The sequence below is a fragment of the Shewanella piezotolerans WP3 genome (assembly GCF_000014885.1).
Lineage (GTDB): Bacteria > Pseudomonadota > Gammaproteobacteria > Enterobacterales > Shewanellaceae > Shewanella > Shewanella piezotolerans.
Genome location: NC_011566.1, coordinates 3,721,612 through 3,836,954, shown reverse-complemented (window position 1 = coordinate 3,836,954; position 115,343 = coordinate 3,721,612). Strand labels below are relative to the sequence as shown.

Sequence of the window (115,343 nt, the reverse complement as noted above, 5' to 3'; positions counted from 1 at the left end):
AGTGGCAACGAGCAGAGCGATAACAAAAAAGGTTGCAACGCTTGCCGTTATCGAGCCAAGCGCTGCGCCTCAGCAAGCTGAAACTAGCGGCTTAAAGAGCTTTGATGAGGACTGGTGCTCAGCAGGTAGAGAGCTGAGCGAAGAAGATAATCGTCTGGCGCAGTCGCAACAAGCAGATTGGGATGAGTATCAAGGTGTTGGCAAGGTTAAGCCTGGCTACGCAATGAGCGATAGCGATGAACGTTACCCAGGTAATAGCTTCGTGGCTTCCTATCAAGAGCTGCCAAAGCAAGAATTAAGAGCACTGGCGGTGGCAGGTGATAAGTGGGCAATGGTTGCCTATATTCAAGAGCGGCACGGAGATACTAAGCTTAAAATCGATATTGCTAAGCAGTTGTTGGTCATGGGGGCAACTCATCATGCACTTCAATATATAGTGACACGGTCGATGATAGCGGCCAAAACGACTGACTCAAAAGAGGCGACTAAACAGGCTGCTACGGCGTTAAGTTACGCCTTGTGGGGCGTTGAGCATTACAGCACTAAAGGGTTGTTAGCATATTTTGCATTAGGTTCTGGCAGTTTCTTTGGTGATTATACCAAGCCTGATGTGCTGTTGCAGCATGCCGGTGTCAGTGTGCAGCAACAATATGATGCGCTTTCAGCATGGGTAGAGGAGGAGCGCGAAAAATTAGGCATCAACACGCAGCAGCCACCGAAAGCCGCCATCAGAGATTTTGCTGTATCTGTCGCTCATTATCGATACAAGTACCCTGAAAGTATTGAACTTATCGGCGGTTTAGCCATCACTGAAAGTGACCGATTTAACAATACCCCTTGTGTTAATGAAGGTTTGGCCGGTTTTATTGAAAGCTCACGCTAAAGTTTGAAGTCAGCGCTAATCGTTTAGCTGTTCAGGCTTGCAACTTAATGCCAGCACATTATGTTGCTGGCATTTTTTATCCCTGGATTAGAACGATATTACTCACTACCGTTTACCGCTGCATTTTTTTGCAGGCTGGAAATTGGCTAATTAACTTGAAAAGCATCGCAGCTCAAAGCGATTACGCTGTAACTGATAGTTGTGAGCATTTTAGCCACTTACTACACGGCAGCAGGTGACTAAGCACAATTGCTACGACATTAGTTTAATTTATCTTTTGTTATTGTTGGTAATACTATTAACGTATATTGCATGTTATTGATTGTTAATTATTTGTTGTTTTTTTTGTTGCTTATGTAGGGTGCCTTGGCTGATTACAGCATATCACTCACCGGTACGAGAGGAATTGAAAGCAATTTCACGGACACTGGAACGACGACAAGGAACGCAACGGAATGCAGATAAGCAAGATAGACAAAAAAATATTCAAAGTGGCTTTATTGGCTTTGGTGATGAGTAGTGCTAGTTTTTTAAGTTGGGCAGAGGGTGACAAACCCGGACCTACGACTCAAGACGGAGTTACGGTCGTGGGAAAAAGACCTAGCCCGCAAAAAATGATCATAGAGTCCTCACCTGGAAGAGATGGACAAGTCCATTCCACTAGTACTGGGGGCACTGGAGAGAACAGCAGAAACGAGCCTCCAAAAGAAGAGAAACAAGAAGAACCAGAAGAGGAAAAGGAAACCAAAGAGAAGTGTGAGGCGGATAGTGACACGAAATATGCTACTTGTAATGCTACCCAATCTGCAATCTACAGAAATACTCTGACACAATCATGCGCTGGACGAGGTACTGTTTCTGCAGGTGGTAATGCTGTATATGTTGAAGCTGGTGTATCCTTTGACTCTTACACCCAATGTAAAGACATTGCACAGGCTGACAGGAATAACGCCTTACATGTATGCACTGTATTTCAAACAAACCGTATTGCAAGTTGCCTATAGAATTTAAAACGGAATAAATTAAATGACAAATAAGCTTTTACTCTGGAGCCTCGTATGCGTTGGTTTATGCCTCATTGGTTTAATTATTTTTTTCGACTCTAATCAAGTAGAAGAAGCTGAAGGCATAAACAATCCTGCACTTGAATCGCTAAGCAGTGAAAGCTTAGCTGCTTACAAGGCAATTGAAGACACGGCACCTGCAACAAAACTTAGAGCCACTACTGCAGTACAGGCTATACCGCAACAAGCTAGTGACAAGGCTAGAAAGAGTTTCGATGATGCATGGTGTAACGCAGTAAAAGAGCTGAGCCCTGAGGATATTATTTTGGCTGAGTCGCAAGTTGCAGATTGGGATGAGTACCAAGGTCGGGCGAGTATGAAAAGTGCGAGTGAGATTAACTTAGATGATGCAAACCATCCAAATAATAGCTTTGTGGTTTCCTATCAAGAGCTGCCGAAGGCTGAGTTAAAAGAGCTGGCCTCTGCTGGCGATAAATGGGCGATGGTGACTTTAGTCCAGGAGGCGTATGGTGACAAGGAGTTCAAATATCAGATCGCCAAGCAATTACTGGTCGAAGGAGCTTCTTATTATGCACTTGAATATTTGGTTATACAGGAACTAAGTGCGGCTAAAAGCAGTTATCGACGCTCTGGTGATACTAAAGAGGCTACCGACCATATTATTAGTGCGTTGACTTACGCTTTTTGGGGAGTCGAGAACTATAATATTGCTGGGCTTAGTACTTATTTGGGAGTTAGCTCAAGAGGGTATTTTGATGGTTATATCGGGCCAGATGTAGTGTTAGCTCACTCAAGTGAACTTGTTAAGCAGCGTTATAATCAGTTATCTACATGGGTAGAAAGCGAACGTGAGATATTAGGTATCACTGCTTCGCAGCCGAGTAAGGGGGCTATCAACAACTTTGCGCTCAACGTGGCTATTCGACGAAACATGCACCCTGAACGAGTTGAGCACCTCAGTGAATTCAATGTCACTGAAAATGACCGTCTTAGCAGCACCCCTTGTGTTAGTGAGTTCATGGTTAGTTTGTCACAAGATTAACCGTTAAGCTTCACTCTAAAATCCAGTAGATTAAAACTGAATGCTAGCACATTATGTTGCTGGCATTTTTTATGCCTGAGCTTCTCGCTCAACATCACCAATCATCACCAATCATCAGCTTATATCAGCTTATATCGCTAGGGAGGCGCTCTCACTATAGCTATATTCGGAGTCGTTAATTTAAATGAAAAGGACTTCAAAGTTATGCGATACAAAGCGGCCTATATGGTGCTAGGGGGAGTTTGCATGTTTACTTCGGTAGAACCAACTCGAAGCATTGGAAAGGAATCTTGTACTATTAGTTCAACCGATATCATGCAATGGTCATTGTCAATGACCAATATAGTTTATGCCGGCACGGATGGAAATCATCGCCCACCCGATTCAGCTGAGCCAGGCGCAGAAGAGGAGATGGAAACAGTTGAATTTGTAGGGTCATATGATGATCGTTGGGATATAAACTATGAAGATGAATGATGCGTGTGTATCTGTATCACTTTATTGAAAATAGCTAAAGCTTAGCGTTGAATCATTGCGACTAACTGTAAGTATCTTTATGTTATTGATATAAATATATTTAATAGCTTTATTTTTAAGTTTGACACAAACTTACATCTGAAATAACAACCTGTATAAATATTTAAAGGACTAAATAATTGAAGACAATACATTGGTTATTGGCCATTGCGGTTACCTTTACATTCGGCTTTTGGCTAGGAGGATTCACTAGCATACCCTCTCCCGCTGAAGTGAGTAAAACCTCGGTACTAGGTGGTGATAACAGTGGAGAACTGGCAAGTATAAGTTACATGGAGGGGAGCGATAAGCTCGCATCTTGCAAACCAGACATCAGTAAGAATATTGCTAATACATATGCAGAAATAGAGCAGCTTTTACTGGATTTAGAAGAAAACCCAAAAAATAAAACAGCACACATAAAGCTTTACAGCATTATCAGTGAGCTTTCACTTACCGAGCTAGAAACACTATCAATAACATTAGATAGTAGAAACAAAGTGCAGCGCGATTTGTTACTGCCGTTAATAACGTCACAGTTAATTGAGCTTGCTCCCAGAAAAGTATTACCTTTTATTGAGCAATACAAGCCATTGCCCGATAGCGATCCTTATTTACAACATGTAAAAGCTGTTTTAGCAGCAAAAGATTCTGAGTTTGGCTTTGAGATCTTCGAAGAAGACCTTATAGCCGCTGACAGTGACACCGGTGTTCCTGCTAATCGTGAGTTTATTTCAATACTCGCTAAGCACAATCTAGAACTGCTGATGCATTTGCTTGTGCAGTATAAAAACAAAGAGATTGATATATCATCAGAACTTTTATCAATTAGCTACCGCTTAGAAACTAGTGATGAATTTAGCGGCTTTTATGATGAGCTACGCAAGCTTAACGATATTGGCTTACTTGCTAGCCCCCTTATGCAGTGGCTAGAAATCTCGCCAGATGATGTTTTTGCCAAGTTAAACCTGATAGAGGATGTTGATGAGCGCAAAATGCTTATCGAAGACGCCTATAATACTTGGATGTATGTAGACCCAGAAACGGCCGCAAATAAACGACTGGCTGATGCTTCTAACAAAAAATCCGAACTAACGGATATTTTACGTTGGTGGCCAGACGATGAATCTGAGCAGGCATGGGCTTGGTTGTCCCAACAAGATGGGATAGATATCAATAGTTTTAAAATACAATTGTTAGATGAGTTAAGTTATTCCTCCCCCGATTTCTTGCTAAAACATTTAGCCGACGTTCCATTAGATAATGATGAAAAAACATCCTTTAATCATAAAATATATTCAGGACTAAAACGACGTAGCAGTGAAGAAGCACAGCAATTTCTAACGACTTTATCTTTATCCAGTCAAGCAGACGTGCAAGCATTAATTGATGAAAAGGAAACGCCTAAGACCACTCCCCGAGAGAGTTATCGAGACAGTATCAATAAGGGATTCAATCAATATTTCCATTATAAAGAAGCCAAAGCCTTTGCTGTCGCTATTGACGATGATGGCGCGTTTTCATGGGGATATAGTGTTAACAGAAAAGATCAACAAAGTGCGAATAAAGCTGCACTAGAGATTTGCCAAAAAAATCGTCGAAAAAGTAAGGTCACTGACGACTGCAAAATTTATGCGAAAGGAGATAGTAAGCTATTTAATTTGTAAGTGACGAACAGGACTTAATATCGGCTAATCTAAAACCACAACGCTATAAAGTAAAAAAGGACTGCAATCGCAGTCCTTTTTTATGTCTTGTGTTGATTGCTGTTTAAGCCGTTTACGCTAAGTAGTCAGCAATCTGCTTTTCGATACCTGCGGCATCAAGCCTAAGTTCACTGATAATTTCATCAGGTGCGCCATGTTTGATAAACTCATCTGGCAAGCCGATTTGCAGCACAGGTTTTGGCAACTTAAGTGTTTGCAGTAGCTCAAGTACCCCTGAGCCAGCGCCGCCCATAATGGCATTTTCTTCAACGGTTACCAGCACATCATGGGTTTCAGCCAACTCTTTAATCAAGTCGACATCAAGCGGTTTAACAAAACGCATGTCGGCAACGGTGGCATCGAATGCTTCTGCAGCAACTAAACTATTTGCCAGTGTAGTACCAAAGTTAAGGATGGCTATTTTTTGTCCTTGGCGCTTAATCAAGCCTTTACCAATTGGCAGAGCCGTCATGGTTTCGACTTGCTTAGCACCTGTAGCACTGCCACGAGGATAACGCACTGCCGTTGGCCCCGCTTTATAGCAATAGCCAGTGTAAAGCATCTGCCGACACTCGTTTTCATCAGATGGTGCCATGATGACCATATTAGGCACGGTACGCATAAAACTTAAGTCAAACGCACCTTGGTGAGTTGGACCATCTGCGCCAACAATACCACCACGATCGATAGCAAACACCACAGGTAGTTTCTGCAGCGCCACATCGTGGATCAGCTGATCGTAACCACGCTGTAAGAAAGTCGAGTAGATTGCAACTACAGGTGTATAGCCTTCACAGGCAAAACCTGCACCTAAGGTGACCGCATGCTGCTCGGCAATTGCGGCATCGAAATATTGCTTAGGGAAGCGCTGAGAAAACTCAACCATACCAGAGCCTTCGCGCATTGCTGGGGTGATAGCTAATAGCTTTTCATCTTTCTCAGCCACATCACAAAGCCACTTACCGAACACTTGCGAGAAGGTTGGGTCGCTTGGTTTGCTAGCCGGCTTTTCAAAGGTTGAGGGGTCAAACTTAGGCACTGCATGCCAGCCGATTGGATCTTTTTCAGCAGGCTCATAACCACGACCTTTTTTGGTCATGATATGCAAAATCTGGGGGCCGCTGAGGTTACGCATATTGCGTAAGGTCTCAACTAAGGCGTCAACGTCATGGCCATCAATAGGGCCAATATAATTAAAGCCGAGCTCTTCAAACATAGTGCCAGGAACAACCATGCCTTTAAGGTGCTCTTCGGTGCGCTTCGCCATCTCTTTGATAACAGGCATGCCTTTAAGCACCTTTTTGCTGTTTTCACGGATAGTGGTGTAGAAACGTCCTGACATAAGCTGAGCAAGATGGTTGTTGAGAGCACCAACGTTTTCAGAGATAGACATCTCATTGTCGTTTAGGATCACCAGCATGTCGTTGTGTAGATCACCAGCGTGATTCATGGCTTCAAACACCATGCCGCCAGTCATAGCGCCATCGCCAATAACGGAGACAACTTTACGACCCGCTTGCTCTTTTTCAGCAGCAACAGCCATTGCTAGTGCAGCGCTCACGGAAGTTCCTGAGTGGCCAACACTAAAGGTGTCGTATTCACTCTCTTCGCGCCAAGGGAAAGGATGAACCCCCCCTTTTTGGCGAATAGTGTGCATTCTTTCGCGACGACCAGTAAGGATTTTATGAGGGTAGGCCTGGTGGCCAACATCCCAAATTAGTCGATCAAACGGCGTATTATAGACATAGTGGATCGCCACTGTCAGTTCGACAGTGCCAAGGCCTGATGCAAAATGGCCACTTGATTTACCCACTGACTTCAAAAGGAAACCTCTCAGTTCGTCAGCCAATTGTGGCAGAACGGCTTGAGGGAGCTGTCTCAGCTCATCAGGGGTATTTGCCTGTGCTAGCACAGGAAATTGAGAAATATCAAAACTCATATCGAGATTCTTTGTCTCTTATTTATACTCTTCGCACAATGATATAACGGGCGAATTCGGCAATTAACTGGCTATTGTATGGTAATTTAGCCAGCGCTGATAGTGCGTCCTCAATCAAACTTGAAGCAGTTTGTTGGGCGCCTTCTAAACCAAGCAACTTCGGATAAGTGCTCTTATTTGAATCTGTGTCAGAACCTTGAGGTTTTCCAAGCTCTTCGGTACTGGCAATAATGTCTAAAACATCGTCTTGTACCTGAAATGCCAGCCCTATGGCGTCAGCAAAATCGACTAAAGCTTGTCGTTCATCATCGTTAATCTTTGCGGCAATAATAGCAAACTCGACTGCGCAGCGGATTAGTGCACCCGTTTTGAGCTTATGCAGTTGAATAAGGGTGGCTAATTCTATCTGTTTATCTGTGGCACTTAAGTCCATCGCTTGACCGCCGCACATGCCACTGTAACCAGAGGCATTTGCCAAGGCTTTAACCATGGCTAAATTCTGTGATGGGGCAATATTTTTAATTGGCTCACTGATGATTTCAAATGCCAGAGCTTGCAAGGCATCGCCAGCAAGAATGGCTGTTGCTTCATCATAAGCGATATGTACAGTCGGCTGACCGCGGCGTAGTGCGTCGTCATCCATGGCGGGAAGGTCGTCATGGATAAGTGAGTATGCATGAACACATTCAATTGCTGCGGCACAAGAATCTAATGTTTCGAGTTTAACGTTTAGCATCTCGCCGATGGCATAAACCAAGAATGGTCGAATGCGTTTGCCGCCAATTAGGGCACCATGTTTCATCGCAGCTTTTAGCTTAGGATCGATATCGTCAAGCGCATCAATACGCGTCGCGAGAAGCTGGTTTATACGTTGTTGGTAGGTAACAAGTGACTCTGCTAACAATTACTCGCCCTCAACGTCGTAAGGCTTAAGCGTGTCAACACCCTCATCAGCCATAAGCACAGCGACTTTTTGCTGGGCATTTTCTAGTTTCCCTTGGCTATTACGCACAAGCTTAATTCCACGCTCGAATTGCTTTAATGCGTCATCGAGAGAGACATCACCGTGCTCTAAGTCAGCAACTATTTTTTCTAGTTCGGAAAGTGATTCTTCAAAAGAGAGGTTTTCTGGTTTTTTTGCCACGATGATCATTCCTAGAATTAAGCGATACACAAAGTATATCAGCAGGGCACAAGGGTCAAATTAAGCCGTTGACTATTTGCACAAAAGCACGTTTTCGTGTGAAAAAAGTCCACTTAAAGCATATTTATACCAATTGCATTAAGTATTTGACCAGTTCAGAGCCCCCTCAGTCTTTTCAATTCAAAGCGCTTTGGTAAAGAAATGGTCATTCCCTTTTAAGACAATGCAAAGCAGAAGTGGAAAGACTGAGGTGCTCACGAAGTGCGGGTTTCAAAACGTTGTATGCTTCATTATAGGATTTGGATATAGAATAACTATTAGCTCAAATCCCACTACTTGCCTACAGCGTTTTGAATTCCCGCTGAATGGTCAAACTTTTAATGCAATTGGTATTATTTACTCTATTCCATCAGCAACTTTTGGTAATCGTCTGTTGAGTGAATACGTGAAATATACATTTGGGATCTATTTTAACGGATTTAACGTAACAATTGCGGGAAATATCACTCAAGAGATCTTCACTTTGGTCGCTATATTAGGTGCAATGTTGAAAATGTGAGTGCTATTTAGCCGTTTATTTACGTGGTGCTTGCTGTCACGTTGCAAGCGTAATATTGTCGCTTATGGATTTTATCGACGCTAGCGTTTTTAGTTATTATTGTGAGCATTCAATTGTATTAGCAGCGTGATTATATTGGTATTTGAGGAGCAATTTTGGATTTAGCAACCCTAATAGGACTGATTGGTGCATTCGCGTTTGTTATCATGGCGATGGCAAGTGGCGGTGGGATAGGGATTTTCATTAACGTGCCCTCTATCTTGATTGTGATGATAGGTTCACTGTTTGTTGTGATGATGAAGTATAACCTCAAGCAATTTTTCGGCGCTGCTAAAATTGCCGCCAAAGCATTCATTTTTAAAATTGATAAACCTGAAGATCTAATTGAGCAGTCAATAACGATGGCTGATGCTGCTCGCAAAGGTGGCTTTTTGGCGTTAGAAGAGGCTGAAATTAGCAACAGCTTTATGCAAAAAGCGGTCGATATGCTGGTGGATGGCCATGATGGTGACGTGGTTCGCGACGCGTTAGAAAAAGATATTGCCTTGACCGAGCAGCGCCATAAAACTGGTGTGGGTATTTTTAAATCCATCGGTGATGTGGCGCCGGCGATGGGCATGATTGGTACGCTGATTGGTTTGGTGGGTATGTTATCAAATATGGATGATCCTAAATCCATTGGTCCAGCAATGGCGGTTGCTCTACTGACGACACTTTATGGCGCCGTAGTGGCTAACATGGTTGCGATACCGATAGCGGATAAATTGTCCTTAAGAATGGGCGAAGAGATGCTAAATCGAAATCTAATCATGGATGCAGTTCTGGCTATTCAAGATGGCCAAAACCCTCGTGTCATTGAGGGGTTCCTAAAAAATTATCTTTCTGAAAAAGCTCGCACAATAGATACCTTGGACGGGGCTTAGCTCCATGGCAAAGAAAGTCAAATGTGACTGTCCGCCACCTGGGGCGCCGCTATGGTTGGCAACCTTTGCCGATTTGATGTCTTTGTTGATGTGCTTTTTTGTACTATTGCTCGCATTCTCAGAAATGGATGTGATGAAGTTTAAGCAAATTGCCGGCTCCATGAAATATGCTTTTGGGGTACAAAATAAGGTAGAAGTTAAAGATATTCCTAAAGGAACATCGGTCATTGCATTGGAGTTTAGGCCTGGGAGGCCTGAGTCTACCCCTATTGAAATCATCAATCAGCAAACCAATGAAATGACTGAGCCTATGCTAGAGTTTCAGGAAGGTGAAGATGACAGTGCAGGTGGCGTACAGCAGCAACGTGGTGAGCAGCGTGGCGGTGAGTCATCGTCGACAGCCCAAGAGCAAGAAGATGCGCAAGCGCTAGCCAAGTCAACTTCAGAGTCTAAAAGTGAAGCCTCTAAAGCAGAAGCTGCTGCACAGGAAGAAATTAATCAGCAAGTTAAGAAAATGGCGCAAGAGCTCAATAAAGAGATTGTTGATGGTGCGATTGAAATAGAATCTCTAGGTCAGCAGATTATTATTCGAATTCGAGAAAAAGGCGCCTTTGCATCGGGTTCTGGTTTTTTACAGCCACGCTTCAAGCCAATTGTTAGACGAGTCGGTGAGCTGCTAAAAGATGTTCCTGGTATTGTGACCGTATCGGGACACACCGATGATTGGAATATTTCTAATGAGCTTTATAGCTCAAACTGGGATCTGTCGAGCAAGCGGGCTGTAGCTGTTGCCCATGAAATGATAAGAGTGAAAGGGTTTGATCAGCAGCGGCTCAAGGTTGTGGGAATGGCTTCATCGGCGCCATTGGTCGAAAATAACTCTCAAGCAAATAGGGCGCGCAATCGCCGTGTTGAAATCGCTATCGAACAGGGCAAGGCAAAAGAATCTGACGAGATCCAAGTCTCAAAATAGTTAATCTACCCTCGCGAGCAGATAGCAGCTATCGTTGCTATCTGCACTTCATTTAGGGGTTCCTCTGCTTTATATGTGACTTTCAACGTTGCAAAGACGAATATTCGCCGATAATGACAGATCAGATATACGCAAACGTGTCGGGATATTGTTATAATCCACCCATTGCTGTTTAAATTTGCCCCCGCGGAAGACCAATGAAATTTATCGTAAAACTGTTCCCTGAAATCATGATGAAAAGCAAGCCGGTAAGAATGCGCTTTACCAAAATGCTTGAAACCAATATTCGTAATGTACTTAAAAAAGTGGATGAGTCTGCAAAAGTACAACGTCAATGGGACAAAATCATGGTGATGGTGCCAGATGATAGACCTGATTTGATTGAAGCATTTGGCGAGCGCTTAGCTTGTATTCCCGGTATTGCCCATGTACTGCAAGTGAATGTAAGCACGTTTGAGTCTGTTGATGATATCTATCAGCAAACGTTAGCCGTGTATAAAGACCAGCTAGCTGGAAAGACATTTTGTGTGCGCGTTAAGCGTGCGGGTAAACATGACTTTAACTCGATTGAAGTTGAACGCTATGTTGGTGGTGGTCTAAACCAGTTTACTGAAGCTGCTGGCGTACGCCTGAAAAATCCTGACATGACGGTTAATCTAGAAATAGATAACGAACAGCTTTATCTCGTTGATAAACGTATTCAAGGTCTTGGTGGTTTCCCTATGGCGACCCAAGAGGACGTGTTATCGCTAATATCGGGTGGCTTTGACTCAGGTGTTTCTAGCTATCAGTTTATTAAGCGTGGTTCGCGTACTCACTACTGCTTTTTTAATTTAGGTGGCGATCAACACGAAATTGGTGTTAAGCAGGTTGCCTACCATTTATGGCAGAAATACGGTGAATCACACAAAGTTAAGTTTATCTCAGTACCATTTGATCCTGTTGTGCAAGAGATTCTAGAGCGAGTCGATAATGGACAGATGGGCGTTGTACTTAAACGTATGATGATGCGAGCAGCTGCACGCGTTGCTGACAAAATGGGGATCCAAGCTCTGGTCACCGGTGAAGCGATGGGGCAAGTCTCTAGCCAAACCTTGACTAACCTCAATGTCATTGACCGTTGTACAGAGCAGCTTATATTGCGGCCGTTAATTGCGATGGATAAGCAGGATATTATTAATATAAGCCGCGAGATTGGTACAGAGGACTTTGCTAAGTCGATCCCAGAGTACTGCGGCGTGATTTCACAGAAACCAACGGTGAAAGCGGTACTGTCAAAAGTAGAAGCAGAAGAAGCTAAATTCTCTGATGATCTCATTGATAGAGTGATTCAAGATGCTGTCATTATTGACATCAAAGAGATTGCAACTCAGATGGACACCAAAATTACTGAAGCTGAAACCGTTGCTGCAATCAGTGCAGATGAAGTGATTATTGATGTACGTGCGCCTGAAGAGGAAGAGAAAGATCCGCTAGAAATTGAAGGAATTGAAACCAAGACTATTCCATTCTATAAGTTAGCGACTCAATTTGCAGATTTGGACAAAGATAAGACTTACTTATTGTATTGCGATCGCGGTGTGATGAGTAAGCTACAGGCGCTTTATTTGCAAGAGCAGGGTTACAGTAATGTTAAGGTTTACCGACCTTAAAAGAGTAGCAGCTAAACTACTTGATGAAAAAGCGACTTAAAGGTCGCTTTTTTTGTGATGTTTAAAGTGGAATATTTTTCAATAGACACAAAAAAGCCACCCTTCGTAGGTGGCTTTTTTATATATTAATAACGAGACAGAGATGGTTTTCCATCTATGGCTTAACTTTATCTGTCGATTAAAGTGCCTGAGAGCGTCTCTACTGTATTAATATTTGTTAAGTGATTAGTCAGCGAGCTGAACTGTTTTAGTCGCTTTGTCTTCTTGCTGCTCTTCAGCAACAAGCATAGTGTTTAGCTCTTCAGTTAACTGTACCTGCATCAACTCCATGCTTTCTGCTAAGTTAGCAGTTAATGTCGCTTCAAGGTCAGTGGTATCAACAGCAATTTCATCTGCGCTAACAGTGGTAGAAGCTGATAGAAGTGCGATAACAAATACAGTTTTAAGGTTTAACATGTTCAATAGCCTCCAGGCTTAAATTTGGGTTTGTTAGACACTCCCCAATTACGTCGTAGAGGCTGTCCAACTAGTATCATTTTGTTGGCGCAAAATTTAACCAAAAACACTGGCCTTTACAAACGATAAAATGTAACAATACTCATTAGAAAAACTAATTAAAAAACGGGATCTCGATCACTATGGCCAGACGACTACCCCCCCTTAATGCGGTGAAGGCATTTGAGGCTGCAGCAAGGCATTTGAGCTTTACACGGGCGGCGGAGGAACTGTTTGTGACTCAAGCGGCAGTGAGTCATCAAATTAAGGCGCTTGAAGAATATTTAGGGCTAAAGTTATTCAGGCGTAAAAACCGCTCTCTTTTATTAACAGAAGAGGGACAAAGTTACTTTCTTGATATCAAAGATATCTTTACACAACTTGCTGACGCGACCGATAGATTACTCGCAAGAAGTGCTATAGGCTCCTTAACTGTAGCGACTTCTCCGAGTTTTGCTATTCAGTGGTTAGTACCTCGGCTTGCCAAGTTTAGTGAAAAAAATCCAGATATTGATGTACGAATTAAAGCCGTGGATGATGAGGATGGTTCGTTGACGGATGACGTCGATGTTGCCATCTATTATGGCCTTGGAAACTGGAGTGGAATGCGAGCCGATAAACTGCGTAATGAAGTGCTTATTCCAGTTTGTTCACCGATGTTGTTAAGTGGTCCTAAGCCATTAGAGAAACCAAGTGATCTTAAAAATCACACTCTGTTACATGATTCTAGCCGTCAAGATTGGCAAGCTTGGTTTAGACAATGTGGGATTACGGATATTAATGTGAACCAAGGTCCCATATTTAGTCACTCCTCTTTAGTGTTACAAGCTGCTGCTCATGGACAAGGTGTAGCGCTAGGCTACAGTGTACTCGCTAGACCTGATATTAAAGCCGGTCGTTTGGTATGCCCATTTCCTGAGGTTCTAGTCAGTAAAAATGCATATTATTTAGTTTGCCAGCAAAATCATGCAGACATTGGTAAGGTTGCGGCCTTTAGAGAGTGGATGCTTGATATGTTTGAAGAGGAGACTCGTAGTGAGCTCCTTACCGGATAGATTAAAGCAAGCTTACTTAGATGGGGCGATTTCAACTGCCGTGGAACAGCTAAGTGCCGATGAGCTGACCTATGATGCTAGCGAATACCTTTTAACGCCGCTAGCTGCTAATGATAAGCAAAACTGCGATACGCTAATTATTCTGGCTCATGGTGCGGGTGCAAATATGCAGCATGAGTTTATGGCGATGCTGGCTAGCGGCCTTGCTCAAGCAAATGCACAAGTTGTGCGCTTCAATTTTCCTTATATGCGTGCTAATGCTATCGATGGTAAACGACGTCCGCCAGATCGAGCGCCAAAATTGATTGCAGATTATGCCTTGCAATTAAGCATCTTAAAGCAGCATTTTAGGCCTCAAAGAATATTCTTAGTGGGTAAGTCGATGGGAGGACGTATGTCTGCCATTCTGGCTGAAAGCTTGTCAGTTGACGGTGTCGTGTGCCTTGGTTATCCCTTTATCCCGCTAAAAGGTGGTGAGCCTCGGCTTGACCCAATCGAGAAGTGCAAAGCACCGCTTATGGTTATTCAAGGCGAGCGCGATAAGTTTGGTCATAAAGGTTTAGTTGAAACCTGGCCAGCAATGGGAAAAGTTAAATTGCACTGGTTAACCGATGGCGATCATAGTTTTAAACCAAGAAAGTCGTCAGGTACCACGTTTGAGGCTAATCTAGCGAAAGCTATTTCACAGATCCAGACGTTTATAGGCTGACAATGCTTTGACGTCGTAGTGTCGAGCTAGCGTAAATTTAATCTAACTCACAGCATTAGGTTGATGAGGTTCAGGAGGCTAAATGCGTAGTGGTTTTTTATTATTGGCAGCGTTAAGTGGTTTTATGGCGGTAGCCCTTGGGGCATTTGGCGCGCACGGGCTTAAGAATGTTGCCTCTGCCGAGATGATAGCAATCTTCAATCTTGGAGTTGAGTATCAGTTTTATCATACCTTTGCATTGATTGTGGTAGCTTTCGCTGGCCATTGGCTTAAATCTCGTCTATTGGATTGGGCTGGTTATCTCTTTATGTTGGGTATTGTGCTGTTTTCAGGTTCGCTCTACTTATATGCGTTACTTGGCACTAAGTGGACAGGTCCCGTTACACCGCTGGGTGGTGTTTGTTTTCTTCTTGGTTGGTTGTTTATTGCTGTCGCAGTGTGGAGAAACCGAGTTAAAGAGCTCGATTAAACAGTACGGCAATATACTGGCAGTACCCTACTGGGCAGTAAAAGTGTAAAATAGCGGGCAGCAGTTTTGTTGGCCGCTATTTTTATTTGTTATCTTCAGGAAATTCAATGATAAACCTATTTTTATTTTGCCGTGCTGGTTATGAGAAAGATTGCGCGGCAGAGATCCAAGTGCGTGCCGCTGAGCTCGATATTGGTGGTTTTGTTAAAACAAACACCAATGATGCTTATGTGATATTTCAGTGTTTCCAAGCGGGTGATGCTGAGATATTAGCAAAGAATATCAGTCTCGATTCGTTGATTTTTGCTAGACAGATGTTTGCCGCTAAAGCGCTATTAAAGGGATTACCTGAACAAGATCGTATCACACCTATTGTCGAAGCTTTGGCTGATATACATTAGGCGGGTGAGTTACGAGTTGAAACACCTGATACCAATGAAGCAAAAGAGCTGTCTAACTTCTGTCGTAAGTTTACGGTGCCGTTAAGGCAAGCGTTAAGAAAGTCGGGTAACTTGTTGGAGAAGGAAAATCCTAAGCGCCCGATTATTCACGTCTGTTTTGTTGCCCCTGGCCAAGCTTATGTTGGCTTCTCATTAAGCAATAACAGTTCTCCATACTTTATGGGGATCCCACGTCTTAGAGTCGCAGCTGATGCACCAAGTCGTTCTACTTTAAAATTGGATGAAGCCTTTATTCACTTTATTCCTAAAGATGAGCAAGAGACCCGTCTTAGCAGTGGTATGAGAGCGGTTGATCTCGGTGCTTGTCCAGGCGGTTGGACTTATCAGCTGGTAAGGCGTGGTATGTTTGTCGCTGCGGTTGATAATGGTCCTATGGATGAAAAGTTAATGGAAACGGGTCAGGTAAAGCATTACCAAGCTGACGGTTTTCGTTTTGAACCGCCAAGAAAGAATATCACTTGGTTGGTTTGTGACATGATTGAAAAACCGGCTCGAGTGGCTGAGCTTGTTGAGGCTTGGGCGATTAATGGTTGGTTTAAGGAAGCGATATTTAATTTAAAGTTGCCAATGAAGGCACGCTATAAAGAAGTGACTACCATACTGGACACTATGGCTGATATTTTGAAAGAGAATGGCATTAAAGACTTTAGCATGGCGGCTAAGCATCTTTACCATGACCGTGACGAAGTCACTGTACATTTATGTTTAAAACCAGCACAGCCCACTTCATAAAGTTCGCTTAATCAAAAAGGCCCCAAGTGTTAAACACTTAGGGCCTTTTTAGTATGCATAGCGAAAGAACTTCTATCTACGAAAGACGCTCAATAACAGCTTGTGTGAAATCAGTTGTACCGTGAGTACCACCCAGATCGCGAGTTGTACGGTCACCTTCTTCAATCACTGCTGTGATTGCATTGCGAATAAGCTCTGCTTTGTCGCTCATGCCTAGGTATTCAAGCATTTGAATTGATGCTAGAACTACTGATGTCGGGTTCGCAAGATTCTTTCCTGCAATATCTGGCGCACTGCCATGTACAGCTTCAAAAATTGCAGCATCGCTACCAATGTTTGCACCTGGTGCCATACCAAGACCACCTACAAGACCGGCACAAAGATCTGACAAGATATCACCAAATAAGTTGGTGGTAACAATCACGTCAAAGATTTCAGGACTCATGACTAACTTCATACATGTTGCATCAACAATCATCTCTTCTGTTTCGATGTCTGGGTAGCGCTGGCTAACTTCGCGTGCGACTTTTAAAAACAGACCAGAAGTTGACTTCATAATATTAGCTTTATGGACGATAGTAACCTTTTTACGACCCTCTTTACGGGCTAGCTCGTAAGCAAAAGTCGTAATTTGCTCAGCACCTTGGCGAGTAATAATACTAGTCGCTTCAGCGGTTGCACCATCATCTGATACGGTTTGGCCTAGGCCTGAATACATGCCTTCGGTATTTTCACGAACAGTGATGATATCGATATTGTCGTAACGTGCTTGAGTACCTTTAAAAGATAATACTGGGCGCACGTTAGCGTAAAGGCTAAATTGCTTACGTAGGCTTACGTTAATAGAGGTAAAACCTTCACCGACAGGAGTCGTTAAAGGGCCTTTAAGCGTAATACGGTTTTTTTCAATTAAATCAAGCGTGCGTTGAGGCACTAGTTCACCGTGCTTCTCGAGAGCAACAAGACCTGCGTCTGCAAATTCATAGTCAAAATTACAACCCGCTTTATCAAGAATTTTTAGTGCTGAATCGATAATGCTTGGGCCAATCCCATCACCTGGGATGACGGTTATAGTTCTTTTTGTCATGGATAATCCTACCGCGCTGAGGCGTTACTGCAATTGTCTAACCATGTCTTAAGGACATAGCAAGTGATTAAAGGTCTGTTGCTAATCATGCTGCACTTGAAGAAATACTGGCTTCATCTGTGTTTTAGGTCATACCTGACGTGTAAACATCTGAGTCATATCAGCATTTATTCAAGGGCAACAGCTTCCATTAAAGGAGTAGCAACATCCCTTAGTATTATTTTCGTTTTGTGCGACGTATTTTAAACACTTTTAAACACTTTTCACAGGAAAAGGTGAGCAATCTCACGTTTTTTTCTGTAGGGTAACTTGCATAAATCACCGCTAATGACGATGATTGATCGTTAAAGGTTAAAAAAGTCTACTTTAGTCTAATAACTATATAAAAATGAGGAAGACCTTGAAGTCATTACCTATGAAATCTCTGCTGTTATTTTCGGCGAGTCTATTACCAGCAAGCCTCTATGCCGCGACCCATTCCATCACTCCTGACGACATCATGCGATTCGAATCACTCAGTAAACCTGTGATTTCGGATACAGGCACAACTCTGGCGGTTGAGGTTTCACCAGACAGAGGCGATAGCCGCGGCTTAGTCAAAAATCTGACCATGAAAAAAGAGTTTAGTGTAAAAGGTGGCAGTAAGCCAAAGGTAAGCCATGACGGTCGTTATGTTGCCTTTGTTGACAAGCAGCCTTTGCTGACAACTGAAATGGCATCAAAGAAGGAAAAGAAGAAACTTAAGTCAGGTATGGTATTAGTCGATACCAATACGGGCAAAGAGCTGCGTTATGAGCGGGTTAAGTCGTTTGAATTTAACGAAACCGGCTCACATATTGCCATTTGGTATGAAGCTGAAGGTAAGAAAAAAGAGACTAAAGCTAAAGACAGCGATGAAACAAGTAAAAATGACATTAAAGTTGATGATTACGACAAAGGTTCAACCGTTGAGCTTGTTGCACTTAATGAACTGAAATCGATTACTTTTAAAGATGTTACTGCATTTAATTTTGACAAGTCTGGTAAGCACTTTGCGCTTGCAATAAATAATGTCGAGGCTGACAAACATGAACTAAGGCTAGTTAGTTTAGCGAACAATAGCGCCAAAATAGTCCATAGTTTAAAACAGCAGCAGCTTGGAGCATTGGCCTTAAGTGACGACGGTAAGTACTTAGGTTTTACTTTCGGTGATGCTAAACAAGCGCCATTCGGACGTGAATACTCATTATCTCTGTTCAATATTGAGTCTGGTAGTGTTACTACTACACCGACATCAAAAGATTGGACTTTGAATCGTTACGCTGCATTACGTTTCTCTGATGACAGTCAACGCTTGTTTTTCGGACGAGTGCCACAGGTCAGCCAGCAAATCGAGTTAGCAAAAGTTGAAAAAGAAGTGGACCTGTATGATCAAAGAATCATCACTGGCCAACGAGCGCTGCGTGTTTGGCATGGTGAAGATCCTCGTATAAAGCCTCATGAAGTAAAACAGTATAAGAAAGAGCTTAAGCGTACTTATCTAGCAGTGCTGCATGTTACTGGTAATAATCTGGTGCAACTTGCAGATTTGCAAGTTCCTGATGTAAAGATTCAACAGCAGCAGCGTTATGCGCTGGCAAGTTCCGATTTACCCTATAGAAAGATGATCACTTGGGCCGGCTTTTATCGAGATTTTTATTTAGTCGATATCAATACTGGTCGTAAAATTCCGGTGTTGAGTCAACAGAGCAGTGGGTCAGAGCCTATTCTATCACCCAATGAAAAGTTTGTTGCTTATTACCTGCAAGGAAATGCTTTCCTATACGAAATTGCTAATGATAGGAAAATTAATGTTACTAAGAGCTTAGGGGTATCCTTTGCTGATGAAGATCATGATTATCCATCGAATGCGCCTGGGTATGGTTTTGGTCCATGGCTCGCTGATGACGCAGGGTTGCTTATTTACGACAAGTTTGACATCTGGCAGTTAAATACTCTTTCCCATGAGGCCTTCAACCTGACGGCAGGCAAGGGACGTAAAGAGAGGGTGCAATATCGTGTTACTGGTCTGGTTGACGATAAAGACAGCCCAACTGTATTGAGCAGTAACCAACAGGTGCTTTTACAGGGTTATAGCGATATCACCAAAGGTGATGGTTTTTATCAAGCGCAAATAGGTACTGCTGGAGTCACAAAACTTATTGGCGGAGATTACAAATTAAAGGTTTTAGCGCGCAGTAAAGATGCGGAAACGGTGGTGTTTTCTAAAGAGCAATATGATCTATTTCCTGATCTTTATACCGCTGACTATCTATCACCACAAACAGCAAATCGCCAGACAGATTTTGATAAGCAAAGACGGGCATTTAACTGGGGTAAGTCTGAGTTAGTGCAATGGACTAATGGTGATGGTAAGCCGCTTGATGGTGTGTTGATTAAGCCGACTAACTACGTTGAAGGGCAGCGTTACCCGGTACTCGTATACTACTATCGCTTTATGAGTGACAGATTACACTCATTCCCGCAAATGAAGCTTAATCATCGTCCGAACTTTGCTTGGTTCGCCGACAATGGTTATGCGGTCTTTTTACCTGATATCCGCTTTGAAGTCGGTTATCCAGGGGATAGTTCAGTACAAGCGTTAACTTCAGGGGTGCAACACCTGATTGATATCGGTATTGCTGATCCACAAGGTGTTGGGATCCAAGGACATTCTTGGGCGGGTTACCAAACTGCTTTTGCAGTGACTAAAACCAATATATTTAGGGCTGCAGTCTCAGGTGCCCCTGTATCTAACATGACAAGTGCATACAGTGGCATACGTCATGGCAGTGGTTTAGCAAGGCAGTTTCAGTATGAGACTGGTCAAAGCCGTATAGGTGAAAGCCTATTCAAATCACCGCAAAAGTACATCGAGAATTCACCAGTATTTTATGTTGAGCGAATTAACACGCCTATGATGATTATGTTTGGTGATAAAGATGATGCAGTGCCTTGGGAGCAGGGTGTTGAGCTGTATTTAGCGATGCGCCGCGCTGGTAAGGATGTGGTATTCCTACAGTATCAGGATGAACCTCATCACCTTAAAAAGTATCCTAATAAGCTAGATTACAGTATACGAATGATGGAATATTTTGATCACTACTTAAAAGGTAAACCTGCACCAGAGTGGCTTAAAGCGGGTGAAGCTTATACTGAGTATAAAAAAGCAGATTAGCGATAAGCGTTGAAAACAGCCGAGGTGTTTAGTTACCTCGGTTTTTTTATGCCTAAAATTAAACATAAAGTGACAGTGAGTCGCGCTGGAGTACTAAATTATACCAATCAGTATAAGAAGTTGATCTACTCATAGTGTTTTTGGCAAATTAATTCAAGGCGGGTAAATGACACAATGGTTATTCCTTATGAGTTTATTCAGCGCAGAAGTAACAAGCCAAAACACTCCTTACAGTCGAGTTTTAGCGGCTTTGATGCTGCGTTAATGAACTTGAATGTAGAATAACTATGTTCTTCATACATTGCCTTACCTCAAAGGTCGCTAAACTCTCGCTGAGCGATCAAATCTTTATACTGATTGGTATTATTTCAGGCTTGTAAATCTTAGACATTCTGATATGTTCAATAAGTAATCAAAATTAAAGAGTAGCAGGATGTCACTCTAAATCTAAACTACAAGGAAGTAATAATGAAAAACATCACATCAGTTAGTTTTATATTTTGCGTGTCTGCTTTATCAGCGTTGTCTTATAGTGCCTATTCGGAGGCAAAGGCATTAGAAGGAGAACCTGAGTGGGAGGCAAAAATCGCCAGCAATGCAGAGTTAGAAAAGCTGCGATTAGAGCTGTTGATTAAACAGCTTGAGGAAGAAGAGAAAGAGAAAGAAGAAGCAAACTCAAAAGATTAATCTCAATTTTTTGTCATGTTTTTAAAGCAAAAAAGCAGCGATTAAGCTGCTTTTTGTTTGTGGGTTATAGGGCTTAGTCATATTGATTTTCAAAGTAGCTTTCAATAATCAATACTGCAGACATTGCATCGACTTGGCCTTTGGTTAATGCTTTATAGCCGCCCATCTCAAAAAGTCGTGCTTTAGCATCAGCAGTTGTTAAGCGCTCATCCTGAGTAACCACTTTGACACCGAAGCGGCCATTTAGCCTGTTACCGAACTTTTTGGCCCTCAGTGTAATGTCTTGTTCAGTGCCATCCATATTGAGAGGCAAGCCCACAACAATTAAGTCGGGTTTCCATTCCGTTATAATTGCTCCAATCTCTTCCCACTTAGGGATACCGTCCACCGCTTTTATCGACAATAATGGTCGTGCGCTTGCGGTCAGTTGTTGGCCAATTGCGATACCAATACTTTTTGTACCGTAATCAAAACCTAATACCGTTTTTGAACTCATTTTTCACTCCAGAGTTTGGCTACTACTAGGCGTGTCCTGCCAAGTTGGACAGTTGCCAGATATCAAAGCCGAGCGACTCTGCTGCTAGTTGCCAGCGCTCCTCATGTTCAATATCAAATAGCAGCTCTACTGTTGCTGGAACTGATAACCAAGAGTTATCCGCTATCTCTTGCTCTAGTTGACCCCTTGTCCAGCCGGCATAACCTAGCGCGATAAGAAATTTATCGGGTGCTTTATCAGAACCTAAACAACTAAGAATATCTTGGGAAGTGGTTAACATCAGCGAGTCGGTAATGGGATCGCTATTGCTCCAGCAATCTTGATTGGTATGCAGCACAAAACCGCGCTCAGGATTAACAGGCCCACCGACGAGTACTTCTCTACCGAGTGAGGTTACAGGTTGAGGCTCTTCCGCTAGTTCCATCTGTTGTAACAGTTCATCGACGATGATGCCGCTAGGGCGGTTAATCATAATCCCCATAGCGCCTTTTTCATTATGTTCACAGATATAGATCAATGAGCGTTCGAAAAAAGTATCATTCAAAGAGGGCATTGCGATAAGGAATTGATTTTCCAAGCTATCCATAAAACGTCCTTAGTGGTTAGCCGCCAGCAAGCTTTACTGTGTAACCTAACTTTTCGAGTAGCGTTTTAAGTTGCTCTCTATTATCTGTTTGCACTTCAATACAAAAGTCTTTGACAGTACCGCCACAGCCGCACTGTTTCTTTAGTTTTTGTGCCAGGGCTTTAAGCTCTTTTTCTGCAAGGCCTAACCCCTTTATTACCGACACACCTTTTCCTTTTCGGCCTTTGCTGTCTTTATGTATTCTGACAATGCCATCACCAGTAGGGGCACTTTGAGTCGCTTTTTCTTCGGTGATTCTGCCAATATCGGTGCTGTAGACTAATGAGACGTTCGGATCGGATTTCATAAATATTATTGATGAATTACTGATAAGCGTAGTTTAACAAAGATGCAGTTGAAGCGGGAGTCAAATGAGTGGATATCTTCTTTCGCCAATAGCTAATGCCATTGGCGAACTAACAAAGGCTAGAGATATAACGAAAGCTCTATTAGTAATGCTGCAAAGGTTAAGCTTGCTATCACAGCAAGGTATCTGTGCAACTGAGGTAAAGCGACTGCGCAAGAAGTGAGTACAAATCCGACAGCAGTGCCAGCAAAGGGGGTGATAGGAGCACTAATGATAGCTACAATCAGCCAAGTTAGAACAGTAATGGGTAACAATAGCAGTGAATGTTGGCTTAGCTTATTAAAGAAAGAGGGGCTATTGTCAGCATGTTGAACCGCTTTTTCTGGCGTAAAGAAAAACATAATACTGGCAGCAATAATCGCGACAATGAACCAAAGCATAATAAAAAGCCTATCAAATAGTAATTGATAATCATTATCATTAACTTACTTACTTAAGTCAAGCTGAACCAGAAGCTGATTTACTAAAATTGAGTTGTAGATTAATAGATTGCTATGTAAGCTTATTTAAAACAGTGTCTGAATGCCGTTGGCATGGTGGAGAGAAGATGAAAAAGATATTAGTTATTATTGCTGCATTAGCACTTAGTGCTTGTAGTTCACTTAAGACAAGCTCTGATTATGATCCAGGAGTGAATTTCGCAGATGTTAAAACCTATGCTTGGGTTGAAAAAAAGACTGATAAAGCGGCATACCATCTTGATGGATTAATGGATCAACGTATACGTGCAGCGGTTAATGACCAGCTGCAACTTAAGGGGTTAAGTTTAGTTGCTGCAGACAAAGCGGATGTATTAGTAAACTACCTGACTAAAGTCGATAAGAAAATTAACGTCGATACCTTTAATAGTAACTATGGTTACAACCCATATTATGGCGCAGGCTGGGGTAGAGGAATGGGGATGGGCCATACTCAAACTACAGTGCGCGAATATGAAGTTGGGACATTGATTGTTGATTTGGTCGATACCAAGTCAGGCAAGTTGATGTGGCGCGGTTCGGTAGCTGATACTGTGCGAGATAAAGATACGCCTGAAGAGCGCGTTGAAGTTGTTAACACTGCGATTGGTGCATTGTTACAAAGCTATCCGCCTCAACCTGAAAAATAGAGTTTAAGATAAAACGGCCGATTGGCCGTTTTTTATTGCCATATCAAATAACCTACAGACGAGCAGTTGGTTATACCAATTGCATTAAAAGTTTGACCATTCAGCGGGAATTCAAAACGCTGTAGGCAAGTAGCGGGATTTGAGCTAATAGTTATTCTATATCCAAATCCCATAGCGAAGCATACAGCGTTTCGAAACCCGCACTACGTGAGCCCCTCAGTCTTTCCACTTCTGCTTTGCATTGGCTTAAAAGGGAATAACCATTTCTTTACCGATGCGCTTTGAATTGAAAAGACTGAGGGGTTCTGAACTGGCCAAATACTTAATGCAATTGGTATTACTCTAAACAGATTAACTTGGTTGAAACTAGCCGTTGTTAAAGTTTTCTGTATCGCTAATCTTGGCCTATTCGAATTCGTTAAGAGAGATAAGCGACTTGATTCGTCTTTGATAAATCCACAGCGTCGCTATTGCGGATTAGTTAAAACCTGTTAACTTCAGTATTGATAACATCTATTTAACCTTTTACTGCGCTTCTGCGCTATATCGAATGATCGTATTGAGTTTTTATCTAAGCATTTTTGGAGATAACAATTTTTATGGAACCACAGTTAGTAGAGATCAAAGATTTTGTGTCTTTCACACTTGCCATCATAGCGTTGTTTATTGGCAAAGGGATTATCTCTCGTTATGAATTGCTGCGTAAATACAGCATTCCAGAGCCTGTTGTCGGAGGTTTTGCTTGTGCCGCGGCCGTTGGTGTTTTGTATTACGCATTTGATATTCAAATTGAGTTCAACCTCGCGGTAAGAGATACCTTACTACTCTATTTTTTTGCAGGGATTGGTTTGAAAGCTGATTTTGCCACCTTACTTAAAGGAGGTAAGCCGTTACTGATCCTCATTGTGCTGGCGAGTGTGTTTATATTTTTGCAGAATTTTACAGGAGTGACTGTTGCCACATTATTTGGGCTAGACCCGAAAGCCGGTCTGATGTCGGGGTCTATTTCACTTATTGGTGGCGTCGGCACTGCGATGGCATGGACACCGACTTTTGTTGAAGAGTTGGGGATAACTAACGCCAGCGAACTGGGCATCGCATCAAACACTTTAGGGCTCATATCTGCCTGTGTGATTGGTGGTCCAATCGCAGCTTACTTGATGAAGCGTCATCAGGTTAAAGCCAACACTAACGAAGAGCTTGATATTGGTACCAGCCATCAAAACAACACTTCACATATGAAGGTTGATTACTTCGGCGTATTACGCGCTTGGTTATGGCTTAACGTGACACTGATTATTGGCTACTTTATTGATCTAGCTATGCAAGAAGCGGGTCTGAAACTACCTATGTTTGTGGCTTGTTTACTGGCGGGGATAATCATTGGTAATTTAGGGCGAGCAATAATAAATCGTCGTAAGAAAAAAGACAGAACGTATATCGAAGATGCGTCTCGAGGTTTATCTCTAATTCAAGATATTTGCCTTGGAATGTTTTTAACCATGGCACTGATGAGCCTGAAAATCTGGGAACTTGAAGGTAGTTTACTATACATATCAGTGATCATGACCCTGCAAGTCCTGCTTTCGGTAGTGTTTACTATTTTTGTCGTGTTTCGCTTAATGGGCAAAGATTATGAAGCTGCGGTAATCTGTTCAGGTTTTGGCGGCGTCACTCTCGGTTCAACTGCAACCGCAATTGTTAATATGACTGCTGTGACGCAGCAATACGGTGCGGCGCATAGAGCGTTTATTATAGTGCCGTTAGTGTGTGGATTCTTTATTGATATTATCAATGCAATGATCATCAACTTATTCGTTTATTTCTAATATTTTACCAATGAAAAGGGAGCATTTGCTCCCTTTTTTCATTTCTGATGAACCTTTTATACTTGCCAGTCGTCTTTAGTTTAAATGGGAAGTGGAGTGATATAGAACCTATGCAGCAAGCGCAAATTGAGTTATGGGTATTAGAAGCTCAAGCGGGAGATAAACAGGCGTTCTCGGCTTTGTGCCAACACTTTTATCCCAGTGCGATAGGTTTTGCTGCCAAGGTCGCAGGTGACTCAGCATTGGCACAAGATGCGGTTCAAGATGCACTGTTAAAGCTGTCGAAAACGATTTATAAGCTCGAGGATCCTGCAACCATTAATGCATGGGTGTTTAAATTGGTACGTTGGCAGGTGCTGGATCATTTGAAATTACAAAATCGGTACCAAAGCCTATCAGACGTGGATGCTCATAAGTGTGAGGTGCTCGAAACAAAGCCTGATGAAGCCATAGAAGGGTTAAAGCACGGGCTTTCAAAACTGCCGCCGCTTGAAGGGCAAGTATTACACTTATTCTATTTAGAGGAGCAGAGCATTGCTGAAATAGCCAGAATATTGGAGATCCCTAAAGGTACAGTTAAATCACGATTATTCAGAGCAAGAAAACTATTTAAACAGCATTTGGAGCAGGAGGGTTAGTTATGGATATTGATAAAAAGATTCGTGAAGAATTAGCTAAAGAGAAGGCTCTGTTGAGTCGACAACAAACTCCAGATGCATCCTTATTCGCGATGCTAGGAGATGCTTATAAGGGGCGGCTTGGTGGCTGGATGGTGTTAATGAGTATTATTGCCGTGTTATTAAGTGCTCTAATGTTATGGTCAGGCTATCAGTTCTTTTTTGTGGTCGAAAGTTTGCCTGAGCTGATCCGCTGGGGAGTGACCTTATTACTAAGCAGTATGATGCAGATAGCGATCAAGATGTGGACCTTTAACGAGGTTAATCGTAATGCTCTGCAGCGAGAGATAAAACGATTGGAGTTGGCTATTATGGTGAAGGAATCACAATAGCCTAGCTGCGAGCCTAACCAGAGTTTATAGCAGCTTTTTTACTATGCGTTTAAGCAAATAGGTTTCACGATCAATCGACATTCCTTTTTTAGGACTATTGGCTATAGTGTGCTCGTTATGAGCAATGGCTTGATGGATATTGATCCATAAAGGGCGCATCCCATTTTGGATTTCATGTTCTTCAAGCCTAGTTTCGCCAAGTTCAGGGTGAATGGTGCATACATAACAGAATGACTCCATTTGCACTAAGTCAAAGCCATCCTTGTACCAAGGCCTAAACTCTTCATAAAGACCAAACTCACAGATGACATCAATATGCTTAGCACCTGTTTCCTCCTCTAGCTCTCTGACTAATCCCTGACGTAGATCTTCTCCTTCATCTACGCCACCACCTGGAATACTGTAATCATGGTAGCGCTCTGTGTATAACATCAGAATATTTTCGCCATCTAGGATAATACCACGAGCGGCTTGGCGGTGTAATCGATTGCCCTCAAGAGTGCTAAGTTCAGGATGGATGGTCGATCTTAAAAGCTGCATAATATAAATAGGCCTATTGTTTGTCGATAACCAGATTGTGCTATTAACGGTTTCAAAAGCGGTTGGCTGCCGATTGTACTCGATACCATTGATGGATGTTGAGCTATTGGTGTAAAAGCTAACTAGTCTATAGTTTGCCGCTTATCCTCAAAACTTATTTCTTAAGGTTGTTAATGCTTGATATGACTTAATGATCCTTGATACGTCTTTTGCCGAAACATCGCTTTGGGAGTTTATAGGTTTGCACTGTAAGCCCGCTTCAATACGTTGATAATGAGATAACGTTTTCTGCAGATAGCGCTGATCGAGCGAGCGAGTTAAATCCCACATTTTGTTACCTACCAGCGACACTTGCTGCTGAGAGAATGTTGATACATGCAACACTTCATAGAAACGACTATTTTCTTCCAGTAAGTTTTCATCGATTAGACCTAGGTTTAGCTGTGAGAGTGCCTTGCGTACTTCAAAAGTATGCTGGACTGGGCATAAAATGAACTCAAGCTTGTGTTGTGGGTGAGCAGCTAAGATAGCGTTTACTAGACTGATTAACAGCTCGCCACCCACTCCGGCAATGATGATCAGCTGACTTTTATCTTTACTGGCTAATGGCAATAAGGCGGCATCTAAACAGTGCACTTGCCAGCGTGGCTGCTCGCCTTGGGCTAAGGGGTAATAACGTTCAAGCTTCTCGCCAACACTGCGCATTAAATCGGGAACAACATCAACAAAGTGAACCACTAAAGCACGATGATTATCTAGCAGCTTGGCGCCTAATAGCCCATGATCACAGCAACAATCCCAAATATGGTCGTAGCGGTTGATAACCATCGATTCTATCAATTTTAAGCGCTGACTTATCTTCATCTGCAGTTGTGACGTTCAATTAAAAAGAGGAGGCATTCTAATCTATCTTCTAACGATATATACCCTTAATTTGGGAAATCACAGCATATCTTCATTATTTACCCTAATGACTCCTGGCTCTGCTGTGTTTATTGACTGATGCTTAGATTCATTGGAGCGTGGGCGTGAACCGAGAGCTCGGTTCAGCATTGCTGCGGCAACCTTGTCAGCCGCAATTGGCTGATAACGTTTCAGTGGTCCGATAAATAGCGGCGAAATAAGATTAAAAATTGTTTGCCCGAAAGATTCGAGCGGACGCCGTTCAGTACGTTCACCAATAAGCAGACTTGGCTGGAAAAATACCAGCTTGGCTATCGTATTATTTGCCTGCAAATGGCTTGTTAACATTGATTCTAATGCGGCTTCAGTCTCTCCTTTCACTCGGTTATAGAAAGTGCTTGATTGAGAATTAGCGCCGAGAGCAGTCACGATAAAATTGGCTCTTGCCTGACATAAGCGTACAAAATCAATTACGGCTGTTCTATCGACGGCAATGAATGCATCTTGACTTCCGGCTTGTTTGATTGTGGTACCCAAGCAGCAAAAAGCTTGATCAATGTTTTCGGGTAATGAAAGTGTGGTGAGCTGGTCTAGATGGCAAGCGATGAATATAACCTCAGTGGTACTAGAGGGCTGATAGCGAGCTTGGCGGCGGCCTAACATATAAATTTTGTTGTAGGCAGTAGAGTCTATCAGCTTTTGCAGCAGTTGCTGACCAATTAAACCCGTAGCGCCGATAATAGCTGCATTCATAAATGGCTTTCTTTTATCTAAATAGGTTGTAAATATTGTAGATGCAAACAGAGTCGATTTACATCCTTTCTATCATAAATGAACTGCTTGCATGTGGTCGTTTGTATCAATTGAAGGCTGCGTGAATGACAGTTACATGCCGATTTTATGAGTAAAAATCGACATGTATTTGCTGGCATAAGTCGTTTATTGTTGGGGTTGGATTTTTACATGTTCTGCGGCTGTTAATTTCGCTATCTCAATTATGGTAAGCGTCGCTTTTTCCATAGACTCAAGACATACATACTCATGTTTACCGTGGAAGTTATGTCCACCGGTGAAGATATTCGGACAGGGAAGTCCCATATAGGAAAGACGTGCGCCGTCAGTGCCTCCCCTAATTGGTTTCACGATCGGAGTGATGTCCAAGTTGTGCATCGCCTGTTTAGCAATATCGATAATATGTGGGTGCGGCAGAATCTGCTGCTTCATATTCAGATAGGAATCGTCAAGTACGATAGAAAGCTTACCTATTTTTAGCTCACTATTGTATTTCTCAACTAGATCTACTAACCAGCGTTTTCTTTGTTCAAACAGTGTTAAATCAAAATCACGAATAATGTAAGTGAGCGTTGCTTTTTCTGTGACACCTTCCATCCCTATAAGATGAAAAAATCCATCATAATCGCAACTAAACTCAGGGGTATCTTTTAACGGCATTTTTGCATGGAAGCGCGCCGCCATAGTTTGAGCGTTGATCATGACGCCGAATGCACTGCCTGGATGGCAGTTATTGCCTATTGCAGTTATTACTGCTGTAGCTGCATTGAAGTTCTCGTATTCGAGTTCGCCAACTTGTCCACCGTCGACAGTATACGCCCAGCTAGCACCAAAACTTTCGACGTCAAAGTGGTCTGCTCCGCGGCCAATCTCTTCATCAGGCGTAAAGCAAAGTCTAACTTTACCGTGAGGGATCTCAGGGTGAGTGATTAAGTGATGCAAAGCGGTGATAATTTCTGTAATTCCCGCTTTATCGTCTGCGCCGAGCAAGGTTGTACCATCGGTCGTAATTAGCGTTTGCCCAACATATTGATGCAGGCTTTCAAATTGTTCAGGAGACAACGTCTCTTCTAAACCCAAAGCTATCGCTTGACCATTGTAGTTTTCAATTATCTGCGGTGAAACTCCATCACTACTGTAATCTGGTGCGGTATCTAAATGAGCGATAAATCCAATGCAAGGCACATCGTTGATTGTTGCTGGAACCGTTGCTGTTAAGTAGCCCTTATCTGAAAGTTGTACTTCATCAAAGCCTAAACTGACCAGTTCTTGTCGCAGGAATTGGGCAAATACAAACTGGTTATGAGTACTCGGGACGCTGTGATGTTCTCCGTCAGACTGAGTGTTAAAGCCGACATATTTGAGGAAACGCTCACGTAGATATTGCTTCATATTCAAGTTTTCTAATAACGAAAAGTGGCCTGAGTCTATCAAGGTGGAAAATGAAATCATTAGATATTGATCAAGTTTTGTTTAATCCAAGTGTTAAATAAAGAGCCACTTTTGTTTAGTCATCAAACTTCCCTGTCTATTTGGTATTTTTATCATTGAGTTAATCGATTGTTTAATTTGATAACTTTCAATGCCAACGCCATTAATCAAGGGGAGGTCTAGGCTGGTCATTGCTTTGAATGTTTCTTGCAAAAAATGAGATTTCCACAGCAATTATGATTATATTGCCTAGTTATCGAATTTAGCGTTAAAGAGCAATGGTGATGGATATTAGCTGGTGGCAGTTAGCAGGCTTTATGATTATTTTACTGATCCCGTTTGGAATTAGTCGCTACTTTGAACTCGGCCTGAATAGAGATATGCTCCATGCGATCATACGTATGTTGGTTCAACTCATTTTGGTTGGCGTCTACCTGCAATACTTATTTGAGTTAAATAGTCTAACAGTTAATCTATTGTGGTTAACTTTGATGCTGCTAATTGGCGCAAGTGCCATTATAAGTAAAGCAAAATTGTCTCGACGACTTCTCTATTTACCTGTGCTTATTGGGCTGTCTTTAGGCTTGTTTCCGGTATTATGGTTGATGATTGTCTATCTGTTATCTCCAGAACCTCTATATAGTGCTCAATACTTGATACCGACAGCGGGAATGTTATTGGGGAACTGCTTAAGCGGCAATATTGTGGCTTTACAGCGATTGTTCGGTGCTTTTGAAGATAGGAAGGCTGAATATGAGGGCGCACTTGCGCTTGGAGCGAGCAGCTACCAAGCATCGCTGCCCTTTATTAGAACTGCAATGCAGCAATCTTTTGCCCCTATTTTGGCTTCAATGGCTACGACTGGATTAGTGACTTTACCTGGTATGATGACGGGACAGATTTTAGGCGGTGTCGCTCCGTTGATCGCGATCAAGTATCAAATTGTTATTTTAGTCGCTATTTTTGTCACTTTAACGGTTTCAGTATCAAGTTCGCTATTGCTGAGTATTAACACTGCGGTAACGGTTAACGGTAGAGTCAAACGCGCTCCTTAACTTGTCGCAATTACTTTTGTCTACAACATGATTGCCTATCGAAGCTCATACACTGAATAACTCAATGGCATTGAGTTATTCCTGCAATCAATCAGATCTATTTTAGGTAATCCATTGAATTTCAACTACGCTTACTGTTAGCTAATTTATAGTGATGATTCATAACCTTAAGCACCGTACCAGAACGCATTTAACTGGGAATGGTCAAATTGGTATTGGCTTGTCATTGTTTACTGAATCAATGGGAACGGAATGCCTATGCCTCACATCTCTAAATCGAAAAATTTCAATTGGTTATTGTCATGCTTATTCGCATCTTTGTTATTAGTAAGCCAAAGTGTAAAAGCTGCAACTTGGGAGTTTGAAATCTCTCCCTACCTTTGGCTTGTTAATCAGCAAGGTCAAACTGGTTATATCGACGAAAACGGTATCCCAATTGTTGTTGATATGGATATGTCCTTTAGCGAAATTTTTGAAAACCTAGATGGCGCTGCACTGCTTAACTTTCAAGCGAATAAAGCTGACTGGCAATTTTGGTTAGACTTAGTTTATATGAAGCTCAAACATGAGACCAAAACAGACTTTGCTTCGGCCGAACTGACTGCTAAACAAAAGATGCTCGATATCGTAGCGGCTTACCGCTTCTCGAATGCAACGAACAATCAATGGTATGTTTATGCTGGTGCGCGCGCTATCGACATCAGTAATACACTAGAAGTTCGTTTTTTTGAGTTGAATAGAGAGCCAAGCTTTGGCGATGATTGGTATGATCCGTTAATAGGCATTAAGAATAAGTGGAGCTTTAGTGAAGGGTTTTACCTTATTAGTCGCGCCGACGTCGGTGGTTTCGGCATAGGCTCAGATTTTTCATGGGGAGTGAACCTAACCATGAACCAAGATCTCTCAGAAAACTGGGCATTAAAATACAGTTTTAGGTATTTAGACGTTGATTATAAAGATAATGATTTTATATTTGATATGGCTTCAAGTGGCTTTGGCTTGGGTATAACCTATCAATTTTAGTACAGTTAAACGTCTTTTACGCATTGGCTGCTTTTAGCTCTGAAAATAAAACCAAACATAAGCAGCCTGTCAAAAGCTAGAATTTATACCTTATAGAACTAATTCCATATCTAGCTCAATATCTGTGCAACCTTTCTTGCAGCGGATCCCGGAGATTGTCTCTTGCTGATCTTTCGTCGGTAATTTCATCTCTAGTGCTTGCTTGCATACAGGGCAAAGTACGGTGTTTCCTTTAAAAACTCGCTTAATAAGGTTTTTTTGCTCATTAAAAGATTTAGTGGTGGTGTCATTGATTACTGAGAAATCCATCTTTGCCATTTGGGCTTACCTTAAATAGTGACGACTCGTGTTTATATAGGTCGAGTATATCTATGCCAAAGCCAATGTGGAAGGGAAAGCTGTTATCTCCGACAATCCAAAAGATTGAACGATTCCTATTTAATTTGAATATTTTTAGCATTTGTAGCTAGTCAATAACTCCTCGTAGAGACTATGTGGTTAAATACTCCAAAATGGGCTAGTTAACTATCCTGAATTATTACAAATAATTAACGCATAATATCTTTGTATGCAATATGCAAAGGGTTTTATCTGATTTTTGGAGAAGTAACGGTTTACTGATTGTAAGATGTTAGCTATTGAGTAAAATAAACTCATAATTTTTGAATTATCTGTAGAGCATACTAATAAAAATGAACGCTCATAGTACCAAGAATGAATACGATCCTAGCCCTATCAAAACATCTGCAATTAGTGCAAAACGCTATGCTGCCATCTTAGCTATGTTGGTCGGTGAGTCGCCATTAAAAACCGTCCTACACGCAATTGTACGTCTAATTGAAGAGAAGAAAATCGGTAGTAAGGGGTCAATATTATTACTCAGTGCTGATGGGAAACGGCTACTTAAAGCGGCGGCTCCCAATATTTCAGAACATTATAATAATGCTATTCATGGTATTGAAATTGGGCCTAATGTGGGCTCCTGCGGTGCGGCTGCATTTTTTGGACAACGGGTTATTGTTGAAGATATTGCGACCCATGATAACTGGGTTCTTTATAGGGAGTTACCACTATCTGTAGGTTTAAAGTCCTGCTGGTCTGAGCCTATTATTGGAGCCGACGGTCGGGTATTAGGTACATTTGCGATGTATTACAGCGAGGTGAAAAGTCCAAGCTTGGATGATTTGGAGCTGATCTCTGAGGCAGCGCTGCTTGCAAGTTTAGCTATTGAACGCGATCGCTCATCTAGATTTCAACGTTTATGTGGCGGGATTTTTAAGCAAATGCCGTTAGCGATTTTAATTACCGATGCAAACGGTACGGTAATCGATGCCAATCCTTCATTTTTTAATACACTTGGTTCCACTCAATCTGAACTTTCTGAGTTTGCGCCACAGCTTGTCTTTGGTGAATCGTCAGAGAAAGAACTGGTTCATCTGTTTCAGCAGATAAAATCAGGTAATACATGGCAAGGTGAGCTATTAGGCCGCCGAGCTGATAATACTATGTTTTGCGCCGATGTGAATGTTACTGCATTTAAAGATACAGGCGAGACTGAATATTCTTACGCTTGGATTTTCGCTGATATTACTGATAAGAAATCAGCTGCTGAAATTATTCATTATCAAGCAAAGTTTGATCCGTTAACCCAATTAGTTAATCGCCCATATCTGTTTGAGAAAATTGAACAACAGATCAATATGTCAAAACTGAATCCAAATGCTTGCTTCAGCTTTATCCTGATGGATTTGGATAATTTTAAACAGATCAATGACAGCTTAGGTCACAAGCTCGGAGATGAAGTCCTTATTCAAGTCGCTGAAAGAATTAAAGGCTGCATGGGACCGAATGACATTTTGGGGCGTCTCGGTGGAGATGAGTTTGCACTCATTATTCCTGATGAAGTGTGCTCAGAGGTGTTATCAAAGTTAGTTCAACAACTCAATCAAGTCATTTCACAAGAGTATTTATTAGATTCTCATCAGCGGGTGTTTACTCGATTAAGCGCTGGTATTAGTCGCTTTCCCCAAGATGCATGTAGCTTAGAGCAGCTGTTGAACTGCGCTGACCAAGCGCTGTTCTGTGCCAAAGAGCAGGGGCGAAATCAGTTTCACTTTTTTAATGATCAGATGCAATCGGATGCAGAGCGGACGGCAAAGTTAACGAATGCGCTGAAGTTGGCGATTGAAAATGATGCATTTGAATTGCACTACCAACCCATAGTGTGTGCCAAACAACATCGAATCCGCCATGTCGAAGCACTCATTCGTTGGCGACATGATGGCCGGTTAGTCCGACCTGACGAGTTTATTTCAGCTGCAGAAGCCAGTGGTTTAATCATTGAGTTAGGGCGTTGGGTACGTGTTGAAGCAATGAAAACCTTACTAGAATTTCAAGCGTTAGAACTGGATATTGGTATGTCTATTAATGTCTCTACATTTGAGTTTTGGTCCCATAATTTACAAGACTGCCTGATAAATTCAATAACTGAAACAGCAACTAAAATTTGCTCAACAGGGTTCCCTTTCCATAGACTAACCTTGGAAATCACTGAGTCATTGCTGATGAAGGAACAAGTGCATTTAATTAATTCTCTAAGCCAATTGCGAAAGCTTGGGATCAAAATCGCCATTGATGATTTTGGTACGGGTTATTCATCTTTATCCTATTTAAGTGAATTTCCTGTAGATATTATTAAGATAGACAAAAGCTTCATTAGAGATGTTAACGATAAAAAGCAGGCGGCTTTAGTTTCTGCAGTGGTAGCGTTAAGTCGGGCTTTGAATTTAGATGTTACGGTTGAAGGTGTCGAAAGCCATCTACAATTAGCTTTTGTCAGTGAAAAAGAGGTCGACAGTATTCAAGGCTATTTCTTCCATAAACCACTCGAAAAGACAGCATTGCTTGAAGTATTAACGAAACACTAGGGCGTGTTGATCTTTCGAGCTTAATTTTTGTTCGAATTCAATGCTTCTAGTACAAGGCCTGAGCGATGAAGCTTAGCTGGCTAAGTGAAAAGCTCATAACACCGTAATAGAAGCATTGAATCGACCCCGAAGGGCCGCGTTTCTTAGCTATTTTTACTGTGTTGTAGACTATTTGTGGAGAATAACTAAACGGCATAGCCTCCGCCTTGTCAAAATAGCCAATAAACTGCGGCAAAAACAACCGTGAAAGGTCAACACGCCCTAGTTATTAAAGATCTATGCAAGCTAAGAGGCTTGCTCATCTTTAATGATTATAGTGATATTTCTGCCGTAGAGCTCGTTGTTAAATTGTCTAACAACCCTAAGTTGTCTCAACAGCAGCTAAACGTAGCTGCGACTCTATCCTCCTTCCAACCTGTTTTTTAATTCAAAGCCAGTTAGAATAGAACTGCTATAGATTGGATAATATTTATTGAGTGAATTTAGTGGGGGGTAAATACGTGAGTGACAGTAATGAATCAGGATTGGCAGCTGCGCCAGCTGAAGTAAAGTTAGCAGTGGACCTTATTTTTCTTTTCGAAACCAACAATATTGCTCCTGAAGTCGCATTGGCTGCTTTAAAAATCGTCAGTTCAGACCTTGAAAGTAAACTAAAACCCTAGCTTGAAGCCAATGTAAACTCTACATCAACTAATTTCTTTGAGAGTGTTATGACTATTTCAGTGTTAGATATAATAGCGATTTTGAGCTTTATTATTAGCTGGGTTGGCTATGCTCGTTTTGCTAAAAGCAAGGCTAAAACGACTAACTGTATTGCTCGCTGTTTGCATCAACATCGTATTCACTGGATGTACGAGCTAATTAGCCGAGAGATCAGAGTCGGTGAAGCTGCATTACTGGCGAACCTTGAACGAAACATCTCCTTTTTCGCTAGCACAACCATGCTAGTGCTTGCCGGTGTGTTAACACTATTTGCTCAAGTTGAACGTTTAGAAGCCGTCATAGCGTCTATTCCGTACGCAGCGGATCCAAATCATGCGTTGGTGCAGGTTAAGCTGGGTGTATTAACTTTCATCTTTGTAATGGCTTTTTTCCAGTTTACTTGGTCGATGCGCCAGTATGGTTTTCTCAATGTGATGATTGGCGCTGCGCCGTATGACAAAGACGGTCTAAATGAAAATTTACGTCGCTATGCTAAGCAGATGGCAGTAGTACAAGATCAAGCTGCCCACTCCTATAATTACGGGCTGCGAAGTTATTATTTTGCCATGGCGGCGCTCTGTTGGTTTTTCCATCCACTGCTGCTTATTGTTGCGAGTGTCTTTGTAGTGGTGACTCTGTATCGACGTGAATTTAAATCTAAAGCGGTGATGGCGATTACCCAAGGGCAAGAGCTTTTAAAAACAGAGCGCACGATTAAATATCAGTCTAAGTAGAGTTATCTATTAATTGATTTTTAATCAAAGGTTTTCAAATAGCTGTTTAACGTTGGCTTTAGCGCCTATTCGCGACGCTAATAAATACAAGCCTGCTAGTTTTCGGTGGATAAAAATAGCATCGGCTGGTGGGCTATGCCACTCATTGCTCTGCATGCTCATCGCCATGCCTGCCTCTTTAATCCTACTGGCTAAGGTATTGCGACTAAAGTCATACTCGCCGTCAAATCGTAGCGGTTCGCAGGCCATATAAAAAATATCAAGTACTAAAGATTTCTGCGTTGCGGTAATTGAATCTTGGAAGAATCCTATACTTTGCGCTGCACTTTCCATTGCTATCCTATCATCGGTAATGCAGGCTGACATGAGCTGTCTATATTGCTCCGATAAAGCATCAGGTATAGTTCGGCTAGCGCCAAAGTCGAGTAATACTAATTTTCCACTCGTGTTTTGGTATTGATAATTGGCAAAGTTAGGATCTGTTTGCATAAGTTTGAAGCAAAACAGCTCTTTAAAAAATAGCTCAAGTAGTCTTGTCGCCACTTCATTCCTGATAGGCTGGGCAAGTGCTGCTACTGATTCAATGCTTTGCCCTTCGATAAACTCCATGACTAGAATATTCTGATTACACAGCGATGGGTAAACTTGCGGTATTAAGAAGTGATTTCCAGCAATCTGTCCATTTTCAATAAAGGATTGAAAACGCTGCAGCATTAGTTGTTCACTATGGTAATCGGCTTCAACATGTAACTGCTTTTTAGCCTCTGTTAATAGCTGGTCTAACTGTACGTTACTTGGAATAAGGTTAGATAACTTTAGTATGGTCGCAACGTTATCAATATCGCTGTTAATGCTACTGCGGATCCCTGGGTATTGCAGTTTTATAGCCAGTTTTTCGCCTGTGCTTAATGTCGCTAGGTGAACCTGTCCAATAGAGGCTGCTGCAAATGGCGATAGTTCAAAGTGTGCAAAAGGGTCGAGCCAATCGTTGCCCCAATTTGATTTGAGAATGGTGATTAACTGCTTATGAGGCATTGCTTTAGCATCAGAGCGAAGTTGAGAGAGTATGTCACTTAACTCTTTAGGTAGTAGTTCTCCTGAGTCCATCGACAACATTTGCCCCACCTTCATCGCTGCGCCGCGAAGTTCTGCCAGTTTATTGGTCATGTGGGTGATATTTTGCGGAGTCATCATTAATTCGTTGAGCGATGGCTTTTGACCCTGAGTTAGTTTTTTAGCACCAGCAACGATAACATTGCCAGCTAACCGAGAGGCTAACCCACCTAAAGAGGAGAATCGTGATAGGCGACTTGTCGGAACTTTAGCTGTGTGCTTGTTTTTCATTATGACTTAACCTCAACAGCGGGTTTAGCAGACTTAACTCATGCTAAAGCAATACGTTATAAAGTAAATATGGATCAGCTTAAAGCAGAGCTATCTGTAAGGACTATTTGTTAGAAATATTTGTTAGGACTATCTATATCCATTATTGGTTTAGTTTTAATCGCAGCTTTCTCATCAACTGGAGATGTATTACCATTGCCGCCATTTTTATTTTTCGATTATAAATAATAAAGGCAGTAGATTTTGCATACTTTGGCACAACTCGCTTCAGGTGAACTAAAAGGTATAAAACGACTCACTATAACAGAGGAGTTAACTGAGTTTCCTGACGCTATTTTTACGCTTGCCGATACGTTAGAAGTGCTAGACCTTTCTGGGAATAAGCTTTCTCAGCTCCCTAGCAATTTCTCCTGTTTAACTAAACTAAAGCTGCTGTTCTTAACTGCTAATGAGTTTGAACAAGTCCCAGCAATCATAGCAGCTTGTCCTCAATTAGAGATGATAAGTTTTAAATCCAATAAGCTGAAAACGGTTGCGACGGGCTCACTGCCGGTGCAGACCCGTTGGCTCATTTTGACTGATAATCAGATAACTTCGCTGCCTGAAGATATGGGTTCGCTCACGCGATTACAAAAGCTCGCGTTAGCGGGTAACAAGCTTAGTGCTTTGCCTGCCAGCATGGCAAACTGTACTAATTTAGAGCTCGCTCGTTTGTCTGCCAATGAGTTTACTCAATTTCCAGATTGGTTATTTCAATTACCAAAGCTTGCTTGGTTGGCAATAGCAGGAAATCCATTGAGTGCTGACAATAAAGCAAGCTTAACCAATGCGCAGCCAGCCGAGCCGATGCCGTCGGTGCCCTTAGCTGACATTCAATTAGGTCAAGTGATAGGTCAAGGTGCGTCTGGCGTTATCTACAGTGCTAAGTGGCTTAATCAGCCTCAGTCAGTTAAAGGTTCTGCAGTTAATATCGCGGTGAAGCTTTTTAAAGGTGAGGTGACAAGTGATGGTTATCCGTCTGATGAGCTTGCATGCTGCTTACAGGCTGGCGCACAAAATAATCTAATTAAAGTTGTCGCTCAAATTCATGATGCAGGCAAGCTTGGACTCGTGATGGAACTTATCCCTAGCTCCTTTGCAAATCTTGGTCTGCCACCTTCACTCGATACTTGCACTAGAGACACCTTTGTTCACGGTCAGGAGCTATCCTTAGAGCATGTTTTGTTGGTGCTGATACAAATGGCGGCAGCGATGACTCATTTGCATAAGAATGGTGTTAGTCATGGTGATGTATATGCCCACAATACGATGATTAATAGCCAAGCTGATATGCTTTTTGGTGACTTCGGGGCCTCTTCTAACTTGAAGCTACTCCCTGGGTTGCAGCAAGAGGCGATGGAGAGTGTTGAGGTGAGGGCACTGGGTTACTTAATTGAAGATCTGCTGGATAACCGATTGACGCAGCTTGATGAAGAATTTGAGATTGTGTCGAGGTTGCGTAAGTTTGTAGATGATTGTCTGCAAACCGATTCAGCACTGCGTCCTCGCTTTAGTGACATCTTATCTCAGTTCAAGCTTTTGCAAAATAAGTTGCTTACCATAGAGTCTTGCAGTGAAAGATAAAATCGTTTGTTAAAAAGACTCCATAGATGCGCGTGTATCTATGGAGTGTGAATCTTGCCTAGTCTCTTCTTTGTTTGTGATTACTTCCTTTATGGCTGTTGGCTGGCTTGTGACTCTTTGTTTGTCTGTAGCTTTTATGTGGTTGATGACTGTTAACTCGCTGATGGCTGTTAACTCGCTGATGACTGTTAACTCGCTGATGGCTCTTAACTGACTGTTGGCTGTTAATTCGCTGTTGGCTTTTAGCTGACTGATGGCTTTTAACGGGTTGATGACTGTTAACTCGCTGATGGCTGTTAACCCGTTGTTGGCTTTTAGCTGACTGATGGCTGTTAACTCGCTGATGGCTTTTAACCCGTTGTTGGCTCTTAGCAGACTGATGGCTTTTAACTCGCTGATGGCTCTTAACTGACTGTTGGTTTTTAGCTGGTTGATGACTCTTAACCCGCTCATGGCTCTTCACCACCTTATTGTTACCATAGTGCGTGTTGCGTACTTTGGGCTGTAACTTCAAGTTTTTAGCAAACTGCATTTCACGGCTTTTATTCACTTTATAGGGTTTTTGAGTCCTAAGTGATTTGCTGTGAGCACGGCTTGGGTTATGACTCTTGTATTTGTGCTTTAAAACGTTATTGCTATAGGCGACTCCCCGTCGGTGTTGTGGCTTGTGGGTCCAGCGTTTAGCACCATGGCTAGTCACAATTCGTCCGTGATGACGATAATGACGCGAGTTTTTATGATGCACTACCACGACATGATGCTTGTGCCAGTGAAACGCACTGAAATAGTAGTTGAAGCTAATGTGGACGCCTGTATGCCAGTAAAAATGACCATACCTAGGTCGCACATAGCCAGGGTACATCGTCCAGTATACTGGCGGATAGTTATACCAATACCAGCTTCCATAGATGACTCTAGGGTCATAGTAGGGCACGTAAACTATCTCTTTCCTAACAGGTTCAATCACAATCTGATTATTGACCCGCGTTACCTGCATGTTCTCCATATCATTGAGGTTGTTGGCGTTGTCAGCCTGCTGGCGGAGGGATTGAATACTGGCTAACACCTGCGCTTCATCTTGTAAGAAAGCATCGCCGAGTGATTGTGTCCACTGCAGATCTTCACTGAGTTTTTGTAATACGGTCGGAAATGCAACCAATGCGATAACGCTCGGGTCCCATTGCATGTTCTCGGCGTTCGAGACTTGTTTCTCAGTACTGAGGTGTTGGTTTTTTTGTTGCCAACGTTGGGCTTCAACAACTTCTAATGGGTAGGTGGCAGCGATTAATATATGTGTTAGCAGACTGTCTGGATACAGTGCAATCGGCGCTAACATCTGTGCAAGCTCTCCCTCATTGAGCTGAGTCTGTTGAGCGCTTTCATAATCTTCAGCGTAAGTGCTTGCAGGAGTTAACCACTGCAAAGTGATAACCAGAGACAAGCAACAGCATTGTTTGAATATGTTCATATGCTCTCCTATCGAATAGTGACGATAGGCAGATTATAAAGAGGCGAAGATGAACATAAGCTGAAAGCCTAAAACACATCGATTATGGATGTATTTTGCTATAGCTGAGAAGTAGGGGGGAATTGCTAGTATTTGAAACTTATAGTAAAACGAGCTCCACCTAGTAACTCTGACCTGCCTATGGATAGTTGGCCGTGGTAGCTATCAACTAAATCTCGCACGATGGCAAGGCCGATACCGTGTCCCACCTTATAGGAGTCGGCTCTAATACCACGTTCAAATATTTGTGTTTTCAGCGACTCATCAATGCCATTGCCATCGTCCTCGACCTGCATTATTAGTGATTCAGGGTTGTAGGTCACACTCAATAAAACCTTGCTCTTGGCGGCCTTACAGGCATTATCGAGTAAATTACCTAATATCTCTGAAAGATCTGCTTGGTCACCCTTAAAAATGGCATCTCGCTTAACAGCCTGCTCAATAACTATTGGCGGTTGGTTATATATTTTGGGCAGGTTTCGAACCAATTTATCGGACACTTCAACAACGGGCACACCTAAGTGCCAAGCACTGCCTGCTGCGGACTGAGCACGTTTTAATTGGTGGCCAATAATCCGATTGATATGACTGACTTGTTCAAATGATTCAGCACTTAAATCGACCTGACTTTGTATGACTGCTAGTGGTGTTTTGAGGCTGTGGGCAAGATCTGACAGTGCATTTCGATAGCGTTTGCGTTGATTTTGTTCGGTATTCAGTAAGGTGTTAAGTTGCTGCGCCACAGCTTGAAGTTCTGTCGGATACAGGCGGGTTAACTGGTTTGCTTTGCCATTTTCGATTGCACTAAGCTCGGTCTCCAAGCTAGATAATGGCTTTAAGGTCCACCAGAGCCAAGCCATCTGTATCACCAGTAATAACCCCATTAGGATCATTAACCAGCGCCACAATTGTTGCGTAAATTGACTGACTTGTTGTTGAAACTCTGTTTGGTTTTTAATGATATGGATGGTGATTGGAAAGCGATTATTTGACTGTTGGGGCTCTTTACTATCGAGCGCAGGTAGTTCGAAACTGACACTAAAACTGTAGATTAAGTGCGGTTGTCCATTGAGTTTCACCTCGCTAAATTGCCCCTGTCCTTTTACTGGTGTGGGTAATGAATTAGGCAATTCAATACCCAATAGGGAACTCGACCGCCAAGCGATGCGTTGAGTCTGGTTGAGCCTATTTAAATTACCTTTCGTGGTAGTCTTTTCTGGGCTTTCAATAAATTTAGCGTCGAAAACTTCGTTATTCTTGGCTGTTTTCTCTGGTGATTTTGAGGTAGTAATTACTGCATAAAGTCCAGATTGAATGACGTTAAACTGGTTCTCCAACAGTACTTCAGGCATGATGATGCCGTCTCGATCAACTTCAGTTACCGCTAAAACAGCATAAACATAGGCTTTCAATTCATTTAGCGAAGCACTCTTTACTTGCTGCTTAAACGCATCATTGAGGCCGAAACCGATGAGTGGCATCAAAATCAAGATAAGCAGCAACGCGCTAACAATAAGCCGGGCTTTAAGTGAATGCATTGCTGTTGCTAAGCGCGATACGGAAAACATGCTATGACGGCTTATCAGGTTGATTAAGTGATGCAAGTTTTGTTAAACGGTATCCTTGACCTCGGAGTGTTTCAATCAGTCCAAGTTGATTATCCGCATCTAGTTTTTTACGTAAGCGGCGAATAAAGACTTCAATGACGTTGGAGTCGAGGTCAAAATCTTGATCATAGATATGCTCGGTGAGGACTGTTTTTGATTTTACTTCGCCAATATGCAGCATAAAGTATTCAAGCAACTTGTATTCTGAACCGCTTAAGCTAATTAGTTCGCCATTTTTAGTTAGCTCTAAACTGCTGGTATTTAGAGAGAAAGGCCCATTATTAATGACTGGGCTTGCCTTCCCTGCAGAGCGGCGTATAAGTGCTTTAAGCCGAGCAACTAACTCTTCAGGATGAAAGGGTTTAGTGAGGTAATCATCGGCGCCAGCATCTAATCCTTCAACTTTATCTTGCCAGCTATCACGAGCAGTTAAGATCAGGATTGGAAACTCAATAGTTAGTGCTCTAAGCTCGGTGATCAGGGCGATACCATCAAGTTTTGGCAGTCCAACATCAATAATCGCTGCATCATAATTGTACTCTTTACCTTGAAATAGGCCTATTTCACCGTCATCTGCTGTATCGACTGTGTAGTTGGCTGCGAGTAAATGTTGCTTAAGGTTACTTTGCAGTGCGAGATCATCTTCAACGAGTAAAAGTCTCATAGTCGGTCCTTGTAAGTCGTCGCTAATTACGACGGATGCTGCCAGTTTTGGCATCTACGGATACGTGAAAAACGACTCCATCTTTAGAAAGCAGTTTGACTCGATAGCCTGGGTTGCCGTTTACACGTGTGGACTGAACTTTTAGAATTTTACCTGAATAGCGGCTTTTAACTAATTGCGCTGCTTGCTGTGAACTGCCCACTTTAAGGGATTTTTCAGCATGAATTGCTGCCATCGCCATAGAAACTGACGATATAGTGAAGTAATGGCCGCTAGCAGTGGCGGACGTTGAGCCTAATAGTGCAAGCGGTATTAATATCAACAGTAAAACAGCTTTCATTAAGAGCACCAAAGAGTTGAGATGTAATCAGTTTAAAAGATCCCGCTAGATTAGTCATTATACCAATTCGAGTTAAGTCCATCACTTTCAAGATCTAACACTCCATTCCAATACGGAGGAGGGTAAGTATCGAGATTCAGGTTATAGATATAGCGTTTGTAAGATGAACCCAACCTGAATGCCAAAGAGGGAGTGACCTGACCTAAGTAGCTAATTTTAACGTTCAGCTTGTGTTCATTTTGATTGGCCTCTAATAAGCGAAACTTAATAATTGTTCGAGGTAATGATGAGCCAACTTAAATGCCAAACCAAACGATTACCCCTGATTGCGCTTCTCCTGGGGGGGATATTGCCTGCTGCTATGGCGGCTGAAAGCCCTGGGCAACTTCAGAGCAGCTCCGCTGGTTATAAGGTGGAAAAAGCGCCAATCAGCAATGCTAGAGAAGAGGCTGAGCTAACATTGCAACAGCAAGAGCTGTTGACAAGGCTGAGTTTAGAAAATACGCATAAAATACCAGACAAGAAAAGCAGAGAACTGGTGATAAAAAGCCACATCGATAATGCGCTTAAAGCAGAGAGTCAACGACAAGTTTCGGCCTCGCCCTCGTTATACGCGAATAGCGTTTACCGTGATTTTTATATCTACGATGCTTATAGTCGCTTATTTGTTGATAACGACTATGATGGCTTTTATCAAACTTTTAGCGTCACTTTTGACGCTGATGTTAGTGGCGCCTATATCAATGAAACAGCCAATGTGTTTGCTGAGTTGTATTTAAGCCGCAACGGTGGAGCGTGGGAGCATTACTACACCACTGATGTTTTCACTATTTTTGGCGATGCTACCGATGACGATTATGAAGTATTAACCACACTGGAGTCCGGATTTACAACAGATCATTACGATGTACTTATCGATCTTTATGAAGTGGGATACGGTGATGTTGTGGCAACGGTTAGTTCAAATGATTTCGATAGCCTCTATGCCCTACCGTTAGAAAGCCGCTACTGGGATGATGAGTATATTGTGATAGAGACTGAGCACGGTGGAAGCATGTCGCTGTGGGGGATATTGGTGCTATTGGCGTTGGGACTTTCACGTATAAATTTAACTCGTCGCCAATCACAATGATAATAAGTGGATTGAGAATTAACTATTGATATATTTGCCGCCACATTGGAAAATTAGGCATCTTAACAGTCAGTTAATTGTCTATTCTATGAGTTATCAGTCAGTCTCTACAGCCGTGGTTAATTCAATACCCTTAAGTGGTTCTGTGCCAGTAGAGGTTAATTTGGCGGGCGATAGTCATGATGTTGCTTTGTGGATCTGGGAGCAGCTAGTGCCTCAAGTTGGCTCCGCGACGACATTGCAAGGTGAGATTATTCGTGCCATTGAACTACTGTCTTGGGAGGCACAAAACAACAGTAACCTCAATTGGGATAATAGTTTTGACGCACTTATAGCATTTCTAAAGGAGGCCTTCTTGGGCCAATCTATGCTTGCACGCTGGTTATCTGACACCGATAAAAAACAGATAGCTGCAGATTTAGCTAGGTTATCTTGTTTTATCTTGCCAACAGAGCTCGATAGCCGAGTGTATGTTGAAGAGCTGCCCTATATTAATGATGATTTATATGATCGATTAACCGACTACCTTGTTCAGTTTTGCAGGCAACATCCAGCAGTAATTTTCTTCTGATAAGCAAAAGTTAACGCTTTTTAAAGTAAATAGACCATTGTCATAGGATGAGGTCTATTTACTTTAACGGCTTAGCTTTTATGCAACCCCGTTAACTCCTTGAGCGCTTGATTGTATGATTTTTGTCATGCAAATTAGTGCGATACCCTTTCCCGAACAGCTAACTAGCCAAGGTTTAACTGTGATCTCTATCACCGACTTTATCTTCTCTTTAAAATTTACATTGTAAGGTTTTTGATAAAAGGTCAATAAAATCAATAGGAATTTAACTTTAACAGTGTATCAGCAGATGTAACACTTGTTGTGTTGTTAATGATAATGGTTATCATCACGCCGCATAATACTTAAGTGGGGTTATTGGATGAAACATTTTCGCTATTCTTTGTTAGCAATTGCATGTGCTACGACATATTTACCTGCAACGATTTACGCGGCAGAAACCGCTGAAGCGAGCGCTATTGAGCGGATCACCGTTTACGGTAGACAAAACCAAGTTGTGATGAATTCAGGTCTGGCAACTAAATCAGATATGTCATTAATGGAAACACCTGCGGCAGTCGTGATTGTAGACGAAGAGCTAATTCAAGCCCAAGGTGTCGATAACCTGCAAGATTTAGTGCGTAATATTAGTGGTGTTACACAAGCGGGTAACAACTATGGTATTGGTGATAATTTAGTTATTCGTGGTTTAGGTGCAAACTACACCTATGACGGTATGTATGGTGGTGCTGGTCTTGGAAATACTTTTAATCCAACTCGCTCACTTACCAATGTGGAATCGGTAGAGGTTCTAAAGGGGCCTGCTACCGGTCTTTATGGTATGGGGAGTGCAGGCGGTGTAATCAATCTTATTGAGAAAAAACCGCAATTTGAATCTCTAAATGAATTCACAGCAGAAGTTGGTCAGTGGAACACCTACTCACTCTCGGTTGATAGTACCGCGGGGATCACCGATAACCTAGCGTACCGAGTCGTTGCTAAGACCGCTCGTAGCGATGGCTACCGTGATATTGGTACCGATAGAGATGAAATTTATACCTCTTTGAAGTATGTAATGAGTGATACGCAAGATCTAATGCTGTCCGCCAGTTATATTAAAGATGCGATTGCGGTAGATTCAATTGGTCACCCTATTCGAATCTTTAACGCTGAATCTGTGGGCGGGAAAGGTGCAGGCGAAGTCAGTTGGGAAGACTTAATTAATGATCCCAATAATGCGGGTTTGCAGCTTACTGATGAGCAGCGACAGCAACTTGCGAACTCGCTTTCGAGTAGTGATGGGAAAACCCCCTATGCATTTGGCCATGCAGGGATTATCTCACCGATGGCAAAAGATAATGAAGGTGAAGAGCTGCGTTTTAAGTTAACTCATAATATCTATTTCAACGACAATCTATTCTTAAACCAACAGTTGCAGTACCGTAACTATACGTCAGGCTTTGCGCGTCAGACCGGCGCTTATAATTACGTTTATTGGGACAGACGTGGAAAGATTAATGAAGATCCACGAGCACCTTTAGTTGAAGATGGAGTACTGTATCCATTTGCGGCACGCCGTCAGGAGTATCGTAAGGTTGAAGCTGATGAAAAATCATGGCAGTACTTTGCCGATCTGCGTTACGACTTCCAAATTGGCGAGATTGATAACGAATTATTGGTAAATGCTAACTTCGAAGACAGAGATATTGCATTTAAACAGTACTCTATTTATGACGCTGACAAAGTGATTAAAAACAAAGCTGGCGAAGTCGTTTACCAAGGCTCGTTACCTTATATCTATGATATTCGTAATCCTAACTGGGCTGCTGGAAGCTTTGAGGATCACGACCCATTAATGACCAGTAATTACAATAAAAAGGTCAGTGCTTGGGGCGTGGGTCTGCAGCATGTTGGATACTTGGGCTATGGCTTTACCACCCGTATTGGTGTGGCATTTAATGAGATTAAGCAGTCTTACCAACACTTGGGTGTAGATCCCCGTTATTCTGCAAGTAAAGCAGAGCCAAGAGAAGAAGCTGATACAACAGATAATGGAGTTACCTACAATTTAGGGGTGACTTATATGCCAACCGATGACTTATCACTGTTTGTAAATCATTCAAAAGGGCGTACCGCCTATAGTATTCTTGGTGGTATTGAAGGAACGGGCGATGACCGCGCTGATTCAGAGTCAGTAAGTGACGACATCGGTATTCGTTATAAAGCCTTTGAAGATCAAATGTTGGCGTCTTTAGTCTTCTTTAAAAGTGCCCGCACTAACCTCGAGTATGGAAACCCAGACTATGAAGAGGGCGTTTCTGCTCCAGGAACGGTGAAGAGCTTTTATAACGGTAAAGAGGAAACCACTGGTGTTGAACTTGATTTAAATGCGCATATCAACGAGCAATGGATGGTTAATCTAAACGGCGTTTATCAAGATGCTCGAGATAAGAAAGACCCGAATAGAAGTAGCTACGATACTCGTCAAAAAGGCGTACCATATGTGACGGCTAGTGCCTGGGTAACTTATGGCGCGGATTGGTTCTCTCTTGCCAGCCCACTAAATATAAGCTTAGGTGCTAAATTTGTTGATGATCGTAGTACTAACTCTAGTTCATTTGGGATCCCAGATGGCTACGTGCCTAGCTATACAGTACTCGATTCAGCGATTAGTTATGATGTTGAGCACTGGAAGCTGCAGCTTAACGTGAATAACCTCTTCAACGAAGAGTATTACAGCAAAGCGATGTTCCTAGGCGGTATGCCGGGAGAGGAGCGTAACGCTAAGCTGTCGTTAACCTATCGTCTATAGTGTTAGTTTCACTCGATAATGCAGCCAGTGGCTGCATTTTTTTTAAGCTTGATAAATCTATATTTGAGCCGTCGCTACCGCAATACGATGAGTCTTTTTTGGCTGAAGAGTAAACATATTCTCCACCTAAGAGTTATGTTAGTTTAACCTTTCAGTTACAACTTAAAAGGGAAAGCATCGTTATGAAAACTCGCTTTAAAACATCTATTGCTTTGGGCTTGCTATGTGCCCTTACGGCTCCATTAAGTGCGATTGCAGCTGTTACAAGCATAGAGAGCTCTGTCGATCGTTCGATGCCAAAACTTGAAAAACTCTACCTGCATCTGCATCAAAATCCTGAGCTGTCATATCAAGAAAAAGCCACCAGTGCACGAATGGCAAAGGAGTTAGCGGCACTAGGATTTAATGTGACTGAGCAGTTTGGTGGGTATGGCGTTGTTGGCATCTTTAAAAATGGTGACGGTCCAACAGTGATGATCCGAGCCGACACCGATGGATTGCCAATTACTGAAGAGACTGGCAAACCATATGCGTCAAAAATAACGACTACGGACGCCAGTAATAGCACAGTAGGGATTATGCACGGCTGTGGCCATGATATTCATATGACGAGTCTGATTGGTACTGCGCAGCAGATGATTAATCATAAAGCAGATTGGAAAGGCACGTTGATGATGGTGGCACAACCGGCTGAAGAGGTTGGTGGCGGTGCAAAAGCGATGCTGAAGCAGGGGCTATTTAGCCAATTTTCTACACCTGATTACGTGCTCGGGTTACATGTTAGTGCAGGGCTGCCTGCAGGAAAAGTCGCCATAGCGCCAGGATATGCTTTGGCAAATGTCGACTCCGTAGATATAACGGTAAAAGGTAAAGGGGGGCATGGTGCCTATCCTCATTCGACTAAAGACCCTGTTGTTCTAGCATCGCGTATGGTGTTGGCGCTGCAAACCATTTCTAGCCGTGAGATCTCGCCACTGGAGCCAAATGTGATGACTGTGGGCTCTATTCATGGTGGCTCTAAACACAATATTATTTCAGATGAGGTTAAGTTGCAGCTTACACTACGCTCCTACAACCCTGATGTGCGTTTACAGCAAATCGATGCGCTTAAGCGCCTTACGCGAGGGATTGCGATTAGTGCTGGCGTTCCCGATGAACTGATGCCAGTGGTTTATGTCCACGAAGAGGAGCGGATCCCTTCAACTTATAATGACCCTGCTTTGGCTATGAAGGTAAAAGGGAGTATTGAAAAAGAACTTAGCGCCGACAATGTTCTAAAGTCTGAACCCGTTATGGCAGGTGAAGATTTTGGTTTATATGGTCTTACTGCAGAAAAGCGCCCGATCACTATTTTCTGGTTAGGTGCGGTCGAACCTAACGCTTACCAAGTGAGTTTAGACACGGGCAACAGTTTACCTTCATTACACTCAAGCAAGTTCGCCCCCGATTATCCATTAACGATCAAAACGGGTGTAAGAGCTTTGAGCGCAAGTGCAATGGATCTTTTTAATAGGCATTAATACCAATTGCATTAAGTATTTGGCCAGTTCAGAGTCCCTCAGTCTTTTCAATTCAAAGCGCATTGGTAAAGAAATGGTTATTCTCTTTTAAGCCAATGCAAAGCAGAAATGGAAAGGCTGAGGGGCTCACGTAGTGCGGCTGAGGTTAAACAAATTGGCAAACGCTGTATGCTTCGCTATGGGGTTTGGGTATACGACTAAATGGTCTATTTTGTTCCATACAAAATAAGACATTCCGGCCCTCCTTGGCGGTCAGATTTAGGAGGTACGAGACCAAGGATGGTCGAAGGTAGAATAATGCAGGAGCAATTATCGAGAGCGAAGCAGGATGCCAGAGCCGAGAATAACTATTAGCTCAAATCTCACTACTTAGCTACAACGTTTTGAATTCCCGCTGAATGGTCAAACTTTTAATGCAATTGGTATAAACTATCAATTGTGTGCGGCTAATGGCTAATGATTAGTTAGTCGCTCACACCGTTTTATCTATTCATTGTAGCTTATTCTCGACTTTACTTAGTAGTAACATCGTTTCATCTTTTAGTTTAATAAGCTGTTTTTGCGTGACAATATCCACTGATTGCTTTACGTATTTATAAGCCGCCGAGTAGTTATATTCTATTAATGCGAGTCGCGCTAAGTTATTTAGCGCAATCACTTGCCCAGCCTGATCTCCGACCATTTGATGGTAGTCCACAGATAGCTGATATTGTTGGCTTGCGGTGTCATAGCGCCCGAGGCGTTGGTTGACATAACCTGCCCACGCCGCAATATATGCCAGATATAGCCAATCTTGGGAGTTTGCGGCGTGGGTGCGGCTTAACGATAACATTGAAAGTGCTCGCGTTAACTCCCCTTGCTCTATATAACTTTTAGAGAGAGTTAAGCCGAGCCTAGCTGACTCTCGGCGGTTATTGATTGCATTAGCCTGTATTAATCCTGAATTTACTCTCTTATCGACTTTGGAATATTCGCCTTTTTTAAGCAATATTTCCGCTTTCTGTCTTTGTGCTATCAAGTTATTTTCTTCAGCCACTAATAGCTTATCTAGCTGAATTTCAGCGCCATCTAATTCACTATATTGCAACAGTTGCAGCGCCAATATCAGTCGCTGATTATCAAAAAAGTACGTGCTAGTTATATTTTTAGCACTAACTGCAGCAGCTGTTTTTTGGTTAATTAGCTCGGCAAAATCTAGGTAGAGTAATTTAATTGTCTCAGCGCTAACCTGTCCGGTTTGCTGAAGGTTTGGGCCGTAAAGGTGATAGTTAAGGTGATAGCTACCATTGTCTTTAGATAAGGTTGTTTCTGCGACTAAAGCTGCACCTGACTGAGTCAGCAATTGCGACAATTTTAGCGGTCGAGTATCTTCAATGTAGCTAGCATTTTGCGCCAATAGATTAATTACATCTTCAACTTGAAGTATGGGGTAGGTATTAGATTGGTGTAACAGGGCAATGATGGATTCCTGTTGCGCATATTGTTGCCACAGCGCAGCATGAGTCGTTAAAGCGGACTTAACCGGTAATACAATGACGGCACCTTTTTTCATCGGGGTGAATTTATCTTGCGGGTAGAATATAAATCCCAAAATCAAAATAGTTAGCGCAATGACGACAGCAAGCTTAATACGAAGATGACTCATTAACTATGATCCTTGAACGATACTTTCAGAGTGCCCACTTACTAATATTAGTTTAAATATAATAAGCTTCGCTGATCTTTTTCGGCGAGTTCAGCGCTATTTATTGGTCCTTTCAGGAGCACAAGCCTCGAAGATAGGCTGCTTTAATATAAGAGCATAGACTTCACTCAGTGTTATTGAGTTTACCAAGGGCGCGACCATTGGAGGCAATCAATGCTTCGCCTAAATGGTGGTAGGTGCTTAGCTTCAACCTGGCGCAATGAGAGTATTATTTAAAGTGGCCGCCAACAAATTAAAAAAGTAAGTGCATGGTGTTGCGCTCTCTCTAGTGTATTGAAATTAACAGGAAAACTTAGTTTGAGCTAGCACCTCTGAACACTGGGTGAGCTTATTAAAAGGCCGCCAAAAATTAGCGGCCTTGATGATATGTTTAGGTGTTCCAAGGGTTAGGAGGTAGCTTATTACCGCTATCGCGAAGATTACTTTTGGACCGGTTGTTGGCGCTTTTATTATCATTGCGCTTCTTAGATGGTGAGGTTCCTAAGCTAGGTTTGGATTTGGACTGTTCATTATCCTTGGTTTTCTCAGTCATCTTTTTAAATTTAGGCTTAAAGTTCAATACTGATATCGGTACCTCTTTACGAGGGGCAAAACCTTCTATCTCTCTTCTTTCAAGCAGATGCCCTAGGCGACTTTCAATCATGCACAGGTTTTTGAAATCATCTTTAGAAACTAAAGATACCGCTTCACCATTGGCTCCTGCACGACCTGTTCGACCAATGCGATGGATATAGTCATCGGCGGGGTAGGGTAGATCATAGTTAATCACCAAAGGTAATTCATCGATATCGAGACCTCGAGCAGCAACACCAGTCGCTATTAATAGTCCAATTTCTCCAGCCTTAAAGTCAGCAAGGATCTTCTCTCTAACCTCTTGGCTTCTACCACCATGGATACATTCAGCGTTAATGCCACGCTTTTCGAGCTGGCTTACAAGTTTTGCCGCGCCTTGCTTGGTTTCAATAAAGATCAGCGCCTGATGCCAACTGTTTTCCTTAATCAGGTGGCTCAATAACGCCGATTTTTTATCTTTGTCTACTGTGGTTAACCATTGTTCAATTTTAGGTTTGGAATCAGTATTGGCGATAACTGATATTTCAACAGGTTTATCAATCGCTGTTTTGGCTAAGGCTTTCACTTGATGTGATAGGGTTGCTGAAAACAGTAAGCTTTGTCTGTCTGCTGGCAGCTTATCCATGATTTTATCAATGTCTTCGATAAAGCCCATATCGAGCATTCTATCGGCTTCATCAAGCACCAGAATATCTAACTCATCAAAATGAATTGCTCGCTGGGTATACATGTCCAGCAGACGGCCTGGTGTCGCGACTAATATGTCGACCCCGTCTAGCAGACGTTGACGTTGTGGCTTGGCATCCACGCCACCATACATTGCCATTGAAGTCAGCGCTAAATGTTTACCGTAAAGTGCAATGTTGGCTTCAACCTGCACTGCAAGCTCGCGAGTGGGCGTTAAGATTAATGCTCTAATTCGTTTTTTACGTTGGGTCTGCGATTGACTTAGGAGCTGTAAGATGGGCAATACAAAGCTTGCTGTTTTACCTGTACCTGTTTGCGCTGCGGCGATCAAGTTTCGCCCGCTTAAGATCACCGGAATGCTCTTCGCTTGGATTGGAGTAGGGCTGGTGTAACCTTGTTCGGTTACAGCGGTAACGATTGGATTGCTTAATCCAAGCTTAGAAAACGGCATGGTGAGTCTCTGTTATCAGTTGTGATATTGCGTATTGCAGGTATAAGCGCCGAGTTATCACGGTCGCTGCAATAGATTATAACAGTATGTAGCTATAATCGGGTGATATTGTTCTTACCATGCAGCTGCTATTTCATGCTGACTTTGCCACCGACAAATTTATAGGCAGGAGCACCGCGAATGAGTGTATCTCTAGCAAATATTTGGCCGCATTTCGGGCAACGACAAGCCGTTGTAGTGTAGTCGGTGACAATACGTTCTTTAAAGCATTTGACTAATGCGCCTTTGCCGCCTTTTCGGTATTTAAAGAGGATGACTCTGCATTTAGCGCAAAATATCTCAACAGTCTGCGTTGGCCCTAATTAGATGGTCCGCCTCACCCCTAAGCTAACCTTAGGGTTAGGCAATCAAAGAGGCGAACCATCATGTCTACTATTAAAGTAATTGGAATCGATTTAGGCAAATCTTCTTTTCATCTTGTTGCTCATGACTATAGCGGTCGAGAGCTATTTCGAAAGCACCTTTCTCGTGCAAAGCTTATTGAGTTTCTATCTCAAACGCCTGCAACCGTCATCGCTATGGAGTCATGCGGTGGCTCACATTGGCTAGCTAGAAAGTGTCAATCTCTTGGGCACGAAGTTAAACTGATCCCCCCTCAGTACGTTAAGCCTTACGTCAAAACCAATAAAAATGATTACATAGATGCCGATGCGATAGCTGAAGCGTCAACGCGCCCGTCGATGCGTTTTGTGGGTGTTAAAACAGAATCATCCCAAGTTATCTCAGTGATTCAAAGGATCCGTTCAAGCTACGTTAAAGAGCGTACAGCGTGCATGTCGCGTATTGGCGCTATCTTGCTTGAGTTTGGTATGAGCTTTCCTAAAGGGCATGCCAAAATGAAGGTGTTGTTTCAATGGCTTGCAGATAAAAAAGAGCCTATTCCTCCCATGTTAATGCAGGAGCTAATTGAACATCACGAGTACTATTCACAGCTTAATAAGCGTATAGCAGGGCAAGATAAAAAACTGAAACAGCTTGTCGAGCAAAGCGAAGAGGCTCAACAGCTTAAGTCAATCCCAGGTATAGGAGATCTAACGGCGAGTCAGTGCTTAGCTGATATTTCTGATGCAAATAACTTTAAGAACGGGCGACAGTTAGCCGCATGGATAGGATTAGTCCCTCATCAATACTCAACAGGTGGTAAAACCACGTTATTGGGGATAAGTAAGCGAGGTAATAAAGCGTTAAGAACGCTGTTTATCCATGGCGCACGCTCCATATTATCGCGGCCAGAAGTTGCGGTTGCGGTGTTTGGTGAATGGATTTTAGAGCTCAGAGCAAGGAAGCCATTTAACGTAGCCGTTGTTGCTTTGGCGAATAAGTTAGTGCGGATAGCATGGTCGGTATTATCGACCAAGCAAGCATTTGAAGTAAGAGTTTAAACCGAGTTTGCAGATGATAGAGAAGATGACAGAACGGTCAGACCACTAGATTGAAGACCTGACATAAAAAACAGCAACGCAGTATGCTTTGGGCTTTTTGAGGACAATCTAGCGCGGAACTCATCGTGGAGCAGGTGGTAAGCACCTAATGAAGACTCCGAATACATTAGCGCAAACCAACCTCGTTATCGAAAATATCATTTGCAATAACGAGGCGGACCATACATTTTTTATTGGGTTTTGCCATGATTTAGTTTTACTTTTTTATGTTGTGGATGATTTTGCCATATCAAGTAGAGCGCTGTCGCTGTTTAATTATTCAAACTAACTTTTGAATAATTAAAAAGAGTGTTTAACAAATTGGCAACCCAGTTTATGATGATTGCTATATAGGAGTTTTGTCAAAAGTATTACAGGTAAGTAAATGATAAAAATAGTAAAAATATCGGTCGTGACGCTACTATCCATAGTGTTCTTATCTGCAGTTTCAATATACCTATTACTGTTTATGAGCTTGCCTAAACTCGACGCATCGATAGGCAGTAACGCCATCAGTAATGACATCACTATTGCACGGGACCGCTTAGGTACGGCGGTGGTTACGGCTGATAGCCGCCAAGATGCTGCTTACGGCTTGGGATATGCTCACGGACAAGACCGCTTTTTTCAAATGGATCTTCTGAGGCGAAATTCTGCAGGCGAGCTATCAGAGATATTTGGAGAGAAGGCTTTGCAGTTGGACAAAAGCCGTCGTTTTCACCAATTAAGAAAACGAGCCAATGGGATTGTTGCAACATTGTCAAAGGATCATCTAGGGCTTTTGAAAAGTTACGCTCAAGGGGTTAATGATGCTGTTGATGCCCAAGCAATAAGTAGCTTTGAATATCTAGTTACTGGCGCAAAGCCAAGACCTTGGGAGCCAGCCGATAGCCTGTTAGTGATCTACAGTATGTACTTGGACCTGCAGGGCAATACTATCAAGCGCGACCTAACTCTTACCTATATTAAATCGATATTTGGCGCGCAGATGCTGGACTTTATTATCCAGCCTAGTCGCTATCAAGCTGCGCTCGATGGCAGCTTAATTAGTTTGAAGCAACCAGTGATCCCATTGATGTCACCTCAGTATGTCGCTCAGGCGAAAACTAAATCGATAACAGAAACATTGGATATCGGCAGTAATAATTGGGCGGTAACGGGAGAGCTAACCGAAAATGGTAAGGCAATGCTCTCTGACGATATGCACTTGTCTTTTTCTGTGCCTATCATTTGGTACAGAGCACAGCTTAATTACTCACAAAGTGATGAAGATATCAGTATTACAGGGGTGTCACTGCCAGGTGCTCCCGCCATTGTCGTTGGCAGCAATGGTCATGTGGCTTGGGGCTTTACCAATGCTTACATAGATACTGCCGATTGGATTGAAATTGAGAATAGCTCAGATCTGGCATTCGAAGATGAACAGATATTACTGCCAGATTCTTCCGTTGAATATAAGATATTGATGTCTGAGTATGGACCTGTGAAAGGAACATTAGCACAGCATTATGCACTGTCTTGGGTCGGGCACCGTGATTATGCGGTAGATATGTCGTTAGTTGAGCTCGATAAGGTAAAAGACGTGCAGCAAGCGATAACCATAGCTAGCAACATGGGGATCCCGGTTCAAAACATGATGCTTATTGATACTGCTGGTAATGCCGCTTGGAAACCAGCGGGCGCTTTTCCATCAAGAACAAATCCAAGTGACGTTGCAATTAAGGAGTCAGAGTATCAAGCCGATAACTGGCTTATTGATCACGCACAGTTGCCAGAAATGATTAATCCACAAAGCCATCGATTGTGGTCTGGCAATTCCCGTGTAGTATCAACAAAGCAACATGAAGTACTAGGAGACGGTGGTTATGCGCTTGGCGCGCGCAGCTCACAGATCCGAGACCGTCTCTTTGCCGGAGATAACTTTTCTGTTGATGACTTCTATCAGTTGCAGTTAGATAATGAAGCTCGTTTTTTAACGCCTTGGCATCAGCAATTAGTGACCCTTTTAAATACTCAGCCAAAGCGCTTTGCTAAGGACATCGCTTATTTAAATAATTGGCAAGCGTGCGCCTGTAGTGATTCTGTCGGATATACTTTGGTAAGACAATATCGACAGCGACTTATTGATAGCACTTTTGCACCGCTTGAAACACAGCTAGGTTTGTCTTCACAAAGCTTGTCGCCAGTTAAACGCTATTTGGAACCTGCGATTTGGCAACTCATAGACGCTAAACCCCCATCTTGGTTACCGAGTCAATATACTAATTGGTCGGAGTTTATGATCAGCAGTTACCGACAAAGTAAGCAGCAGCTATTAGCGACTTACAGTAAAGACAATGATATGGATGATTTAGCATGGGGCCTCGTTAATCAATTAAAAGTTCAGCACCCTTTCTCTAAACAAATTCCGATACTAAGTACATTGCTCGATATGCCTGTCGTCAACGGTTTTGGTGATAGTTATATGCCAGCCGTTCAGGGAGCATCATTTGGCGCGTCGCAGCGATTTATTGTGCAAGCTGGCGATGAGGAAAATGGTGTATTAACCATACCAGGAGGTCAATCTGGTCATCCATTGTCCGATTTCTATCGGTCAGGCTTTGGCGAATATGCTGCTCAGCAACAAACCCCTTTATTACCAGGTAAATTATTGCATCGAATAGAGGTAAGTGCTCAATAGATGATTAAGCTTCGTAGGAGTGTTAAGGGCGCAGTTGCCCTTAATTGATGCTGCATTTGATTAAATGTGAACTTTTATTCGCAAAGTGGCCTGTAATTTAAAAAAGATTTAACACTGATGAACTGCTGCTGGTTGGTTTATATGTTTGTCTTTCATGCTTTAGTTGAATATTTATTCTGGATAAGCTTGGTATGTCATTTGGTAATAACTTATTCCTAATGGTGGCTCTCAGTCGTGGAGCTAAACAATCACCTGTATCTTTGTTAGTATTGGATACAAACGATTACACTTGTGAATAATTACGCAATGAACCTGGCTAAGTACCTTGTTGTTAGTGTGGGGCTGTTAAGCTTATCTGCATGTCAAAAAGATCTAACTTTTCAGATTGCATTAGCGGCCGAAAGCACTCGCTTCAGTGCAGATACTCAACAGGAGTCAGTGGCTTGTGATATTGGTATTTATGTAACCAATGAGATGAACTTCGGTGTAAAGGTTGCCCCTGAGTTGACTATATATACTGACGATGAAAAGTACACAATGAGAATTAAGTCATGGGGTGATGATTGGGATTATTTAGTTGCCAAAGATGGTGATGAAATCAGCAAACAAGGCTTGTGTTTTAAAGAGATAAACCAAAAATCTTTTAGCTGTGATGAGATTATGTCTGCCTTAGCAAATGAGCAGTACGAGTTGACGCTCAACCGCTGTGAAAAACTCGACCAATCTCAAGTCGATTGCAATATTGATGTGGAGTTAGCTCAAGAGGGGATTAGATTTAAAAAAGATGAGAAGTTGACTCGCCTTTGACTCTCTCGTTATGACTTTTATTTAAACGATGTTAGTGTCATTTCTGCGATCTATAAGAGGAAATGCTACTTATTTGCTTCGTCCTTTATATAGCCTCACCTATAATTACTCTACCTTTTCTTAGAATCTTGATACTGCGTGCAAAAACATATTTTATTATTGAACATTTGTGGCTTAGTGCTTTTTGGGCATGCTGCAGCCAGCGAAACAGAGTTTAAGCCAAGTCACTGGGGGCAGTTTATCTTTGAAAATGATGCCTTCGGCGTACTTGAGCCTACTGATGATGGTTACAGTAATGGTGTGGGGTATGCGTGGGGTGATTCTGTTGTTCAGGGGTTTGATGATATTGATATGCCTGCCTGGATCCGTGCAGCGAGTGATTGGAGTTATATAAACCAAGGGAATGAAGGGCAATACAGCATTAGTTATGCCATCTTACAAGGCATGTATACTCCGTCAGATTTAGATACCGAACAGTTGCTGACTGATGATAGACCTTATGCTGGAGTGTTGTTGTGGCAAGCTAAATTACGCCAGTATGATGACAATGTTGCCACGAGCCTTGCACTTAATTTGGGGGTCGTTGGCCCAGCCTCATTAGCCCAACAAACTCAAGGTGTTATTCACGCAATTATCGATGCTAGAGATCCTCAAGGTTGGGATAATCAACTTGAAAACGAAGCTGTGTTTCGCATTGAGTCTGAATACTTACATCGTTTTGGACAATTAGCACTGACAGATAATGTGGCTACAGATGTGAGTTTTTACAGTCAAGCTGGACTGGGGAATTTACGCAGTGATGCTGGCTTTGGTTTAACATTCAGAATTGGAAGTGGCCTGAATGAAACTTACGCCAGTATTAATCCAACCGCTTCTCATAGTGCTAATCCCTATGCTTATATGTCTGATAAAGGTTTTAACTGGATGTTGTTTTTTTCAGCTTACGGTGGTTATGTGCTAAACGATATTACACTTGATGGTAATACTTTCAAAGATAGCCACTCAGTTGAATTGATCAATGAACAAGGCCAATTGAGTATGGGGTTTGCCATGCGCTGGGGGAGTTGGGGGATCTTATTTTCAACGCTACGTGGTAGTGATCATTTCGAGGGGCAAATATCTGACACCAATTATGGCGCTGCAAGCATAAGTTACCATTATTAAGCTCTAGGCTAGTAAGCCTATCTGCTCACTGGAACCTCAAAGCGAATAGGTTATATAAAGTCGAAAGGAATACACATTTGCGGCGAGTTAATAGTCAATGTCGTCTGGTATCTAGGGGCTGTTGATCTTTCGAGCTTAGTTTTTGTTCGGTTCTTTACCGTAAGGAATAATGCTTCTAGTACAAGGCTTGAGCGATAAAGCTTAGCTGGCTAAGTGAAAAGCTCATAACACCGTTATAGAAGCATTGAATCGAACCCAAAGGGCCGCGTTTCTTGGCTATTTTTACTGTGTTGTAGACTATTTGTGGAGAATAACTAAACGGCATAGCCTCCGCCTTGTCAAAATAGCCAATAAACTGCGGCAAAAACAACCGTGAAAGATCAACAACCCCTAGTCTATTGCATGAGATAATCTGCTATTATGCCCCCCTAAATTCTACTCAAATGTCATAAAGTATGTCCACTGAACGTGATTTAGCGCCGAAACAACAGCGCAGTTTAGATACTCAGAAAAATCTATTAAAAGCATTGCACATCTGTTTAGCTGATAAATTCTTCGAACATATTAGTATTAAAGATATCGCTGATACCGCGGGAGTTTCAGTGGGTACCTTCTATCGTCGATTTAAGGATAAAGAGTCACTATTGCCATTGTTGTATCAGGATTTTGGTCATGATTTGATGATGTGGGTTACTGCAATGGAATCTGAAGAGTACCAAAGCTTACATGATGCTTTGGTGAAAATGGTTAGCGGGACTTATGTTTTCTTATTAGAAAAGGAGAGTGTATTTCGCACATTGCATCTTAATTCGAGGCTTCATTCTGAAATATTGGCATCAGATAAAGTGGTAAATAGAGACGTCGTTTATCAGAAACTATCGGCTATTTTAATGCGTTATGACAAAGAGATCGGTGCAGTCAATAAATCGCAAGCAAACGACATCTGTGTCTATATGATGGTAAATACCTTGCTGGACAAAGTACTTTACCCTGGGTTAACGCCAGCGACAGCGTGCAGTTTAACTGCAGCGGAATTTACAAAAGAGTTGCCAGAAGTGCTATTTGCTTATCTAGTGAAGTCCTAATGACCATGCCATTAAAAAGTTGTTTATTGCACAGGAATTAGGACCACGTTAAGCAAGCCTGTGACTTTTACTTAATCGTTAGTCTTTATTATCCGAGGGGATATCATTAGCCGTGATAGTGACTTTATAATATTGGTTTCGCCCACTTTCCTTTGCTTGATAAAGTGCCTTATCAGCCATTTCGGTGATCTGCTTACCTGTAATAAAGCTGTTGTCTTGATAAGAGTGGTTGGGCATAGGTAGAACTTGGCACACGCCAAAGCTGACGGTGATATAATCGCTGACTTCTGAGCTTGGGTGAGGCAAAGCTCTATGCTGTAGTGACTGTAATATCTCCGACAATTTACGCTCTAACGGGGCAAATGGAATATCACTGTAGAGCATTATGAACTCCTCTCCACCAAAGCGTGCGCACATATCTTCAGCTCGCTTAAAGTGTTGTTCTAACATCTTCGCGACCTCTTTTAATGCTTCATCCCCCGCTAAATGCCCTAAGGTATCATTGTATTTTTTAAAGTAATCGATATCGCCCAAGATGAGCGTAAAACCGATATTTTGTCGCTTTAACAATTGAATTTGAGTTGCTAGATGGAGTTCAAACGCACGGCGGTTGGCTATTTGTGTCAGTTCATCAACGTAAACTTGATGGCTAAGCAGTGTGTTTTGTCGCTGCACTGTCCCCAACAGAGCATTAAAATGAAATGATATTTTTCTAAGTTCGGTAATGATGTAGTTTTTAGGAAGCTCTTTATATTTTTGCTTTTTGTCCATTGCTTTGATGTTTCGAGCAAGGCGCTGGACTGGGCGAATGATGAACCCTGAAAGTAAAAGGTACACTGTAATCAATAGCATAATCATGGCGAAGAAAAGGCTTATCATGCCTATTCCCCATATAGATGGCGCTTGGCTATTGGTATGATATAGCGTCAATTTCAGTATTGCCTCTCCTTTAGTGTTACGAATGACTCTTTGGGAAAAGGGTAATATTTGAGTCAGTTCTACTTCAGCATCCCAATCTTTGAGGCCTTTTGCTTCCTGTTGACTACTGATAGGCGTCATTACAACCGGTGTGGCCGTAAATTGTGAGATTTCATTAACCAGTTCTTGATTAATCAAGCGTATGAATATTAGAAAGCCATTGGAGGGTAAACTTTTATCTGATAATAATATTGGGGTTGAGCTATAGAGTGCTGGACCTGACAAAGTTGATACCACTCCTGTTTTAGCTAAAACCTTTTTGCCATCATAAGGAGTGTCGATGAGAACTCTATTCTCAGGAAAAGTACCAAACTGGTGTAAGTTAAAGGTTAAAGCATGTTCGTTTTTGTGGTGAAAGCCTTTTGAATATAATAATTCTGCTTGGCTATTTAAGATAAAAACTCCATCAATCTCTAAACGGATAAATGTATCATTCAAAAAGTTTTCAACCAGATATCGTAAACTATGTTTAGAGGTCGGTTGTAGTACATATTCAAAAGTTTCATCCCAAACTGCATAGTCATAATTAAGGGTTACCATCGGCTTATTGATCCGCTTAATAGCAAAAATCATACTATTAAGCTCTCTCTCTGAAAGCTTTAACATGGTAGCTTCAAGTTGCGGAATTTGAATAAAAAAGCGATAACTGAAAATCACCGCTGTGAATAACATTACGATGATGGTAAATACTCTAATTTGTAGTTGATTAAAGCTGAGGGTTCTCAATGTCAATTAGGCGCCTATTGTAAGTTGGACATTTTCGTAATGTACAAAGAGGAGGTTGAGTTAATTGTAGCAGTAGTTAATTAATTCGCTTCGGTGTATAGGTTAACGTTTGAAACCACAGATATTTGAGATTTTAAAAGCAGGGAACACTGCATAAGAGTGAATGATGAGACAAATATTGAGAGATAGAATAGTGGCAATCTGTGACAAAAAAATTGCAGCAAAAGGCGAGGGGGTTGGCGTTTCATTTTATGCCTTTTTTGCTAATAAAAATGATGAGCCGCAGTCATTGATGGAAGTCGCTAAGTGGTGGATTGAAACACATCAATTGGACCATTTTGTTAAGGCCCAAAAGGTTAAACTGTTAATTGAAGCAGGGTTATAGGAAGTATGAAGTTGCCCCATTTTAGGAAGGTAGAGCTATGTTTACATTGGAAGTAGATTCAGGTTTGACACTGACTTTGGTAGAAAAAACATTTGCCGCAAAATACCTAAAAATTGTCTCACAGCAAAGAGCGTACTTAAGTCAGTGGCTGGTATGGCCGCTACTTGCCCATGATGAGGTTTTTTTTGAGGGCTTTATTGAAAAGTCACTGCATGACTATGCTATCGGTAAGTCGTTAGTTTGCGGCATGATTTATGATGGTGAATTGGTAGGGAATGTAAGTTTTAACACAATAAATCAATCACTCAAAAAAGTAGAAATAGGCTATTGGTTGAGCGCTGAACATCAAGGCAAGGGGATCGTTAGCAGATCGGTGGCTAAGTTAATTGATTTAGCCTTTACTGAACTGCAAATGGAGAAAGTGGAGATTTTTGTTGCCACTGAAAATAAGGCTAGCCGCAGTGTCTGTGAGCGCTTAGGCTTTGAGCTTGAAGGTGTCATTACCAGAGCTGAACAGCTCAACGGTCGCACGTATGATCACGCAGCCTATGGTTTGAGCCGTGGTGGTGGGGTGAAAGTCATGAGATCAACTCGGTAATAGTAGTCATAAAAAAACCATCGAATTCACTCGATGGTTTTTATATTCATGCCTAGGCGCTATGGCATTTAAGCCATACGTTGCGTTGGCTTCCAACGAAGTAGCTGAGTGGGTAACTTCACACCTTGTGAGGTTAAACTATTAACGCGGTTAAGGTACGCAGCCCCATACATCAGATGCTTAGCCACATCGACGGCGTTACGCTCTTGATAATTATCTAAATAGCTACCTTTCGCCCACTGGTTAAAGGCGCCTAAAGCAGGACCAGCCCAAATTTGGTAATCCATTTCACGACCTGTTTCCCCAGAGTTTGACCAGCGGCTAGAAAGCCCTAGATACCAGCGAAAAATCAGTGCCATTTTCCGCTTAGGGTTATCTGTTGCACGTTCAATTTGCTTAGGATCGCGCTCATTAAAGTGCGCCACGGTTCCTGCCCAAATATCATCAAGGGTCGAACGGAAGACTTGTTTCTCAAGTTTTTCACGTTCATCAGCTGGAATCGCTTCTATTGAGTCATAACGAGTGTAGAGCTCGTACAGTTTGTTGGCGCGCATTGGAAACAAGGTTCCGCGCTTAACCACTTGCAGCTTCACGCCCATTTCGAACATATCTGCAGCTGGAGCCATGGTCACATCGGCCATCTCAGTGGTTGATAGTAGTTTACGAGTGTGTTCACTCGCACCCGCTTCAACACAAGCTTGGTTGACAGAACCGGTCACAATATAAGCTGCGCCCATATTAAAGGTTGCTAGCGCCGCATCAGGTGTTCCTACACCACCACCACAACCAACACGAATAGGTGTTGGGTATTGATATTTAGTTTGGATCTCTTCTTTTAATGCCAAGATGGTTGGCAAAAGTGTCACTAACGGACGATTGTCGGTATGCCCACCTGAATCTGCTTCGGCAGTGATATCGTCCGCCATAGGAACTAGCTGCGCCAGTTCCATTTGTTCTGGCGTGATAGAGCCTTCATCTACAAGCTTTTGCAGCATCTTTGCAGGAGCTGGCATCATGAATTTTTCAGCGACTTCGGTGCGGCTCACTTTAGCAATAACCTTGTTAGCGACAACGATATTACCTTGAGCATCACGGCTCAAACCTGCCGCTCGGTAATAAACAATTTGCGGCGTTAAGCCTAAAAATGCTGATGCTTCTACGGTGCGAACCTTATGCTTCAGAAATAGCTCGACACTGCCACGCTCTAACGCTGGCTCACTTGGGCTATGGATAAGGTTAAACATGTACGGCCCGTTTGGTAGCGCGGCTTGAATACGGTTAATTGCCTTTTCTACGCGGCTTGGGATAAGTCCTGCTGCGCCAAATGAGCATAAAATACCAGCCTGGCCGAGCGCAATCACTAACTCTTCAGAAGAGATACCATTTGCCATAGCGCCTGCGTAGTAAGCGTATTTTACCCCGTGAACGCGGCGGAAATTACTATCGCCTAGACTTTCGGTACCTAGCGCGGGTGTGAAAGCTGCAACAGGTAGACTATTGCTGTTAGCGGCTTGGTCAGCGACAAGCTCTGCAGTTTGCGCAATGCCAACGCCTTTTTCGTTATGGTTTACCACATAGCAGCCACGGCTGAAGTCTCTTAGCTGCTGCTCCATCACGGTAACATCAAAGCTGATGTTGGTGTCGGTGACCAGCCAAGGCCACGGAGATAGCATTTCATTAGTTGTTGTAGGATTCATTATATTTAAGACCCTTAATCATTTGTTTTGAGCCAGCGGCTCTTAGCTATTCTTTTAATCTAATTCATTGACGTCTTTAATGGTTTAGAGGCAGCTAGTTCGTCGCGATTCAAGGTGAAGGCGCGCAGCCTATGTTAATAGGTGAGCACCTTCAACGATGAAGCGTGGCGATAATAGCCAGCTAATCAACCATTAAACAGATTCTTCGATAGATATTGCAATATCAAACACTTCGTATATGCGCAGACCATCTTTACTTAGGCTTGCATTACCAGTGATCACTTTCTTGCCATTTTCATCTTTAACTGAGGTGATACTGACATCCATCGACATCTGCTTGTTCAATGGGTTGATTTGACCACGATACTTCCACTTGATATTCGATAAAATCTGACCAAACTTCGGATTTTTAAATCCTGCGCCCAAGTCTTTACTGATGGCGTAAGTCTGCATGGTTTCGATAATCGCTTCAACACCTAAGGAGCCCGGCATTACCGGATCTTGATGGAAATGGAACTGGAAGAACCAATCACTAGGGTCAATAGTGCGCTCGGCATATAGGTAACCTAAACCTTCTGTGCCGCCATTATCAACAATTTCAACGCTGTCGATAAAGTTAAGTTGACCACCCGCTAGGCGGTAGTGTGGCTGACTCGCTGGGGCATTGAAATGACGACAGCTCTTATCCAGAAGGTTAACAGTGGTTGTCGGTGCGACATCGTTAGCGACATGCCAAGGCTGAGTCACTCTACCGTTATCAAGACCTAGTTGGTCTTTAAGTGCCTCACCTTTAAAGTAACCAAACACTGCGCTGCCGCGGTAGAAAGGCTCACCATCGGTGCTTAGTTCGAAGCTAAAGCTCTGAATGATGTTAGTGCCAGCCATCACTGTTGATAACAATCGTGAGTCGTTGCGAATAGTTTTGCCGCGCAAATCGACTTCACGTAATAGTTCACCGCTTCCATCTAAATTACGGAAAAACAGCTCAAGCCCTGGGAAGCCAAGGGTCGTGCCCATATAGCCAGAGATAAAGCCATTAGGCTGTAGTGAAATTTCCATCAAAATCGAGTAAGGCATTACCGCTTGATGGCTGTTCTTATCAAAATACCAAGCATCTGTTGGCACTTCATATTCAGCAATACATGACGATGGCTTTTTAAAATCGCCACGCTTACCGTTAACTTCGATGACGCGAGTCGTCACTTGCAGATCGCCACATGGAGTACGTGGTGGGATCATGCCGCGGTAGATGGAGAACTCAGGGCCGAAGCAGTTTTCAATGTTACCAGTAGCGAATTCAAACATGTGATACGGCGTAAATGGCACTGTATCAGGTACGCGGTTTGGGTAACCCGGTGTGATTGGCGCTTCAACATGTGAAATTGGGATCACACCTTTGTTAGGCGCTTTAGTCAGATCGGGGATTTGCGCCATCAATGGAGCGTTAACCGATGCGGCTTGGTATTCTTTATGCGCATTGCAAGTAGCTGTTGATGGTTCGTTAGTAGTGCTTGAGGTCAGAAGAGGGTAGCGAGTACACTCATCTTCCTCTTTGATCATTACGCCTAAATTTTGGAAATCCACTACGGCTTTGCCGTTAAGCAAGATATCAATATTCGCTTTGGCATAAGGCTGTGGGTTAAAGCCAATTTCGGTCACTTCCATGCGGTAAGTCAAAACACCAGATTGCGGCAATACTTGACCACGACAACGAACTTGCTGTGAGGCATTTTCTAGTGGCTGGAAACGACCATTTTTAGTTTGGGTGTGCATACCAAGGTGCAGCATATAGAATTGCAGTAACTGACCACAACCTTCGGCCATTAATGAACCAGCCATCACCTGATCGCCTTGGAAGTGGCAAGGGAAATACCAATGGTTAGCCTCAAGTTGCTTATGGCCTTCAATTAAGCCTAAGCCCCATGTACCACCATTGCGCTCAACTTTACTCACCTGCTCAATCATCAAGAACTTCTCTGATGCGAAGCAAAGTGATGGTTGAGCATTGCCTTTATGGCTCGCGCCAAAACAACCTTCGATATCGGCAGTTAGCAGCTTGTGAATTTCTGGGTAGCTAAAGCTGGTTTTTGGGCAATCGAGTAGCGGGTTGAAGGTTTTCTTTACCGCTAAGCTACGGGCTTTAATCTCATCTTCGGTGCGAATAACGCCTTTACCATCCGCCAGCTCTTCATCGGTAAAGAAGCCTGCACAACCGCCATCCATTTTCAGGATCATGGTGTCGCCAACAAAACACTCGTAGGAGAAGAAGAATAGCAAGGTTTCGCCGTTATGGGCATAGTTGTTGATCTTAATATCGTATCGCAGGGTATCACCGCCACGAGGTAGGTCGCCTAGGAAGGTGAGGGTACAATCTAGTAGACGATAAACTCGTTCACCTTTGTTCTCAAAATCGATACCTAAGTAGCTGATCAACATCAGGTCACACTGTCCTGACTCTACGGCAACCGCCCACGGGATCTGACCATCGACCAGATACGGTGCATCGACTGGAATGTCGTATTCAGTGGTCATTGAACAAGGCTTAAACTCGTTAATAGTCGCATCGAGCTTAGTGACACGAGAGACCAACAGGTAGTCAGTGGTTGGTAGGCGAACGCGACGCGAGTAGCTATCGATTATCGCGTAATCGCTGCCAAATACATTAGCAATGTCGCCCTCAGCGTATTCAACTAAATCAGCGTAGTTCCAGATGCAAGGCTTAAGTGCTGGCGTTGGCGCGATATAAGGTGGCACATTAGCGTGATCAGGAGCGATAACATTCACAGCTGCTGCAATAGGAGCAGGCTGAGCAACGGCTGCAGGAGCGGTCGTTGTGACAGTTTGAGGTGCTACAGCTTGGCCTGTTGCTTGAGCAAGTTGTTGTTTTAGCAGTGCATCGGCAACTTGCATACCTGCAGAGCGGCTCTTAAGAAATGCATGGTGTGCTTGCTGGGCGAGCTGCTGATTTTGTTGGAATGCAGCTAAGTCGCCTGCTGAAACATCAATTGTAGTGCTAACAACGGGGTTTGCTTGTGTCGGTTTAACTTGAGTCGTCATAGATGAAGTGCCTAATGTTTGAGTGCTGAGCGTTTGAGTCGCAACTGCTGCCGTGTTTATATCGGAGGCACTTACAGCACTCATAGGTAAGGTTGAAAGCTGAGCTGTCTGTTGCGCTCTAACTACCATAGGTTTGTTTGGTTGCAGGGGCAGGGTGGATACTGCGCCATTTGCCATTTTGTTCTTAATTGCAGCCAAGCTAGCTAGTGGTGTGTCGTAGATATGTTGATAGATATCACGACCCCCCAAGGTGACTTGCTTTACTAGCTGATGTTTTGCGTCAGATTTAAGCTCATTGGCTAGGCGCGCAGCCAATGCTTGCTGCTCGCATTGGCTCTGACTAATCAATAATTGAGAAGCTTGGTTTTCACTCACATTGGTGATCAGAGCTTTGTTAGTTGCTGCCGCGTTGCGAGATACACTCAATAATCCATGAAGTAAACTTGCCATTCCTGCAGCGGCAAAGCAGTGGCCGATTCGATCATCGGCGCTGGTAGCAACGGCGTTCACAAAGCTGTCGTTCAGTGTCACGTTTGTGGTTAAGCTGCCTGGTGCGATATTGGTTTCAACAACATTGATGCTGGTACTGTTAGTTGCGGTTTGTGTCAGTAGTTTATCGGTCACTTGCGGCAATTGCTGCGCATGGCCAAATGCCAATGCATCAATTTGGCCGTAAGCGCGACCTGATGTGCTTTCATCTTTGACTAACACGACTGCGCCAGCACCTTCGCCAACGTTCCAACTAGCTTGTGCTGCAGTATTACCCTTTGGCGTCATGGCTACCGGGGCGATGCTGTTCTTCAAGATAACCTGCTCAAAGCTGCCTGATAAATCGACTGCTGCAATCACGACTGCATCAAGATTATCTTCGGCAATAAGGTTTTGAGCAACATCAATACAGCGACTTACCGATTGTTCTGCCGCTGAAATGGTAAAGGCTGGGCCATTGAAGTCCCACAGTGACGACACGCGAGACGCCATAATGTTGCCAATAAAGCTGGTATATTGATTAAGCTTGGCAGCGTCAAGCACGCTGTCCATGGCGATAGCTTCAAGTGCTTGGTATTCATCAATACTTAGGTTAACACCTAACGCAGCTAAGCTTTGTTGCAGTTGGGTGTGCAGATTAACTCGACCGCGGAACTGATGCAGCTCAAGCTCTGTTTCCATCGCAACTAACACGGCCACTTTTTGCCCCGCTTGTAACTTGGCATCACGAATGGCTTCATCGGTGACGCGCATCAGCATCAGTTGCTGTGAAATCAAGCGGTCGTCTTCGTTTGGAGGCAGTTTGAAGCGTAGGAAATCTAGCTCAAAGTTATCAACGTAAGCCCCTTTCGGCGCAGCGTTAAGACCAAACTGTGCCAGTAACTCGGGGTGTTTCTCTAAGCCTTTCCAACGTTTTTCTGGCAGCTCAATAAATGCATCACTGTTACTTGCAATGGCATTGTCGAGCTGGTTAATGGTGCTTAAAGGTCCAAAATGCGAACTGAGGCCAACTATCTTCAATGGTGCAGGTGTCGCTGCTGTGACCACTGAACTTTGGGCTTGGCTCGGTGCCGATTTTTGCGAGTAAGACTCAAGTAATAGATGAGCATTACAGCCGCCAAAGCCAAATACAGAAACGCCTGCGTGGCGAGTTTTTACGCCAAAATGATTATTAGAGGGTTTATCTGGCCAGCCTTGTACTAAGTTTGGCATGGTCGCTTGACCAAATAACTGATTTGGTGACGAGATAGCATCACTGATATTAATGCTCGGTGGCAATAAACCCTCTTTCATGGCAAAGATCATCTTCATGATCCCTGGCATGCCAGCCGCGGTGAGCAGATGGCCTAAGTTTGATTTGGCTGAGCCGATAAGCGGGGCACTGCTATCTTGCAGCTTATCCTCGAAAAAGGTTTCCATTGAAGTGAGTTCAATTTTGTCACCCAGTGGCGTGCCAGTTGCGTGACACTCAATCACTTCAATATCTTTAGGCTCTATGTCACTAGCAGCATAAGCACGCTCAAAGGCTTTGACCTGACCTTTAGGGTTTGGACTTAATACAAATTGGCCTTTGCCATCATTTGATAATCCCACTCCGCTAACCACTGCGTAGATTTTGTCGTTATCGCGTTCTGCATCTTCAAGGCGCTTAAGTACTAATACCCCCGCACCTTCACCCGCAAATAACCCCTTGCTGTTACCGTCAAAGGGCACTGATACCCCATGATCTGGGTAAGCATGGAATATAGAGAATCCCATGTTGATAAAGAATGGGTCAGCGCCAGATACGGCGCCTGCAAGCATCACATCGGCTTTGCCTGTGCTTAAGTAATCACAAGCAAGTTTAAGTGAGTAAACAGAGCTTGCACAAGCAGCATCTAGACTTAACTGAGCACTGCCAAGCCCAAGAGCGTCAGCAACCACTTTTGAAGTGTTATGGGCAATGGCGCCATTAGCAGTATTTAGGGTGGACTCATTAGTCGCCCGCGGGCTTGCTGCATTAGTGGCGCTTAACTTGAAGTTTTGGCTGCCAAGCTTATCTTGTAACGCTTTTTCTACCGCACTGTGATAAATAGGCAAGAATAGGTCGTTGGAGCGCTCAGTGGGAAAAGAGAGCGCCCCCATAATAACGCCAGTACGTGCAAGCAAGTCATCATTGTTAAGGGCTATGCCCGCATCATCTAATGCTTTGCGGCTGGTATCGAGTGCCCATAGAAAGCTGTTGTCTAAACTCTCAAGGCTATCTGCTGCGAGCTTATAGCCTGACGGATCAAAGCTGAAGTTTTCAATGTAACCGCCTTTATCGCAATAAAAACGGTCTGACTCACCCTGTACACCCTGGTAATCGGCGCTATTGGCACCGAGCTTCTTATCGGTCAAGGTGCTACGAGAATCTCGTTTCTCGAGTAAGTTCTGCCAAAATTGCTGTGGACTGTTAGCATCTGGGTACAGCGTAGCTAAACCAACAATAGCTATCTTGCTCTGTTTGGAGCTAGTATTTCTGTCTGAAGAAGACATTAGACTTCCCCTTGTAATGTTAGGTTCGACATCTGTTTACCTTTTATCTGTTTCGCGCAAGCTGCAGAGGCTAATTGCTCCAGCGCTATTTGACGGTTTAATCCATCAATAAGTGGCGATACAGTGAGGGGAACTCGATGACTAATGAGCTGGCCTAATGCCTTGAGCAGGGTGGTGATATCGTCACCGCCTTTGGCATTTGTTGGCACAGTGCAGCAAGGAAAGTCTGAAGACTTGCTGCCGCATTGGCGATCTTGTTTGGCAATTTTATCGATAAGTGTGCAGTTTTGCCTATCTGCGCCTAGCTCGACAAATAATGTCGCGCCTTGCTTTTGAGCGCTATGGATAAGCGCTGTAAAGTCTAAAGTGTTGCAGAAAGTATCGGCAATGGAGCGCGCAATAATTTGACTGTCAATGCCCGTGGTTGTGTTCGATACCGTGCTGTCACCAGAGGCAGCACTGATAAACTTGATATCAGTGGGCAGTGATTCGAGTAGCGGTTGATCGTAAAACTGCTCTACATTGCGATGTTCTTCCATTGCGGGGGCAGTATGCATAGCGGTCACTCTGTTTGCTGCAATGCCACGCTTCTTCATCCGCGCTAATAATTCGCGGCACTGGATTTCACAACCAGCAATCACACAGGTATCGCCTTGAACAATGGCAAGGTAAGCGCGTGGAAACTCAGGCAGAAGTGCTTCAATGGCTTTTGCATCTGAGCGAACCACAAAGCTGTTCCAGACAATATCAGGGCTGGTGCTATCAAGCTGCCAAGCTTGACGAACCGCTGTTAGCTTGCCTGAAATGGCACTGGTAAAAAGTGGATCCGTTTTGGTCTTTTCAATTAAGGCGTGTGGGTCGCTCCATACACCAAGACTTGCCCACATTGATGCTTCGCCCATGGAGTAACCGAGAGCGAAACGTGGGGTGACATTAAATGCTTTAACCAGTAACTGAGTCAGCAAGTAGCTGCTGCCTACACCAGCAATAGCTAGGTCGCCAAGGGGCATAGCAGGCGCTACTTTTGAGTCCAAATGGTAGATAGTGTCTGCCTGAAGCATCGACTTTAAATCACCATCTCGCTCAAGCTTGGCATAGAGAGAAGGGAAATATCGGTGCAATTGACTAAACATATCGCCATAGACTGTACCTACCCCAGGGTAGACAAAAGCTAAACCATTTTGCTCGACGGTGCCTAGAGCGTTAGCGGTAAAGTAGCTCCCAGCTGGGGTACGGTATTGACCTTGTTCGCTGATGATCTTAGGCAGAGCGTCGGCCATGGCTTTAAGCTCTTGCTGCATGGTTTCAACTGAGTTTGCCTGCAGGGTAATAGCATATTTATCGATGGCTACTTTATCATTATGCTGTTTTTCATAAGCGAGAAGGTTGTCGCGCATTAGCGTCAGTATTGAGCTCGGTGCTGCAGCCTGCTTACTTTCGAGTTTAGAGTTGAGCCTCGCAAGTTCATTAAGCAATTCAGCTTCACTATTAGCACTGACAATAAACTGTAATCGTTTGCTATCAATAATCGACTTTGCTGCGATAAAGCCTGTACCTTGAGAAACAATGAAGCTGATGCAGCTTGTAGTACTTTCTACTGTATTGGTTAAATTAATAGCCATCACTCGTGCTTGATGATGCTCGGTAAACCAGTAGTGATTTGCTGCTTGTTTAGCGCTAATTGAGCTAGCGTCTCTTTGATGGGTGCGACAAGCGAGATCATTGATTAGCTTACACACGGTATCAAACTGCTGCGTGCTATTAAGCTGTGGTAAATCAAAACGTTTACTGACACTGTCAGCGTGACGCTTAGCTTGGCCTAATGCTTTGTTCATGCATGAGTCAGCAAGCGTTGTTGACTCTGACTGAGTGAATGAGCTTATCTGCATCGCCGCAAGCTGAGCATGAGGGTGAATTCTATTTTGTGCCGCTTTAAGTGCATGCATCATTAATAGCGAACTGGTCGCTGTTGATATTTGCACTATTTTTCCATGCTCTATCGCATCGATAGTAGCGGTTAAATTAGCTTCAAAGTCGTCGACTTGAACAGAGACAAGCTCTGATGATTGCAATAACTTTGAGCTATGCAATTCAGGGAGCAGCACTGAAATAAGTTCAGATGTTTGCTCTACATTAGCGCTTAAATCTAGCGGTGAAGGCAGCACCAAGAGTGCGATGCGCAGTGGCATCTCACTCTTGATAACCTGATCACTTGAGCTAATCGCGCTGGCAGTCAAACTGACCATTATGACTGCTCTCCAGTGCTCAATGTTTTATCTTTGTCACTCTCGGCTGTTTCGGTTAAGAAGGCACTATTAAGGTTCTTACTGATAGTGACTTTCGCCGCTTTCATCATTGCACTCAATTCACCATTTTCATGGTAAAGCGCAACGTTAGCCTCAAGTGAGCGGGCACTTGTTTTAACCACCTCTAGCGCCAGCACAGCCTTATCACCAAATGCTAGCGGCTTGTTTGAGATAAACTCACCGATAGTCGATGGTAAGCTTGCCGAGCCATACTTAAGCCTTGCCCATACCAGCATCGCTTGCAGTAGCAAGTCTTCAGCAAAAGGTTGACTACCACCAAGATGTTGGCTTGCAACAAATTGACCGCAGTCAGTATCACTTACCTGTGGTAATTGGCACTGAGCGATGAGACCCGCATCATCAAACTTGAACACCTGCTGTATGCCTTGCAAACGAGGCCCGTGGAACAGGGTGCCGTTGCTATAGAGTTCTGCAGCTGTAGTCACTGCTTTACCAAGACTGTTGAACTCCCTTGATGGCGTATTATCAGCATTGTCGTTACGAGCTAAAGTCGCCTTGTACTGCGGACGGCCATGACAGCTGATTAATGCCGTCATTTGCTCGTTGCCGCTCGGCGTTAATTCAAGAGTCATCTCCTGAGCATCACTGCTGTCAAAGACGATCCCTTTCAGTAATTTATAGTCGATAACTTTAACTTGAGTGCCAAGCATTTCACTTGCCGCCTCACGCATCCACTGAATCGCACATACCGTCGGTAGCACTGGGTTACCACCAATACGGTGGTCTTGAATAAAGACCAGCGCATTAGGGGTTAACACTCTAGTTAGAGATACTGGTGCTAGCGGGCGTGATGCGTTTTGCACCTCACCCGCATTAAGCTTTTTTACAGATGCAGCCTCTTGAGTGTCAGTTCCACCTTGCATAGATGTTCCAATAAGCAGTTGTGCTCCCGTTTCACTTAATAGCTGAGTGGCAAAAAGTTCTGCTCCAGCTTTAAGTGGAATAACGTAAACACCACGTTCAGTAAACATCTTCTTCAGTGCATCGGTAACCATGCCACCATCCCAAGGGCCCCAGTTAAAGCTCATGACTTTAGCTTGTGGGTGACGGGCAGTGAACTGCAACGCCGCTTTGTTAAGGATGTCGTTAGACATGGCGTAATCGCTCTGCCCGGTATTACCGTAGAAACCTGCAGCCGAAGAGAACATCGCAAGTAGCTTAACTTTACTCGGCTCAAGTGCGGCAAGGAGCGCTTTCAGCCCATTGACTTTAGTGCCGTATACGCGACCTAATTCGGCTATCGTCTTATCTTGAATATGTTTATCAGCCAGAACGCCAGCGCCGTGGATAAGGCCAGTTATCTCAGCTGAGCGACCGTTTAGCGCTGCAGTAATTGCGGCGGTATCGGTCACATCCATGCTGACATACTCGGCACTTGCGCCCACTTCGCTAAACGCTGCAAGAGCAGTGTTTATCTCGATAGAGCTTTTCACTGTCCAAACTAATGCTTCTACCTGCTTAGGTGTCGGCTTACTACCGGTAGAGACAATATGTGAAATAGCTGCAGGTTTAAGTTCGCTGATCTGTTTATCTGCCGCCCAAGCTGGAATAGCTTGTAGTTCACTACGTCCAGCAAGGATGAAATGCGACTGAGTGCGCTTAGCAAGTGCTAGGGCACATTCAAAAGTCACACCTTTTGCGCCGCCGGTCACCAGTATTTTATCTGCGCTATTTAGCTGTGCCGTTGCATGTTTAGAACGTGCATTGCCCGCAACCAATGTTGAACGTTCAATGTTGCCATTCGTGTCGCTAGCAATACCGACCTCTGGCAAATTGGTCACGTTATCGAACAGCTCGCCAGTAATGGCGTCGGCTAAATGAGTTGCATCTAAATTCGGTGCAATATCTAACGCGCGGCAAAAAACCGTTGGCCATTCATGGCTCAGTGTTTTAGTTAACCCTGCTAATGCGGCTTGGTTTAGCTCAGCATTTTGCAGCTGTTTAGTGTCTAAGTAACCAAAGCCACCATCGATTCGGCTGACAGAGATAAAGCTGCGACGCTTATCACTGGTAACGTTTAGTTTTGGTTGTAACAGCTTAGCCCAAAGGAATGCTTGGCTAACGTGAGTGAAGCTTTCGCTGCTCAAGTTAATGGCATCATTAACGTTATTGCTGTCAGCTTCTGGTTGTAGGTGAATAAAGCCACTAATCTCACCTAGTTGTTGCTCAATTTGAGCGATAACAGCATTGATCCCCGCTTCATCGAGACTTTCTGCTTGGAAGCTGGCAACGTCACTGTTTAGCGGTGATTGCGCTGCACCTTTTGGCAGACGAACAACAGCGACTTTAAGGGCTTTTTTTGAGAGTTTCTCTGCTAATACGCCTGCGTTATGACCATCATCGGTAATGACGACAGCTGCGTCTGCGGCGAAGCAATCAACAATTTGATCCGCCGCACTAAGCTTTTTTAGCGCTACCTCACTGTGAGGAGGTAGTTCAAGAGAAGATGTTACTGTCTCTGCTACAGATTTAACTGCATCAGCGATGACAGCAGTTGCTGCGCTGCCAACACTGGTCAGCTTAGAGTTCATGTAGGCAACGATTTCACCTAATGTACGACACTCGGCAAGATCTTCTGGATTTAACTCAGGTAAACCCGGTAGCTCATCTTGCACAGTCCCTAGAATTTCTACTCGTTTGATAGAGTCGATACCAAGATCGGCTTCCATGTCCATGCTCAGTTCAAGCATCTCTGTTGGGTAGCCGGTTTTCTCTGCTACCACAGACATCATGGTGCCTTGTACTTGCTCCGCGCTAAGACCATTAGCCACTTGCGTTGCAGCTGGCGCGGCAGCTTCAAATGTCGCAAGCTTAGAGTTCATATAGCTAACGATTTCGCCCAGAGTACGGCACTCTGCCAAATCCTCAGGGTTAAGCTCAGGCAGACCAGGAAGTTCATCTTGCACAGTTCCAAGAATTTCTACTCGTTTGATAGAGTCGATACCTAAGTCGGCTTCCATGTCCATACTCAGTTCAAGCATTTCTGTTGGGTAGCCGGTCTTTTCGGCAACCACTGACATCATAGTGGCTTGTACTTTTTGCGCGCTCAGGGCTGTCTTTGCAGTCGCAACTTGAGGAGCTGCGTCTTCAGATGAAGCGCCTGCGGCGTCATTTGTAGAGAGTTTAGAGCCATCAGCCAGTTTAGAGTTCATATAGCTAACGATTTCGCCCAGTGTACGACACTCGGCTAAATCTTCAGGGTTAAGTTCTGGCAAGCCTGGAAGCTCATCTTGTACGGTGCCCAAAATCTCGACACGCTTGATAGAGTCGATACCTAAATCGGCTTCCATATCCATGCTTAGCTCAAGCATTTCGGTTGGGTAGCCGGTCTTTTCTGCGACCACTGACATCATAGTGGCTTGAACTTTTTGCGCGCTCAGGGCTGTCTTTGCAGTCGCAACTTGAGGAGCAGCGTCTTCAGATGAAGCGCCTGCGGCGGCATTTGTAGAGAGTTTAGAGCCATCAGCCAGTTTAGAGTTCATGTAGCTAACGATTTCGCCAAGAGTACGACACTCGGCCAAATCTTCAGGGTTAAGCTCAGGCAAGCCTGGAAGCTCATCTTGCACAGTACCAAGAATTTCGACACGCTTGATAGAGTCGATACCTAAGTCGGCTTCCATATCCATTTCAAGCTCTAACATCTCTGTTGGGTAGCCGGTCTTTTCTGCGACCACTGACATCATAGTCGCTTGGACTTTTTGCGCGCTCAGGGCTGTCTTTGCAGTTGCAACTTGAGGAGCTGCGCTTTCAGATGAAGCGCCTGCGGCGTCATTTGTAGAGAGCTTGCTGTTCATGTAGCTAACGATTTCGCCTAGTGTACGACACTCAGCTAAATCTTCAGGGCTGAGTTCTGGTAGACCTGGAAGTTCGTCTTGCACTGTACCTAGAATTTCTACTCGTTTGATAGAGTCGATGCCTAAATCGGCTTCCATATCCATTTCAAGCTCTAACATCTCTGTTGGGTAGCCGGTCTTTTCTGCGACCACTGACATCATAGTCCCTTGGACTTTTTGCGCGCTCAGGGCTGTCTTTGCAGTTGCAACTTGAGGAGCTGCGCTTTCAGATGAAGCGCCTACGGCGGCAGTTGTAGAGAGTTTAGAGCCATCAGCCAGTTTAGAGTTCATGTAGCTAACGATTTCGCCTAGTGTACGACACTCAGCTAAATCTTCAGGGCTGAGTTCTGGTAGACCTGGAAGTTCGTCTTGCACTGTACCTAGAATTTCTACTCGTTTGATAGAGTCGATGCCTAAATCGGCTTCCATGTCCATTTCAAGTTCTAGCATCTCTGTTGGGTAGCCGGTTTTCTCAGCGACCACTTCAAGCATGGTTGCTTGAACTTTCTCGGCGCTTAGAACGGCCACAGCGCTATTGCTCACGGGCACAGCTGGTGCTGATGACGGCGCAGCGACTACTGGTGCAGCTTCAGCCGCTTTAGTAACGGCTTCAATCTGTGTTGCAACGGCTTGTTGAACTGGCGCCGGAGTATTGTTAACAACTGGAGCAACTGGCGCTGCAGCTTGAGTCGTTATTACAGGCGCTGACATTGCCGGTGCAGAAACTGCGACCTGTTGAACGGCTTGCTGAGGTCTTTGCACTGCAGAGTGTAATGGCTGAGCGGTGAGCACAGTCGCTGCACCATTGAGCATGTTTAGCGCGGCATTGTTATTGCCAGCTTGCATCTCTAAAAACTGAGTATGGCTTTGAACGGTTTGCGCTTGAAGCTGGTGGAACTGCTCCATTGAGCGCTGCAAGCTTTCTGGCAACGCGACACCAGAGCCTGCAAGTTTTGTTTGCTCTGTCATCAAGGTCGTGAAAGTTTCACCATATTGCTGTGGGATGCTGAGGAACTGCTGATGTAACTCTGCTGCTTGTTGTTGTGCAGCAAAGAACTGGCTTAAGGCATCAGTGCTAACGCTAACACTTGGAGCGGCAGTATTATTTTGAACTGGGGCTGTAGGCACTACATGCTCATTAGACATTGGTACGGCAATCTCCACGATTTTTTCAACTTCTTTTTCAATGATGGTTGGCACTTCAACAATTTTTTCTACTTCAACCACTTTCTCAACAACCTTTTCAACGATTTTTTCTTCGATGATAGTCGCGCTCTTCACAGTGCCAGTTGCTAATGACTTAGCCATTTTAGCGCGTGTAGCAGGGCTAATATGGTTGGCTGCATTTAGCGTTAGGCTCATTGGTGAGCGTTTCGCTGGCGCGGCTATATCGGCTTGGTATGGGTCGATATTATCAAGCTGTACACCTGCTACGGCTAACTGCAGAGCTGCTTGCTTAAGTTGCAAGTCGCTGTCGCCTTTAGGGCTTGGATTGATAGAGATAACGCTTAACTCATCAAGTTTGCTTGCTAAGGTACCTTGCACTAATTTTTGCAAAATATTTTTAGGACCAAATTCAACAAATACGCGAGCCCCAGCGTCAAACATCGCTTCTAGCTGAGCGGTGAAGCGAACTGATTGAAGCATATGTTTCTTGAACGAGGCCTTAACCTTGGCTGCAGTACTTTCATATAGCGCGCCGCTAGCGTTGGAATAGAGTGCACGGCTAGGTTTAGTAAACTTCGCAGCATCAATCGCTTTGGCGAATGGCGCTTGAGCGTGGCCAACTAGCTCAGTGTGGAATGCTCCTGACACTGGCAGATTGATCGCTTTATAACCGAGATCGCTTAATGCTTTAGCAGCATCAGTGGTGCTAGCAGTTGGACCTGCAATGACCGACTGAGTCGGTGCGTTGTAGTTAGCCACTTTAACACCATCAAATTTAGCGATAGTGCTTTCAAGTGTGCTCAAATCCTCTGCTTTATGGATAACCGCAAACATGGCGCCACAATCAGCATCGTGACCGTCTTTAGTTTTTGCTTTGGTTGCCATAGCATCGCCACGGGCAAATGCGAGTTTATAGTAGTCATCTGTTGAAATAACACCTGCAGCGCATAACGCACTTAACTCACCAAAGCTGTGACCTGCAACCATATCGGCATTAAAGCCTGCTGCACTAAATAGCGCATATTGTCCCATAGAGATGGCACCGATAGCACTCTGTGCATTAGCGGTGTTGGTCAGCACTGCTTCTTGTGCTTTGACATCATCTTTATTAAATACAGGTTTCGGATAAAGTGTTTGCGATAAAGGTGTTTTGTCATTGGCGGCAAATACTTTATCAGCTGTGACCAGTTGTTGACGCATTTCTGGATAGTAACAAGCAAGATCTCGTCCCATATTAAGATACTGCGAACCTTGGCCTGCGAATAATGCCGCCACTTTGCCTTCAATCGCAGCTGCGCGGAAGCTTATACCACCAGGCAGTTGCCATTGAGTGTCGTCGCTTGCGGTTAACTTCGATAGCGCTTGTTTGATGAAGCTTGCTAATTCTGCTGCACTATTGGCAACTAGACCAATACGTGGTGCATCAGTGGCTAATTCGCGTACAGCGTAATTTGCAGCGGCATCTTTAAGGTTGAACTCTGCAGCAGAACTTGCAGCTGCTAAGGTATTTAATTCTTTAATAAGTGCATCTTTACTTGTAGCACTAACGAGGAAGCTTTGTGCTACTTGACGCTGACGATACTTCGCTTTTTCGCTATCTTCGCGGCTGTGCTCAGCTTTGTACTCTTCCAGTACAAAGTGGAAGTTAGTGCCACCAAAGCCAAATGAGCTGATACCTGCGCGGCGCGGTGTGCCGTCGACGCGAGGTAACCAAGGACGGGTTTCTGTATTGAGATAGAACGGTGAGTTCTCAATATCCAGCTTTGGGCTCGGTTGGCTGACGTTAATCGTTGCAGGCAATACTTTATGGTGTAGCGCTAAAGCTGCTTTAATCAGACCTGCTGTACCAGCGGTAGATTTAGTGTGGCCAATTTGTGATTTAACAGAACCTAGCGCGATGTGCTGTTTGGTGTCGTTACCATCGCTAAACACTGAGCAAAGACCGGCAAATTCTGCAGCATCACCTGCGGCAGTACCTGTACCGTGGGCTTCAATCAGACCTAAAGTGTGCGGTGCAAAACCTGCATCATCATAGGCGCGATTTAGCGCTTTGGCTTGGCCTTCAGGGCGAGGAGCATAGATTGACTTGAACTTACCATCAGATGATGAACCTATACCTTTTATGACCGAGTAAATTCTGTCGCCATCACGCTCGGCATCTTCAAGACGCTTCAATGCGATCATGCCGATACCTTCACCAATCATCATTCCCTTTGAGTCGATATCAAATGGTTGAATGGTTTCATTGGTAGTGAATGCGGGGGTCTTAGAGAAGCTCATGTACATAGACGGTGAGTTGTCAGTACAAACACCGCCAGTGATCATCATCTCAGAACGACCTTCAACCAGCTCGCTAAGCGCCATGCGCATAGCGGCTAATGAGCCTGCACAAGCAGCATCAACGACACAGTTCATGCCGCCGAAATCAAAACGGTTGGCGATACGGCCAGCAATGACATTACCCAGTGAACCTGGGAATGAGTTTTCTTCCCAATGCACGTATTGGTCTTGGAACTTTTTGATCAGCATTTCGCTGTCTTCGTCGCTAATACCACTGTTGGCAAAGACCTTCTTAAGCACAGGGTACTGAAGACGGGCAGTTAAGCTGTGGCTGATCTTTTGTCCGCCGCCGACACCTAAGGTTATGCCAATTTTGTCACGGTCATAAACTTCAGGCAGGTTAGCGTCAGCCAGTACTTCTTTTGCAACTATTAAAGAGAGCAGCTGTGATGAGTCAGTCAACTCTAGGATATTTGGCGGCAGACCAAACTCCATTGGGTTGAAGTCAACATCTGGTAAAAAGCCGCCGCGCTTACAGTAGCTTTTATCTGGTGTGCTTTTGTTGGCGTCAAAGTAATCTTCTTTCTGCCAGTGAGTGGCAGGTAGCTCAGTGATGGCATCTATTTTTTCGCTAATAAGATCCCAAAATTTGTTGAGGTAACGCGAGTTCGCAAAAATGCTTGCCATGCCGACAATAGCGACAGGCATATCTTTTAAACGTTTATTTAAGCGAGTATCAGCTTGCGAGTCTTGCGCTTGCTCTGATGCTGATGATTGTTGAGGTTTAGAGGTCTGGCTCATTATGAGTCTCCAGTGGATGCCTGGCATTCAGGCGTCTTGTTGTTTGTTTTAGGCTTGTCTGTAGAGGTGCGGCGATTTTGCGTCGCACCAGGAAAGCGCTCTATAAAACTGTGATAGTTACTGACGAGTAACTTTCGTAAGTGAAACGGCCCATGTTTAAGTACATAGGCCATGTATCTGTTGGTTGCTTGGGTATTACCGTCTTGATAGATATCGAGATATATCCAGTCACTATGGGGGTCAATACCAAGCAGGATTGAACTGGGTTGCTCATCGGTTAACTGTGGTGGGATCGTCAATGAAACCACCTGAACCACATTGTCTGCACCCGTGCTTGGCAAAGCTAGGGTTTTTGCCAGTGTTTCATAGTGCAAGGTATAGGTTTGTACATCACTGCCTTGGGTTATCGGCAGTTGGTTAAAGTAGCGCATTGGTACATCAGGACTTTCAATATCGCTAACTCGCGAAACACCATAGCGCTTTAAACATCTTGCTAAGCCAGAGCGTGAAACATTGGGGTTAATAAATTTCTGTGTAGCAGTCAATAATCTATCGAGTGGCATTTTTAGCTGGTACCTCAAACCGACGACGACATATTCTTGCAGCGGCGTTAGCGTGGTATTGAGGTGGTGGGGCGTATTTGGCGTGTTTTCAATCGAATCGCGCTTACGCCATTTGCGTACAGTGGCTTCGCTAATGTTCAGCACTTTAGAAAGTTGACTCACGCTGAAGTCCGATTCTTGAATGAATCGACGCATCTCGGGAGTCGTGGTTGCATTACTGTGCCGAGCTTCTGTCGCGCTTTGCGTACACTTATTCGGATTAGTCGCTGCCGAATTTAAGCTTGTGTTAACTTGCTCTGCCATCTATTTAGCGGGTTTCCGTTAATAATCTACTGGGACTTAATTACGTTTTTATGACTAGTGAACTTCGCGGGAGTTCAATGTTTCTGGTAATTAACCTAGTATGTTTTGACCAATGGATGTGCAGACTACATGAGGTTTTAGGGCAATACAATCACCTGGGACTTATTAATCGCTGATATGACCAGATTCAGTGAACAGATGTAAGCTAAAGTGTTATTTTGTGTGGTAACTAACGTTAGTAAAGTAAAGTGTGATTTAGATCTAATATTTATTATAAAGTGAATTGTTAACAGATTTGGTGCTAAGGAGAGAAGCGTTTACAAAAATAAGTATAAGCTCGCGATGAAGGTCATTTAATGTACTGCGTTTAGTCAAAAAAAATGCAACCTTTTTTCAAAGGTTGCATTTTTGGAGGTTTATTTTATTACAAGATTACATCATTACTTTAAGGCCAAAGAATGCGCGACGACCAACTAGGTCATACATTGCATTAGCTGTGTACCCTGGAGGTAGAGCATCAAACAAGTTACGTACGCCACCATTAATCATTACATTTTCAGAGATATAGTAAGTCGCACTTAGATCGTGAGTTGTCATGGAACCGATAGTTCCTGGTGATAGGTCTTCTAGAGAACCACCATTTTCAGACACATCATAAGTCACTACATTATCAATATAACGAGTATTCCAACTTACAGTTAGATCGTCTAAACGATAATCCATACCGAAGCGGAATTGCAGCTCAGGGTCGCCAACTTCACCTTTTTCATCATTTACTTCATCAGGGCGATTCTGGAACTCAAGATGCTCTAATTTAAGTAGTTGGTTAGCAAGAAGGTTAAAGCGGAACTCACCTGGCATATTGAAAGACTCGAGGTCTAATGCATAAGCACCTTGGAACTCAATACCACTGGTGTAAATTGCAGCTGCGTTTAGGTAACCAGAACGAACAAGTTCAATGTCAAAGGTTGTAGGGTTACGATCAACTTGACTACAGAAATCTGGGTCTGGAGCGCCAGTTGCATCAACACAGTTATCTGCAACCGTCTGTGTAGCTACAGAGATGATGGCATCTTCAATTTCAATGTCATAATAATCGACAGTAAATGAAAGGCTATCAGCAAATGTAGGTGTCCAGACTATACCACCAGTATATGAAGTCGATGACTCTGGCTTAAGGTCAGGGTTACCACCAGAGATGGTATCAACACTTACGTTATCATTAGCTTGGAATCCAGGTGGAATACCTAGTGCCGCACAGTTTGCAGGACGATCTGGATCGTCATTAATGTTATCTGCATCACATGGATCAGAAACTCGACCGAAGCCTGGTGAGCGAGGGCTGAATGCTTCTGCAATGTTTGGTGCACGAACAGCTTCACCAATTGTACCACGGATAGATATTTGCTCTAATGGCGCATAAAACATACCTACTTTCCATGCTTCAGTCTTACCAGCATGTGAGTAATCTGCTTTACGGTAAGCACCGTCTAAACTAAATTCATGTGCAAAAGGTAGATCTTTAAGGATTGGTAAATTCAATTCGACAAAGTATTCGCTAACATCATATTCGCCGAATGAATCAGGTGTTGCTGCGTTAGTTAGGAAGCCCGCTTTAGTAAATTCATCAGTTGTTGAACCTGATGTTTCTTCACGGTACTCAAAACCAACTACCATAGCTACTGGACCACCTTGAAGCTCAAATAACTCTTCAGAGTCACCAGCTAAAGTACCACCAATCACTTGTTGAGTAATTTTATCTTCACGAGTCACATCTGCAGAAACCCAATCGCGAGCTTCAGCTGACGCTTGGCCTAAGCCGAAAGGATTGTACGCAACACAGTCACCGCCGTTAACAGAGGCTGGGTCAGTATAATCATCACCTTGTGCACTTGGAACTTGTGAACGACATGCAGCTAAACCTGTATCTGGATCGATAACCGAATCAAGCGCTGCAACAAAATTATCTGGGATCAGATCATTAAGTGTCTTACGACGGTTATTTGTTTCACCATATATATAGTAAAGGTCGTAATCGAAAATAGTTTCGCTTAGCTCGAAGCCACCTTTGAAACCGCCGACATAACGGAAAAGTTCACGACGGTTTTCTGCAGAGCGGTTACCTAACTCATCGAAGAACTTAGCAAATGTCGCGTTTGTTTGGCCGCCATCCAATAACGATTGGCGCAAGTCTTCATTCAAAAATGCATTATCTTGAACGTTGATGCTTACGTTACCAAAACGGAATGATGGTTGGAATTGTTGTTTAATATCTGACTTTACATATCTAAAATCAGTATAGAATTGAATTTCATCAGTAAAGTCGTAGTTAAACGTAGAACCGACGTTAATTCTTTCTACTGCTGGAATATAGTTTTCATATGATTCTGTGTTAAAACAAGTATCACAGCCATCGGGGAAATTACCAAATGCAAAGCTGTTGCTACCATCTCGTTCTGCTTGGGCAATTGGGTTACCGTTTTGGTCAAATGTTGATCGACCAATGCCGCCACCAAACGCATTGATAACACCGGTATCATTGATCATTTCTGAATAAACGCGTGGAACACGAAGTCTATCTGGAATGCCGTCTTCTTCACCGCCATTTTCTGGGTTTGCAATTGTTCCCCATGCATCAAATTGACGGATTTCGGTAGACATTACTTCTTTTGTTCGTTCATAACCAGCGAAGAAAGTTACGTTACCACGTCCATCTGCAACGTTTGCACCACCTAGTACATCAAAGGAGTGATCTTGCGTGCCTACGCCTTCAAGTGAACCGCTTGTGCGGGCATTGAATTCAAAGCCTTCAAAATTGTTTTTTAGAATAATGTTTATTACACCAGATACCGCATCAGAACCATAAATTGCTGATGCACCACCAGTAACAATTTCTATTCGTGATACCATACTTGTTGGGATTGTTGATAAATCAACTTGCGCTGAACCTGGCTCACCAGCTACATGACGCTTACCGTTGACTAATACTAACGTTCTGTTCGCGCCCAGTCGACGTAAATCGGCTGAACTAACACCAGCACTTTCATTACTATTATTGTTACCAATGATGGTATTTGTTGCACCAATTGAAGGCAGTTCCGCCAAGACACTTGCAATGTCTGAATTACCAAATTTGGCTAGTTCTTCTGCAGAAAGGCTAACAACAGGAGCTGGTTGAGTAAGTTCAGCTTTTGCTATTCGAGATCCAGTAACTGCAACTCTTTCTATTTGTTCTTCTGTTGTTTCTTCTTCAGCAAAAGCAGGCATTGCCAGTGAGGCTGTTAAGCCTACTGATATAGCCAGTTTTACTGAGCTTGCTAGTTTAGAATTCAAAAACATAATAATTCCCTTAAATAAAGCGTTGATACAAATTGCAACAACACGTTAACCGCTTGGTGTCTTTTTGTAATACTTTGGTTGTTAATTGGCAATCTGTTAGTGAAATATACTCATGTTTTGGCTAGGCAAATAAATTGTTTAAATACCTTTCTAAAGGGCTTTCGTTTGTTGCTGGGTGTTTTCGTGGTGTTTAATGCTGTTGCGGTTATAGATGGGGAATTATATTTTTTGTATACGGTATTAAGTATTCGGTTTTGTGCTCTGTATTTATTTGTTTTACTTGATATTTTTTTTATGTGAGTGAAGGTGGGTACTGTTGAAGCTATTTTTTGCTGGAGGGTAATTATATTGTACTATTTCTTTTACGTAGTGATTTGCACTGTTTTTCACTGAGTAGTTGAAATAGGCTTGCTTGCTGTATTTTTAATCGATAAACGACTGTGTTTAACTGTTTTGATTAACATGTTGCTAACGGCGTTAGCGTTTTCGTTCTGCTATTAAGTAAGAGTCATAGTTTTGGAAAAAGTTCACTAAAAATAAATTTATAGAAATGGTGTTTAAAAAGCGTGGCTGGATTGTAAAAAAATACCTGTGGTACTCAGCAAAAGGCGACTATTATAAAATGAAAGTTGCTATGGAGGCACCACTGTAAAATGTAGCAGACTATTCTACTAGGCTTAAGTCAATGACCGGTGGAGGTGGACTAACCTCAATGAGTTTTCGCTGTTAAGACATTATTCCCGACAAAGCGTATAAGGAGTTGCAGTAAATGGACTCGCTACAGCTGATTAGGTGGTGCATTTTTAAATCACAGAAGGGCAAATACTGAATAATTCAGTTGGCTTCTCTGTTGTTTTGTAGCAAAAGAGGCCACAATAAGTGTAATAAGCCACTGTTTCGAGTTCGCCTTGCCACTGCTAACCCCTTCGTCACCGAGTATCAAACTCTATTTCTGCCCGCTATTGCCATCGTCTCTCGACGATAACGTGGCGATAACGATTCGTTCGTGGTTACCACAAGACGAGATTAATAAAGTGGATCGCTATATCCAGCCATCAGCTCAAGTGCAAGGATTAATGGTGCGCGGGTATTTGCGGGCTGTATTATCGCTGCATGGCACACTTAAACCTAATGAGTGGCAGTTTGAATATGGTGAAAAAGGCAAACCGCGTTTAACTGCAGCTCAGTTTGCACACAGTGGCATCAATTTTAATTTAAGCCATAGCGGCGACTGGTTATTGCTGGCTATTGTTCAGCAGCCGGGGGAAATGCTGCCGTTGGAGTTGGGTGTTGATATTGAGCGTTGCCGCAGTCGCACCAATATTCATTCCATACTAAATCATTACTTTTCTGAGCCAGAAACGGCGGCGCTGCTCGCACTGCCTTGCGAGCAGCAGCGTGACCGATTTTTTGATCTTTGGGCACTGAAAGAGTCTTATATTAAAGCTAGGGGCTTAGGCTTGGCTTTGTCGTTGAAATCATTTGGATTTGATCTCTCCGTGATGCAACAAAGCACTTTAGTATTGAAGTCGAGCGAGAATATGCCGCCAGAACTACACCGAGTAGGCTTTACTGAGCAGATGCATTTTAAGCAGCAAGTTGGTTTGCAACTTTTTGCAGAGCAAGGTTTAAAGGCTGATAACCAAGCGCTTGGTGCAGATAAGCCAACGGGGGAGACTCCTGCTAAAGTCCTGTCAGCGAGTAAAGCTGATAATTGGCATTGCGCTTTGGGTCATTTGAATCGCGAGTACCGTTTTGCGGTCAGTATGGATGGACAACCTATTGACGCAGCTTCTATTGATTATCAAGCGCAAGTCGTCAGTATCAACGCATTGGTTTTAGCTTATTAGCTAATAATAGATAAAGGGACGCATAGAGCGTCCCTTTATTCGTGCTAGCTTATGGCTAAGCGTTTATGATTGCGGTATTGGCACGATTTCAAATGCTGGATCAAACTCCACCATACTGCCTGCTATTTTGCTAAAGGCTGTTTTGTCGCCGGTAATTTTAGCACCACCTGATGCGAGCAGGGCTTTTAGCGTGGTCTTACCCAGTAAAATTTGGGTAACGTCAGCCTTGTTAATAATAAGGTTAGCGTCTGCAGTTTGCTCACTGTCAACCAGATTGTTGCTCAAGTTACCGTTACTAAGCTCAATGTAGAGCACTTGTTTGGTATCAGGAGTGATGATGTTCATTTTTACTAAGCCATGTTTAGCAGCTTGCTGACTATCGATTTTGACGGCCAAGAAGTCGAACAAGGTTGGCATATCCATTTCACTGATCACATCAGCCGAAGCTGTTTTAGGCGCGCCTTTTTGAATACCAACGCGTAATTCTTGTGCGCCGGTTAGGTAGATATTTCTCCAGCCTGCACCTTCTGATTGATAGCCTAGTTGCTCATAGGTATCTGCCAGAAGTTGCCGCGCGGCATCGTTACTCGGATCTGCCGTTACGACTTTGTTGAGTGCTGTAGCGACAAAGCGATATTCACCTTGAGCAAAGTCACCCATTGCGCGTTTTACCGCTGCATCGGCACCACCCATGTATTCGACAAATTTAGCTGACTCTAGCTTTGTCGGTAGTGGGTTTAAGTTAGCCGGGTTCATGTCGAAATAGCCCAAGTATTTGTTATAAACGGCTTTGGCATTATGACTATAGGTGCCGTGATAGCCATTGGTATGCCAAGCCTTGTATACCGCCTCAGGAATGGTGTCTTGAATTGCATCACCAATGTCTTGGATCCCGACGCCATTATTGGCCAACCTCAGGGTTTGGTTGTGAACCAAACCATAGTTGTCACGTTGCAGACGCAAAAACTGGTTAATATCTTTATTACCCCAAACAGGCGCAGAATGAGAGGCAAACAGTACTTCAACATCAGTGCCAAAGGCGCTGATCATCTCGTTGATATCCTTTGACCATTTTAACGCGTCACGTACTTTTGCACCGCGCAGGGTGTAGATGTTGTGCATCCCCTGATAAGTCAGCTCACCAGTCCAAAGCGCTTTTTTAGACGGAATATAGGTGATCATTTCGGACTCTGCTTCAGTGCCAGAGGCATCCATAAACACCATCTCTAGACCATCGATTTCTATGGTTTCCCACTTTCCTTTACCGTTTAGGGTGTAATCTGGAGCCACATAAGTGATCTCACCCTTTGATAAACCTTTACCGAGCGCGGCATCAACAATACCGTGGTTATGCTTACCTAAGGTTGCACCATATTGATACGCTGCACGGCGGCTCATTGCGTTACCTGCAAGTACGTTTTCATCAACGATCTCTTTAGTGATGTTATGTGAACCGTAAACTTCGACATTGGGGAACATCTCTTGAATACCACGGGCACCACCAAAGTGATCGGCGTGGCTATGAGAGTAGATCATCGCCACAACAGGAAGGTCGCTGCCTTCTGGTAGATTTTTAAGTGCAAAGCTAAGTGATGCTTTAGAGGCTTCCTTTGTGAGTAATACATCGTAGGCGATCCAACCCGTTTTACCCTTTATTAAGGTTAGATTGGATAAGTCTGTGCCACGTACTTGATAGATCCCGTCAGACACCTTGTATAAGCCATTTGGCACCATATTGAGCTGCGCTTGGCGATAAAGCGATGGGTTAACCGAATCAGGCGTTTGCTCGCTAATAAAAGCAAATTCAGCCCTAAGTATATCGGCAGTCGCTTTATCAAACTTTGCGACAAGGTTTTTTGATGATTGTTCAAAAGCCTTGTTGTCAGTAAAGTTTAGAGTTTCAGCAATAGCTTGGTTATGTTGCGCTGTATGCTGGGTCGCAGCCTTGCCTTCATAATGAACGGTAATGTGATCATGTTCATGCTGGGCTGCGACCGTCGTCGATGAAAAGCCTAGTGTGACAGTGCTTATTATGGCGAGAGTAAGGGCTGAGAGTTTCATGGTGTTTCCTCAATAAGGGCTCTAAGCATGATTTGAGTTAGAACCGAGTCAATACAAACTGAATTGAGGCTAGTGTAGAGTGCTTGAGTTATTTAGTAATTATCGCTAGATTAGAATTTAATATTCACACCATGAATGGTAATGAGCCCAATGCCGCAAACTAACCAATTTGATCTGAATCTATTTCCGGTATTTCTTGCTGTGTATCGCTGTGGTTCATTTAGCCGAGCTGCCGAACAACTCGACTTAACGCAATCTTCGGTGAGTAATGCGATTAACCGTTTGAAAAAACAGCTAGGTGATGAGTTGTTTATACGGGTTGGTCGTGGAGTGGAGGCGACTTCTGCTGGGCATAACTTGTATCAACAGCTGGATAGTCACTTTAATGCTATTGACGATGTAGTCACCGCGATGGATCAATTTGATCCTAAACTGCATTCACGTCAGTTTCAGGTGTATGCCAATGAAGTTATTATGCAGCTATTACAATCGCCAATCGATAAATTGACCGCTGGGCTTGCAGTCGATATTGTTTTTAAGGAGCCGCCGTCGAACGAAGAGTTACTTCAGTCAGACCTGCAATTTGAACGAGTCGATCTCGCGATAGATGTTATGAGCCAAATACCGTCGTCGTTAGATGCTGGTTTGTTAATGTGTGATAAATTGGTATGCGTGGTGAGAAAAGATCACCCGAGAATACAAGGGCAATTGAGTTCTGAAGCGTACTTCTATGAGAAGCATGTGGTGTTTAAGATGCGCCGTTCAAACCTTGCGATCACCGAGCTGTATAGTGAAACGGTTTTACCGCAACGTAAAACCTATAGTGAGCAATCTTCGCTACTAAGCATGTTGGCGACGACATCTAAAACCGATGCTATCTCTGTGGCATCTTCTCGTTACCTTAAAGAATATGCGCAGCTATTTAATTTGGTGCAATATCCGCTACCTTTTGAAACAAGGCCGATCGAATATCATTTGATTTGGAGTAAAAAGCTGCAGCGAAATAGTGCTAATGCTTGGTTACGAAAGCAGATCACTCAACTCGTCCAAACATTAGAGCTATAAAAACCGAGCTCATGATAGAGCTCGGTTGTTTGCCGGAAACTGTTTACTGTCTGGCTAGGCGATGGTTGTCGGCAGGGTTTTCAAAGTCACTGCGATAGGGGTTGATATCTAAGCCGCCTCGGCGAGTATATCGTGCGTAAACCGTTAGCTTTGCACATTGACAGAAACGTTTTAGATCAACAAAAATTCGCTCGACGCACTGCTCATGAAACTCATTGTGCTGCCTAAATGAGATTAAGTAGCGCAGTAATTTTTCTCTATCAATTTTAGGTCCTTGATAACGGATCATTACCGTGCCCCAATCGGGTTGAGAGGTGATTAGGCAGTTTGACTTGAGCAGGTTAGAGGTCAACGTCTCTGCGACCATCACTTTGTCATCAACACTGTCGACTAAATAGTCAGGATTAAAACTATAATCATCGACTTCAATATCGAGAGCATCAATACAAGTTCCTGGTAATTCGACAATACGTTGGTGGCTAAATTGCTTAGGCTCGATGACTTTAACGCTAACATCACCCTGTGCACATTCACATAGATCGCGGCTTAAGGTTGCTTGAACGGTTTGTACATCATCAAACTTAGTTTGGTTGAAGCTGTTTAAGTACAATTTAAATGACTTTGATTCAATTAAGTTCGCACTTTGGTAATCTAAACTGAATTCTGCAATAGCGACCATTGGCTTACCTTTGGCATTTAACCAAGAAAGCTCGTAGCCAGTCCAAATATCACAGCCATGAAAGGGTAAATCATCATTCAGGCCAATAGCATCGCGGTTTAATTTACGCGGCACACCCTGTAGTAAAGAAGCATCATACTGCTCTTGGTAGCCAGTGGACTTTCCTAGTGTGAGTTCTGAAAGTTCGGCTGCGTCACTATAGGGATCATGATGTTTTGTCATCAATACGGTTTCCGTGTCAAAATAGACCCTTATTATAACTGATTTTGGAATGGCTTAAGTGTCTTCTTTACCTGCTCTGGATATTTTTTTAAGCGACTATCAACAAGCTTACCTCGATACATTAGGTGAACACCCTCGTTACTATGCGCAGCAACAGGCGTCAGAGTGTATTGTAGGTGATGTTGACGTTGAAACAGAAGAGGCGCTGCAGTGGAAGAGCGTTGTTCGAGTTGATACGGGGCGATTTGATAATGTTGAGCATGCGCTAGAGCTATCTTTACATGGCGATATTAATGCTTTTTATGGCTCTCATTTTGCCGCGTCGCTGATGTTTGACTCACAGTGGGGCACCGGAGAGCTGTTGCAAGCTTGGAGTCAAAGCGATTTTGAGCATCTACAGCAAAATATGATTGGCCACCTGATGATGAAAAAGAAACTTAAACAAGAGCCTACTTGGTTTATCGGTGTGTTCGATGATGAAGACAAGATGATCACGGTAAACAATGCTGATGGCAGTGTATGGATTGAAATCGCTGGGCAAGCCCAAAGTGTTAAGCTAGCGGACTCACTAAATAGCTTTATCAGCGAGGTTAGCCCGCGTGTCGCCCCACCAGTTAAGTTAGTGGAGGAAGTGATACCAGCCTATGATCACCCAGGGATCTGGCAACGAATGAAAATAATGTGGCGTAATTTACTGGGTAAGTAAGCCCCTTGCTTCAATAAAAAAGCCTGAATAACGTGTTTTTCAGGCTTTTTTATTGGACCGTATTACAGATGATCCCAAGAGATATTGGATACGATACGGCATGTATCGCAGCGAAAATGGAACATATCCAGTAATGGCTCATCAAGCAGCCATTCGTTACTGCCACATTTTGGGCAACAGCGTTTTTTCTCATTGGCGAGACTTTCACCGCCAACGCGATAGAGATAATAGTAAGTAGGGATCTTGGTCAGATACTCAACTCTGCCACGCAGATCCCAGCCTCGTCTAAACAGATCGCTATGATGGCTTGTTAACTCTTCCAGTGCTGCGAATTCAGCTTTTGTTGCAGCCGCCATCTGTAGTTCATCACATGCTTGCCATTCGGTCTGCCAGCGGATCATGCGTTTATGATCACCATTGGCTGTGGCTGGTATTTGATAAAGTGGTATAGGTTGCAGTGTATCGCCATTTCTCAGCGGCGAGCACATATGCACGTAGCTGGTATAAAGTAGTTGCCAGCTTGGCGTTTCTTGGCTTGAAACCTCTGAGTTAATATCCTGACCAATATATTTTTCTCGTGGAGCAAGTAGTTTAGCGTCAGTCAGTTCGGTGAGTGCCTTTTCAACCCATGGGCTGTTAAAACGCTTTGCAAGACTACTTTTTTCGGGGGTTAATAGGCGAGCTTTAAATTCACCATCATTAAAGGCTACCGCAAATTCACGGCCTAGTATTTGACCATTTGCGCGGTAAGCCTCTAATAGCCCATTAATCGCTTTTTCTGCTGCTGTGATGGTGGTGTTGTCAAAACACTCAAACCTTAATTCAACGACGTGCATTATCTCTATTTCTCACTGGTTTTATTGGCTACCGATTCAAGTATGGTCAATCTTTGGGTTACTGCTTTTAGCTCTTTTTTAAGTAGCACAAGCTCTTGCTCTAATTTTGCAACTCTTTGTTGATCGTTAGCAGACTGTTGTTGCAGCTCTTCTTGTGCGGCAGCATTGACTTGCGCTGTTGTTTTGATGCTGGCTTTGTCAGCATCACTCATCGATTTGTACTGTTGTAGACCTTGGATCAAGGTTGGCATCGCCACGCTGATCCCTAGTTTGGTTTTTATTAACGCTAGAGTAGGGTTTTTACCTTCATCGCTAAGCTGTTTTGCTGCGCAGAGTACTTGGTCTAGTGGGCTCATCGTTGGTTAAATTCCTTACTCTGTAATAGTCTATTTAGTTAAAATGGCTAACACGGATTACATAAATCACATTAAAACAACCACTTAACTCTTGGCATACTGTTTGCTTTATTGAAGTTTATAAAATCAAAATAAATACAGGAAGTTAAAGTGAAAAAAAATCTACTAAGTTTAGCGTTTTTTGGGATTGCAAGCATAGGGCTAACTGGCTGCGTGATCAATGTTGGCGATGGTGAATCTGACTGGGATAACAATGGTTCATGGCAAAAAACACAAGAAATTAATCGCGGAAATCTAGCTAAAATCTCCTTGGGCATGTCTAAAGATCAAGTGACGACGCTTATGGGAACAGCCGATTTTAATGAAGCTTATATACAGCAAGATAAAGAAGTACATGTACTTTTTTACCGAACTCAACGTTTAAAAGGTGACGGTAAAACCACTAAAGACGAATGTACTCCTGTCGTCATTAGCAACAATATCTTAGTGGGTTGGGGCGAGATGGCTTACAGCAAAATTTAAGCGTTACTCCCGCCAAGTTACTTTCTTAATAAGGTGTCCAGATGGTCAATAACATCAGACCACTGGGCATCTTCAGCTAATGCTTCTGCTAAAAAATGTCGTTGCGACTCGCTCCAAAAGTCAGCTTGTTGAATAAGCAGCCCCTCTGGTAAATGGTGTTTTTTAACAAATCCTTCGATGGAAATACCATCACTTTGCAAACCTAATTGCTGAAATAAATGTTCTAGATCTCCCTGGGTGGTGTCCATGCCGTTATCTCCGTTGAAAAGTGCTTGGCTATAGTATGGCTCAAACCTCATACATCTGCTTTTTCAAGCAGGCTTAATGCCTTCTGTCGCTGCGTGCCGAGATGTTCAGTTAGCGAGCTATGCAGTATCGCTCAAGATTTTATCTAAGTTATTGAGTTAAGAGGAAAACAAAGCTCGATAGTTAAACCGCTTCTAGTATCTGTTTTATCATAAAAAGCTAAAGTATTAGCGCTAAAGAGCGGCTGTTATTGTTTGCTTTGATTAATAATTGCACTTTTTGTAAAGCTTGATACATTGGTATTGTGTGATCTCGATCAAGGAAAATAATAATGGAAAATCAAGCCTCGCAAGAGTGCCGAGCTGTATATCTAACAGCTGAAGATTTAAGAGTCGCCGCTTCAATTCTTTATAACGCATATCATGATGACCCTTTCTTTATGGACGCTCTGTACCGTAATGATACAGCTCAGTATGAGCAAAAATTACGCGGTGCAATTCGTGAGGAGTTAAACGAGTTGTGGCAACAAGAGCAGGGGTTGATAGGTATATTTTCAGATGAGCGACTTATTGGAGTCGCCTGCATTGCAACTCAGCAAGTTCCACTTGGAGAGGCACGTTACTGGCATTGGCGTTTAAAAATGCTGATTAGTGCTGGCTGGCAATCAACTCAAGCTTGGATCAAAAAAGAGCATCAGATCGTGGAAAGCTTACCAAATGCTAACTGTGGAATAATCCAATTTATTGCTGTTTCTACTAATGAACAGGGCAAAGGGTACGGCAGCCAGCTTGTTAAAACAGTACTAAGTTGGTGTGATGAACAACCGCATCTCGATGGTGTTGGTGTATTTGTCAGTGAGCCTGCACATAATAAGTTATTTGCAAGCCATGGATTTGAAAAACTAGAACAACTAGCGATAGGTAACGTGGCTGGAGAGCTAATGTTTTATCGAGGTCAAAACAATGAGTAAGCGGTTTAATAGTTTTGCGGAGTTTTATCCTTTCTACCTTTCGCAGCATCAAAATGACATTTGCCGAACTCTACATTATATCGGTAGTTCTCTGGTTATTTTAATGCTGGCGATTACACTCTACTTAGGCCAATGGCTGCTACTTTTGTCGCTTCCGGTTATAGGATATGGATTTGCGTGGCTAGGACATTTTCTATTTGAGAAAAATAGGCCTGCGACATTTGAGTATCCTTTCTACAGCTTACTGGCTGATTGGGTTATGTATTTTGCAGCTATCCGTAGAAAAATTAAACTGTGATCTCCGTTTAGTTTCACATTGTTGTAAGAGATCTCTTACTTTGCTGTGGGATATTAAATTGATTTGTTGTTGGAACCACCTCGCACTTGAGGTTTAGTCCTATTAAATCAAGCGGTTATGGTTAGTTGTAATTGCTGCAATAATGTTACAGCTTTGAAGGTTGGTAGTAGTCGCAATTTTTTCGCTTAATGAATAGATATACTTACCTTAAGAAATCACGAGAGATAACGCTGTGGCTTTACTCAATATGAGATGCCGTATCAGTGTCGATTGTTAGATTTGCTTATACAGTTATTAAGTATGTTAAGCCACTAACTTAAGGATAAGTTAGTTTAATATTGGAAATGCTTGATTAGTCAGCGCCATTGTAGAGCTTGATTATTAACCAGATACTTATTAACGAGTTAGGAATTTGCAGGACGCAATTAGGACAACCTCAGGAAGAGGAATTTGGCTTAGGATAAGCTGATAAATGGAGTTTGTACCATGTGTACATGGATATAAAGGGATTTACAAGGAAGATGCAGGATGCACGTTAACCAAGGATGATGCAGGGAGCACATATATAGCGGGAAAGCTAAAAGAAGCTAGATCTGGGCGCACCGAAAGGTGCGCCCTTTCTTTTAGCTAAACATATCGTTTGATAATTTGCTCGGTTCCATGTGAGAGATCTCTTACAGCTTCGTGCGAAATAAGGGCTTTAAGTTGTCGCTATATAGTATGTTTTCTATAAATGCATAGGTAAATCAGGTGGTTAGCTGTTTATGCTTGCATGTGGTAAATGTGAACGAATGTTAAATTATCGATCTTTAGCTAACATTTGTTTGATTTTGACTTATTATTTGATTGTGCAAGGACGCATGTGGAAAGGATTCACAGATTAGGAAGATCTAAAAAGTGACGAAGGATTCGCACTTAATATGGATAACTATCATGGACGGGGCTTTCAAGGATTGATTGCCAAAACGACCAAGGAGCGGTTAAACAATCCAGGACGGAAGGTTTACTACCTCGGAAGGTAGGATGCTACGGATAGTTAATGAATGGACTCTCAAGGATGATGTAGGACACGCTTAGGATGAGCAAGCTTAGTAAATGGATTACTAAGAAACAGGGATGAGTACCGTAAGGTACAAGGAAAAAATGGATACATGGATGGGCAGGGAGCCAAGTTACGCATGGATGGTGCAAGGAGCATGAAAATAGCAGGATGAGCTTACAAAGTAATAGCGAAGGCGCGTCTCCTCTGGGGCCGCGCTTTTTCTTTAGCGTCGATTCTATAATCGACGCTGGATTTACCTTTACCCATCAATCGAGTGCTATTCCGCAGCCTTGAGCTGTTGCAAGTCGCCGTGAATATATCCCTATAGGCTCTACTAAATCATCCATGATTTAGAAGCTTGCACAGCCCAACCCAGATGAATAACTAGCAAACTCATTTTAATGACTAACTCGTTGTTGGACAAAAGTGAGTTATCTTCTGACAAAGGTGGTTCCAATGACCTGCGGTCGGCGTATGTGCAGATACTGCAGAGGCTCGCCGTGAACACATCCTTGTGGGCTCAACGAAAACGTCCTGTTTTCGAAGGCCTCAGCCGTATCTACACTCGGTTAGAAAAGCGCAACCATTTAGCATTTGAGCCTTAAGTTAAGCCCAATGTAATTAAGCCGCATTGAGCTTCTACAAGTCGTGAATATATCCCTATAGGCTCTACTAAATCACCCATGATTTAGAAGCTTGCATAGCCCACCCCAGATGAATACCTAGCAAGCCCATGGTAGTCGTTAACTCGTTTTTGGACAGAAATGTTTTAGATCTGAGGTTCTAAAAGAAGGCTGCTCAGATTAGAAAATGTATGGCAATTATATAAAGTTTATACTGTTCTCCACATATCCAGCCCCTTTATCCTATTGATAACTTGAGACATAAAAATCAAGCTAAAGCTTTATACAGTAAAATTTTTACAATAGATGTTTGTATTTCATGCATGCCTTATTATCAATATCGTAAACTCCGTCACTATTGTATTCATTATTATATACAAGAATCCTTGCTATATTGAGTATGAAAAATTTCATTCTAGAAAAGCAACTTTTAAAATCCTCATTTATAGATTTATCAAAAAAGTCTTCCAATGCTTGTTTCTGAACCATGCAAGTAATTTTTCGACCTTTCTCTGTTGCACCGTAGAACTCTAATGCATCTAAACCCACAAGCTCTTTAATTTCATCGGTAAATTTTATCGGTTCAACGTTCATCTCTTCCCTCTATTTAGTCCTGTTATAACTTCTATTAAAAATGTCACGTGATAGCTAAAAATTTTTCTTTTCATATAAGCCTTTAGCTATCTCATTACAATATCGAAATCCATTTCCCACCCCCAAAACATATAAACTCTTATTGTTAACCCACGCAGAAGAGAGCTTGGTATTGCTAGATAGAAAAGAATGGTATAAATATTCGGCTAACTGATAGAAAATACCATCTTCACTTTCTGGATTTTTATCAGGGAAAAAAAGCCTTTGATTAGATAGAAGTGTATTACTTGAAATAATACGTTTAATTTCGGGTATATAGTCACATGATTTAAGTTCCACACCTAAATGTTCAGTAACTTCATGTATGCGCTTGCAAGCACCACTTTCAACCTTGTTGATTGAAGATCTACTAATCGAAATACTTTTTAATAAAATCAATGTCAATTGAACAGAACACATTACGAAAGCAAGTCTAAACATGTGCAATTCTGTTTTTGAAAATCCCAATGAATATAGATAATTATCAATATCACTGGCTGCATTTTGTTTAAAATAATTTGGAGTTATGTGTCCAATTGCATGTATGGCGGTCTCAGCACAGCCTAAATAATGTTCAACAAGCTCTACGCCAAATTTTTCTGTCGGTGACTTTCGCTTAAAAAAAGAAAACATAATATCCCTATTTGTCTTTTTAATAAATCCAACAGTTATTGCTATTGCATAGAATTAATCATAGTCTAAATTACCATTGAATGTACAAATTTCAAGTATTCGTAGTTATCATATAGGCAACCAATATATGAGCACTATGAATTGCGTTGGCTAAAGATATTATCAAAAAAAAGAAGAGAGAAATATCAACTTAAAGTTGTGAAGTGGTATAGATAATGTGGCCACTCAATTGAAGGTTATATTAGATTTTTGAAGTTAGAAACAAACAGTTAAACTTCGAAATATCCATTTTAAACACGTTTTGGGGCACAAACGAGCCAGTGCAGATCTCGCTGACTCGAAGTTGGACAATAGCTTCTTAGAGCTAAAATTAAAAACGCCTAGTTCACATTACGATCCAAATCTCGGCTTTTTCGTTTCACAAATATGCACATTCTCACATCAAAATTAGCTCGCCCTAAGCCTACTTAAACTCTGAAAATACAAAGTAATTTGAGGTGAATAGTGTTTCTCGATTTAGTCATAAATATATTTTAACGTTTTTATCAATCTGTACTATATTTTATTAATAGGTAGAAAGGACTCTAACGAGGTTGGTATGGAACACTTAGAATTTGGTATTTTTTTAGGTGCTATTTTATTGTTGTCCGTTGTGTGTACAACTTTTCATTACATGCTATCAAGTGACTAATTAAGTATCTCGCTATATTAAGGTAATTTATCTCTTCGTAAAAAATTTTTCCCTCACTATGTTACAACTACAACTCTAGTTTTAAAAAACCTCCACATTGGGCATTGGTTAATTAGAGCACACCAATAACTTGCTTTACTCCCCACCAGATGAAAGAGATACAATAACGAACACCTCTGGCTAAGCGTTATGTAAAAACCAATATATTACTCTTCATGTTTTGAATATCTTGTCCTTGTCACTCAACAGTTCACTGCGTCAATTTATAAATGTCATGGTTTATACTACATGAACACCCTAGGACAGCCCTATTAAACTACTTGAAGCGACCTAATCAGTTAATAACCCCAAGATGGTCTAGCAATCCACTCAATTACAGATAATGATCTTAAAATCAATACCTAACAAGATTGTAGTTGTTATTGCATTGCTAGAGTATCCGGCTATATTGTAGACAATGGAATCAATTAACATTGAGTACTCATAGATGAAGAAACCAACAGAAGAGTTGCCACCGCTTGCTTTAGTGACAACTTGGTTATGGATGACAAAACCAGATAATGATGAAGAAATTAGAGAAAAAGGATATTCAAATATCCTTAATGCTTTTAACTCGGTTTCTAGCGCAAAACAATATTGTGAAAAAATGAACAGTTTAACAAAGACACTGCTGGACTAATAGGTGGTTTGTTGTGGTATAGATAATTTGGCCACTAAATAGAAGGTTACATTATGTTTTTGAGGGTAAATACAAACAGCTAAACTTCGAGACATATCCATTTTAAACACGTTTTGGGGCATTTCCGTGCTAGAAGCCTTACCACTACAGTACAAATTAAAACACTGATTATCCAAGTGGAGATACGGCCGTGACTGTCCATGACAAGGACGTCATGGCCGAGCTTCCAAGGATGGACTTGCTGCGTGTCACGGCAGTGTCTGCACATGCCCCGTTGGAGGCGATTTATAACTACGAAACTACAGCTTCAAACATTCTTCTTGGTAACACTACCCCAAAAAAAATGTAATCAGCCTTCATTTGAAGGCTAGCAAGCTTTGGGCATTTCCTTGTTAGAAACCTAAACTCTACAGCCTAATGATTACTCCAACTATCAAGTGTAGATACGGCCGTGACCGTCCATGACATGGACGTCATGGCCGAGCTTCCAAGGATGGACTTGCTGCGTGTCACGGCAGTGTCTGCACATACCCCGCTGGAGGCGATTTATAACGACGAAACTTCAGCTTCAAACATTCTTCTTGGTAACACTACCCCAAAAAAATGTAATCAGTCTTCATTCGAAGGCTAACTAACTTTGGATGCCAATATTCAGCAGAAATAAAAAGAGCCAGTATCGCTACTGGCTCATATATAAGGATATGCGATTAACCAAATGGTTAAGCTTTAAAAGGCTGATAAAACCTTGGTCACTATGGTTACTTACATCCGCCTGAACTGCAGTTACTTTTACCGCGTCCACCACCACAACCACCGCCAACAGAACCGCGGGATTCTGGCGCATCGTGCCACTCTGGCTCTGGGAATATAGGCCATTGCACTTTTTGAATCTTCTTACCATGCATCCATAAGCTGCCACGGTATTGGTTAATACCGTCAGTACTGAATTCAAATAGGTACTTTACTTTCCAAGTGAGCCCGGTACTGCCACCAAGACTTGGTTTTGCGGTTTCTTGAGCGATGGCAAGAAGTTGTACTTTCTGCTTTTGGCACTCTTTAGTGGCAAAGATACGGCTCATCTCGGCCATCTGTCTTAATTGCCAAAAAAATGCAGCGATAACTACTACCGCTACGATTAATAGAAAATCTGTCATCATGCTTTCATTACCTTAAATAGGCCGCCAATAGCTGCAGATAGTTCTGCACTTCGGTTAGGGTTTCGCAGTTGAGTAAGCAGTTGCGTGCGAATTAATGGTATAGCCACAATATCAGCAAAAATCTGGTTAAAGAAGTGTTGTTCCTGTTTCGCAAGTGCTTCTAAGTAGATCTTGAGAGTTTGCTCATCTTTTAGCGCAGACCAGTTACGTGCTGCAATGGTGATTAGCATTTCCGCAGACAAACTATTAGTTGCGTTAAGATGTGCAATTGCTTTTTGACTTAGCTCACTGTTGGAAGCGAGAGCTCTTAATAGGTAGGCTTGCTGCTCGATTGGCGCCGCTACAAACTTATCAAACACTATTGTTGCGAGTGTGTCGTCGATATTAAGATGCTCTAGACACTGGCACATAGCAATTTTCACTTCAGCTGCAGCGCTGTCAAAACTGGTATTGATATGTTGCTGATGGTCAAGCTCACTGGCTCGTACACAAACGTCAGCAATTCCCTGCATGCCAATGTTTTGCCATTGGTCTGTAGGATGTTGCCCTGACATATATTGGTAAGCAAACTCATATTGTGCTGACGCTTTTTCGCCTAGTTGCTTGCGCACTAATGCGTTAAACACTGCTAATTTTTCTTGAGTCGGCTTAAAGTTAAATGGGTGGTTTGCCAGTTGCTCTTGCTGTTGTTCTGTTAAAGGTTGAGTTGGATCTCTGCCTAAGGCTTCAATGATCATCTTTATGAACTGTAATCTTGGAGCGGGTGAAAGCAAACCGCGCTCATCCAATGCTAACTTAATGAACCAAATGTAATGCTGTTGGCTGGCATCCCAAAAAACGATAGCAAACTGTGCATGGCCTTGAATGGGAGAGGGGTATGGCGTGAGCAGCTCCTCTATCTGGTGAAAAGCCATCATATCGATATGTTGTACTCTACGGCCCAAATCATAAACTTGGAATTGAGTGTTAGCGGTCTTTAAGAATTGGCTGAGGGTCGTTATTTCTGTCATATCGTTATCGAGTGTCGGTGAATTAGGGCGTATTATAAGGATAAGTCGAGCTAGATGGTATCATCGCGAGCTAAATTTCCTATGCTAGGCATAGCTCGGTGCACATTTCTGTGGAGCATTATCTGTGATTGCCGTTAAAACACGAGAGTTGTTAGTCGCATTAGAGGCGGAATTAGCAGCGCAAAACTTATTGAACATTGAGTCTCCAACAAAAGAAGCTCTAGCCAGTCGCGCTCCTTTTGCTTGTGATGTGATGCCATTTGAGCAGTGGTTACAGTTTATTTTTTTACCCAAAATGCACACTATACTCGACAGTAACCTGCCGTTGCCAAATGCAATATCAATCGCACCAATGGCGCAGCATGTTTGGGAGTATGAAGAGAGATACCAAACTCTAATTGGTTTAATCCAGGCTTTAGATACCTTGCTAAGCGGTAATGGCGTGACAAAAGAGATTATTGAATGACTGATGGAACAAAACAAACAGTTGATAGCGAAACTGCAGCAGAGCAATTGCTAACGGAGGAGGTTGCTCCTCATATCGAAATTTTGTTTGAAGATGATGATGTTGTTGCTATTCATAAACCAGCAGGTTTGTTGGTTCATAGAAGCTATTTGGCGAGGAGAGAGCGCTTTTTCGCGATGCAATTAACCCGTGATAAAGTCGGTTGTCATGTGTTCCCAGTGCACCGTCTAGACAGGCCGACTTCTGGTATTTTGCTATTTGCTAAAAGCAGTGAAATGGCAAATGCTCTGTGTGAGCAGTTTGCCGCTCACTCGATTGATAAAGAATACCTCGCAATCGTGCGTGGTAATATGCACGAAGCGGCGACACTAGATTATGCGCTCAAAGAGGAGCTGGATGATGTAGCGGATAAAGATGTCGACCCAAATAAGGCGGCTCAGGATGCCATAACTTCCTATAAACCGCTGCTTAACAGCGAAATCCCTTATGCATCAGGACGCTATGCAACCAGTCGTTATGCGCTAGTGCATCTATCACCGCATACTGGCCGAAAGCACCAGCTTCGTCGTCACATGGCGCACCTGCGTCATCCAATCCTTGGCGACACTACCCACGGTGATGGCAAACAAAATAAGTTCTTTAGAGAACACTTCGGCATAAACAGACTGTGGTTAATCGCTAAAAAGCTCAGCTTTAATCACCCAAGAACAGGTGAAAGAGTCGCAGTTGAAACCGAACTTGAGCAAGAGTGGATCACATTGTTCGATGAGCTAGGTTGGGATGACGACACGTTGTCGGGATCCAACAATAGCTATCAAATAGCAGCTGATTAAGACGTTGCTTTCGTGGTGCCAGTTAATTTGCTGGCATTCACCGGTAAGCTATCATTAGCGGGTACTGCAGATCTTAAGCATTGTACCGTGTGGAAGTAGCACATTCTTCTGATATGGGCTGATCGATTAAGATGTTTTCGGTGCTTTTGTCTGCAAGAGTGTTTCATTACGGCTTATCCTCGTACATTGACTTTTAATTGCGGCAGGGCTTGCGGCAATGTTCATCGATACAGTATGTTAAGGATATAACTAAATAACTTTTAGGCGAAGTAAAACATGAAAAAAGTGAATCTAGTTTTTGGAACAGTTTACGGTGGTGCGCAATACGTTGCTGAAACACTGCAACAGGCGTTAATCGATTTAGGGCGAGAAGCTGTTTTATATCAAAGCGATGAGCTTGTCGGATTTGTTCCGCCTCAAGATGAGCTGCTGTTAATGGTATGTTCTACTACGGGGCAGGGCGATCTACCTGATGATATTCAATCATGGTTTTATGATATGCAGTCAAAAGCGCCTTATCTGCCAGAGCTTAAATTCGGTATTATTGGCCTAGGCGATTCAAGCTATGAAACCTTTTGTGGCGCTGCAGAGCAGTTAGCGAGCTTATTTGAAGAGTTGGGCGCTAAACGCTTAGGCGATTTTTTAAAAATCGATGCCGGTGAGACGATGGAGCCGGAAGTCGAAGCATTAGCATGGTTACCAAGTTGGAATGCGCTTGATAACGAATTGGCAGCCTAAGTTTGTCTATTTGAGGCTGACTATCACGCTATTCAGCCTTATTAATGTTACGACCGCTGGTTTTCGATTTACAGTTATTAAAGTGCAATCCATACTTTAGGCTTATGCGCTCGATGTTATTCTCTGTAGATTTAAAGCGTTAAGCATGCGCTATCACTGCTAAATGACACTTCTATCGTTCTCCTTTAAGGGCAACACACTTCTGTATAGATATTATCTCTTATTTCCTCTATTTAGATTATTAGACCAGTATTAATGCGAAATCAACACTCAAGCAGAACTTGTGTTGATGGATCTTCAGTTTGTTAGCGGTTTATAGCGATAATGGTTGGATCTAGGTTGCCTCGACTGTTTAAGCCTTTTAATGTTGAGCATGGTTCATGTCATTCGTGGCATGATTTTTTAACAATCCCAATGGCTGCGAGAAAGTATATGGAACGAAAGGTGTTGATTATTGACTGCGCTGATGCGCCAGGGCTGATTACGAAAATCACCGCAGCGTGTTTTGAGCATGGTCTTAATATCATTAAAAATAGTGAGTTCGTGGATAATTGCCAAGGTCGTTTCTTTATGCGAACGGAACTTGAAGGCCACTTTGATCCGGCCTGTTTACTCGAAGCTGTACGAGCAGTGTTACCCCAGCAAAACCATACTAAATTAGTTGATGTGGGTAAAAAGCGTATTGTGGTGCTGGTGACTAAGGAAGCCCATTGTATTGGCGACCTATTAATTAAGTCTTACTCAGGGGCTCTCGATGTTGAAATTGCTGCTGTCGTGGGCAACAATGATGTGCTTGCTGCTCTCTCTGAGAAGTTTGATGTGCCATTTCATTATATTGATCATGAGGGGGTAAATCGAACTGAGCATGAACAAGCAATGCTGAAAGTGATAGCGACTTATGAGCCTGATTATTTAGTGCTTGCAAAGTTTATGCGGATTTTAACGCCTGAATTTGTCAGCCATTATCCCGATAGAATCATCAACATACATCACTCATTTTTACCGGCTTTTATCGGGGCATCGCCTTATCGACAAGCTTGGGAACGAGGGGTAAAAATCATTGGAGCTACGGCTCACTTTGTGACTAACTCGTTGGATGAGGGCCCGATTATTAAGCAAGACGTTATTCCTGTTGATCACAGTTATAGTGTGGAAGCTTTGTCTAAGTGTGGCCGAGATGTTGAGAAAAGTGTATTAAGCAAGGCTTTGCAATTGGTGATTAACGAAGACGTAGTTGTCTACGGCAATAAGACCGTGGTTTTTTAATTAGCGCGATCAAAAAAGAGGCTAGAGCCTCTTTTTATTTTAGTTAGCAATATTAGAAGTTTACTACGTAAAGATCGCTGTCTTGTTCGGTTTGTGCAATATCTTTAATGGTGACTTTACCTATAGCATAAGGGGCTATTTTGGCCGCTGTTTTTTCTGCTCCAGCGTTAAGGGCAAAGTTATAGAATGATTCACCATTACAAACCAGTCTTGGGAATATTCGGCTTTTGTTAATACGATAACTTTTGATTGTATTATTGAACCGATAATTACTGTTACTTGCGCCTGCTTTACATACTGATATTAGCGCGTTTTCCATTTGTGGTGTCATTGCTGCATTAGCGCTAAATGTCATTGCTAGCGCTGCGCCTGCTACTGCGAGTGTTTTGAACATATCCTGCTCCGACTCTTCCATTGGGGTTCATCATTGAGTAAAGCGCATTACAGGCTGTTTATTGTAACGATTGTGTAGCTAACTGTATCAATGTGTGGAATCGGGATCATTGTGTGACTGAGGGTAACAAAATGTGTCATTTTGCTATTTCTAGCGTAAAAAAAATCCCACTTGATAGTGGGATTTTTAATTAGCTACAAAGCAAATTAATCAACAATGCGCAATAGCTCATTGATACCTACTTTACCACGCGTCTTAGCATCAACTTTCTTTACGATGATTGCTGCGTACAAGCTATATGTGCCACACTTTGATGGTAAGTTACCTGAGACCACTACTGAGCCCGCTGGAACGCGGCCGTAGTGAACTTCACCAGTCTCACGATCAAAGATACGAGTACTTTGGCCGATGTATACGCCCATTGAAATGACACTGCCTTCTTCAACTACTACACCTTCAACAATTTCTGAACGCGCGCCGATGAAACAGTTGTCTTCAATAATAGTTGGGCCAGCTTGTAATGGCTCAAGAACACCACCAATTCCGACACCGCCTGATAAGTGCACATTTTTACCAATCTGGGCACAAGAACCTACTGTAGCCCATGTATCAACCATTGAGCCTTCATCAACAAAAGCACCAAGGTTTACATAAGACGGCATTAATACGGTATTTCTGCCGATGTACGAGCCTTTGCGCACTGCCGCTGGTGGTACAACTCGAATCGCTTCTTCTCTAAAGCGAGCATCATCATAGTCAGCAAACTTCATTGGCACTTTATCGAAGTATTTGGTTTCGCCGCCGTCGATTACACCGTTATCGAAGATTCGGAATGAGAGTAGCACAGCTTTTTTTAGCCACTGGTGAACATGCCATTCGCCGTCAATTTTCTCTGCGACTCTTGCTTCGCCTTTATCTAGCATTGCAATGACATTTTCGACATCGGCACGAACACTTGGCTCTACTGATGTTGGGCTGATCTCTGCGCGAGCTTCAAAAGCCGCCTCTATACGTTGGCGTAAAGCCTCCATTAACTTCTCCTGGTATTTTGGTTATCAATATATCTTAAAGTGCACTTGTGAGTGCTTCTCGTAATTTAATCTGTTGAGCTTCATTTAACTGTTCGCCATCGGCTGTTTGCAACAGAAAGAAATCTTCTGCTCGCTCACCAATGGTGGTGATCTTTGCTGCCAGTAGTCTAACTTCGCATCGAAACAATACTTCGCCTATTCTAGCGAGTAACCCGGGTGCATCTAATGCTATGAGTTCCATCATACTTGTACCATGACGGCGGGTAGGAGGGAAACTGACTTGAGTGGCTACTTTAAAAGGTTTCATCTTTCTTGAAAGATTTCTAAATTTCGGTAACTTTGCCGTATCACTACTCAGGGCTTTAATTAACGTCTTCTTAATGCCTTGAATGCGTGAGAGTTGAGATACTGGCTTGCCATCTTGTTCTAAAATCACAAAAGAGTCTAGTGCGTAGTTGTCTTTAGAGTTCATGATCGTTGCGTCATGCACATTGATATTTTTGTTATCTAAAATAGCCATCACAGTGGCAAACAGCTTAGGTTTGTCCTTACCGTATATAAACAGCTCTGTGCCGCCTCTAGTAGTATGTTTAGAGATTAGCACCAAGGTTTCATCTTGCTTATGTTTTATGATCGCTTCAGCATGCCAGGCTATTTGATTTGGTTGATGGCGCAAAAAGTAGTCTGCTTTAAAGCGTTGCCATAATAGATCTAAATTTTTCTCTTTTATGCCACGACGTAAAAGCTCTTTTTTAGCTTTTGCTTGATGCTCGCGGACTCTACCTCTGATATCGACAGGTTTTTCTTTGCCTCTTGCCAATACTCGCTGAGTGCCGAAATATAGGTCGCGAAGTAGCGAGCCTTTCCAACTATTCCAGGTTTTTTCATTAGTCGCACAGATGTCGGCTACGGTGAGGCAGTACAGGTAACTGAGATGAACTGCATCACGCACTTTGGCTGCGAAATCACTGATGACATCAGGATCTGAAATATCGCGTCTTTGAGCCGTTACCGACATAACAAGGTGATGCTCAACCAGCCAACTTACCAATCGTCCATCATGATCATTCAAGCCGTGTAGTTTACAAAACTCAAGCGCGTCGACAGCGCCAAGTTTGCTATGATCACCGCCACGACCTTTGCCGATATCATGAAAGATTGCAGCAAGTACTAATAGTCCCTTCTTAGGCAATTGATTAATAAGTACCGAGCCGAGTGGAAACTCCTCTTTTTGCTCTGGTTGGGAAAAACGTTCAATATTGAGTAAAAGTCTATGAGTATGTTCATCGACGGTATAAGCATGAAAAAGATCAAACTGCATCTGACCTTCAATATTTCTCCAAGCGGGCAGGTAGGCCGATAAAATGCCATGTTTATGCATCAGCGACAGAGCTACAATGCCTCGAGGGTGACGTAAGATCTCCATAAAAATATTTCGGCACTGCTCATGGAACATTAATGCTTGATTTTGAGCTCGTCTTGCTTGTCTCAAGCTACGCAGCGTGACCGCATAAATGGCTTTAATATTTGAATTTTTGGCAACACAAAGAAACAGTTTTAGAATGTTCTCTGGGCTATCAAATAGTGCTGGCTGAAGACTTTCTATGAATTTTCCACATCGCTGAAACTGCTCATTTATCGGCACAACCTCTAAGGCTTTTACATGGCCTAATGTTGCGCGCTTAAAAAGCTGCAAAAGCATCTGGTTTAGTTCCATTACTCGTCTCACTGTACGGTAATAGCGTTTCATCATTTGCTCTACTGCGAGCTGAGTTTTATCTTCATAGCCCATTAAATCGGCAACTTGCCGCTGCAGGTCAAACAGTAGTCGATTTTCATCTCTGCCTGAAATTAAGTGCAAGCAACAACGTAATTGCCATAAAAAATCTTGGCATTCGAGTAATTCATCCAGTTCATGTGGCTCAAGAAAATCGTAAACTACCAAATCTTCTAACTTATTAGCATTGAAGTGTCGCATTGCCACCCAAGCGACGGTTTGAATATCTCTAAGACCGCCGGGACAACTTTTTAAGTTGGGCTCTAAATCGAAGGCGTTAGCTCTTTCGTGTCGAGCAATCTGCTCATCACGCTTAGCGACATAGAAGTCACTGCTTGGCCAAAACTCATCTTGGCGAATATTGTAATATAGCGTGCTATAGAGTCCTTGCGGGCCGCAAAGTAGACGAGATTCAAGTAAATTGGTGGCGACAGTAATATCACTGCGACCTTGCGCCATGGTTTCATCAATGGATCGAACACTGTGACCGACCTCGAGACCAGCATCCCATATAAAAGTAATGAACTTCCCCAGCGCTTGCTCTGCTTGCTCGGTTAATTCTCCATCGGTGAGAAACAGCAAATCGACATCAGATTGCGGGTGTAACTCCCCTCGACCATAGCCCCCAACAGCAACAAGTGCGATAGTGAATTGTTGTAAACCATGAGAAACCCACTCTTTTTGTAGTAGTGCATCTACATGCTGACAGCGTTCGCTGACGATTGCACGAATATCAGATTGACTATTAAAAGAGTCTAGCAATGTGTTGTTTAAGTCGATAAGAACACTTTTTGCTGTTTGGGCACTATTCATCAATATTTTCTTTAATGCGTTTTACTGAGAGAGTGCAGTGATTATCTATGCAAAAAAAACAAATTAGAAGTGCTTTATTGCTATAAATAATATCGGGATGACAAACAATAGACAGGAAACGGAGTTTAGTAAGCCAAGCGCTCAACTATCTCTGGATTAGGAAGCGGTCGCTAAAAAAAAGGCGTGATAAATCACGCCTTTCACATGTATCAATGCTTAGTGATTGATGATACGCGGAAGATCTTTTTCCTCTTCACGTAGGGTTAGCACTTCAACGCCTGTTTTGGTGACTAACAAGGTATGTTCCCATTGGGCTGAGTTTTTGCCATCTGAGGTGCTCACTGTCCAGTTATCATTTTTATCAAGCACGCTAGTGTGACGACCTGCATTAATCATAGGCTCAATGGTAAAGCACATACCGGCGCGCAGTACGGTTTTGTCATTGTTTTTATAATGCATCACTTGCGGCTCTTCATGGAATACTGCGCCGATGCCGTGGCCGCAATAATCTGTGACGATGCTGTATTTCTCTAGACCGGTCTTCTTAGATTTAATGAACTTTTCGATTAAGGTTCCAATTTCACCGAGTTTCATACCTGGACGGACTTTCTTGATGCTGGCATAGAGACTTTCTTGTGCGATACGGCAAAGGCGAGCGTTCTTAGGGCTAACGTCACCGATTAAGAACATTTTAGAGGTATCGCCGTGGTAACCATCTACGATCACCGTAATATCGATGTTGATGATATCGCCATCAACAAGTGGCTTATCATTCGGAATACCATGACAAATCACTTCATTTACAGAGGTACAGATAGACTTTGGAAAGCCATGATAATCAAGAGGAGCCGAGATTGCGCCATTATCTTCAGTAAACTTGGCACATATGTCATTTAGCTCATTAGTGGTGGTACCTGCTTTTACGTGAGGAGCAATCATTTCTAGAACTTGGGCTGCCAATTTACCTGCAGCACGCATTTTTTCAATCTCTTCTGCCGTCTTAATTACAATACTCATTCAACTGTCTCTTCTGTCTTTAGATTTGCTGTCTTTCAATTAAGGCTATTATGCCCTAAAACGACGTAAATATTTGTGCTTTTTTTCAAAATATGGTATAAAGCGCGCCGTTATGTATGACTCTTGTTGTTCAACCTTCGGTAGAGCGTCAGAGTTAATATGGCGGCCATTATACATGGCTAAATGAAAATACTAAATCACACACATATCGACACATTCTTCGGGGTGCCCCTAACCGGGTCGAAGATATGGGATATGTGGAGGTCTAACCCCCTAATTATTTAAGGTAAATAAAATGACTACAGTTTCAATGCGCGACATGCTACAAGCCGGTGTTCACTTCGGTCACCAAACTCGTTACTGGAACCCAAAGATGAAGCCATTCATCTTTGGCGCACGTAACGGCGTTCATATCATTAACCTAGAGCACACTGTGCCTATGTTCAATGAAGCATTAGCGTTCATCAGCAACATCGCTTCTAAAAAAGGTAAGGTTCTTTTCGTTGGTACTAAGCGTGCTGCGAGCGAAGCTATCAAAGAAGCTGCTGTTTCTTGTGACCAGTTCTACGTAGATCACCGTTGGTTAGGTGGTATGTTGACTAACTGGAAAACAGTTCGTCAATCAATTAAGCGTCTTAAAGATCTTGAAAGCCAGTCTATCGACGGTACTTTCGACAAGCTTACTAAGAAAGAAGCGCTTATGCGTACTCGTGAACTTGAGAAACTAGAAAAGTCTCTTGGTGGTATCAAGAACATGGCTGGCCTACCAGACGTGATCTTCGTAATCGGTGCTGACCACGAGCATATTGCTATTAAAGAAGCTAACAACCTAGGTATTCCTGTTGTTGCTGTTGTTGATACAAACTCTTCTCCAGACGGTATCAACTACATCATTCCTGGTAATGATGATGCTATGCGTTCTATCCGTCTTTACACTGAGTCTGTTGCTACTGCTGCTAAAGCTGGTCGTAACCAAGACCTAGCTGTTCAAGCTGAGCAAGACGGTTTCGTAGAAGCTGAATAATAAGTTTGATGGTTTTTTCCATCTCCCTTATTAACCAAGATACATGATTGGTGAGCAGGGGCGATTTCACTCATAGTGATTAGCCCCTGTTCTATATCTATTGAATTTGAAGAATTATCTGTAGAGGATTTAACAATGGCAATTACTGCTGCCCAAGTTAAAGAACTTCGTGACCGCACTGGCGCTGGCATGATGGACTGTAAGAAAGCTTTGACCGAAACTAACGGTGACATCGAGCTTGCAATTGACAACATGCGTAAGAGCGGTGCTGCAAAAGCTGCTAAAAAAGCGGGTAATATCGCTGCTGAAGGCGCAATCCTTATTAAGAATGGCGAAGGCTTCGCTGCTCTATTAGAAGTTAACTGTCAAACTGACTTCGTTGCAAAAGATGCTAACTTCCTAGCGTTTGCAAACTCAGTTCTAGACGTTGCTTCTGCTGCTAAAGTATCTATCGAAGACCTTAAAGCACAGTTCGAAGAAACTCGTGTTGCACTTGTTGCTAAGATCGGCGAAAACATCAACGTTCGTCGCGTTGAGTACATCGATGGTGCAAACCTAGCTCAGTACCGTCACGGTGAGCGTATCGGTGTTGTTGTTGCTGGTGAAGCTGACGAAGAAACACTTAAGCATGTTGCAATGCACGTTGCTGCTTCTAAGCCTGAATTCGTTAACCCTGAAGATGTTCCTGCTGATCTTGTTGAAAAAGAGAAAGCACTTCAGATCGAAATCGCTATGAACGAAGGCAAGCCTGCTGAGATTGCTGAGAAAATGGTTATCGGTCGTATGAAGAAGTTTACTGGTGAGATCTCTCTTACTGGCCAAGCTTACATCATGGAACCTAAGAAAACTGTTGGTGCAGTTCTTAAAGAGAAAGGTGCTTCAGTGTCTAACTTCATCCGTTTAGAAGTTGGTGAAGGTATCGCGAAGAAAGAAGAAGATTTTGCTGCTGAAGTTGCTGCACAAATCGCTGCTACTAAAGGTTAATCTCCTTTTTTAGTTGACCTAAGACCGTAGCTATTGCTGCGGTCTTATTGTATTTACTGAAATAAGTTTATGATGTGTGAGACGAAAAATACATTGTGAGGTTATTTGAGTATACAATTCCCTAAAGCCATTATCAGGAATAATAAATATGAGTACCAATCCTAAACCTGCTTATCGCCGTGTTCTTTTAAAATTAAGTGGCGAAGCCCTAATGGGTGAAGAAGGCTTCGGCATCGACCCTAAAGTGCTTGATCGAATGGGTCAGGAGATCAAAGAGCTAGTTGAGCTCGGTATTCAAGTCGGTGTTGTCATTGGTGGTGGTAACCTGTTTCGCGGTGAAGGATTAGCAGAAGCTGGCATGAATCGTGTTGTTGGTGACCATATGGGGATGCTTGCAACTGTGATGAATGGTTTGGCAATGCGTGATTCATTACACCGTGCATACGTAAACGCACGTTTAATGTCAGCAATACCGCTCAAAGGCGTTTGTGATGACTACAACTGGGCAGAGGCAATCAGCTTGCTTAAGTCTGGTCGTGTTGTTATTTTTGCTGCGGGTACAGGTAATCCTTTCTGTACTACAGATTCAGCAGCTTGTTTACGCGGTATCGAAATTGAAGCTGAAATCGTGATTAAAGGCACTAAGGTTGATGGCGTTTACTCTGATGATCCAGTTAAAAACCCTGAAGCCGTTAAGTACGATCAGATGGGTTACAACGAAGTCTTAGACAAAGAACTTAAAGTAATGGATTTGGCCGCATTTACCTTGGCTAGAGATCATAATATGCCATTACTAGTCTTTAACATGAATAAGCCTGGTGCATTGCGCCGTGTCATCATGGGCGAGGCTGAAGGGACGTTAATTAACGCTGGTTAATTATCTGTGCAGTGATAGCGTATGCTGTTTGTTATAACAGCAACTGAAACAAAATGTACCAATGTCGAGCTCGACTGAGTTTTACTCTGTATCAGAAGATGCTAGCCTAAAAGTCATTGGTACAGCGCAGGGCAGGAGAGCAATAACATCAGAGATATAATGAGTTTAGATTTTACTCATCATCTGCTTCGCTGCTGTGCAAAACGAATTCAATAGGCCCTAAAGGGCAATTAGCTCCTAGTGACTTAAAAGGACATATAAAGTGATAAACGAAATTAAAACAGATGCGCAAACACGCATGGATAAATGTGTAGAGTCAACAAAGACTCAAATGGCTAAGGTACGTACAGGTCGTGCACACCCAAGCTTACTTGATACAATTCAAGTGCCATACTACGGCTCTTTGACTCCATTAAAGCAGGTTGCTAGTGTTTCAATAGGTGATGCTCGTACACTAAATGTGTCAGTTTTTGACCGTACAATGATTGCTGCAGTTGAAAAAGCGATTATGAGCTCAGACCTTGGCTTGAACCCTATGTCTGCGGGTGCAACGATTCGTATTCCTCTACCGGCACTAACGGAAGAGCGTCGTAAAGACCTTATTAAAGTCGTGCGCGCTGAAGCTGAGAATGGCAGAATTGCAGTTCGAAATGTACGTCGTGATGCTAACTCAGATGTTAAAGCGCTTGAGAAAGAAAAAGAGTGTACTGAAGATGACGTTCGCCGCACCGAAGATGAAGTGCAGAAGTTTACCGATGCACACATCAAGAAAATTGATGAAATTCTAGCTGCAAAAGAAAAGGAATTGATGGAGTTCTAATTTTAGGCATCATCAGTGTTTATAGCAGTTTCTTAAAATGTGCAGTCGGTTATTGCTCACGCCTTACGCTAAAAGTTTAATGGTTGAATAAATATTGAACGCGAAAGGGAAACAGGCTATAGAGTTCAGGCGCCGTGTAGAGTTATACTACACGGCGTTTGTCTATTTTTAAGGGTTGTAATAGATGTCATTCGATTCCCCATCTGACAAGGAAGTGTCAGAAGCATTACCTGATGAGCTATCAGCGCTGGTAAAACAGTCTATCCCTAAACACGTTGCTATCATAATGGATGGCAATGGACGTTGGGCACAGGCACAAGGGAAGCCGCGAGTTGTTGGCCATAAGGCTGGCGTGAAGGCGGTAAGACGGGCTGTGAGCACAGCACGTACGTTAGGCGTCGAATCATTAACTCTGTTTGCTTTTTCAAGTGAGAACTGGCGTCGACCTGACAAAGAGGTCAGCTTGCTAATGGAGCTGTTTTTTACGGTGTTACAACGTGAGTTGAAACTACTCGATAAAAATGATGTACGACTCAATATAATTGGTGATATCAGTCGCTTTTCAAGCAGATTGCAAAAGCAGATTGCCACCGCTCAAGAAAAAACGGCTAACAATTGTGGTTTAGTACTCAATGTTGCGGCTAACTATGGTGGACGTTGGGACATCATGCAAGCGGCACAAAAGCTCGCGGCGAAAGTTGAAGCAGGTGAAATGAGCAGCGAGCAGTTCACTGAAGAGGCACTGAACGAGCACCTTTGTATGCACAATCAATCTGAAGTTGATTTAATGATCCGCACTGGTGGTGATTACAGGATCAGCAATTTTGTACTTTGGCAGGCCGCATATGCAGAGTTAGTATTTACTGACACGCTATGGCCCGACTTTGATGAGGATGCTTTCAAAGATGCCATCGTAAAGTTTGCAAGCCGACAGCGCCGTTTTGGTTTGACTGGAACTCAAATCGATACTATTCGCGCTTTGTAATTATAAAAAGAGGGCATTTTTTTGCTAAAACAACGAATAATAACAGCATTATGGTTAATCCCTTTAGTTTTTGGTGCCATCTTTGGCTTACCAACTGAGTATTTCTCTTGGGCATTATTGGGTGTCTTTCTCATTGCCGCTAAGGAGTGGGGACGCATCATTGATAGTCAGTGTGAAATGACCCAATGGAGCTTTACTATCACTATTGGCGTTTTATTAATAGCGCTTAACATTATGGTACCAGCTGACGAAATATGGTTTAAAGGCATGATGCACCCGATATTTTTAGGGGTGATTGCAATGGGAGGTCTTTGGTGGCTTATCTCATTTTTAATGGTGATCTCTTTTCCCAAAAGTGCTGGCTTTTGGAAAAAGAGCCATATGCTAAAATCTATGTTTGGTCAGTTGACGCTCATCCCATGTTTCGTTTCATTACTATCTCTAAAAGCGCTT

General features: G+C 42.9%; 95 protein-coding genes and 1 pseudogene (2 of these 96 only partly in view). 52 read left to right on the top strand and 44 right to left on the bottom strand.

What is annotated here, in order from left to right; translation table 11 throughout:
• The 5 genes from SWP_RS16170 to SWP_RS16150 form a co-directional block, all read left to right on the top strand.
• Window positions 1-883: the 3' portion of a hypothetical protein gene (locus SWP_RS16170; protein WP_020913661.1), read on the top strand. The gene continues 161 nt to the left of window position 1, outside the view; only the last 883 of its 1,044 coding nucleotides appear in the window; its start codon lies off the left edge, out of view; it ends in the stop codon at window positions 881-883.
• A gap of 512 nt (window positions 884-1,395) precedes the next feature.
• The gene (locus SWP_RS16165) at window positions 1,396-1,887 is read left to right on the top strand and encodes a hypothetical protein (protein ID WP_143711204.1); all 492 of its coding nucleotides are present in this window, start codon (window positions 1,396-1,398) and stop codon (window positions 1,885-1,887) included.
• A 22-nt stretch (window positions 1,888-1,909) separates the two neighbouring features.
• Complete coding sequence (locus tag SWP_RS16160) at window positions 1,910-2,950, top strand: hypothetical protein (RefSeq protein ID WP_020913659.1); 1,041 nt, start codon at window positions 1,910-1,912, stop codon at window positions 2,948-2,950.
• Window positions 2,951-3,196: 246 nt separating this feature from the next.
• Entirely contained in the window at window positions 3,197-3,427 is a 231-nt protein-coding gene (locus tag SWP_RS16155; RefSeq protein ID WP_044556002.1) for a hypothetical protein, read from the top strand.
• A gap of 179 nt (window positions 3,428-3,606) precedes the next feature.
• Window positions 3,607-5,133 carry a hypothetical protein gene (locus tag SWP_RS16150; RefSeq protein ID WP_044556001.1) on the top strand — a complete coding sequence of 509 codons (1,527 nt, stop codon included), beginning with the start codon at window positions 3,607-3,609 and terminating at the stop codon, window positions 5,131-5,133.
• 112 nt (window positions 5,134-5,245) lie between these two features.
• Here SWP_RS16150 and dxs read toward each other — a convergent pair whose 3' ends face one another.
• From dxs to xseB, 3 genes are read right to left on the bottom strand one after another with little or no spacing between them, the layout of a single operon-like run.
• The gene (dxs, locus tag SWP_RS16145) at window positions 5,246-7,111 is read right to left on the bottom strand and encodes a 1-deoxy-D-xylulose-5-phosphate synthase (RefSeq protein WP_020913655.1); all 1,866 of its coding nucleotides are present in this window, start codon (window positions 7,109-7,111) and stop codon (window positions 5,246-5,248) included.
• Between the two features lie 22 nt (window positions 7,112-7,133).
• On the bottom strand, window positions 7,134-8,015 hold the full coding sequence (gene ispA, locus SWP_RS16140; protein WP_020913654.1) for a (2E,6E)-farnesyl diphosphate synthase: 882 nt from the start codon (window positions 8,013-8,015) through the stop codon (window positions 7,134-7,136).
• Window positions 8,016-8,255 carry an exodeoxyribonuclease VII small subunit gene (gene xseB / locus SWP_RS16135; protein ID WP_143711203.1) on the bottom strand — a complete coding sequence of 80 codons (240 nt, stop codon included), beginning with the start codon at window positions 8,253-8,255 and terminating at the stop codon, window positions 8,016-8,018.
• A 714-nt stretch (window positions 8,256-8,969) separates the two neighbouring features.
• Between xseB and pomA the strand changes: the two genes are divergently transcribed.
• The 3 genes from pomA (at window position 8,970) to thiI (ending at window position 12,362) form a co-directional block, all read left to right on the top strand.
• Window positions 8,970-9,737 carry a flagellar motor protein PomA gene (pomA, locus tag SWP_RS16125; protein ID WP_020913652.1) on the top strand — a complete coding sequence of 256 codons (768 nt, stop codon included), beginning with the start codon at window positions 8,970-8,972 and terminating at the stop codon, window positions 9,735-9,737.
• A gap of 4 nt (window positions 9,738-9,741) precedes the next feature.
• Entirely contained in the window at window positions 9,742-10,710 is a 969-nt protein-coding gene (locus tag SWP_RS16120; protein ID WP_020913651.1) for a flagellar motor protein MotB, read from the top strand.
• Between the two features lie 197 nt (window positions 10,711-10,907).
• Window positions 10,908-12,362 carry a tRNA uracil 4-sulfurtransferase ThiI gene (gene thiI / locus SWP_RS16115; protein WP_020913650.1) on the top strand — a complete coding sequence of 485 codons (1,455 nt, stop codon included), beginning with the start codon at window positions 10,908-10,910 and terminating at the stop codon, window positions 12,360-12,362.
• Window positions 12,363-12,587: 225 nt separating this feature from the next.
• On the opposite strand, the gene SWP_RS16110 is transcribed toward thiI, so the two are convergent.
• The gene (locus SWP_RS16110; protein WP_020913649.1) at window positions 12,588-12,818 is read right to left on the bottom strand and encodes a hypothetical protein; all 231 of its coding nucleotides are present in this window, start codon (window positions 12,816-12,818) and stop codon (window positions 12,588-12,590) included.
• Between the two features lie 182 nt (window positions 12,819-13,000).
• On the opposite strand from SWP_RS16110, the gene SWP_RS16105 reads away from it, so the two are divergent.
• The 4 genes and pseudogenes from SWP_RS16105 (at window position 13,001) to rlmM (ending at window position 16,283) form a co-directional block, all read left to right on the top strand.
• The gene (locus tag SWP_RS16105) at window positions 13,001-13,912 is read left to right on the top strand and encodes a transcriptional regulator GcvA (protein ID WP_020913648.1); all 912 of its coding nucleotides are present in this window, start codon (window positions 13,001-13,003) and stop codon (window positions 13,910-13,912) included.
• Window positions 13,893-14,621 carry an alpha/beta fold hydrolase gene (locus SWP_RS16100; protein WP_020913647.1) on the top strand — a complete coding sequence of 243 codons (729 nt, stop codon included), beginning with the start codon at window positions 13,893-13,895 and terminating at the stop codon, window positions 14,619-14,621. The genes SWP_RS16105 and SWP_RS16100 overlap by 20 nt, the downstream gene beginning before the upstream one ends.
• An 82-nt stretch (window positions 14,622-14,703) precedes the next feature.
• Window positions 14,704-15,090 (top strand): DUF423 domain-containing protein, encoded by a 387-nt coding sequence (locus SWP_RS16095; RefSeq protein WP_020913646.1) that lies wholly within the window; start codon window positions 14,704-14,706, stop codon window positions 15,088-15,090.
• A 107-nt stretch (window positions 15,091-15,197) separates the two neighbouring features.
• A pseudogene (gene rlmM / locus SWP_RS16090) lies at window positions 15,198-16,283 on the top strand (23S rRNA (cytidine(2498)-2'-O)-methyltransferase RlmM).
• Between the two features lie 76 nt (window positions 16,284-16,359).
• Here rlmM and SWP_RS16085 read toward each other — a convergent pair.
• Window positions 16,360-17,370 (bottom strand): isocitrate dehydrogenase, encoded by a 1,011-nt coding sequence (locus tag SWP_RS16085; RefSeq protein ID WP_020913643.1) that lies wholly within the window; start codon window positions 17,368-17,370, stop codon window positions 16,360-16,362.
• Between the two features lie 400 nt (window positions 17,371-17,770).
• Here SWP_RS16085 and SWP_RS16080 point away from each other — a divergent pair, with 400 nt between their 5' ends.
• On the top strand, window positions 17,771-20,566 hold the full coding sequence (locus tag SWP_RS16080) for an alpha/beta hydrolase family protein (RefSeq protein ID WP_044555998.1): 2,796 nt from the start codon (window positions 17,771-17,773) through the stop codon (window positions 20,564-20,566).
• Between the two features lie 468 nt (window positions 20,567-21,034).
• Window positions 21,035-21,253 (top strand): hypothetical protein, encoded by a 219-nt coding sequence (locus tag SWP_RS16075; protein WP_020913639.1) that lies wholly within the window; start codon window positions 21,035-21,037, stop codon window positions 21,251-21,253.
• A 73-nt stretch (window positions 21,254-21,326) separates the two neighbouring features.
• Here the strand turns inward: SWP_RS16075 and ruvX are convergent, their stop codons facing one another.
• The 4 genes from ruvX to SWP_RS16055 all read right to left on the bottom strand — a co-directional run bounded on the left by ruvX (window position 21,327) and on the right by SWP_RS16055 (window position 23,121).
• Window positions 21,327-21,749, bottom strand: a complete 423-nt coding sequence (gene ruvX / locus SWP_RS16070) for a Holliday junction resolvase RuvX (RefSeq protein WP_020913638.1) — start codon at window positions 21,747-21,749, stop codon at window positions 21,327-21,329.
• A gap of 25 nt (window positions 21,750-21,774) precedes the next feature.
• Window positions 21,775-22,335, bottom strand: coding sequence for a YqgE/AlgH family protein (locus SWP_RS16065; protein ID WP_020913637.1), 561 nt, complete (start codon window positions 22,333-22,335; stop codon window positions 21,775-21,777).
• Window positions 22,336-22,351: 16 nt separating this feature from the next.
• On the bottom strand, window positions 22,352-22,681 hold the full coding sequence (yciH, locus tag SWP_RS16060) for a stress response translation initiation inhibitor YciH (protein WP_020913636.1): 330 nt from the start codon (window positions 22,679-22,681) through the stop codon (window positions 22,352-22,354).
• A gap of 119 nt (window positions 22,682-22,800) precedes the next feature.
• A complete protein-coding gene (locus SWP_RS16055) occupies window positions 22,801-23,121 on the bottom strand; it encodes a hypothetical protein (RefSeq protein WP_020913635.1) in 321 nt (106 codons plus the stop codon).
• A 167-nt stretch (window positions 23,122-23,288) separates the two neighbouring features.
• On the opposite strand from SWP_RS16055, the gene SWP_RS16050 reads away from it, so the two are divergent.
• From SWP_RS16050 to SWP_RS16035, 4 genes are all read left to right on the top strand, one after another.
• Window positions 23,289-23,849, top strand: a complete 561-nt coding sequence (locus SWP_RS16050; protein WP_020913634.1) for a DUF4136 domain-containing protein — start codon at window positions 23,289-23,291, stop codon at window positions 23,847-23,849.
• A gap of 599 nt (window positions 23,850-24,448) precedes the next feature.
• Window positions 24,449-25,678 (top strand): sodium/glutamate symporter, encoded by a 1,230-nt coding sequence (gene gltS / locus SWP_RS16045; protein ID WP_020913633.1) that lies wholly within the window; start codon window positions 24,449-24,451, stop codon window positions 25,676-25,678.
• 110 nt (window positions 25,679-25,788) lie between these two features.
• Complete coding sequence (locus SWP_RS16040; RefSeq protein ID WP_187148508.1) at window positions 25,789-26,316, top strand: RNA polymerase sigma factor; 528 nt, start codon at window positions 25,789-25,791, stop codon at window positions 26,314-26,316.
• A 2-nt stretch (window positions 26,317-26,318) separates the two neighbouring features.
• Window positions 26,319-26,687, top strand: coding sequence for a DUF6768 family protein (locus SWP_RS16035; protein ID WP_020913631.1), 369 nt, complete (start codon window positions 26,319-26,321; stop codon window positions 26,685-26,687).
• Window positions 26,688-26,711: 24 nt separating this feature from the next.
• On the opposite strand, the gene SWP_RS16030 is transcribed toward SWP_RS16035, so the two are convergent.
• The 4 genes from SWP_RS16030 to pepT all read right to left on the bottom strand — a co-directional run bounded on the left by SWP_RS16030 (window position 26,712) and on the right by pepT (window position 30,314).
• Window positions 26,712-27,227 (bottom strand): NUDIX hydrolase, encoded by a 516-nt coding sequence (locus SWP_RS16030; protein ID WP_020913630.1) that lies wholly within the window; start codon window positions 27,225-27,227, stop codon window positions 26,712-26,714.
• A 147-nt stretch (window positions 27,228-27,374) separates the two neighbouring features.
• The gene (locus SWP_RS16025) at window positions 27,375-28,091 is read right to left on the bottom strand and encodes a tRNA (adenine(22)-N(1))-methyltransferase (RefSeq protein ID WP_044555997.1); all 717 of its coding nucleotides are present in this window, start codon (window positions 28,089-28,091) and stop codon (window positions 27,375-27,377) included.
• A 78-nt stretch (window positions 28,092-28,169) separates the two neighbouring features.
• Complete coding sequence (locus tag SWP_RS16020; protein ID WP_020913626.1) at window positions 28,170-28,883, bottom strand: Rossmann-fold NAD(P)-binding domain-containing protein; 714 nt, start codon at window positions 28,881-28,883, stop codon at window positions 28,170-28,172.
• A 186-nt stretch (window positions 28,884-29,069) separates the two neighbouring features.
• Window positions 29,070-30,314 carry a peptidase T gene (gene pepT / locus SWP_RS16015; RefSeq protein WP_044555996.1) on the bottom strand — a complete coding sequence of 415 codons (1,245 nt, stop codon included), beginning with the start codon at window positions 30,312-30,314 and terminating at the stop codon, window positions 29,070-29,072.
• 323 nt (window positions 30,315-30,637) lie between these two features.
• Between pepT and SWP_RS16010 the strand changes: the two genes are divergently transcribed.
• Both SWP_RS16010 and SWP_RS16005 read left to right on the top strand, forming a co-directional pair.
• Window positions 30,638-31,408: an ABC transporter permease gene (locus SWP_RS16010; protein ID WP_020913623.1), complete on the top strand. Its 771-nt coding sequence runs from the start codon at window positions 30,638-30,640 to the stop codon at window positions 31,406-31,408.
• Window positions 31,409-31,660: 252 nt separating this feature from the next.
• On the top strand, window positions 31,661-32,431 hold the full coding sequence (locus SWP_RS16005; RefSeq protein WP_020913622.1) for a hypothetical protein: 771 nt from the start codon (window positions 31,661-31,663) through the stop codon (window positions 32,429-32,431).
• A gap of 90 nt (window positions 32,432-32,521) precedes the next feature.
• Here SWP_RS16005 and SWP_RS16000 read toward each other — a convergent pair whose 3' ends face one another.
• Window positions 32,522-32,749 (bottom strand): hypothetical protein, encoded by a 228-nt coding sequence (locus tag SWP_RS16000; protein ID WP_020913621.1) that lies wholly within the window; start codon window positions 32,747-32,749, stop codon window positions 32,522-32,524.
• 374 nt (window positions 32,750-33,123) lie between these two features.
• On the opposite strand from SWP_RS16000, the gene SWP_RS15995 reads away from it, so the two are divergent.
• Window positions 33,124-35,358 carry a sensor domain-containing phosphodiesterase gene (locus tag SWP_RS15995; protein WP_020913620.1) on the top strand — a complete coding sequence of 745 codons (2,235 nt, stop codon included), beginning with the start codon at window positions 33,124-33,126 and terminating at the stop codon, window positions 35,356-35,358.
• 46 nt (window positions 35,359-35,404) lie between these two features.
• Here the strand turns inward: SWP_RS15995 and SWP_RS24230 are convergent, their stop codons facing one another.
• Window positions 35,405-35,554, bottom strand: a complete 150-nt coding sequence (locus SWP_RS24230; protein WP_187148507.1) for a hypothetical protein — start codon at window positions 35,552-35,554, stop codon at window positions 35,405-35,407.
• Between the two features lie 304 nt (window positions 35,555-35,858).
• Here SWP_RS24230 and rsmS point away from each other — a divergent pair, with 304 nt between their 5' ends.
• Window positions 35,859-36,020 carry a pleiotropic regulatory protein RsmS gene (gene rsmS / locus SWP_RS15990; RefSeq protein WP_044556487.1) on the top strand — a complete coding sequence of 54 codons (162 nt, stop codon included), beginning with the start codon at window positions 35,859-35,861 and terminating at the stop codon, window positions 36,018-36,020.
• Window positions 36,021-36,068: 48 nt separating this feature from the next.
• Entirely contained in the window at window positions 36,069-36,794 is a 726-nt protein-coding gene (locus SWP_RS15985; RefSeq protein WP_020913617.1) for a DUF599 domain-containing protein, read from the top strand.
• A 24-nt stretch (window positions 36,795-36,818) separates the two neighbouring features.
• On the opposite strand, the gene SWP_RS15980 is transcribed toward SWP_RS15985, so the two are convergent.
• Window positions 36,819-38,138: an ABC1 kinase family protein gene (locus SWP_RS15980; RefSeq protein ID WP_020913616.1), complete on the bottom strand. Its 1,320-nt coding sequence runs from the start codon at window positions 38,136-38,138 to the stop codon at window positions 36,819-36,821.
• 243 nt (window positions 38,139-38,381) lie between these two features.
• Between SWP_RS15980 and SWP_RS15975 the strand changes: the two genes are divergently transcribed.
• On the top strand, window positions 38,382-39,761 hold the full coding sequence (locus tag SWP_RS15975; protein WP_020913613.1) for a leucine-rich repeat-containing protein kinase family protein: 1,380 nt from the start codon (window positions 38,382-38,384) through the stop codon (window positions 39,759-39,761).
• Window positions 39,762-39,819: 58 nt separating this feature from the next.
• Here SWP_RS15975 and SWP_RS15970 read toward each other — a convergent pair whose 3' ends face one another.
• The 4 genes from SWP_RS15970 to SWP_RS15955 all read right to left on the bottom strand — a co-directional run bounded on the left by SWP_RS15970 (window position 39,820) and on the right by SWP_RS15955 (window position 43,879).
• Entirely contained in the window at window positions 39,820-41,229 is a 1,410-nt protein-coding gene (locus SWP_RS15970) for a DUF3300 domain-containing protein (RefSeq protein WP_020913612.1), read from the bottom strand.
• Window positions 41,230-41,354: 125 nt separating this feature from the next.
• Window positions 41,355-42,806, bottom strand: a complete 1,452-nt coding sequence (locus SWP_RS15965; protein WP_228371074.1) for an ATP-binding protein — start codon at window positions 42,804-42,806, stop codon at window positions 41,355-41,357.
• Between the two features lie 31 nt (window positions 42,807-42,837).
• A complete protein-coding gene (locus SWP_RS15960; RefSeq protein ID WP_020913610.1) occupies window positions 42,838-43,539 on the bottom strand; it encodes a response regulator transcription factor in 702 nt (233 codons plus the stop codon).
• Between the two features lie 22 nt (window positions 43,540-43,561).
• Window positions 43,562-43,879 carry a PepSY domain-containing protein gene (locus SWP_RS15955; protein WP_044555994.1) on the bottom strand — a complete coding sequence of 106 codons (318 nt, stop codon included), beginning with the start codon at window positions 43,877-43,879 and terminating at the stop codon, window positions 43,562-43,564.
• 349 nt (window positions 43,880-44,228) lie between these two features.
• Here SWP_RS15955 and SWP_RS15950 point away from each other — a divergent pair, with 349 nt between their 5' ends.
• From SWP_RS15950 to SWP_RS15935, 4 genes are all read left to right on the top strand, one after another.
• Entirely contained in the window at window positions 44,229-45,011 is a 783-nt protein-coding gene (locus SWP_RS15950) for a choice-of-anchor H family protein (RefSeq protein WP_020913608.1), read from the top strand.
• A gap of 88 nt (window positions 45,012-45,099) precedes the next feature.
• Entirely contained in the window at window positions 45,100-45,582 is a 483-nt protein-coding gene (locus tag SWP_RS15945) for a hypothetical protein (protein ID WP_228371073.1), read from the top strand.
• Between the two features lie 361 nt (window positions 45,583-45,943).
• Window positions 45,944-48,373, top strand: coding sequence for a TonB-dependent receptor (locus SWP_RS15940; RefSeq protein ID WP_020913606.1), 2,430 nt, complete (start codon window positions 45,944-45,946; stop codon window positions 48,371-48,373).
• Window positions 48,374-48,555: 182 nt separating this feature from the next.
• Window positions 48,556-49,893 carry a M20 metallopeptidase family protein gene (locus SWP_RS15935; protein WP_020913604.1) on the top strand — a complete coding sequence of 446 codons (1,338 nt, stop codon included), beginning with the start codon at window positions 48,556-48,558 and terminating at the stop codon, window positions 49,891-49,893.
• 490 nt (window positions 49,894-50,383) lie between these two features.
• On the opposite strand, the gene SWP_RS15930 is transcribed toward SWP_RS15935, so the two are convergent.
• The 3 genes from SWP_RS15930 to SWP_RS23575 all read right to left on the bottom strand — a co-directional run bounded on the left by SWP_RS15930 (window position 50,384) and on the right by SWP_RS23575 (window position 53,647).
• Entirely contained in the window at window positions 50,384-51,538 is a 1,155-nt protein-coding gene (locus tag SWP_RS15930; protein WP_020913603.1) for a tetratricopeptide repeat protein, read from the bottom strand.
• 430 nt (window positions 51,539-51,968) lie between these two features.
• A complete protein-coding gene (locus tag SWP_RS15925) occupies window positions 51,969-53,309 on the bottom strand; it encodes a DEAD/DEAH box helicase (RefSeq protein WP_020913602.1) in 1,341 nt (446 codons plus the stop codon).
• 128 nt (window positions 53,310-53,437) lie between these two features.
• Window positions 53,438-53,647, bottom strand: coding sequence for a hypothetical protein (locus tag SWP_RS23575; protein ID WP_079892004.1), 210 nt, complete (start codon window positions 53,645-53,647; stop codon window positions 53,438-53,440).
• An 87-nt stretch (window positions 53,648-53,734) separates the two neighbouring features.
• Here SWP_RS23575 and SWP_RS15920 point away from each other — a divergent pair, with 87 nt between their 5' ends.
• From SWP_RS15920 to SWP_RS15905, 4 genes are all read left to right on the top strand, one after another.
• Window positions 53,735-54,751, top strand: a complete 1,017-nt coding sequence (locus SWP_RS15920) for an IS110-like element ISSpi6 family transposase (RefSeq protein WP_020912304.1) — start codon at window positions 53,735-53,737, stop codon at window positions 54,749-54,751.
• A gap of 424 nt (window positions 54,752-55,175) precedes the next feature.
• Window positions 55,176-57,470, top strand: coding sequence for a penicillin acylase family protein (locus tag SWP_RS15915; RefSeq protein ID WP_020913601.1), 2,295 nt, complete (start codon window positions 55,176-55,178; stop codon window positions 57,468-57,470).
• Window positions 57,471-57,761: 291 nt separating this feature from the next.
• Complete coding sequence (locus SWP_RS15910; RefSeq protein ID WP_020913600.1) at window positions 57,762-58,277, top strand: hypothetical protein; 516 nt, start codon at window positions 57,762-57,764, stop codon at window positions 58,275-58,277.
• A 138-nt stretch (window positions 58,278-58,415) separates the two neighbouring features.
• A complete protein-coding gene (locus tag SWP_RS15905) occupies window positions 58,416-59,441 on the top strand; it encodes a lipid A deacylase LpxR family protein (RefSeq protein WP_020913599.1) in 1,026 nt (341 codons plus the stop codon).
• A 175-nt stretch (window positions 59,442-59,616) separates the two neighbouring features.
• Here SWP_RS15905 and SWP_RS24225 read toward each other — a convergent pair whose 3' ends face one another.
• Window positions 59,617-59,766: a hypothetical protein gene (locus tag SWP_RS24225; protein ID WP_187148506.1), complete on the bottom strand. Its 150-nt coding sequence runs from the start codon at window positions 59,764-59,766 to the stop codon at window positions 59,617-59,619.
• Window positions 59,767-59,896: 130 nt separating this feature from the next.
• On the opposite strand from SWP_RS24225, the gene SWP_RS15900 reads away from it, so the two are divergent.
• Window positions 59,897-60,526: a TetR/AcrR family transcriptional regulator gene (locus tag SWP_RS15900; RefSeq protein ID WP_020913597.1), complete on the top strand. Its 630-nt coding sequence runs from the start codon at window positions 59,897-59,899 to the stop codon at window positions 60,524-60,526.
• 78 nt (window positions 60,527-60,604) lie between these two features.
• On the opposite strand, the gene SWP_RS15895 is transcribed toward SWP_RS15900, so the two are convergent.
• Window positions 60,605-62,236, bottom strand: a complete 1,632-nt coding sequence (locus SWP_RS15895; RefSeq protein ID WP_020913596.1) for a sensor domain-containing diguanylate cyclase — start codon at window positions 62,234-62,236, stop codon at window positions 60,605-60,607.
• A gap of 160 nt (window positions 62,237-62,396) precedes the next feature.
• Here SWP_RS15895 and SWP_RS15890 point away from each other — a divergent pair, with 160 nt between their 5' ends.
• Both SWP_RS15890 and SWP_RS15885 read left to right on the top strand, forming a co-directional pair.
• Entirely contained in the window at window positions 62,397-62,615 is a 219-nt protein-coding gene (locus tag SWP_RS15890; RefSeq protein WP_020913595.1) for a DUF6500 family protein, read from the top strand.
• A 37-nt stretch (window positions 62,616-62,652) separates the two neighbouring features.
• A complete protein-coding gene (locus SWP_RS15885; RefSeq protein WP_020913594.1) occupies window positions 62,653-63,213 on the top strand; it encodes a GNAT family N-acetyltransferase in 561 nt (186 codons plus the stop codon).
• 68 nt (window positions 63,214-63,281) lie between these two features.
• Here SWP_RS15885 and pfaD read toward each other — a convergent pair whose 3' ends face one another.
• The 6 genes from pfaD to SWP_RS15855 all read right to left on the bottom strand — a co-directional run bounded on the left by pfaD (window position 63,282) and on the right by SWP_RS15855 (window position 85,586).
• Entirely contained in the window at window positions 63,282-64,910 is a 1,629-nt protein-coding gene (gene pfaD / locus SWP_RS15880; RefSeq protein WP_020913593.1) for an eicosapentaenoate synthase subunit PfaD, read from the bottom strand.
• 192 nt (window positions 64,911-65,102) lie between these two features.
• Window positions 65,103-70,973 carry an eicosapentaenoate synthase subunit PfaC gene (gene pfaC, locus SWP_RS15875; RefSeq protein ID WP_020913591.1) on the bottom strand — a complete coding sequence of 1,957 codons (5,871 nt, stop codon included), beginning with the start codon at window positions 70,971-70,973 and terminating at the stop codon, window positions 65,103-65,105.
• Window positions 70,973-73,219 carry a PfaB family protein gene (locus SWP_RS15870; RefSeq protein WP_020913590.1) on the bottom strand — a complete coding sequence of 749 codons (2,247 nt, stop codon included), beginning with the start codon at window positions 73,217-73,219 and terminating at the stop codon, window positions 70,973-70,975. The genes pfaC and SWP_RS15870 overlap by 1 nt, the downstream gene beginning before the upstream one ends.
• Window positions 73,219-81,381 carry a type I polyketide synthase gene (locus SWP_RS15865; protein ID WP_020913589.1) on the bottom strand — a complete coding sequence of 2,721 codons (8,163 nt, stop codon included), beginning with the start codon at window positions 81,379-81,381 and terminating at the stop codon, window positions 73,219-73,221. Before SWP_RS15865 ends, SWP_RS15870 begins: the two co-directional genes overlap by 1 nt.
• Window positions 81,381-82,247 (bottom strand): helix-turn-helix domain-containing protein, encoded by an 867-nt coding sequence (locus tag SWP_RS15860; RefSeq protein ID WP_020913588.1) that lies wholly within the window; start codon window positions 82,245-82,247, stop codon window positions 81,381-81,383. Before SWP_RS15860 ends, SWP_RS15865 begins: the two co-directional genes overlap by 1 nt.
• A 432-nt stretch (window positions 82,248-82,679) precedes the next feature.
• Complete coding sequence (locus SWP_RS15855; protein WP_020913587.1) at window positions 82,680-85,586, bottom strand: TonB-dependent receptor domain-containing protein; 2,907 nt, start codon at window positions 85,584-85,586, stop codon at window positions 82,680-82,682.
• Window positions 85,587-86,494: 908 nt separating this feature from the next.
• Here SWP_RS15855 and SWP_RS15850 point away from each other — a divergent pair.
• Window positions 86,495-87,436, top strand: a complete 942-nt coding sequence (locus tag SWP_RS15850; RefSeq protein ID WP_020913585.1) for a 4'-phosphopantetheinyl transferase family protein — start codon at window positions 86,495-86,497, stop codon at window positions 87,434-87,436.
• Window positions 87,437-87,499: 63 nt separating this feature from the next.
• Here SWP_RS15850 and SWP_RS15845 read toward each other — a convergent pair whose 3' ends face one another.
• Window positions 87,500-89,497, bottom strand: coding sequence for an alkyl/aryl-sulfatase (locus tag SWP_RS15845; protein WP_020913584.1), 1,998 nt, complete (start codon window positions 89,495-89,497; stop codon window positions 87,500-87,502).
• Between the two features lie 150 nt (window positions 89,498-89,647).
• On the opposite strand from SWP_RS15845, the gene SWP_RS15840 reads away from it, so the two are divergent.
• Window positions 89,648-90,562 (top strand): LysR family transcriptional regulator, encoded by a 915-nt coding sequence (locus tag SWP_RS15840; RefSeq protein WP_020913583.1) that lies wholly within the window; start codon window positions 89,648-89,650, stop codon window positions 90,560-90,562.
• A 43-nt stretch (window positions 90,563-90,605) separates the two neighbouring features.
• Here the strand turns inward: SWP_RS15840 and queF are convergent, their stop codons facing one another.
• Window positions 90,606-91,463, bottom strand: coding sequence for an NADPH-dependent 7-cyano-7-deazaguanine reductase QueF (gene queF / locus SWP_RS15835; protein WP_044555991.1), 858 nt, complete (start codon window positions 91,461-91,463; stop codon window positions 90,606-90,608).
• A 58-nt stretch (window positions 91,464-91,521) separates the two neighbouring features.
• On the opposite strand from queF, the gene syd reads away from it, so the two are divergent.
• Window positions 91,522-92,169 (top strand): SecY-interacting protein, encoded by a 648-nt coding sequence (gene syd, locus SWP_RS15830; RefSeq protein WP_020913581.1) that lies wholly within the window; start codon window positions 91,522-91,524, stop codon window positions 92,167-92,169.
• A gap of 62 nt (window positions 92,170-92,231) precedes the next feature.
• On the opposite strand, the gene SWP_RS15825 is transcribed toward syd, so the two are convergent.
• Together SWP_RS15825 and SWP_RS15820 are read right to left on the bottom strand one after the other, a co-directional pair.
• Entirely contained in the window at window positions 92,232-93,005 is a 774-nt protein-coding gene (locus tag SWP_RS15825; protein ID WP_020913580.1) for a Zn-ribbon-containing protein, read from the bottom strand.
• A gap of 5 nt (window positions 93,006-93,010) precedes the next feature.
• Window positions 93,011-93,361 carry a hypothetical protein gene (locus tag SWP_RS15820; RefSeq protein ID WP_020913579.1) on the bottom strand — a complete coding sequence of 117 codons (351 nt, stop codon included), beginning with the start codon at window positions 93,359-93,361 and terminating at the stop codon, window positions 93,011-93,013.
• 150 nt (window positions 93,362-93,511) lie between these two features.
• Here SWP_RS15820 and SWP_RS15815 point away from each other — a divergent pair, with 150 nt between their 5' ends.
• Window positions 93,512-93,883, top strand: a complete 372-nt coding sequence (locus tag SWP_RS15815) for a DUF3192 domain-containing protein (protein WP_020913578.1) — start codon at window positions 93,512-93,514, stop codon at window positions 93,881-93,883.
• A 17-nt stretch (window positions 93,884-93,900) separates the two neighbouring features.
• On the opposite strand, the gene SWP_RS15810 is transcribed toward SWP_RS15815, so the two are convergent.
• A complete protein-coding gene (locus SWP_RS15810) occupies window positions 93,901-94,182 on the bottom strand; it encodes a DUF2789 domain-containing protein (protein WP_020913577.1) in 282 nt (93 codons plus the stop codon).
• 278 nt (window positions 94,183-94,460) lie between these two features.
• Between SWP_RS15810 and SWP_RS15805 the strand changes: the two genes are divergently transcribed.
• Together SWP_RS15805 and SWP_RS15800 are read left to right on the top strand one after the other, a co-directional pair.
• Window positions 94,461-95,099 (top strand): GNAT family N-acetyltransferase, encoded by a 639-nt coding sequence (locus SWP_RS15805; RefSeq protein ID WP_020913576.1) that lies wholly within the window; start codon window positions 94,461-94,463, stop codon window positions 95,097-95,099.
• The gene (locus tag SWP_RS15800; RefSeq protein WP_044555989.1) at window positions 95,092-95,397 is read left to right on the top strand and encodes an Mpo1-like protein; all 306 of its coding nucleotides are present in this window, start codon (window positions 95,092-95,094) and stop codon (window positions 95,395-95,397) included. Before SWP_RS15805 ends, SWP_RS15800 begins: the two co-directional genes overlap by 8 nt.
• A 1,962-nt stretch (window positions 95,398-97,359) precedes the next feature.
• Here the strand turns inward: SWP_RS15800 and SWP_RS15795 are convergent.
• Window positions 97,360-97,656 carry a DUF1488 family protein gene (locus SWP_RS15795; protein WP_020913575.1) on the bottom strand — a complete coding sequence of 99 codons (297 nt, stop codon included), beginning with the start codon at window positions 97,654-97,656 and terminating at the stop codon, window positions 97,360-97,362.
• 54 nt (window positions 97,657-97,710) lie between these two features.
• Complete coding sequence (locus tag SWP_RS15790) at window positions 97,711-98,328, bottom strand: hypothetical protein (RefSeq protein ID WP_020913574.1); 618 nt, start codon at window positions 98,326-98,328, stop codon at window positions 97,711-97,713.
• A 1,178-nt stretch (window positions 98,329-99,506) separates the two neighbouring features.
• On the opposite strand from SWP_RS15790, the gene SWP_RS15785 reads away from it, so the two are divergent.
• On the top strand, window positions 99,507-99,698 hold the full coding sequence (locus SWP_RS15785) for a hypothetical protein (RefSeq protein ID WP_020913573.1): 192 nt from the start codon (window positions 99,507-99,509) through the stop codon (window positions 99,696-99,698).
• A gap of 758 nt (window positions 99,699-100,456) precedes the next feature.
• Here the strand turns inward: SWP_RS15785 and SWP_RS15780 are convergent.
• Both SWP_RS15780 and SWP_RS15775 read right to left on the bottom strand, forming a co-directional pair.
• Window positions 100,457-100,855, bottom strand: a complete 399-nt coding sequence (locus SWP_RS15780; RefSeq protein ID WP_044555988.1) for a DUF3301 domain-containing protein — start codon at window positions 100,853-100,855, stop codon at window positions 100,457-100,459.
• On the bottom strand, window positions 100,852-101,865 hold the full coding sequence (locus tag SWP_RS15775) for a DUF3549 family protein (protein ID WP_020913571.1): 1,014 nt from the start codon (window positions 101,863-101,865) through the stop codon (window positions 100,852-100,854). Before SWP_RS15775 ends, SWP_RS15780 begins: the two co-directional genes overlap by 4 nt.
• A gap of 124 nt (window positions 101,866-101,989) precedes the next feature.
• On the opposite strand from SWP_RS15775, the gene SWP_RS15770 reads away from it, so the two are divergent.
• From SWP_RS15770 to purU, 4 genes are all read left to right on the top strand, one after another.
• Window positions 101,990-102,331: a YqcC family protein gene (locus tag SWP_RS15770; protein ID WP_020913570.1), complete on the top strand. Its 342-nt coding sequence runs from the start codon at window positions 101,990-101,992 to the stop codon at window positions 102,329-102,331.
• Window positions 102,328-103,164 carry a tRNA pseudouridine(65) synthase TruC gene (gene truC, locus SWP_RS15765; RefSeq protein ID WP_020913569.1) on the top strand — a complete coding sequence of 279 codons (837 nt, stop codon included), beginning with the start codon at window positions 102,328-102,330 and terminating at the stop codon, window positions 103,162-103,164. Before SWP_RS15770 ends, truC begins: the two co-directional genes overlap by 4 nt.
• Before the next feature lie 276 nt (window positions 103,165-103,440).
• Window positions 103,441-103,902, top strand: a complete 462-nt coding sequence (locus tag SWP_RS15760) for a flavodoxin (protein ID WP_020913568.1) — start codon at window positions 103,441-103,443, stop codon at window positions 103,900-103,902.
• Window positions 103,903-104,334: 432 nt separating this feature from the next.
• Window positions 104,335-105,168, top strand: coding sequence for a formyltetrahydrofolate deformylase (purU, locus tag SWP_RS15755; protein WP_044556482.1), 834 nt, complete (start codon window positions 104,335-104,337; stop codon window positions 105,166-105,168).
• A gap of 52 nt (window positions 105,169-105,220) precedes the next feature.
• Here the strand turns inward: purU and SWP_RS15750 are convergent, their stop codons facing one another.
• The 4 genes from SWP_RS15750 to map all read right to left on the bottom strand — a co-directional run bounded on the left by SWP_RS15750 (window position 105,221) and on the right by map (window position 110,200).
• The gene (locus SWP_RS15750; protein WP_020913566.1) at window positions 105,221-105,562 is read right to left on the bottom strand and encodes a DUF3718 domain-containing protein; all 342 of its coding nucleotides are present in this window, start codon (window positions 105,560-105,562) and stop codon (window positions 105,221-105,223) included.
• A 206-nt stretch (window positions 105,563-105,768) separates the two neighbouring features.
• Window positions 105,769-106,593: a 2,3,4,5-tetrahydropyridine-2,6-dicarboxylate N-succinyltransferase gene (gene dapD, locus SWP_RS15745; RefSeq protein ID WP_020913565.1), complete on the bottom strand. Its 825-nt coding sequence runs from the start codon at window positions 106,591-106,593 to the stop codon at window positions 105,769-105,771.
• A gap of 34 nt (window positions 106,594-106,627) precedes the next feature.
• Window positions 106,628-109,183 (bottom strand): bifunctional uridylyltransferase/uridylyl-removing protein GlnD, encoded by a 2,556-nt coding sequence (glnD, locus tag SWP_RS15740; protein ID WP_020913564.1) that lies wholly within the window; start codon window positions 109,181-109,183, stop codon window positions 106,628-106,630.
• Between the two features lie 216 nt (window positions 109,184-109,399).
• A complete protein-coding gene (gene map, locus SWP_RS15735; protein ID WP_020913563.1) occupies window positions 109,400-110,200 on the bottom strand; it encodes a type I methionyl aminopeptidase in 801 nt (266 codons plus the stop codon).
• Between the two features lie 295 nt (window positions 110,201-110,495).
• Here map and rpsB point away from each other — a divergent pair, with 295 nt between their 5' ends.
• The 6 genes from rpsB to SWP_RS15705 form a co-directional block, all read left to right on the top strand.
• Window positions 110,496-111,224, top strand: a complete 729-nt coding sequence (gene rpsB, locus SWP_RS15730; protein ID WP_020913562.1) for a 30S ribosomal protein S2 — start codon at window positions 110,496-110,498, stop codon at window positions 111,222-111,224.
• 135 nt (window positions 111,225-111,359) lie between these two features.
• Window positions 111,360-112,208: a translation elongation factor Ts gene (gene tsf, locus SWP_RS15725; protein ID WP_020913561.1), complete on the top strand. Its 849-nt coding sequence runs from the start codon at window positions 111,360-111,362 to the stop codon at window positions 112,206-112,208.
• 148 nt (window positions 112,209-112,356) lie between these two features.
• Window positions 112,357-113,085, top strand: coding sequence for a UMP kinase (gene pyrH / locus SWP_RS15720; RefSeq protein ID WP_020913560.1), 729 nt, complete (start codon window positions 112,357-112,359; stop codon window positions 113,083-113,085).
• Window positions 113,086-113,347: 262 nt separating this feature from the next.
• Window positions 113,348-113,905, top strand: coding sequence for a ribosome recycling factor (gene frr, locus SWP_RS15715; protein WP_020913559.1), 558 nt, complete (start codon window positions 113,348-113,350; stop codon window positions 113,903-113,905).
• Window positions 113,906-114,089: 184 nt separating this feature from the next.
• The gene (gene uppS / locus SWP_RS15710; protein ID WP_020913558.1) at window positions 114,090-114,890 is read left to right on the top strand and encodes a polyprenyl diphosphate synthase; all 801 of its coding nucleotides are present in this window, start codon (window positions 114,090-114,092) and stop codon (window positions 114,888-114,890) included.
• Between the two features lie 21 nt (window positions 114,891-114,911).
• Window positions 114,912-115,343, top strand: the 5' portion of a protein-coding gene (locus SWP_RS15705) for a phosphatidate cytidylyltransferase (RefSeq protein WP_020913557.1). Its footprint extends 426 nt past the window's final position; the window shows 432 of its 858 coding nt (coding positions 1-432); it begins with the start codon at window positions 114,912-114,914; the stop codon falls past the right edge of the window.

Bases quoted from the DNA above. Each gene is read 5' to 3' on its own strand.
- SWP_RS16165 (WP_143711204.1), top strand. From the start codon at position 1,396: ATGAGTAGTGCTAGTTTTTTAAGTTGGGCAGAGGGTGACAAACCCGGA.
- SWP_RS16160 (WP_020913659.1), top strand. From the start codon at position 1,910: ATGACAAATAAGCTTTTACTCTGGAGCCTCGTATGCGTTGGTTTATGC.
- SWP_RS16155 (WP_044556002.1), top strand. From the start codon at position 3,197: ATGTTTACTTCGGTAGAACCAACTCGAAGCATTGGAAAGGAATCTTGT.
- dxs (WP_020913655.1), bottom strand. From the start codon at position 7,111: ATGAGTTTTGATATTTCTCAATTTCCTGTGCTAGCACAGGCAAATACC.
- SWP_RS16120 (WP_020913651.1), top strand. From the start codon at position 9,742: ATGGCAAAGAAAGTCAAATGTGACTGTCCGCCACCTGGGGCGCCGCTA.
- thiI (WP_020913650.1), top strand. From the start codon at position 10,908: ATGAAATTTATCGTAAAACTGTTCCCTGAAATCATGATGAAAAGCAAG.
- SWP_RS16110 (WP_020913649.1), bottom strand. From the start codon at position 12,818: ATGTTAAACCTTAAAACTGTATTTGTTATCGCACTTCTATCAGCTTCT.
- SWP_RS16105 (WP_020913648.1), top strand. From the start codon at position 13,001: ATGGCCAGACGACTACCCCCCCTTAATGCGGTGAAGGCATTTGAGGCT.
- SWP_RS16095 (WP_020913646.1), top strand. From the start codon at position 14,704: ATGCGTAGTGGTTTTTTATTATTGGCAGCGTTAAGTGGTTTTATGGCG.
- SWP_RS16085 (WP_020913643.1), bottom strand. From the start codon at position 17,370: ATGACAAAAAGAACTATAACCGTCATCCCAGGTGATGGGATTGGCCCA.
- SWP_RS16075 (WP_020913639.1), top strand. From the start codon at position 21,035: ATGAAAAACATCACATCAGTTAGTTTTATATTTTGCGTGTCTGCTTTA.
- ruvX (WP_020913638.1), bottom strand. From the start codon at position 21,749: ATGAGTTCAAAAACGGTATTAGGTTTTGATTACGGTACAAAAAGTATT.
- SWP_RS16065 (WP_020913637.1), bottom strand. From the start codon at position 22,335: ATGGATAGCTTGGAAAATCAATTCCTTATCGCAATGCCCTCTTTGAAT.
- yciH (WP_020913636.1), bottom strand. From the start codon at position 22,681: ATGAAATCCGATCCGAACGTCTCATTAGTCTACAGCACCGATATTGGC.
- SWP_RS16055 (WP_020913635.1), bottom strand. From the start codon at position 23,121: ATGCTTTGGTTCATTGTCGCGATTATTGCTGCCAGTATTATGTTTTTC.
- SWP_RS16050 (WP_020913634.1), top strand. From the start codon at position 23,289: ATGAAAAAGATATTAGTTATTATTGCTGCATTAGCACTTAGTGCTTGT.
- gltS (WP_020913633.1), top strand. From the start codon at position 24,449: ATGGAACCACAGTTAGTAGAGATCAAAGATTTTGTGTCTTTCACACTT.
- SWP_RS16040 (WP_187148508.1), top strand. From the start codon at position 25,789: ATGCAGCAAGCGCAAATTGAGTTATGGGTATTAGAAGCTCAAGCGGGA.
- SWP_RS16035 (WP_020913631.1), top strand. From the start codon at position 26,319: ATGGATATTGATAAAAAGATTCGTGAAGAATTAGCTAAAGAGAAGGCT.
- SWP_RS16030 (WP_020913630.1), bottom strand. From the start codon at position 27,227: ATGCAGCTTTTAAGATCGACCATCCATCCTGAACTTAGCACTCTTGAG.
- SWP_RS16025 (WP_044555997.1), bottom strand. From the start codon at position 28,091: ATGAAGATAAGTCAGCGCTTAAAATTGATAGAATCGATGGTTATCAAC.
- SWP_RS16020 (WP_020913626.1), bottom strand. From the start codon at position 28,883: ATGAATGCAGCTATTATCGGCGCTACGGGTTTAATTGGTCAGCAACTG.
- pepT (WP_044555996.1), bottom strand. From the start codon at position 30,314: ATGAAGCAATATCTACGTGAGCGTTTCCTCAAATATGTCGGCTTTAAC.
- SWP_RS16010 (WP_020913623.1), top strand. From the start codon at position 30,638: ATGGATATTAGCTGGTGGCAGTTAGCAGGCTTTATGATTATTTTACTG.
- SWP_RS16005 (WP_020913622.1), top strand. From the start codon at position 31,661: ATGCCTATGCCTCACATCTCTAAATCGAAAAATTTCAATTGGTTATTG.
- SWP_RS16000 (WP_020913621.1), bottom strand. From the start codon at position 32,749: ATGGCAAAGATGGATTTCTCAGTAATCAATGACACCACCACTAAATCT.
- SWP_RS15995 (WP_020913620.1), top strand. From the start codon at position 33,124: ATGAACGCTCATAGTACCAAGAATGAATACGATCCTAGCCCTATCAAA.
- SWP_RS24230 (WP_187148507.1), bottom strand. From the start codon at position 35,554: ATGCCGTTTAGTTATTCTCCACAAATAGTCTACAACACAGTAAAAATA.
- SWP_RS15985 (WP_020913617.1), top strand. From the start codon at position 36,069: ATGACTATTTCAGTGTTAGATATAATAGCGATTTTGAGCTTTATTATT.
- SWP_RS15980 (WP_020913616.1), bottom strand. From the start codon at position 38,138: ATGAAAAACAAGCACACAGCTAAAGTTCCGACAAGTCGCCTATCACGA.
- SWP_RS15970 (WP_020913612.1), bottom strand. From the start codon at position 41,229: ATGAACATATTCAAACAATGCTGTTGCTTGTCTCTGGTTATCACTTTG.
- SWP_RS15965 (WP_228371074.1), bottom strand. From the start codon at position 42,806: ATGCATTCACTTAAAGCCCGGCTTATTGTTAGCGCGTTGCTGCTTATC.
- SWP_RS15960 (WP_020913610.1), bottom strand. From the start codon at position 43,539: ATGAGACTTTTACTCGTTGAAGATGATCTCGCACTGCAAAGTAACCTT.
- SWP_RS15955 (WP_044555994.1), bottom strand. From the start codon at position 43,879: ATGAAAGCTGTTTTACTGTTGATATTAATACCGCTTGCACTATTAGGC.
- SWP_RS15945 (WP_228371073.1), top strand. From the start codon at position 45,100: ATGAGTTATCAGTCAGTCTCTACAGCCGTGGTTAATTCAATACCCTTA.
- SWP_RS15940 (WP_020913606.1), top strand. From the start codon at position 45,944: ATGAAACATTTTCGCTATTCTTTGTTAGCAATTGCATGTGCTACGACA.
- SWP_RS15935 (WP_020913604.1), top strand. From the start codon at position 48,556: ATGAAAACTCGCTTTAAAACATCTATTGCTTTGGGCTTGCTATGTGCC.
- SWP_RS15930 (WP_020913603.1), bottom strand. From the start codon at position 51,538: ATGAGTCATCTTCGTATTAAGCTTGCTGTCGTCATTGCGCTAACTATT.
- SWP_RS15925 (WP_020913602.1), bottom strand. From the start codon at position 53,309: ATGCCGTTTTCTAAGCTTGGATTAAGCAATCCAATCGTTACCGCTGTA.
- SWP_RS15920 (WP_020912304.1), top strand. From the start codon at position 53,735: ATGTCTACTATTAAAGTAATTGGAATCGATTTAGGCAAATCTTCTTTT.
- SWP_RS15915 (WP_020913601.1), top strand. From the start codon at position 55,176: ATGATAAAAATAGTAAAAATATCGGTCGTGACGCTACTATCCATAGTG.
- SWP_RS24225 (WP_187148506.1), bottom strand. From the start codon at position 59,766: ATGCCGTTTAGTTATTCTCCACAAATAGTCTACAACACAGTAAAAATA.
- SWP_RS15900 (WP_020913597.1), top strand. From the start codon at position 59,897: ATGTCCACTGAACGTGATTTAGCGCCGAAACAACAGCGCAGTTTAGAT.
- SWP_RS15890 (WP_020913595.1), top strand. From the start codon at position 62,397: ATGAGACAAATATTGAGAGATAGAATAGTGGCAATCTGTGACAAAAAA.
- SWP_RS15885 (WP_020913594.1), top strand. From the start codon at position 62,653: ATGTTTACATTGGAAGTAGATTCAGGTTTGACACTGACTTTGGTAGAA.
- pfaD (WP_020913593.1), bottom strand. From the start codon at position 64,910: ATGAATCCTACAACAACTAATGAAATGCTATCTCCGTGGCCTTGGCTG.
- pfaC (WP_020913591.1), bottom strand. From the start codon at position 70,973: ATGTCTTCTTCAGACAGAAATACTAGCTCCAAACAGAGCAAGATAGCT.
- SWP_RS15870 (WP_020913590.1), bottom strand. From the start codon at position 73,219: ATGGTCAGTTTGACTGCCAGCGCGATTAGCTCAAGTGATCAGGTTATC.
- SWP_RS15865 (WP_020913589.1), bottom strand. From the start codon at position 81,381: ATGAGCCAGACCTCTAAACCTCAACAATCATCAGCATCAGAGCAAGCG.
- SWP_RS15860 (WP_020913588.1), bottom strand. From the start codon at position 82,247: ATGGCAGAGCAAGTTAACACAAGCTTAAATTCGGCAGCGACTAATCCG.
- SWP_RS15855 (WP_020913587.1), bottom strand. From the start codon at position 85,586: ATGTTTTTGAATTCTAAACTAGCAAGCTCAGTAAAACTGGCTATATCA.
- SWP_RS15845 (WP_020913584.1), bottom strand. From the start codon at position 89,497: ATGAAACTCTCAGCCCTTACTCTCGCCATAATAAGCACTGTCACACTA.
- SWP_RS15840 (WP_020913583.1), top strand. From the start codon at position 89,648: ATGCCGCAAACTAACCAATTTGATCTGAATCTATTTCCGGTATTTCTT.
- queF (WP_044555991.1), bottom strand. From the start codon at position 91,463: ATGACAAAACATCATGATCCCTATAGTGACGCAGCCGAACTTTCAGAA.
- SWP_RS15825 (WP_020913580.1), bottom strand. From the start codon at position 93,005: ATGCACGTCGTTGAATTAAGGTTTGAGTGTTTTGACAACACCACCATC.
- SWP_RS15820 (WP_020913579.1), bottom strand. From the start codon at position 93,361: ATGAGCCCACTAGACCAAGTACTCTGCGCAGCAAAACAGCTTAGCGAT.
- SWP_RS15810 (WP_020913577.1), bottom strand. From the start codon at position 94,182: ATGAGGTTTGAGCCATACTATAGCCAAGCACTTTTCAACGGAGATAAC.
- SWP_RS15805 (WP_020913576.1), top strand. From the start codon at position 94,461: ATGGAAAATCAAGCCTCGCAAGAGTGCCGAGCTGTATATCTAACAGCT.
- SWP_RS15800 (WP_044555989.1), top strand. From the start codon at position 95,092: ATGAGTAAGCGGTTTAATAGTTTTGCGGAGTTTTATCCTTTCTACCTT.
- SWP_RS15795 (WP_020913575.1), bottom strand. From the start codon at position 97,656: ATGAACGTTGAACCGATAAAATTTACCGATGAAATTAAAGAGCTTGTG.
- SWP_RS15790 (WP_020913574.1), bottom strand. From the start codon at position 98,328: ATGTTTTCTTTTTTTAAGCGAAAGTCACCGACAGAAAAATTTGGCGTA.
- SWP_RS15785 (WP_020913573.1), top strand. From the start codon at position 99,507: ATGAAGAAACCAACAGAAGAGTTGCCACCGCTTGCTTTAGTGACAACT.
- SWP_RS15780 (WP_044555988.1), bottom strand. From the start codon at position 100,855: ATGATGACAGATTTTCTATTAATCGTAGCGGTAGTAGTTATCGCTGCA.
- SWP_RS15775 (WP_020913571.1), bottom strand. From the start codon at position 101,865: ATGACAGAAATAACGACCCTCAGCCAATTCTTAAAGACCGCTAACACT.
- truC (WP_020913569.1), top strand. From the start codon at position 102,328: ATGACTGATGGAACAAAACAAACAGTTGATAGCGAAACTGCAGCAGAG.
- SWP_RS15760 (WP_020913568.1), top strand. From the start codon at position 103,441: ATGAAAAAAGTGAATCTAGTTTTTGGAACAGTTTACGGTGGTGCGCAA.
- purU (WP_044556482.1), top strand. From the start codon at position 104,335: ATGGAACGAAAGGTGTTGATTATTGACTGCGCTGATGCGCCAGGGCTG.
- SWP_RS15750 (WP_020913566.1), bottom strand. From the start codon at position 105,562: ATGTTCAAAACACTCGCAGTAGCAGGCGCAGCGCTAGCAATGACATTT.
- dapD (WP_020913565.1), bottom strand. From the start codon at position 106,593: ATGGAGGCTTTACGCCAACGTATAGAGGCGGCTTTTGAAGCTCGCGCA.
- glnD (WP_020913564.1), bottom strand. From the start codon at position 109,183: ATGAATAGTGCCCAAACAGCAAAAAGTGTTCTTATCGACTTAAACAAC.
- map (WP_020913563.1), bottom strand. From the start codon at position 110,200: ATGAGTATTGTAATTAAGACGGCAGAAGAGATTGAAAAAATGCGTGCT.
- rpsB (WP_020913562.1), top strand. From the start codon at position 110,496: ATGACTACAGTTTCAATGCGCGACATGCTACAAGCCGGTGTTCACTTC.
- tsf (WP_020913561.1), top strand. From the start codon at position 111,360: ATGGCAATTACTGCTGCCCAAGTTAAAGAACTTCGTGACCGCACTGGC.
- pyrH (WP_020913560.1), top strand. From the start codon at position 112,357: ATGAGTACCAATCCTAAACCTGCTTATCGCCGTGTTCTTTTAAAATTA.
- uppS (WP_020913558.1), top strand. From the start codon at position 114,090: ATGTCATTCGATTCCCCATCTGACAAGGAAGTGTCAGAAGCATTACCT.